Below are 110,170 nucleotides of genomic sequence, written 5' to 3' on the forward strand. Positions count from 1 at the left end.
CAGCGCGTGAAGATCAGGTAGATCGCCATGAGGTGGATGACGTTGTCGCCGCCGTCGCCCACGAAGACGCTGCGGTTCTGCAGCGACAGCACGCCGATCATGAAGAGGACCGCCATGGTGCGGGTGCGCCAGCCCACCATCAGCAGGGCGGAGGCCAGCATCGCGGCCACGTAGACGCACTCGAACCAGACCTGGCTGTCGGACCACATCAGGGCGGTGAACGCGTGGTTGTCCGCGACGAGCTGCTGCGCCATGTCCCAGCCCCACGGCCCGTCGGGCCCGTAGAGCTCCTGGCGGTGCGGGAACTCGCGCAGCAGGAACAGCAGCCAGGTCCCGGCGAACCCGATACGGATCAGGGCGCTCTGGTACGGGCCGAGCGCCGACCCGGTGATCTTCTGCACGGCGGCGCCGACCCGCGACTCGACCGTCTTCTGCGCGCCGCTCATCGGCCCTCACCCGTCTTCGCGCGCACGCGCGTGCCGCTGTCGAGCGGCACGTCGCGCGAGCTCACCGTCCACCAGGGGACCTCCCGGAAGAACGGCTTCTGGTTCACCTGCTCGTCGCTCCACTTCGGAGGCCGGATCGTGGTCGCCTTCGAGCGGACCTGGACGCGCTCGACGACGTCCTCCTCGCCGACCACACCGAGCCGGTCCAGGCGCAGCACAAGAATGCGGCGCAGGTACTGCTCGGACAGCGTCCCGCGCAGCCCTGTGGGGCGGTTCTGCGCGTCGTGCGTGCCGACGTAGACGTCCCAGGCGCGGCGCAGTTCGTTCTGCTGGGTGTGGCTGGGGACCAGGTTGCCGTTGATCGCGGCGCCGTCGCGCGCGGAGAGGTCGTACCAGCCCGTGGTGCGCAGCGTTCCGTCGGGAGCACGCAGCTCGGCACGGGTCTGCACCGACACGTTCTGCTGGAGCGGGTTGGGGGCGAACAGCTTCCAGTTCTGCTCGAACTCCGGGTAGATCCACTCGTCGACCAGCGTGCCGTGCCGCTTGGTCAGCGTGTTCGACGGGGCGACGTGCAGGAACACCATCAGGACGTGGACGCAGGCGACGAGGGCCACGCAGGCCAGGGCCAGGACCGCGACCATCTGGTAGCCGGGGGAGAGCGTCGCGAGGCCGCGGCGCTCGGCCGGCGCTCCGGATTCCCCGGCCGGCGCTCCGGGCCCGTCCGCCGGTTCGGGTCGCGGGGCGTCCGGCGGCCCGGGCGGCTGCGCGGCCGCCCGCTCCGGCGCCTGCCGGGCGGCCCCGTCCGCCGCGCCTGCTTCCGTGTCCATCGGTGCTCCCCGTCCCCGTCCCGTCGGCCCCTGGTCCGTCCGATTCGCCCGGCCGCCCACTGCCGAACCGATTCGGCGCCGCAGGCCCACGGGCATGCGACGCACCGGCACCGTACTGGGGAGCGGCCGTCCAGCACAGGCGCCCGAGGTTATCCACAGGCCCGGCTGTTCAGGGTTGACACCCTACGGCGCCACGTCCCACCATTGAATCCGACGAACCGAACGATCGGTCGGGAGCGTGGCGAGTGACCGCGCCCCCGCCCGCCACCGGAACCGGCACCGCACCCGAGGTCGAGGGGGACCTGGAATGGCGACAGCAGCCCCGCAGCAGGCGGCACCGCAGGACGGCGCGGCCGCGTTCCGGTCCGCGTTCGACGCGGCCGTCGCGGCGGACGAGCGCATCGAGCCCCGCGACTGGATGCCCGACGCCTATCGCGCGACGCTGGTGCGCCAGATCGCCCAGCACGCACACTCCGAGATCATCGGCATGCAGCCCGAGGCGAACTGGATCACGCGCGCGCCCTCCCTGCGCCGCAAAGCCATCCTGATGGCCAAGGTGCAGGACGAGGCGGGCCACGGCCTGTACCTCTACAGCGCGGCGGAGACCCTCGGCACCGGCCGCGACGAGTTGCTCGACAAGCTGCACACCGGCCGCCAGAAGTATTCGTCGATCTTCAACTACCCGACGCTGACCTGGGCCGACGTCGGAGCGATCGGCTGGCTCGTGGACGGCGCGGCGATCACGAACCAGGTACCGCTGTGCCGCTGCTCGTACGGGCCGTACGCGCGCGCCATGGTCCGTATCTGCAAGGAGGAGTCCTTCCACCAGCGCCAGGGGTACGAGCTGCTGCTCGCCCTCAGCCGCGGCACCGAGGCACAGCACGCGATGGCGCAGGACGCGGTCGACCGCTGGTGGTGGCCGTCCCTGATGATGTTCGGCCCGCCCGACGACGAGTCGGCGCACTCCGCGCAGTCGATGGAGTGGAAGATCAAGCGCCACTCGAACGACGAGCTGCGGCAGCGCTTCGTCGACATCTGCGTCCCCCAGGCCGCGTCCCTCGGACTGACGCTCCCCGACCCCGAGTTGCGGTGGAACGAGGAGAAGGGCCGGCACGACTTCGGCCCGATCGACTGGACCGAGTTCAAGGAAGTCCTCAAGGGCAACGGCCCGTGCAACGAACAGCGCATCACCCAGCGCAGGCGCGCCCACGACGAGGGCGCCTGGGTCCGTGAGGCCGCCGCGGCCCACGCGGCCAAGCACTCCGCAGCATCCACGCGAGAAGGCAGGGCGGCATGACCCAGACGCCGAACAGCTCGTCCAGCGGCGCCGACTGGCCCCTGTGGGAGGTCTTCGTACGCTCCCGCCGCGGCCTCGCCCACACCCACGCGGGCAGCCTGCACGCCCCGGACGCGGAGCTCGCCCTGCGCAACGCGCGGGATCTGTACACCCGCCGCGGCGAAGGCGTCTCCCTGTGGGTCGTGCCGTCCGCCGCGATCACCGCCTCCTCGCCCGACGAGAAGGACCCGTTCTTCGAACCGTCCGCCGACAAGCCCTACCGCCACCCCACGTTCTACGAGATCCCGGAAGGGGTGAAGCACCTGTGACGACGCAGCCCCTGACCGACACCGCCCGCGCCGCCCTCGCCCTCGGCGACGACGCCCTGGTGCTCTCGCATCGCCTGGGGGAGTGGGCGGGCCACGCCCCGGTCCTGGAGGAAGAGGTCGCCCTCGCGAACATCGCCCTCGACCTGCTCGGCCAGGCCCGCATCCTCCTGAGCACGGTCGGCGACGAGGACGAGCTGGCGTATCTGCGCGAGGAGCGCGCCTTCCGCAACCTCCAACTGGTCGAGCAGCCGAACGGCGACTTCGCCCACACCATCGCCCGCCAGCTGTACTTCTCCACCTACCAGCACCTCCTCTACGGCCAACTGGCCGACGGCGACTCGCTGTTCGCGCCGCTCGCCGCCAAGGCGGTCAAGGAGGTCGCCTACCACCAGGACCACGCACGACAGTGGACCCTGCGCCTCGGCGACGGCACGGACGAGAGCCGTACGCGGATGCAGCGGGCGGTCGACGCCCTGTGGCGGTTCACCGGCGAGATGTTCGAGCCCGTCCCCGGCCTGGACATCAACGGGCAGGAGATGCGGGCCGGTTGGACATCGGCCGTCTCCGCCGTCCTGCGGCAGGCCACGCTCACCGTCCCCGAAGGACCGCAGACCGGCGCCTGGCGCGCGGGAGCCGGCCGCCAGGGCCTGCACACCGAACCCTTCGGCCGGATGCTCGCCGAGATGCAGCACCTGCACCGCAGCCACCCGGGGGCGACATGGTGACCCCGCAGGAGACGCGACAGGAGACCCCGCTCGAAGCGGAGCTGCGCCGGATCGCCGGATCCGTGCCCGACCCCGAACTGCCCGTGCTGAACCTGGAGGAGCTGGGCGTCCTGCGCGCCGTGCACACCCGCGGCCCCGGCCGCGTCGAGGTCGAGCTGAGCCCCACGTACACCGGCTGCCCCGCGATCGAGGCCATGTCGAGCGACATCGAGCGCGTCCTGCACGAGCACGGCATCCCCGAGGTCACCGTCCGCCCGGTCCTCGCCCCCGCCTGGTCGACGGACGACATCACGCCCGAAGGCCGCCGCAAACTCCGGGAGTTCGGCATAGCGCCGCCCCGCCCCACCCGCGAGACCACCGGACCGGTCACCGTCGCCCTCGGCCCGACCCGGCACACCGCGGACGCCACCGGACTCACCTGCCCGCACTGCGGCTCCCCCGACACCGAGCTGCTCAGCCGCTTCTCGTCCACCGCCTGCAAGGCGCTGCGCCGCTGCCTGTCCTGCCGCGAACCCTTCGACCACTTCAAGGAGTTGTGATGGCAGCAGCTGCCAGGGCCCGCTTCCACCGGCTCCGGGTCGCCGCGATCGACCGGCTCACCGACGACTCCGTCGCCCTCACCTTCACCGTCCCACCGGAGCTGCGCGAGGCCTACCGCCACGCGCCCGGCCAGCACCTGGCCCTGCGACGCATCGTGGACGGCACCGAGATCCGGCGCACGTACTCGATCTGCTCCGCGGCCCCCGCCGACGAGGCACCGCGCACCCTGCGGGTCGGCGTGCGCCTGGTCGAGGACGGCGCGTTCTCCACGTACGCCCACAAGGAGATCGCCGTCGGCGACGAGCTGGAGGTGATGACCCCCGCGGGCCGTTTCACCCTCGACCCGGCCCCCGGGCAGTACGCGGCCGTGGTCGGCGGCAGCGGCATCACCCCCGTCCTGTCCATCGCCACCACGCTCCTGACCCGCGAGCCGACGGCCCGGTTCTGCCTCATACGCAGCGACCGCACCACCGCCTCGACGATGTTCCTGGAGGAGGTCGCCGACCTGAAGGACCGCTACCCGGAGCGGTTCCAGCTGGTCACGGTGCTCTCCCGGGAGGAGCAGCAGGCGGGCCTCGCCTCGGGCCGGCTCGACCAGGAGCGGCTCACTGCACTGCTCCCGGCCCTGCTTCCGGTGGACCGGGTCGCGGGCTGGTTCCTGTGCGGACCGCTCGGCCTGGTGCAGGGCGCCGAGCGGGCCCTGCGCGCGCTCGGCGTGCGGCGCGGGCGCGTCCACGAGGAGATCTTCCACGTCGACGACGGGCCCGCCCCGGCCCGCGCCACCGTCCCGGCCCCCGCCCACAGCACGGTGACCGCCCAGCTCGACGGCCGCGCGGGCACCTGGCCGGTGCAGGACGGGGAGTCGCTCCTGGAGACGGTGCTCCGCAACCGCGCCGACGCCCCGTACGCCTGTAAGGGCGGGGTGTGCGGGACCTGCCGCGCGTTCCTCGTCTCGGGCTCGATCCGGATGGACCGGAACTTCGCGCTGGAGCCCGAGGAGACCGAGGCGGGCTATGTGCTGGCCTGCCAGTCCCATCCGACCACCGAGAAGGTGGAGTTGGACTTCGACCGCTGACCACACCCGGCCCAGCCCAGCCCGACCGGCCCGACCCGGGCAACGCCGACCCAACCGGCCCGACCCGGGCAACGCCGACCCAACCGGCCCGACCCGAGCGACGCCCACCCGACCGGCCCGACCCGGGCGACGCCGACCCGGGCCGGTCTCCCCTCCCTCCGGTCTCTCTTCCCTTCTCCTAGAACCTGTTCTATCTTGACGCCCCGTCAGATTCTGGTGATTCGACTGCCCCCGGACCCGGCCCAGCGGCCCGGCGACCCCCAGGGGACGGCGAGCGTCTCAGGGAACGGAAGGACAGGCCCGTGGACTTCACCTTCTCCGAGGAGCAGCAGGCGGCGGCCGAGGCGGCCCGCGCGGTGTTCGCGCCGGTCGCACCCGATCGCGTACCGAGCCCCTCCCTCACCTCCGGCGCCGTGGCCGACGACCTCGACCGCGCCCTGTGGACCCAGGCCGCCGACGCCGACCTGCTGAGCCTGCTGATCGCACCGGAGCACGACGGCGCGGGCCTCGACGCCATCGCGCTCTGCCTCGTCCTGCGTGAGGCGGCCAAGGTCCTGGCCCGCATCCCGCTCCTTGAGCACAGCGCGGCCGCGGCGACGCTCCAGGCGTACGGGACCGAGGAGTTGAAGCGCGAGATCCTCCCCCGGGCAGGCCGCGGGGACCTCGTCCTGACCGTCGCCTCCGCCGGACGCACCGGCCACGACCCGGCCGACCTCGCGGTCACCGCCCGCCAGGAGAGCGCGGCCGGCGACTGGATCCTGGACGGCGTACAGACGGCGGTGCCCTGGGGGCTCAACGCCGATCACATCCTCGTCCCCGCACACACCGCGGACGGCGCGACCGTGGTCGCGGCCCTGCCCACCCGTGACGCCATCGCGGGCCTCACCACCGCCGAGCAGATCTCGACCACCGGCGAGCGCCTGGCCGAACTACGCCTGGACGGCGTGCGCCTGACGCCCCGGCAGATCATCCTGGCCCCGGACGCCTGGCCCCGGCTGCATGCCCTGCTCGCGACCGGCACCTGCGCCCTCGCGCTCGGCCTCGGCGAGGGTGTCCTCAAGATGACCAGCGACTACGCGAGCAAGCGCGAACAGTTCGGGCACCCCATCGCCACGTTCCAAGCCGTCGCCGTACAGGCCGCCGACCGCTACATCGACCTGCGCGCCATGGAAGCCACCCTGTGGCAGGCCGCCTGGCGCCTGAGCAGCGGCGCGGGCGGAGCACTGCCCGTCACCGGCGACGTGGCCGTCGCCAAGACCTGGGCCTCCGACGGAGTCCGCCGCATCGTCCAGACCGCCCAGCACCTGCACGGCGGCTTCGGCGCGGACACCGACTACCCCCTGCACCGCTACCACGCCTGGGCCAAGCACCTGGAGCTGTCCCTCGGCCCGGCCGCGGCCCACGAGGAGATCCTCGGCGACCTCCTGGCCGCCCACCCCCTGGGCTGAAAACCCAGAAGACCCAGAAGACCCAGAAAAACCGGCAGCCCCAGAAAATCCGGCAGAACCGGCGGAACCGGCAGCAGAAGAATCAGGTCAGACAACCGAACCCGGCTGCCCCTTGTCGTCCACGACGGGGCGGCCGGCCGCCTCCCACGCCTGCATGCCGCCCGCCACGTTCACCGCGTCGACACCCTGCTGCACCAGATAAGCGGTCACCTGAGCGGAACGCCCGCCGACCCGGCAGAGCACGTTGACCCGCCCGTCCTGCGGCGCCGCCTCCGTCAACTCGCTGAACCGCGCGACGAACTCGCTCATCGGAATGTGCAGCGCACCCTCGGCGTGACCCGCCTGCCACTCGTCGTCCTCACGGACATCGAGGAGGAAGTCCTCCGCCTTGAGCTCGTCGACACCGACCGTGGGCACACCAGAACCGAAAACCATGCCCCCGACGCTACCCGACCGCACCAGCCCCCCGGCCCGCAGGCCGAAGCCGCCCGGCTACGACGCGGTCAGCCGCTCCAGCTCGGCCTCCCGCTCGGCGACCTGCGCGAGCAACTGCTCGGCGATCTCGTCGAGCAACGCGTCCGGATCCTGCGGCGCCATCCGCAGCATCGAGCCGATCGCGCCCTCCTCCAGCTCCCGCGCCACAGCCGTCAGCAGCTCCTTGCGCTGCGCCAGCCACTCCAGGCGCGCGTACAACTCCTCACTCGCGGTGAGCTGCGGTTCGACCGGGGCAGGCCCCGCGGCCCACTCCTCCGCCAGCTCACGCAGCAACGCCTCGTCGCCCCGCCCGTACGCCGCGTTGACCCGCGCGATGAACTCGTCGCGCCGCTCGCGCTCCTTCTCCTCCTGCGCCAGATCCGGGTGCGCCTTGCGGGCCAGCTCCCGGTAGAGCTTGCGCGCCTGCTCGCTGGGCCGTACCCGCTGCGGCGGCCGCACCGGCTGATCGGTCAGCATCGCGGCGGCCTCCGGGAACAGCCCGTCCCCGTCCATCCACCCGTGGAACAGCTCCTCGACGCCGGGCATCGGCATCACCCGGGCCCGCGCCTCATCGGCCTTGCGCCGGTCCTCGGCATCCCCGGTACGGGCCGCCGTGGCCTCGGCGATCAACGCCTCCAGCTCGTCGAGCCGCGTGTACATCGGCCCGAGCTTCTGGTGGTGAAGGCGCGAGAAGTTCTCCACCTCGACCCGGAAGGTCTCCACCGCGATCTCGAACTCGATCAGCGCCTGCTCGGCAGCGCGCACCGCCCGCTCGAGGCGCTCCTCGGGCCGCGCCCGAGGCTCCTCCTCCGGCTGCCCTGCCACATCGGTCTCCGGGATCGTCACCCGACCAGCCTAGGGCACGCCCCCACCGGCACCCTGACCCGAACTACGGCGAGCACCCCCACCTACGGCGAGCACCCCCTCACACTCCCGCCGCCCCCTCACACTCCAGCCACCCCTCACACCCCAGCCACCCCTCACACCCCAGCCTCCGCCTCCACCCGTCCTTCCCGCACAGCCCGCACCAGCTCCGCGTGATCCGCCTCGGTGCGGTCCGCGTACGTCACGGCGAAGGCGGCGACCGCCTCGTCCAGTTCCTCGTTCTTGCCGCAGTAGCCGGCGATGAGCCGCGGGTCGGCGCTGTGCGCGTGGGCGCGGGCGAGCAGGGCGCCGGTCATCCGCGCGTAGTCGTCGATCTGGTCGGCGGCGAGGGCGGCCGGGTCGACGCTGCCCTTGCGATTCCTGAACTGCCGTACCTGGAAGGGCCGTTCGGCGACCGTGGTCCAGCCGAGCAGGATGTCGCTGACGACCTGCATCCGCTTCTGCCCGAGCACCACGCGCCGCCCCTCGTGCTCGACGTCCGGCGCCTCGAAGCCGACGGCCGGCAGGTACGGGAGCAGCGCCGAGGGCCGCGCCTCCTTCACCTGCAGCACGAGCGGCTCGCCCCGGTGGTCGAGGAGCAGCACGACGTACGACCGTGTTCCCACGCTTCCGGTGCCGACGACGCGGAACGCGACGTCATGGACCGTGTACCGCCCGAGAAGCGGCAGCCGGTCCTCGGAGAGGGTCCGCAGATAGGCGCCGAGCGCTCCGGCGACGGCCGCGGCTTCCTCGTCCGGTATCGAGCGCAGCACGGGCGGCGCGTCCACGAACCGCCGGCCACCGCCCTCGACGGCCACGGTGGACCTGGCGGCGAAGCGGCCGCTGGTGTTGTTCCGGGCCTTCTCGGAGACCCGCTCCAGCGTTCCCAGCAGGTCGTGCGCGTCCGTATGGGAGACGAGCTCCTCGTCGGCGATGGCGTTCCACGCGTCGAGGACCGGCAGTTTGGCAAGCAGCCGCATGGTGCGCCGGTAGGCGCCGGCCACGTCGTGCGCGGCCTTGCGACAGGTGTCCTCGTCGGCTCCGGCTTCCCGCCCGGCGAGGACGAGCGAGGTGGCGAGCCGCTTGACGTCCCATTCCCAGGGGCCGTGCACGGTCTCGTCGAAGTCGTTGAGGTCGATGACGAGGCCGCCGCGCGCATCACCGTAGAGACCGAAGTTGGCGGCGTGGGCGTCTCCGCATATCTGGGCGCCGATGCCGGTCAGGGGTGTGCGCACGAGGTCGTACGCCATCAGTCCGGCGGATCCGCGCAGGAAGGCGAAGGGGGTCGCGGCCATCCGCCCCACGCGTATCGGGGTCAGTTCGCCGATCCGGCCGCGGTTGGACTCCTGGACGGCCGTGACGGCGTCCGGCCGGTCGGTGCCCAGCGTGAAGTCGGCGTGCGAAGAGCGCGGGACGCGCTGCCGCAGCGCCTTGCCGGCCGCCTTGGGCGACGGTCCTTCGGCCCCGCTCTTCCCGCGAGCGGCCGCGAACCCCGCGACCCGCGGCAGCCGCCGCACTCCCACCCCGACATCGATTCCGCCCATGGACGACCGCCTCCCCCGAGCCCCGCGCCAGCCGGGCCCCCACGCCTGCTCAAGTGACCGGTCACGACCGTACCGCCGCGCGGAAAACCCCGGCAGAGCCTGTGGAAAACCCGCCGCCTGTGCACAACTCCCGCACCCCGGGCGGCACGTCACCTCACTTCCGGAACTCCTCCGGGCACGTCCCGCCCTCGGCGCCCAGGTACTTCCCGGCCCACTGGCCCAGTTCGTCCAGCGCGGGCCGCAGCGCCGAGCCGGCCTCGGTCAGCCGATACGAGACGCGCAGCGGCGGCCCCTCGTCGACCTGGCGCACGACGAGTCCGGCCGCACCGAGTTCGGTGAGCCGGTCGGACAGCATGCGTTCGCTGATGCCGGGGATGGCCCTGCGCAGGTCGGAGAAGTGGACGGGCCCGGACATGAGGACGGTCACGATCAGCCCGCTCCAGCGCTTGCCGAGGAGCACGAAGACGCGCGTCATCTTGATGTCGACCGTGGTGCAGGGCCCGGCTTCGTGCGCCAGGGCCGTTTCCGCACACGAACCGTTCCTGCCGTCGCTGTCTGCCCCGTGGTCCGCCATGCCTCCAGAGTACTGCGCTCACGTATGGGGATGAAAAAAAGTAAGTCCCTGTGCTATTACTAGCTACATACGGAACTTCACCCCATCCCCACGGGAGCACATCATGGCCACGCTGCTGCACATCGACTCCTCGGTCTTCCCGGGCTCCGCCTCCGCCTCGCGCACCGTCACGGACGCCTTCCGCACGGCGTGGGAGGCGGAGCACCCCGACGGCACGGTCGTCTACCGCGACCTGAGCGCGGACCCGGTGCCGCACATCACCGCCGACGCGCACCTCGCCGGCTTCACCGATCCCGCGACGCACACGCCCGAGCAGGCTGCGGCCTTCGCCGCGCGCGTGCGGCTCATAGAGGAGCTGGAGCAGGCGGACGCGATCCTGATCGGCGCCCCGATGTACAACTTCTCGATCCCGTCCACGCTCAAGGCGTGGCTGGACAACGTGATCCTCATGGGCCGCACCTCCGGCCCCGGGACCCAGTCCGCGCAGGGCACCCCGGTCACCGTCGTCGCCAGCCGCGGCGGCTCGTACGCGCCGGGCACCCCGCGCGAGGAGATGGAGTACGTGCAGAACTTCCTGGGCGCGGCCCTGGGCGCCGGCCTCGGCCTGGACGTGGACTTCATCGTGCCGGAGCTGACCATGGCCCCGGTCAACCCGGCGATGGCCGAGCTGGTCCCGCTCTACGAGGCCTCCCGCGAGCAGGCGCTCCAGGCCGCCCAGTTGAAGGGCAAGGAGCTGGCCGCCCGCCTGGCCGCGTGACATAACCCACAGGGCGCCCCGCGCCCCCCTCCGGGCAACGCAAAAGCCCCGCAGATCCGAAGATCTGCGGGGCTTTTTCGCTGTGCGCGAGGGGGGATTTGAACCCCCACGTCCCGAAGGACACTGGCACCTGAAGCCAGCGCGTCTGCCGTTCCGCCACTCGCGCAGTGAGTGTGTCTTTCGGCGCCTCACCCTTTCGGGCCGGGCCCCTTCCGACGTCTGAAGATTAGCACGCTGCGGAGGGTGGATTCACATCCGTTTCCGCTCGCCCTCGCCGGGCACCTGACACCCGGACGCCCGTCTCCCGCACCGCCCGTGGCGGGGGCGCGTACCTGACGCGTACCGGTCTCGTACCGGAGTCGGCCGGACCCGGCAGGTCCACAGCCGCGTACGGGACACTGTTCGGAGGCCACCTCTACGATCCCTCATAAGAGGAGCCGCAAGAGGGGCCGCGACAGGAGCTGCGACGGGAGCTGTGAGCGTCGACACTCATCGACCGGGCGGACAGGGGGAACCAGCCGATTTCCCGACGCGTGGATACGATCAGTAAGCAGTACCAAGAAGGCGGCCGCGGCCGCGGCGACAACGGCACGCAGGACGGCTACGAAGGAGGAGGTGCCCCATGGGAGTCCTGAAGAAGTTCGAGCAGCGCCTCGAGGGTCTGGTCAACGGCACCTTCGCCAAGGTCTTCAAGTCCGAGGTGCAGCCCGTCGAGATCGCGGGCGCGCTCCAGCGCGAGTGCGACAACAACGCGACGATCTGGAACCGCGAGCGGACCGTCGTCCCCAACGACTTCATCGTGGAGCTGAGCGCGCCGGACTACGAGCGCCTCAGCCCCTACTCGGGCCAGCTCGGCGACGAGCTGTCCGGGATGGTGCGCGACTACGCGAAGCAGCAGCGCTACTCCTTCATGGGCCCGATCAAGGTGCACCTGGAGAAGGCGGAGGACCTGGACACGGGTCTGTACCGCGTGCGCAGCCGCACCCTCGCGTCGTCCACCAGCCAGCAGCCGAGCGACCGGCCCACCGCGGCCCGGCCCCCGCAGGCACCGGGGGGCTACGGATACCCGCAGCCCGCCGCCGCCGCGCCTCCCATGCCGGCCGCACCGCCGCCCGGCCGCCCGTCCCACGCCCCGTCGCCGCAGCGTCCCGCCGCGTCCCCGGCAGGGCCGCTGCCGGGTGCCCGGATGCGCCACTGGATCGAGATCAACGGCACCCGCCACCAGATCTCCCGGCCCACGCTGGTGCTCGGCAGGTCCACCGAGGCGGACGTGCGGATCGACGACCCCGGCGTCTCGCGCCGGCACTGCGAGATCCGGACCGGTACGCCCTCGACGATCCAGGATCTGGGTTCCACCAACGGGATCGTGGTGGACGGGCAGCACACCACCCGCGCTACGCTCCGCGACGGCTCGCGGATCGTCGTGGGCCAAACCACCATCGTTTATCGGCAAGCCGAAGGGTGAAGCGGGGGCAATGTCAGAGCTGACCCTGACGGTCATGCGGTTGGGTTTCCTGGCCGTTCTGTGGCTGTTCGTGATCGTGGCCGTCCAGGTCATCCGCAGCGACCTGTTCGGCACACGTGTCACGCAGCGCGGCGCGCGCCGCGACGGCGGCCGCCAGCAGCAGGCCGCCCGGCAGGCCGCCGCGCCTCCGCAGCAGCGCCAGCAGCAGTCGGGCGGCGGCCGGCAGCGCCGCGGCGCCCCGACGAAGCTGGTCGTCTCCGAAGGCACCCTCACGGGTACGACGGTGGCGTTGCAGGGGCAGACGATCACGCTCGGCCGCGCGCACGACAGCACGATCGTCCTGGACGACGACTACGCGTCCAGCAGGCACGCCAGGATCTACCCGGACCGGGACGGTCAGTGGATCGTCGAGGACCTCGGGTCCACCAACGGCACGTATCTCGACCGGACCCGGCTCACGACGCCCCAGCCGATCCCGCTGGGCGCACCGATCCGCATCGGCAAGACCGTCATCGAGCTGCGGAAGTAGTGCGACATCATGAATGAGCGGAGCGAGCGAGCCGACGCGGCAGTCCCGGTACCGGGCACCGGCGCGCTCCCGACCGGAGGGTGGGCACCGTGCGGATGTACCCGGAGCCGACGGGCGAGGTGCGCATGAGTCTGTCACTGCGCTTCGCCGCCGGATCGCACAAAGGCATGATCCGCGAGGGCAACGAGGACTCCGGCTACGCCGGTCCGCGGCTGCTCGCGATCGCCGACGGCATGGGCGGCCAGGCCGCCGGTGAGGTCGCCTCGTCCGAGGTGATCTCCACCATCGTCGCGCTCGACGACGACGTGCCCGGGTCGGACATCCTGACCTCGCTCGGCACGGCCGTGCAGCGGGCCAACGACCAGCTCCGCATGATGGTCGAGGAGGACCCGCAGCTGGAGGGCATGGGCACCACGCTCACCGCCCTCCTGTGGACGGGCCAGCGCCTCGGCCTCGTCCACGTCGGTGACTCGCGCGCCTATCTGCTGCGCGACGGCGTGCTCACGCAGATCACGCAGGACCACACGTGGGTGCAGCGCCTCGTCGACGAGGGCCGCATCACCGAGGAGGAAGCCACCACGCACCCGCAGAGGTCCCTCCTCATGCGGGCGCTGGGCAGCGGCGACCACGTCGAGCCGGACCTCTCCATCCGTGAGGTGCGGGCCGGCGACCGGTACCTGATCTGCTCCGACGGCCTGTCCGGCGTCGTCTCCCACCAGACGATGGAGGAGACCCTCGCCAGCTACCAGGGCCCGCAGGAGACGGTCCAGGACCTGATCCAGCTGGCGCTGCGCGGCGGCGGCCCCGACAACATCACCGTGATCATCGCGGACGTCCTCGACATGGACAGCGGGGACACCCTCGCCGGCCAGATGTCGGACGCCCCGGTCATCGTCGGCGCGGTCGCCGAGAACCAGCACCAGCTGCACGACAACGGCTCCATGGACACCCCCGCGGGCCGCGCCTCCGGGCTCGGCCGGCCGGTCCCCGGCCAGGGCGGTGGCGGCGAGTTCGGCCCGCCCGGCAGCGGGGACACCGCCGGCTACGCCCCCGAGGGGGGCTTCGGCGCGTACTCCGACGAGGACTTCGTCAAGCCGCGCCGCGGCCGCAAGTGGTTCAAGAGATCGGCCTACATCGTGCTCGCGCTCGCCGTCATCGGCGGCGGCCTGTACGGCGGTTACCGCTGGACGCAGACGCAGTACTACGTCGGCACGAACAACGACAACGTGGCGCTCTACCGCGGCATCAACCAGGACCTTGCCTGGGTGAGCCTGTCCAAGGTCGAGAAGGACCACCCGGAGATCGAGCTCAAGTACCTGCCGCCGTACCAGCGCAAGCAGGTCGAGGAGACGATCACCGAAGGCGACCTCGCCGCCGCCCAGGACAAGATCGACGAGCTCTCCGCCCAGGCCACCGCCTGCCAGAAGCAGGCCGAGCGGCAGAAGGCCGAGAGCGAGAAGAACGCGAAGACGGGCGAGGGCGAAGCCGGCGGCACGACGACGGGCGGAACCGCGTCCCACGCGTCGTACCGCACGGCGACCACCGCGCCCACGCCGAACCCGTCCAACCCCTCGTCGTCGCCGTCCGGCAAGTCCAAGACCTCTCCCACGCCCACCCCTGGCCCCACTCTCTCCGAGGAAGAGCAGCAGCTGGCCAAGGCGTGCGCCAAGTAGTAAGAGCCGTTGGGGGCCTTTGCACGCCATGAGCAGTCTGAGCAGCAGTTCCACGACCCATACGTCGACCATTGGAGCGATCGGCGCACCGAGCCGGCGCAACACCGAGCTGGCCTTGCTCGTGTTCGCCGTGGTCATCCCGGTGTTCGCGTACGCCAATGTCGGGCTCGCCCTCAACGGCGAGCTGCCCACCGGAATCCTCGGCTACGGCCTGGGCCTCGGCCTGCTCGCAGGCGTCGCCCACATCGTCGTACGGAGATTCGCCGCGTACGCGGACCCGCTGCTGCTGCCGCTGGCCACGCTCCTCAACGGCCTCGGCCTGGTCGTCATCTGGCGGCTCGACCAGTCGGAGCTGCTCCAGTCGATCGGGCAGGCGGGCAGCGCCGCGCCCAAGCAGCTGATGTACACGGCGATCGGCATCGCGCTGTTCATCGTCGTGCTGCTGTTCCTCAAGGACCACCGCGTCCTGCAGCGCTACACGTACATCTCGATGCTCGGCGCGATCGTCCTGCTGCTGCTCCCGCTGGTCCCGGGTCTCGGCGTGAACCTGTACGGCGCCAAGATCTGGATCCACATCGGCTCGTTCTCCATCCAGCCCGGTGAGTTCGCGAAGATCGTTCTCGCGATCTTCTTCGCCGGCTACCTGATGGTGAAGCGGGACGCGCTCGCGCTGGCCTCGCGCCGCTTCATGGGCCTGTACCTGCCGCGCGGCCGCGACCTCGGGCCGATCATCGTCGTCTGGGCGATCTCGATCCTCATCCTCGTCTTCGAGACCGACCTCGGTACGTCGCTGCTGTTCTTCGGAATGTTCGTCATCATGCTGTACGTCGCCACCGAGCGGACCAGCTGGATCGTCTTCGGTCTGCTGATGTCCGCCGTCGGCGCCGTCGGTGTGGCGAGCTTCGAGCCGCACATCCAGCAGCGCGTCGACGCCTGGCTCGACCCGATGAAGGAGTACACGCTCTCCCGCGCGGGCGTCGGCGGCCACTCCGAGCAGGCCATGCAGGCGCTGTGGGCGTTCGGTTCGGGCGGCACCCTCGGCACCGGCTGGGGCCAGGGCCACTCCGAGCTGATCCGGTTCGCCGCCAACTCCGACTTCATCCTCGCCACGTTCGGCGAAGAGCTCGGCCTCGCCGGTCTGATGGCGCTGCTGCTGATCTACGCGCTGATCGTCGAGCGGGGTGTGCGCACCGCGCTCGCGGCCCGCGACCCGTTCGGCAAGCTGCTCGCCGTCGGCCTGTCCGGGGCGTTCGCCCTTCAGGTGTTCGTCGTCGCGGGCGGTGTCATGGGGCTCATCCCGCTCACCGGTATGACGATGCCGTTCCTCGCGTACGGCGGTTCGTCCGTCATCGCGAACTGGGCGCTCATCGGCATCCTCATCCGGATCAGCGACACCGCGCGCCGGCCCGCGCCCAGCCCCACGCCCAGCACCGACGCCGAGATGACCCAGGTGGTTCGACCGTGAACAAGCCCCTGCGCCGGATCGCGATCTTCTGCGGACTCCTGGTCCTGACCCTGCTGATCCGCGACAACTGGCTCCAGTACGTCAAGGCCGACGAGCTCGCCTCCGACGACAACAACCGTCGCGTCACCATCGCCCGCTACTCCACGCCGCGCGGCGACATCATCGTCGACGGCAAGTCGATCACCGGCTCCAAGGCGACGTCCGGCACCGACCTGAAGTACAAGCGGACCTGGAAGAACGGGCCCATGTGGGCGCCCGTCACCGGCTACGCCTCGCAGACCGTCGGCGCCAGCCAGCTCGAGTCCATCGAGGACGGCATCCTCACCGGCAACGACGACCGGCTCTTCTTCCGCAACACCCTGGACATGGTCACGGGCAAGAAGAAGGAGGGCGGCAACGTCGTCACCACCCTCAACGCCAAGGCGCAGAAGGCCGCGTACGACGGCCTGAAGAACCGCGGCAAGGGTGCCGTCGCCGCCATCGAGCCGTCCACCGGCAAGATCCTCGCGCTCGCCTCGACCCCGTCGTACGACCCCTCGGTCTTCGCCGGCAACTCCATCAAGGAGGGCAAGACCTTCTCCCAGCTCGACAAGGACAAGGACAAGCCGCTCCTCAACCGGGCGCTGCGCGAGACGTACCCGCCGGGTTCGACGTTCAAGCTGGTCACGGCCGCGGCGGCGCTGGAGAGCGGCGAGTACGACCCGGACGAGAAGACGCAGACGCCCCTGCCGTGGACCATGCCGGGCACCACCACGCCGCTGAAGAACGAAGGCAACATCCCTTGTGAGGACGCGACGCTGCGCGTCGCCCTGAAGGTCTCCTGCAACACCGTCTTCGGCAAGATCGGCTCCGACCTCGGCAACGAGAAGATGGTCGAGGAGGCCGAGAAGTTCGGCTTCAACAAGGAGCAGTTCGTCCCGGTCCGCTCGAACGCGTCGAACTTCGACGACGACATGAACCCCTCGCAGACCGCGCTGTCCTCCATCGGCCAGTACAACACCGCGGCCACCCCGCTCCAGATGGCCATGGTCGCCTCCGCGATCGCGAACAACGGCACCCTCATGGAGCCGTACATGGTCGACGAACTCAAGGCCTCGAACCTCGACACCATCGAGAAGACCGAGCCCAAGGAGATGAGCAAGCCGCTCTCCGAGGAGAACGCGCAGAAGCTCCAGTCGATGATGGAGACGGTCGTCAACGACCCGGGCGGCACGGGCTCCAACGCCAAGATCGACGGCGTCACCGTCGGCGGCAAGACCGGTACCGCCCAGCACGGCGTCGACAACAGCGAGAAGCCGTACGCCTGGTTCGTCAGCTACGCCAAGACGTCGTCCGGATCCCCCGTCGCCGTCGCCGTGGTCGTCGAGGACAGTGCCGCGAGCCGTCAGGACATCTCCGGTGGCGGCCTCGCCGCCCCCATCGCGCGCGACGTGATGAAGGCGGTCCTCGACAGCAAGTAAAGGCGTACGAGAGACGGGGTTCACCACACCATGTGAGCCCCGTCACCCGTTCTTCACATAGACGCACGTGGCGATACCGGTCCTGTCACGGCTCCCGGTGGTGGCCAGGTCACGCTGGGCAAGGCGGGTACGGTATGCCCGGACAGCACACCGCCCGACCCCGCACGGGACGGTCGGGACCGACGGAGAGGGCTGGTAGGTAACCATGGAAGAGCCGCGTCGCCTGGGCGGCCGGTACGAGCTGGGCCAGGTGCTCGGCCGTGGTGGCATGGCCGAGGTCTACCTCGCGCACGACACCCGGCTCGGCCGCACCGTGGCGGTGAAGACGCTGCGGGTGGACCTCGCACGCGACCCGTCGTTCCAGGCCCGGTTCCGCCGGGAGGCCCAGTCGGCCGCCTCGCTCAACCATCCCGCGATCGTGGCGGTCTACGACACGGGCGAGGACTACGTCGACCAGGTCTCCATCCCGTACATCGTGATGGAGTACGTCGACGGCTCGACGCTGCGCGAGCTCCTGCACTCCGGGCGCAAGCTGCTGCCCGAGCGCGCCATGGAGATGACCGTCGGCATCCTCCAGGCCCTGGAGTACTCGCACCGGGCCGGCATCGTCCACCGCGACATCAAGCCCGCCAACGTCATGCTGACCCGCACCGGCCAGGTGAAGGTCATGGACTTCGGCATCGCCCGCGCGATGGGCGACGCCGGCATGACGATGACGCAGACCGCGGCCGTCATCGGCACCGCCCAGTACCTCTCGCCCGAGCAGGCCAAGGGCGAGCAGGTCGACGCCCGCTCCGACCTGTACTCGACGGGCTGTCTGCTCTACGAACTGCTCACCGTGCGGCCGCCGTTCGTCGGCGACTCCCCGGTCGCGGTCGCCTACCAGCACGTACGGGAAGAGGCGCAGCCCCCGTCGGTCTTCGACGGCGAGATCACGCCCGAGATGGACGCCATCGTCCTCAAGGCGCTCACCAAGGACCCCGACTACCGCTACCAGTCGGCCGACGAGATGCGCGCCGACATCGAGGCCTGCCTCGACGGCCAGCCCGTCGCCGCCACCGCCGCCATGGGGGCGGTCGGCTACGGCGGCCACCCGGACGACCAGCAGACGGCGATGCTGCGCCCGCAGAACGGCGCGGCACCGACGTCGATGCTGCCCCCGGTCAACCCGGACGACGGCGGCTACGGCTACGACGACCGCCCCGACCGGCGCCGCCAGGGCAAGAGCCACACGTCGACGATCCTGCTCGTGGTCGCGGGCATCCTGGTCCTGGTCGGGGCGATCCTGATCGGCAAGTGGGTGTTCAGCGGCAACGGCTCCGCCGACGAGACGTTCAAGGCCCCGAACTTCGTCGGCAAGACGGTCGACGAGGCCAAGGGCATGGCCGCCAACCGCGACCTCACGATCGACGTCGGCAAGTCCGAGCCCTGCGAGAAGTACCCCAAGGGCCAGATCTGCTCCCAGACCCCGTCGGCGGGCACCGAGGTCAAGAAGAACGACACCGTCACGGTGACGGTCTCCACCGGCGCCCCGAAGGTCGCCGTTCCGGATGTGACGGGCCTGTCGTACGACGCCGCCGTCTCGGAGCTCAGCAACAAGGGCTTCGACAACATCACGAAGAAGACCGAGGAATCGGAGCGCTCGGCGGGCAAGGTCATCGACCAGGACCCCGCGGGCGACACCAAGGTCGAGACCGGCACCGAGATCACGCTGACCGTCGCCAAGAAGAAGGCGACCGTCACGGTCCCCGACGTCTCGGGCGGCAACCTCAACTGCGACCAGGCGAAGCAGCAGCTCCAGGCCAGCAACCTGAAGGGCAACTGCACCGAGGTGGAGAGCACCGAGGCCGACCCCGGCATGGTGTTCTCGCAGTCCCTGGACGCGGGCAGCGACGCCGAGCCGGGCTCCACGGTCCAGTTGCAGGTCGCCAAGGCGGCCGCGCAGACGCCCGTACCGAGCGTCGTCGGCCAGACGGTGAAGGACGCGAAGAAGATGCTCCAGGACGCCGGCTTCAAGAACATCCAGTTCGCCGAGGGCAGCGACCAGAGCGACCAGGCCCGCGTCGCCATCCAGGACCCGGCCGGCAACACCCCGTCCGACCCGGCGAATACCACGGTCACCCTGACCACGGTCAACGCCGGCGGGAACAACAACGGCGGCAACGACAACGGCGGTCTCTTCGGCGGCCTCGGCGGCTGACCGCCCGTCACCGCTCATGAAGGAGCCCCGGTCCCGCGAGGGGCCGGGGCTCCTTCATGAGTGCCCTACCGCAGTTCCTTCGGCGGCGTCCGGTCGCCGTTCACCTTCTCGACGCGCTCCAGCTCGCCCCACACCACGTACCGGTAGCGCGAGGTGTAGACGGGCGTGCAGGTCGTCAGGGTGATGTACTTCCCCGGCTTCTTCCTGCCGGACTCCTCGGGCACCGAGTCCAGCACGTCCACGTTGTACTTCGAGGTCTCCGGGAGGATGTCGTAGACCTTGTAGACGTACCAGTCGTCCTTCGACTCGAAGACGATCGGGTCGCCCTTCTTGATCTTGTCGATGTTGTGGAACTTGGCGCCGTGCCCGTCCCGGTGGGCCGCCAGCGTGAAGTTGCCGTCCTTGCCCGTCGTCGGCAGCGTCGCCTTCGCGGGGTCCGTGTAGTAGCCGGCCACCCCGTCGTTGAGCACCTTCGACGACGTGCCCTTCTCGACCAGCACCTCGCCCTTGCTCATCGCCGGTACGTGCAGGAACCCGATGCCGTCCTTCGTGTCGAGCGCGCCGGGCCCGTCGTCCTGCGTCCAGTGGTCGCGGACCTTGTCGCCCTGCTTATGCGCGGCGCGGTCGGCCACGACGTTCGTCCACCACAGCGAGTACACGACGAACAGGCCGAGGATCAGGCCCGCGGTGATGAGGAGTTCGCCGAAGACGCTGACGGCCGTCGCGATCCTTCCGCGGCGGGGCGGGGGCGAGGGGGCCTTCGGCTCGGCCGCTTCCTCGTGGTCGGTCGTCGCTGCCACTGCGTGTTGCCCCGTCCCTGTGCCGTACTGCCCGCTGCCGGTGGTCGCTTACTCGACGAGCGCGTCCGGCTTCCCCTTGCTGCGCGGCCGCTCCTCGACCATCTTGCCCCAGACGATCATTCGATACGTACTGGTGAATTCCGGCGTACAGGTCGTCAGGGTGATGTAACGGCCCGCCTTGGTGAATCCGGAACCCGCGGGGACCGGGTTGATCACCGAGGTGTTCGACGGCGGTGTCTGCGGCAGGATGCTCGACATCTTGTACACGTAGTAGGTGTCCTGCGTCTCGACGACGATCGGATCGCCCGGCTGGAGACGGTTGATGTAACGGAACGGCTCGCCATGGGTGTTGCGGTGTCCGGCGAGCGCGAAGTTGCCCTTCTTCGCGTCGGGCATCGCGGTCGGGATGCTGTCCTTGCCGTAGTGCCCGACCATGCCCTTGTCGAGGACCTTCGTCTTGCTGATGCCCTCGGCGATCGGCACGACGACGTCCAGCTTCGGTATGTAGAGGATCGCGAAGCCCTGCCCGGGCTCGAACGTGCCCGGCTTGCCCTTGCCGCTCGCCCAGTCGTCCTCGAGGTGGTGCCGGGCGCTGCCCGCAAGATTGTGGGCCCGTATGTTCGACCACCAGAGCTGGTAGGTGACGAACAGCAGCATCAACACCCCGATGCTGATGAAGACTTCGCCGATCGCACGGCTCGCGATCACCCCCGCGGAGGGCTTGGCCGCGCGCGCCGCCCGCCGTGCCTCGACGCGGGACAGCGGCTTTCCTTCGCCGCTCGTGCCCGTACGTGTGCCCGCGGTCCGCGCGGGCTCCGCGTGGCGCCCTCCGCCCCGCTTGGCGGCCCTGCGCCGCTCGGCACGGCCTCCGGTGACGGCCGGGGCCCCGGGCTCGCTCCTGGGCTCCGGATCGGCTGTTCGGCGGGTGTCCGCGGTGCGCAGCGCGACGGTCTCGTCGTCCCGTACGGGAGCCACGTGAGTTACGGGGATCACGGGAGTCTCGGCGGGGCTGGGCCGAACGGGCTCCTGCGGCGCCGCGGCGCCCCCCGCGTACCAGTCCTGCGCGTACCCCTCGGGGTCGTACCACTCCGGTTCCGGTTCGACCCGCCGCGGCGGCTCGGGCGCCGCCCCCTCCGCCCGGAACCACGGCGACGGGTGCTGCCCCGGCAACGGATCGCTCAACGGGTCGTCGAGCCGGCCCACGGCCTCCTCGAACCCGCCGGCGCCATCCTGTTCGGGGCGCAGCGCGGTCACGCCGAGGCCCTGCCCACGACGGGCGCGAGCCCCGCCGATCTGGCCACCGCGCCCGTGTCCCCGCACTCCACCAGCCAGTTGGCGAGCATCAGGTGCCCGTGCTCGGTGAGCACCGACTCCGGGTGGAACTGGACGCCCTCCACCGGCAGTTCACGGTGGCGCAGGCCCATGATGATGCCGTCCTCGGTCCGCGCGGTGACCTCGAGCGCGTCCGGTACGGTGCCGGGCTCGGCGGCCAGCGAGTGGTAGCGGGTCGCGGTGAACGGGTCGGGCAGTCCGGCGAAGACGCCCTTGCCCTCGTGCCGCACCAGCGACGTCTTGCCGTGCAGCAGCTCCGGCGCCCGGTCCACCACACCCCCGTACGCGACCTGCATCGACTGCATGCCGAGGCAGACGCCGAAGACGGGCACCCCGGTCGCCGCGCAGTGCCGCACCATGTCGACGCAGACACCGGCCTGTTCGGGAGCGCCGGGACCCGGGCTGAGCAGCACGCCGTCGAAGCCGTCCTGCGCATGGGCCGTGCTCACCTCGTCGTTGCGCAGCACCTCGCACTCGGCACCCAGCTGGTACAGGTACTGGACGAGGTTGAAGACGAAGCTGTCGTAGTTGTCGACAACGAGAATGCGCGCGCTCACTGGCCGTCCACCGTCACATCGTTGAAGGGGAGCAGCGGCTCGGCCCACGGGAAGACGTACTGGAAGAGGACGTACACGACAGCGAGGACGAGCAGCAACGAGATCAGTGCCCTCACCCACGCGTTCCCCGGCAGATGCCGCCAGATCCAGCCGTACATGCCGGTCGCTCCCTCCACACTGTCTGCGTACGCCACCAGACTAACGGCGCAGGGCCTCCGGTTTCCCGGCCTCCACAGGCTGAGTGGAATCAAGGTGTGCCCAGACGATCAGCCGGTGGCTGTGGCCCCACTCCGGCTCACAGGTCGTCAGGGTCAGATAGCGGCCCGGCTCCTGGTACCCGGACCTGCGCGGCACGGGGTCGATGACCGCGACATCGCTGGGCAGCGTCTTGTACGGCTTGGTGTCGATGACGTACGTGAACCAGGTCGTCCCGTCGGTGAGGACCACGTCGTCGCCGGGCCGCAGCCTGGGGAAGTCCTTGAACGGGTCGCCGTAGGTCCGCCGGTGCCCGGCCACCGCGAAGTTCCCCTTCTGCCCGAGCTGGGCGGTGCCCTCGTAGTGCCCGAGCCCCTTCTTCAGGGTGCCGACCTCGGTGTCCTCGAGCACGGGCTTGTTCCACGTGAAACCAAGCCGCGGGATGTACATGACGGCGAACGGCTTCCCGTCCTCGTACGCGGCCGGCTTCGGCGGCGACGGATCCGTCGTGTCCGTCCCGCCCGGCCGGGCGCCGGCCACCGGTCTCTTCGCCCACTGGTCCTGGAGGTCGTCGATCTGGTGGTCCATCGCGCTGTCGGCCTTCACCCCGGTCCAGAACAGCACGTACACGACGAACAGCACGATCAGGGCGCCGACGGTGATGCACAGCTCGCTGAACGTCCGGACGACGACTCGCACCGGCACCCCCCGGTGTCCGCTTTACGGCATGGGCTTCGCGTAGTGGAGATCCACTGTGCCCGAGTAACCGGGAAGAGTCACCGCCCCGTCCTCCTCGACTTTCCAGCCGAGCCCGTACGCGTTGACGTAGAGCATGTAGTTCTGGATCTCCGGGGACGCCGCGACGGCCCTCTGCAACTTCTCCGGGTCGCCGACCGCGGTGATCTTGTACGGGGGCGAGTAGACGCGGCCCTGGAGGATCAGGGTGTTGCCGACGCAGCGCACGGCGGACGTGGAGATGAGCCGCTGGTCCATGACCTTGATGCCCTTGGCGCCGCCCTGCCACAGGGCGTTCACCACGGCCTGGAGGTCCTGCTGGTGGATGACGAGGTCGTTGGGCTGCGGCTCGGGGTAGCCGGGGAGCTTGGCGACGGCGTTCGGCGGGGCGTCGTCGAGGGTGACCGAGACGGCCTGCCCCTTGAGCTTCTTCGTCCCCGAGGCCTCTTCGAGAGCGTCCAGCTTCTCGTCCTCGGCCTTGGTGGACCCGTCGTCCCGCTCGGCGAAGGCCTCGACATCGTCCCGGACTCCGCTGTTGGCCTCTTCCAGTTCCTTGTTCTTGTGGCTGCGCTCCTGAATGAGGTCGGAGAGCTTCAAAAGGGACGCATCCGTACGGATATTGGTGCCCTTGGCCGTATTGAAACTGGTGAAGAAGATGAGCCCCGCGAGGGCGAAAACGCCCACAGTGAGCACGCGCACCGGTCGGAAGCGCCCGCTCTTGTCAGGGTCGGCAGAATTGCTCAACGTACCCTTATCTCCTTCGACGCCGCGGAAGCACTACGCTAACGGACGCCCGGGGGAGCGCCGGGTTTCCCCGGAACTTCGCCTTGTACGCTGCTCCGGAGCCAGCCCACGTCCCCTGCGCGGCCACGCAGCGCATCGACAGGAGAGACCCTCGTGCCGAAGTCACGTATCCGCAAGAAGGCCGATTACACGCCGCCGCCCGCCTCGAAGCAGGCAGCCAACATCAAGCTGACCAATCGCGGCTGGGTGGCCCCGGTGATGCTCGCGATGTTCCTCATCGGACTCGCCTGGATCGTCGTCTTCTACGTGACCGACGGCTCCCTGCCGCTCGACTCGCTCGGCAACTGGAACATCGTGGTCGGCTTCGGCTTCATCGCCGCCGGCTTCGGTGTCTCCACGCAGTGGAAGTAGCTCTGCCCCAAGCTATCCACTGAGTTATCCACAGCACTTTCCACAGTGGGGAAAAGGTCGGAAGATCTGTGGATAACCCTCTCCGTGTTGACGCCGGTGTGACCGGTCAGGTCACGCTCGACCATCTGTTCGCCCCTTGCCCTTCCTGGGAAAACCCAGGTCAGTGACAAGGGGCACAGTTGTTCCCGACGGCATGCACAAGATCCGGCACCCGCTGTGGACAACGCCGCTCACCATCGGTGGAGAACCGAGCTCAAGTGAGCTGCGAGGTCCGTACGAAGACGGTGACGATCACCGCGAGCAGCACCACCGCACAGGTCCCGTACTGCACGAGTGAGCGGCGCTCCCGGGGGGCGTGGACCATGGCGTACCCGACGACGAGCCCGGCAACGAGGCCGCCGATGTGGGCCTGCCACGAGATGCCGCCCCAGGTGAAGGTGAACAGCAGGTTCAGCGCGAGCAGGGCGATGACCGGCCGCATGTCGTAGTTGAGGCGCCGCATCAGCACGGCGGTGGCACCCAGGAGCCCGAAGATGGCGCCCGAGGCCCCCAGCGTCGACGTGCTCGGGCTGCTGAAGGCGTACGCCAGGGCGCTACCCGCGAGCCCGGACACCATGTAGAGCGCGATGTAGCGCGCACGCCCGAGCGCCTGTTCCAGCGGCCCGCCGACCCACCACAGGCTGAGCATGTTGAACGCGATGTGCCACACCTCGTTGTGGGTGAACACCGACGTCACCAGGCGATACCACTCGCCACCTGCCACGCCCTGGTTCGGAACATACGGAGCGGGCGGCCATGCGCCCACCAGCACAAGGTGATCCAGCAGCGTGTCGCTCACGTGAACCGCGATGAACACGGCCACGTTGAGGGCGATCAGCACCTTCGTGACCAGCCGCGGGTCCGCCGCGACCGCACCCCCCGCCATCGTCCGCGGCTGATTCGCGCTCGCCGCGTGCCCCGTCCCCGACCCGCCCCGCACGCACTCCGGGCACTGGAACCCGACCGACGCGCTGACCATGCACTCCGGGCAGATGGGCCGCTCGCACCGGGTGCAGCGCACGCCCGTCGGCCGGTCGGGGTGCCGGTAGCAGCCGGGCAGGCCCTGCGGCCCTTGAGGTTCCTGCGGGCTGCCGGGCGCCTGGTCCATGGCGGTTGTCCCCTCGGGTGGAGCGGTCTCGTACGTCGGTGTACGCGGAGGTCGGCGCCGCGCGGACAACGCGCCGCCCCGCCCATCCTTACGGACGAGCGGGGCGATTTGGTTCCCTTGGGCGCTTAACGGGTCTGGATGACCACCGACTCGATCACCACGTCGTTGACGGGGCGGTCGGTGCGCGGGTTGGTCTGCGTCGTGGCGATGGCGTCCACGACCTTCTGGCTGGCGTCGTCGACGACCTCGCCGAAGATCGTGTGCTTGCGCGTCAGCCAGGCCGTGGTCGAGACGGTGATGAAGAACTGCGAGCCGTTCGTGCCCGGGCCCGCGTTGGCCATGGCCAGCAGGTACGGCTTGGTGAAGGCGAGATCGGGGTGGAACTCGTCCTCGAACTGGTAGCCGGGACCGCCGGTGCCGTTCCCCAGCGGGTCACCGCCCTGGATCATGAAGCCGCCGATCACCCGGTGGAAGACCGTGCCGTCGTAGAGCGGGGCCGTGGTCTTCTCGCCGGACTCCGGGTTGGTCCACTCACGCTCGCCCTTGGCGAGCTCCACGAAGTTCTTGACCGTCTTGGGCGCGTGGTTCGGCAGCAGCCGGACCTCGATGTCGCCCTGGTTGGTCCTGAGAGTGGCGTACAGCTGCTCGGCCACGATCTGCCTTCCGTTGTCTTCGGTGCTCTTCCGATCCTCGCACGGCCCCGGGAAGGTCCAGGGGTTTCAGCCGCCGAAATCCGGTCTACTCGGCACCGGAGAGGCGCGCCCCGCCACGATCCGTGGCATTGTCGTCGCCAAGCCCCTTTACCACCTGTTAGCCCCCTATTAAGGCCTACCGATCCTTACCAAGCCGTACCACCGCATTGGCGCTTCCGGCAGGCATGATCCGTAAAAGGGTGGAAAGGTGAACAACCTGTACGCCACCGAGGAGGAGGATCCCGTGACCCGCATCGACAGCGTGCGCGCCGCGACCGGCTCGGCGAAGGACAGCGTGCTGCACGCCGCGGAAGTGGTGGCGCCTTACGCCGAGACGGCCAAGGACCGGGCGGCTGAGTACGCGCACGAGGCCCGGGTCGCCCTCGGCCCCAAGGTCTCGCAGGCCGCCCAGCAGGCGCGCGCCCAGTACGACGCCCGTCTCGCGCCGCGTCTTGAACAGGCACGCACCCACGTCCCGCCGAAGGTCGACCACGCCGCGCACGAGGCGGCGGTCCGTACCCGCAAGGCCGCGCAGCAGGCCGCCGCGTACTCGAAGCCGCGCATCGAGCAGGCCGTGGCCGCGGCCGGTCCGGTACGCGACGAAGCCGCGGCCCGCAGCATCGCGGCGGTCGCGGCGCTGCGCGGACAGGTCTCCCCGAAGGAGATCCAGAAGCTGGCCCGCAAGCACCAGCGCCGGGCCCGCGTCGGCCGGCTGGCCAAGGGCCTGGCCGTCGTCGGCATCCTGGCCGGTGGCGCTTTCGCCGCGTGGAAGTGGTGGGACAAGCAGGCCAACCCGGACTGGCTGGTCGAGCCCCCGGCCGCCACCGAGGTCCCGGACAGCGCCCCGCTGACCTCGGTCGACGGCAGCGCTCAGGCCTCGCTCGACCCGGAGGTGCAGGCCAAGCAGGCGGAGGCCGAGGCGGACAGCGGCTCGGACGAGAAGCACTGACGCACCGCCCCGTAAACCTGACGAAGCCCCTCTGACCAGGGAGAACCTGGTCAGAGGGGCTTCGGTTTGTGGAGCCTAGGAGATTCGAACTCCTGACATCTGCCTTGCAAAGGCAGCGCTCTACCAACTGAGCTAAGGCCCCGAAAACGACGCTCCCACCGGAGGAATCACACTCCGGGTGAGCACCGCACACCAGAGTACCGGGTCATCCCCCCGATCCTGCAAAAGGATTGGGGGTCCCGGCGGGCGACCACTCTCCGTAAGATGCCCCACGGTGCTTCGCGGCAGCGAAGGCACCGTACTTGGGGAAGCGATGGGGAGACGCAATGGACGCCGCACAGCAGGAAGCGACCGCAAGAGCACGGGAGCTCCAGCGGAACTGGTACGGGGAGCCGCTGGGGGCGCTCTTCCGTCGGCTGATCGAGGACCTCGGCCTCAACCAGGCCCGCCTGGCGGGTGTGCTCGGCCTGTCCGCGCCCATGCTGTCCCAGCTGATGAGCGGTCAGCGCGCCAAGATCGGCAACCCCGCGGTGGTGCAGCGCGTGCAGCTGTTGCAGGACCTGGCGGGGCAGGTCGCCGACGGCAGCGTCAGCGCGGCCGAGGCCACCGAGCGCATGGACGAGATCAAGAAGTCGCAGGGCGGTTCCGTGCTCACCAACACCGGCCAGACGTCGACGAGTTCGGGCGCTCCCACGGTCAAGCGCGTGGTGCGTGAGATCCAGTCGCTGCTGCGCTCCGTCGCGGCGGCGGGCGACATCATCGAGGCCGCGGACTCCCTCGCCCCGTCGCACCCGGAGCTGGCAGAGTTCCTCCGGGTGTACGGCGCCGGGCGCACGTCCGACGCGGTCGCCCACTACCAGGCGCACCAGAGCTGACCGCCGCTCTGGGGGCACCGCCGCCGTCCACGAGCGGCGGTGCCCCCAGAGCGGGTGACCTCGGGCGACGTCCATAGGGGCCTTGGCATCGCGGGCCCGGGAGGGGAGCGACGCACCACCATGGGTGAGGTCTTCGCCGGCCGGTACGAACTGGCCGACCCGATCGGTCGCGGGGGAGTGGGCGCGGTGTGGCGCGCCTGGGACCACCGGCGCCGCCGCTATGTCGCGGCCAAGGTGCTCCAGCAGAGCGACGCGCACACGCTGCTCCGCTTCGTGCGGGAGCAGGCCCTGCGCATCGACCACCCGCACGTCCTCGCCCCGGCGAGCTGGGCCGCGGACGACGACAAGGTCCTGTTCACCATGGACCTGGTCGCGGGCGGCTCGCTGGCGCATCTGATCGGCGACTACGGGCCGCTGCCACCGCAGTTCGTCTGTGTCCTGCTCGACCAGCTCCTCTCCGGTCTCACCGCGGTGCACGCCGAAGGCGTGGTGCACCGTGACATCAAGCCCGCGAACATCCTTCTGGAAGCCACCGGTACGCGGCTGCCGCATCTGCGGGTCTCCGACTTCGGCATCGCGATGCGCAAGGGCGAGCCACGTCTCACGGAGACCAACTACGTGGTGGGGACGCCCGGTTACTTCGCGCCGGAGCAGGCGATGGGCGCCGAGCCGGACTTTCCCGCGGACCTCTTCGCCGCGGGCCTCGTCGCTCTGTACCTCCTCGAAGGCGCCAAGCCGGACGCCAAGTCGCTGATCGAACACTTCGCCGACCACGGCACGCCCAGTGCCCCGCACGGCGTCCCGGGTCCTCTCTGGGGCGTCCTCGCCGGCCTGCTGCAACCCGATCCCGAGGCGCGCTTCCGTACGGCGACGGGCGCCCGCAAGGCCCTCCTGGCGGCCGCCGAGCTGCTGCCGGAGCCGGGCCCCGACGACGAGCTGATCGAGGTCTTCGACCAACTGGGCCCGCTGCCACCGGGGTTCGGCCCGAACGGCCCGGCGACCCGTGGCCGCAGGGCCCGTCCCCCGCACACCGGCCCGTCCCCGGCATCCGCTCCGACCGCCCCGAAGCCCGTACCCGAGCCCGCCCCTCAACCGGCACCGGTATCGGCACCGGCCCCGGCACCGGCACCGGCCGTCGAACAGACACCGGCCCCGGAGCCCACTCCCCAGCCCGCGATGTCCGAGACGGGCAGCTTCCATCTCCCGCCGCCCGCACCGGCCCCCGACATCCGCCTCGCGACTCCCCCACCTCTGCCTCCCCCCGTGCCGCCGATGCCGGCGACGCTTCCCCCGCACGCGGTCCCCGCGGTCCCTGTGGCTCCAGCGGCCCCCGCCGCCCACGCGGTGACCACGGTGGTCCCCCACGAACCCGAGTCGTTCCGTCACTCTCTGTACGCATCGCGCCGCGCAGAGGTTCCCGCCCCGCGCCCGAAATCGCCGGGACCACCCCCACGGGTGACGATCCCGGTCCTGCTCCTCGCGCTGCTGTGCTTCGCCGTCGGGATCTGGGCGCTCACCCAGGCCTGAGGGCGCCCGGCCGTCACCCCCGCAGTCGCCGCACCGCGACGACGCGCCACGCCCCGAGCCACAGCAGCAAGGCCGTCCCCGTCCCGATCCCGGCCACGCCCAGCAGCGTCATCGCCCCGCTCCCCGACGACGCGGAAGCGCCTCCGGCGGAAGCCGAGGAGCCGGAACCGGAGGCAGCAGAGGAGGAAGAAGAGGAAGGCGCAGCGGACGATCCGGGGCCCGCATCAGCACCGGAGCCGGCACCAGAACCGGGACCGGAACCAGGATCAGAACCGGGCTCGTCACTCCAGACCGCACCCCCCTCACCCTCCTCCGCGGCCTCCCGGTCCTCAGCCGTCACCTGGAACTCCCCCGGACCGCGCACATAGTCGGGCGCCTTCCCGGCTTCCCCCTCCACACCCACCCGCAGCGTCACCGCGGACGCCTTGTCCCCGTACTTCTGCGCCATCGCCGGGTTGAGGGTGACCTTGACGTAGTACCAGCCGGCCAGCCGCATCGCCGACTCGTCGTCCCGCTGGAGAAAGCGGTTCTCGTACGCCACCGGCGGCAGCGGATCGAGCGTCACGGCCGTGGGCTCGCCCGCGTACGACGCCTCCTTCGCGACGACCGACGCCCGGGCCGGGTTGTACAGCTCCACGTCGAGCGCCCCCGCGACGAACCCGCTGCGGGACGCGTCGACTGCCGTACTGCCGAGATCGGCGCCGAGGCGGAGCTGCTGTCCCCAGTCCACGGGCACGCGGTAGAAGTGGCTCTGCCCCGGCCGGATCCGGTCCTGCCAGACACCGGCGGGCAGGGCCTCCGCGTCGTTGAAGCCGGTGCCTCCGCTGCGCGGCCTGCCGGTGCCGGACGGCGGCGGCACGGATACCGATGGCCAGGCCTCAGGGCCCCGGGTGGGCGCGGCGGTCACGAGGCCCGACTCGGTGGCCACCCGCAGTTCGAGCCCCCACGCCTGCCGCGTCGACCCGGCGTCCGCCTTCCGCTCCACGACCACGTAGTACGTCCCCGCCGTCTGGCAGTGCAGCCTGCCGGGCCGTACGAGCCGTTCCGCGGCGGCCGCGATCGGCCGCGGGTACGCCCCCGAACGGAACGTCGCGCGCGCGGTGTCGCAGCTGTTGCCGCCACTGTCGCGAAGGGACACGGCGATCCCGTCCGCGTACGACACCTTCACCCCGGAGCCGAGCGGGGGCACGGCGACGACGGAGGCGTACGCGCTGGCGGCGCCGTCCAGCTCGACGCGGTAGTACGCGACGCCGTTCGTCCCCGTACCGATCGAACTGCGGTACGTCCGGCCGGCCTTCAGCTCCACCGCCTCGGAGCTGTCGTGCACCGGCTTCACGGTGCGGGCACTGTCGGCATAGACGTACGGATCACCGTTCCCGGCCGCGACCGCCGCTCCCGGCGTGATGAGCGCGGCGCACAGCCCCGCCCCGACAGCTGCCACCACCAGTCCCCGGAGTCTCCCCATGGACCGTCATCCTGCCGTTCCGCCGCGCGTGCTGTCCGCCGGGCGCCGGAATCCCGCCATTCATTTGCTCACGCAAGGCCGATGGCATCCGGACAGCACAAAGCCCCGGCCGCTGATGCGACCGGGGCCTGCGAAGAGACTGTTGTCGATACTCACGAACCCGTGGGCACGGAGTCAGTCGCCTCCGTCCACAGATCCTGCTCGGCGCGATCCGCCTGGATCTGGCGGTACACGAGGAGCCCGCCGATGGCGGCCAGTGCGACCAGGAGAAGCTTCTTCACCGCGCGACCTCGTCTTTCCTTGACGTAGGGGACCTCTGGCGCCCGACTATACACACCGACCGATACCGATCGGTGACCTGGATCTACCCCAACTCCCGCACGGCACGCCGCAGTCGAAACGGACGCGTCGCCTCCTTCTCCCGCCGCCCCGGCCAGAAGGGCCCGTGCGCCCATCCGAGTGGTGTTCATCTGAAGATCGACGCGCCATGGGCGTCGGTCCTTCACTCTCGGCGCTGCGTACACATCATGAGGAAAGTACGCAAATCGCCCAACCCGAAAGTGAGGGACCATGACCAAGAACCGGGTCATGACGCTGTGGACCGTCGTCATCTCTGCCTTCATCGCGCTCTTCTCCGCGCTCGGCCTCGTCTCCCCGGCCGCCGCGGCCACTCCCGTACAGCAGACGGAGGAGGCCCGCAACGCCACGGTGAGCGCGGCCCCCGCCGCCACGACGGCCCTTCCCTACTGGACCTTCAAGAGGTCCCTGCCGCCGACGATGAAGCAGCGCATCCGCGCCGAGGCCCACGGTTCCTCCCCCAGCTGCCGCCACCGTCCGCCGGCCGACACCGAGCAGACGGACGACAGCGACACGAGCCTGGCCACCGAAGCCCTCGCGGCACAGCCGCACCCGTAGCCCCCTCCGGAAGCTCCACCGGACGAAACCCCGTCAGTCTCCTTACGACGGGCAGCCCCTTCGCAGCACAGAGCACACCGCAGTACGGCACAGCACGCCAACTCACGAGACATAGAAGCGACGCAGCACGGCAGACGGCGGCAGCACGACCACGCCGCCCATGAAGCCCGCCGATACGAGGCCCCAGCCATCCCTTCCGGCTGAGCGGGCCCTTTCGGCATGTCCTGCCGCAGAGATTCACGACGCCTCGCCGTCATCCACCGCGGCCACGAGGTACCCGGCGAACCGGAGACCTGGACGAGCATCCGCACACCTCGCGGAAGTCGATCTCAGCCGCCCGTTCGCTTCAGCCGGAGATGGATCTTCTTCAGGGCGCGCCGGCGACGCAGATGCTTACGGCCCCGACCCACCCCCAGGATCACGGCAATGAGCCCCCGCGAAGCGCGCGCATCAAGCTCCACGCGGGACCGCGAGGTCTGGCTCCGTGGCCACCACTGGGTCCGCCACAAATGCCGAAAACCCCCCACCGCGATCGGTGAGAGGTCTTCGTACTTGTGGGGCTAACAGGATTTGAACCTGTGGCCTCATCCTTATCAGGGTGGAGCTCAAGAGGTTCGATCTTCGCAGGTCACCTGACCTGCGGTTTCATCCCCGATCTACAGTCCTCGCCCCTGCCCGTATCCGACCCACCCCTGTCCCCCTCATCAGTCCCCTGGGGTAATCCCGGGGTAGCAGCGGGGTAGCTCACGCAGCCGTCACCACCTGGAGCCGACGCCGGTCACCCCTGCTCGGCTTGCCCGGCTTCCCGTCCTCCAGCGCCGCGAGGACCTGGCCCGCGTAGTCCGCAGCCGCGTGCGTATAGATCCACGTGACCTTGCCCCCGCGCTCGTGCCCGAGAATCTCCTGAGCGATGACCTCCGGCACACCGATCGCGTGCAGCCGTGAAGCGTACGCGTCCCGGGTGTCCGAGAAGACCGGCCACCAGTCGATGCGCTCGACGAGTTCCTGGCGGCGGCGCCCCGTCGCTTTGTCGGTCACGAACGTCTTCACCTTGCGCACGACCTTGCGCGCGACCCCGGCCGCCTTGATCGCGTCGACCCAGAGGCGACGGAACGCGCTCCGGCGCAGCGGCGCGCGGTACGGCTCGCCCGCGCTGCCGTTCCTCTTAGTCCCGCGGCGGACCTTGTTCCTGCCGTGGAACACCAGCTCGTTCTCGCACAGCCCGTCAGCTGGCTCCGACACGGCACGGCTCGGGGTGCCCTCTTCGCACTCCTCTGCCCACAGCTCGCGCAGCACCCGGACGGCGAGACCCGTCAGCGGCACGGTACGCAGACCGGCGTCCGACTTCGGGTAGGACTTCCGCTTGATCTTGCCGCGCGGCTCGACCAGGACCTCGCGCACATGGAGGCGCCGGCCTTCCAGGTCGACGCGGCACCAGCGCAGCCCGGCCAACTCCTGGAACCGCAAGCCCGTCTCCTGGGCGACGATCAGCAGGGCGTGGAAGTACGCGGGCAGCTTCTGGCGGATGAGCCAGAGCTGGGCGTACGACGGCGGCCGCCGGTCCTCGGGGTGCTTCTTCTTGATGGCCGGCAGCTTCACGCCGTCGGCCGGGTTGAAGGGGAGGCGCCGGTCGAGCTTGGCCGCGGTGAGCATCCGGTCCAGGACCTGGAAGCACTTCGTGACCGAGGCCGCGGCGAGCGGGCCGCCGTTCTCGTCGTGCAGGGAGTTGACCCAGGTCTGGATCTCCAGCCACGTCAGCTCGAAGAGCCGGTAGCTGCCGAACGTCGGCTCGATGTGGTTGCGCCACATCCCCTCGTCGCGGAGCTGCGGCTGTGTCCAGTGCTCGATCCGCATCTCGTTCTTCGTCTGGGTGGGCCACCACAGTCGGTGCCAGGCGCACAGGGTGATCTCGCCGCGGGCCGGGTCCACCCACACGCGTTGCCGCATTTCGGTGCGGGTCTGCTCCAGGAACGCGATCGCCTCGTCGAACGTGGGCTTGGTCTTGCTGCGGCCCTTGCCGGATGGGTCGGTGTAGCGGGCTTCCCAGGAGCCGGTGTGCTCGTCGGTCGGAGTGCGATCGCCGGGGTACCGCTTCAGGCAGGTCGGGCAGCCGCAGCGCATGGACGGGTTCGGGCGGGGGTTGCTGGTCTCGGTCGCCTGTTTCAGGGACTGCTTGCGCACCATGTGGGAGTGCTCCTGATCAGAGAGTCGAAGCGTCAGCCGTCTGCGGGAGCGGGAGCTCAGGGAGCTCTACGCGCGTACCGCAAAAGCAGAGGAGGCCGGCGCCGGGGATGTTCGGTGCGCCGAGGTCGACTGTCAGGAGCGCATGCAGTTCTCTGATCAGGTCGTGTGGGTGGGTGCCCCGTAGGACGAAGAGGGTGATCTCGTCCGGGTCCCAGATGGCGATCTCTGGCAGATCGTCGGCCACGGCGATACGGATGCACACAGGTATCCCCCCAGGGATGCACGACAGCGCGGAGTGATCCGCTCCGGGAGGACAGCGGGGGACTGACGTTACCTGTGCTTGCTGATGTTGTGGAGGTGATCTGGCATATGCACGGGGAGCACTTTTCTCACACCCCGTGTGAAGTCAGTGTGAGCACAGAACCTCCCCTCAATTAGGCAACCCTTAGCGGGAGTTGCTAGGCGCGGCTAGACGAAGCCATCTCTTCAGCGATGCCGAGAAGGGAGCGCTGCTGCCGAGCAGACAGGCCGCGATAGATCTTCAGCAGCCGCGCCTCACGCTCGGCGTCACTGGGGCCGGGCACGGGTCGGCCGGCCGACTCGAAGATCTGCTTCGGCGTGACGCTGCCACCCCATCCCCGGAGGGAGTCGGCGAGGGCGCGCAGCTGCTCGGGATCCACGCGTGAAGTACCGCGGGTCCGCGTGATCCACGCGTTCAGCGTCGGGTACTTCACGCCACTCGCTTCGGCGAGGTCCTTCTGGGTCTTGCCGGTCTCCTCGAGGAGGCGCGCGAGCAGTGCCGCCAGGTCCTCGCCGTTGGCGGCGTGGCCCTCGGCGGGGTGGGGCTCGCCGGGGTCGTGCGGGTGGCTAGTCACGAGATCGAGGATCGGGCATCTGCATCTACATGCGCAAGTAGATCGCGCCGCCGTGACCGGTTGTTGACTGTGCCCCGGCGGTTCTACATAACCCTCGTGCGCCCCTATTCACCACATCTGCGCCCCTACGCGACACGCTTGACTCGATATGCATCTACATGCAGACTGTAGATATCGCTGGTCACCCCGACCGGCGAGACCCCTATACGGCCATGTGCCGGAGGTTCCCCATGCGACGACGTGAGCAAGGTGCCCCGCTGCGGGCCGCCATGAAGGCGGCCGGGCTGGACATCCCGCGCCTCGCCGCCAGAACGAAGGAAGTCGACTCGGCAGGCGAGGGCCTGTCAAAGGCCCTCGTCGGCTTCATCGTGGGCGGCGGCAAGAGCGCCCGCGAAGAGTGCAGCGACCGCGCCGCCGAGCTGATCGCCGACGCGCTCGACCAGGAGGTCATCGATCTCTTCGAGCCTGTCGTTTTCACGCTCCGAGAATCTACATCTACATCGAGACCGAGATCGGTTGAACCGGCGAAGTCGGTCCTGCCTGAGCGGCTGATGGATCAGCGCGAGCTCGCCGGATTCCTGCGCAAGTCCATGAGCTGGATCGATGCGCAGATCCACGACGCGAGCGAGCGGGGCGAGACCTGGCCCGGCCTGATCTACGTCGGCCGGTCCCGTCGGTTCAACCCGGCTGCCGTGCTCGACGCGATGCAGCGGCAGCGCGCGGCGTGACGCGAAAGGGGCCGCCCGGATGCGACCCGGACGACCCCGCACAACCAGTTCCACCCCTACGTCAAAGAAGAGGACAGGCTGTGAAACCACAGGCTAGCCGCAAGATCAGTCCGCTGGGAGGGCCCGAGCCGGAGCTCGTGGCCGCTGCCCGTACCGGTGACCGCGACGCGTTCGCCACCCTCTACAACGATCATCGCGACCGGGTGTTCCGCTACGTGCTGCTCCGCACCAGGGACCGCGCGCTGGCCGAGGACCTCACGCAGGACACCTTCGTGCGGGCGCTGCGCCGGTTCGAGACGTTCACGTGGCAGGGCCGCGAGGTCGGCGCGTGGCTGTACACGATCGCGCGGAACCTCATCACGGACCACTACAAGGCGCGCCGCACCCAGAGCGAGGTGCCGGTCGCCGAGATGTCCGACGAGGACGAGATCGTGCCCAGCGCGGAGGACGGCGCGCTCCGGCATCTGGAGATCGTCGAGGCCCGGGAGACGATCGCGTTCGCGATGCTCGCGTTGACGGACGGTCAGCGGTCCTGTGTCCGGGCGCGGTTCTTCGAGGACCTGAGCGTCGAGGAGACGGCCACCGTGATGGGTCGGAAGGCCGGCGCGGTAAAGACGCTCCAGTACCGCGCGGTCCAGGCGATGCATCTTGCCCTGACCGACCAGGCGGTGGCGGCATGACCGACGCCCAGACGTTGGCCCATCAGGCGGCTGCGCTCACGGTTCTCGCCCGCCTCGCCGTCCAGTTCCCGACGCTCCCCTCCGCATACCTCGTGTCGAGCGACGTGACCCCGTTGCGTGTGGGCGTTCAGCTCAACCACGTCGAGGCCCTGGAGTCCTGGCGTGAGGCCCTGCACATCGCCGCCGACAAGGTCGCCATTCGCTCCCACAGCACCGACGGCCGCATGTCGCTGGGGTTCCCGGGTGATGTCGAAGGGATCGCCTTCGACGTCTACGTGGTCTTCGAACTGGCTGCACCGCAAAAGCAGGAGGCCACGGCATGAACAAGAACATCCCGCACGCCGTGAAGGTCGTGCGCGAGGCGCTCGCCTCGTCCGGCTCGGACCCGGCCGCCGCCGTCGTCCACGCCCTCAACGACGTTCGTCTGCTCGTCGACCCCGAGCGGTCGTTCGGCGCGGTGCTCCGCCGGGCGCCGGGCGGAGCCTGGCAGACCGAGCCGCGCACAGAGCTGGAAGCGCAGGCCGCCGCGTGGGACGAGGCGAAGCAGCGCGCCGTCGCCCTCGCCGAGCGGATCCCCCAGAAGTTCACGCAGATGCCAGGGTTCCAGCAGGCCCGAGCCGAGGGCGACCACGTCACCGTCGGCGTCTCGTGCTCGACCGTCGAGCAGTGGCACCAGCTCCGCATCTACTTCGGGATCACCGAGGACCGGATCGATCCGCTGCCGTACGCCCTCATCGGGCGCGGTCATCGCGACGGCGTCGCTGTGTCCGTCGTCGCGTACGACGTGCCGCAGCTCGGCGTCGACACGGGCAACAGCGCGCGACGTCCGTACCGGCACGACGGAGTCCTGCACGACCTGGCGTTTCCGCAGCGCGACATCACCGGCCAGGTCTGGTTCTTCCAGGGCGAGATGACGGCGGAGGGTGTGCCGCTGCTCGTGGTGGACGGGCGCCCGGAGCGCTGCTCGCTGACGAACATCGTTGAGTTCGCAGGCCCGTTGACGCCCGTCACGGCGACGGCAACGCCCGTCACCGAAGGCGGTGAAGCCGCGTGAAGGTCCCGTCCATCACGGCCGTCGCGTTCCTCCGCATCGCGAACAGCGAGAACCCCGAGCGGTTCCAGACCATCGTCGCCGTCGACGCGACCGTCGCCCACCAGAACAACCTCGACCTGGCGGACCTCGCCGACGCGGCCTGGAACGCGACGGACCATGTCCGTCTCGCCGCCGAGATCGAAGTGCTCGCCGGCTTCCGCCGCATCCGGGCCGCCGCCCACCCGACGAGCTGCTGGTGTGACGCCTGCCGCGTCCGCCACTCGCTCGCCCCGAAGCCCCACGGGGGTGCCTGGTGACCGCGTACACGCAGGCCTTCCAGGCCTTGACCGGGAAGCGCGCGCTGACACCCGCCGAGGCGACACGACTCCTGGCGGCCGTGCTCGACGAGCACGCGGGCGAACTCGCCGACGTGATCCGCACCGAGGCGAAGCGGCTCAACGCCCCGCAGGAGAAGGACACCCCGGCGATCGACCGGCGCAAGCGGCGCCGTCACCGCGGCATGCAGACCGCCGCGTCTCTGATCGACCCCGCCCACAAGCGGGCCCAACTGCCCCATCAGCGCGACCGGAGTACGTCATGACGACCTTCACGTTCACGCCCGCCACCCGCGAGCAGGCCCGCGCCCGCATCGGACTCCAGGGCCCCGCCGGATCGGGCAAGACCAAGACCGCGCTGCGCCTCGCCGAGGGCCTGGCCCAGGGCGGGCAGATCGGCGTCGCCGACACCGAGCGCGGCTCCGCTCTCAAGTACGCCCCCGTTCCCGGGAAGCCGGAGCTCGGCGGGCACGAGTTCCTGCACCTGCCCATGGACCGGCACGACCCGCGCGACCTGATCCAGGTGGTGCGCGCCGCCGAAGAGCAGCACCTGGCCGTGCTCGTCGTCGACTCCTGGTCGCACTTCTGGAACGGCCGGGGCGGTCTCCTGGAGATCGTCGAGGAGGCCGGGTCGCAGCGCGGCGCGGGCGGAACCTTCGGCGGCTGGCGCACCGGCAACCCGATCGAGCAGGAGATGCTCGACGCGCTGCTGAACTTCCGTGGCCACCTCGTCGTCACCATGCGCACCAAGGGCGATTACGTGATCGAGGGGAAGAAGGTCACGAAGGTCGGTGTGCGAGCCGTGCAGCGCGAGGGCGCTGAGTACGAGCTCGACGTCGTGATGGACATGGTCGAGGGCACAGCCACCGTGACCAAGACCCGGTACGCACCGCTCGACGGACAGGTCATCCACCACCCCGGCGAGGACGTCGCGGAGATGATCCTGGAGCAGCTCGGGCAGGGCGTGGACCCGGTCCAGGTGATCGTCGACGAGCTCGTCAAGGAAGGGCTGACGTACGACCAGGCGCTCGCCCTGCATGCTCGGGCGAAGGGTCGCGGCATCCTCAACTCCGGTCTGCTGCACCCGACGACGGGGGCGCCGACGAACCTCGGGGAGCTGATCCGGGAGTACGGGCAGTCGGTCAAGCCGCAGGCGCCGACGCCCGTCAACGCCCCGTCAGCGCCCAGTACGCCGCCGCCTGGTGAGGCGTCGGCGGAAGCCGTCGCGCTCGACGCGGCCGCCGCGACCCTGGCCGGTACCGCCGAGGACGCGAGCCGGGCGACGCCGCCGCAGATGAGGCTCATGCACGCCACGTTCAACCAGCTCGGCATGTCCGAGCGGGAGGACCGGCTCCGCGCGACGTCGCTGATCGTCGGCCGCTCGATCCCGTCGGCGAACGACCTGACCCTGGACGAGGCGAAGACGCTGCTCGACACGATCACCGCGCTCGCCGCACGCGGAGAGACCGGCCCCGCCGACCTCGTCGCCCTGGTCGACAGCCTCGCCGCCGAGGCCGCGCAGCAGGCCGCCTGATCCACCACTGAACCGCGGGCCCCGCCCTGCCTTCCCCCCTCGGGGCGGGGCCCGCACCACCCCAGAGAGGAGGTGCACCCCAGTGGTGAACCCCACCCCAGAACAGACCGAGGCCGTCGCCGCGTACGGCGACGGAGCCGACCTCGTCCTCCAGGCCGGCGCCGGGTGCGGCAAGTCGAGCACGCTGAAGCTGATCGCCCGCTCGGACCCGCGCGCCCGCATGACGTACGTCGCCTACAACAAGACCATCGCCGACGACGCGAAGCGAAGCTTCCCAATGTCGACGCAATGCTCGACGGCGCACGGGCTCGCCTTCGCCGGGATCGGCCGCCAGTACGCACACCGCCTGTCCGGCCCTCGCCAGACCGCGCACCAGGCAGCGCAGGCCCTGAACGTCCCGCACATCCTCGGCTACCCGACCGGCACCCCGGTCGTCCTGAACGACGCGGGCGAGAAGATCGCGTTCCCGTCGAAGAAGATCATGCGGTACGCCCAGGAGACCGTGACCCGCTGGTGCTACTCCGCCGACCCGGAGCCCACCACCCAGCACATCCCCCGCCGCACCGGCCTGAAGTCGTACGACACGATCGACCAGATCGCCGAGCTCGTCCTGCCCGTGGCCCGCGCCGCGTGGGCAGACCTCCGTAAGACCGACGGTGTCCTGAAGTTCCAGCACGACCACTACCTGAAGATGTGGCAGCTCGGCGGCCCGAAGCTGCACACGGACGTCGTCCTCCTCGATGAGGGGCAGGACACGAACGACGTCGTCGTGGACGTGATCCAGCGCCAGGAGCACGCGCAGCGGATCGTTGTCGGCGACTCCGCTCAGCAGATCTACAGCTGGCGCGGCGCGAACGACGCGCTCGCCAAGTTCGCCGCGTCGTCGGGCTCGCAGGAACGGATGCTGTCGCAGTCGTTCCGGTTCGGTCCGGCCATCGCCGACTCGGCGAACGCGTGGCTCTACATCGTCGGCACCGAACTCCGGCTGACCGGGTTCGACCCGATCTCCTCGGTCGTCGGCACGGTCGACACCCCGGACGCCGTGCTGTGCCGCACCAACAGCGGCGCGATGCAGGTCGTCGTCGATGCCCTCGGGCGCGGTGTGCCGGTCGCCCTGGTCGGCGGCGGCTCGGACATGAAGCGCCTGGCCCAGGCCGCCGAGGCTCTCCAGGAGGGCCGCGACGTCGACCACCCGGAGCTCGTCGGCTTCCCGTCCTGGGATGCCGTGCGCCAGTACGCCGACGAGGAGGCAGACGGCGCCGACCTCCGCGTGCTGGTTGACCTGATCGACGAGTACGGCACGGCCGCCGTCATCAAGTCGGCCGACGCTTTGGTCTCCGAGGACAAGGCCGAGCTGGTCGTCTCGACCGCGCACCGCAGCAAGGGCCGCGAGTGGGACAGCGTCCAGATCCACAGCGACTTCCGCGCCCCGTCCCCCGACCCGGCCACGGGCCTGGTGACGATCCAGCGGGAGGACGCCCGGCTCGCGTACGTCGCGGTCACCCGCGCCCGCCTGGCGCTGGACGACCGGGCTCTGTCGTGGATCGCCGACGTCAAGGCGGTCACGTCATGACGGACGTCGTCGTCCTCGCCCTCGGCACCGTCACGGTGTGGGTGCTGGTCTTCATGTACTACCTCGGCACCCGCCGCCGGCCTGCTCGGCGAACTCCGTTCCAGCGGGCACAGCCCGACTACAGCGAGGGCTTGGAGCGGATGCGCGCCGCGATCGCCGCGTCGTACCGGGAGACCGTCCCGGGCCCGCCGTCGCAGGACCTCGTCGAGTGCTGGGCGATCTGGTCCGACCCTCCCGGCGTCGAGGTCGCGGAGGACGAGGAGCGGGACACCTGACCGCCGTGGCCCGGCGGATGGGACCGGCCGCCGGGCCACGGTCACAGCACCACTGCACATCGCACTGAAGGGGCGTCATCTGTGGGAACCCGCCTGCTCGTCGAGGTCGTGAACGCGGCCCCGGCGACGCTCACGCACCGCGAGGCATGGGTGCTCGCGGTGCTGGCGGGGGACGCCGACGACGAGTCCCGTACGACGCGGTCGAGCGTCGAGGACCCGGCACTGTTGCGCCGGGCTCGGGTGTCGCGGCCGCAGATGTACGCCGTCCTGCGGACGCTCGCCGCCAAGGGCGTGCTGAAGCGCACGGCGGCCGGGCACCGTCACGGCACCGCGCAGTACGAAGTCCTTCCGCTCGACACCCCAGCGCCCGCCGCAGCCGAGGCGCCGAAGCGGAAGGCCCCGGCGCAGCCCGCTCCGCCGCAGCCGCGCCGCGAGCGTCCCGCCGCGCGGGCCTCGCCCGCCGGGTTCGAGGACTTCTGGCAGGCGTACCCCCGCAAGGTCGCGAAGGGCAGCGCGCGCACCGCCTACGTGAAGGCCGTCAAGCGGGGCGCCGACCCCGCCACGGTCACGGCGGCCGCCGCCAAGCACGCCGCCCAGTGGCGGGCCGCGCACACCGAGGTCCGGTTCATCCCGCACCCGGCGACCTGGCTCAACCAGGAGCGCTACGAGGACGAGACCGACCCCACCCCCGCTCACCAGCAGCCGCAGATCCCGGGCGCTCGCTACACCGATCCAACCGAGAAGGGCATCTTCTGATGACCGACCCCGACGACTTCACTCGGGTTCCGCCGAACGACCACGACGCGGAGCAGGCGTACCTCGGCGCGCTCCTCTTCGCCGGCCGCGACGCCCGCCGCGTGCACCAGCTCGTCGCACCCGGTGACTTCTACAAGCCCGCGCACGCCACGATCCACAACGCTGCCGGGCTGCTCATCGACCGCGCCGAGCCGATCGACCCGATCACCGTCGCGGCCGCGCTCCAGGCCGACGGCCTCCTGGCCCGGGTCGGCGGCGCCCCCTACCTGCACCATCTGATCCAGACCATGCCGTCGGTCTCGTCGGCGGACTGGTGCGCCGAGCGGCTGCGTTCCCTTACGCAGCGCCGCGGACTGATCGAGGCAGGGCAGCGCATCGTCGACCGGGCGTACGACCCGGCGAGCGGTGAGCCAAGCGACCTCGCCGAGGAGGCCGTGGCCCTGACGCGGGACGTTCGCGACGCAGGCCGCGCCGCCGACGACACCCCCGTCACGGACATGCACGACTTCCTCCAGGTCGTCGACACGTACGACTGGGTGGTGCCGGGCCTGCTGGAGCGTGGGGATCGGCTGATCCTCACGGCGGGCGAGGGCGGGGGCAAGTCCGTGCTGCTACGGCAGATCGCCGTCGCCGTGGCGGCCGGGGTGAACCCGTTCACGATCATGCCGTCCGAATACGGGGCGCAGCGTGTCCTCGTCCTCGACTGCGAGAACTCCGCGCCGCAGGGCCGCCGCCACTATCGGAACCTGATGAACGCGGCCGAGCGCGCCCGTCAGCCGGTGAAGCGGGGGCAGCTGCACATCGACGTGCGGCCCGAGGGCGTCGACCTCACGCGCGGCGAGGGCCGGGCCTGGCTGATGCGGCGGGTCGAGACCGTGATGCCTGACCTCCTGGTGATCGGTCCGATCTACCAGCTCCACACCGGGGACCCGTCGTCGGAGGATCACGCCCGCCGGGTGACGACCGCGCTGAACGAGGCCCGGGTTACGGCGAACTGCGCGATGGTCATGGAGGCTCACGCGCCGCACGGGAATGGGTTCGGGCCGCGCTCGCTCCGCCCGGCCGGCTCGTCGCTGTGGATGCGGTGGCCCGAGTTCGGGTTCGGACTCCGCCCCGTCGAGGACGAGAAGTCGGCCGAGGAGGACAGGGCTCGGCGCCTGGTGCCGTGGCGTGGCCTGCGCGACGAGCGGGCGTTCCCGCAGTTCCTGCGGCAGGGCGAGCGCGGCTCCTGGCCGTGGGTCCCGTACACCCCGATCGACATGGACGTGCGCGGCTACTCCTCGACCGGCGCGACCGGATGAGCCGCGAGTGCCGCGTGTGCGGCCGGCCGCTCCGCTCCGCCGAGTCGATCGCGCTCGGTGTCGGCCCAGTCTGCGGCCGCGCGACGGGCGTCATCGCCCCGTCAGCGCCACGTGCTCCGCGCACCGCGGCCGCCGCCCCAGCCTCGCCCGGCCCGATCCCCGGCCAGATCAGCATCCCCGTTCAGGAGCCCCTCATGTCCGACTCCGCTGTGCCCACCACTGTCGTCGTCGTGCACAACCCGCAGCCACCTCGGTACCACCACACGGACATCGACGGGGATCGGCTCCTCATCACGACCGCCGAGATTCCTGAGGTTGGCGCAGGCGTGTACTTCCGCACCGACTCCCCGGGGTCCAGCGTTCCGGTTGCCCAGATCCCGCAGCTCATCGATCGGCTCCGCGAGATCGCGGCAGCCGCTACTACGAAGGAGAACTGATCAATGTCTCTGCCCACGATGACGGGCGTCGGACGCCTCGTCGCCGACCCCGAACTCCGCTTCACCGCCAACGGCAAGGCCGTCGCGAACATCCGCCTCGCCTTCAACTCCCGCCGCCTCAACCAGCAGACCCAGCAGTGGGAGGACGGCGACACCTTCTGGGTCAACGGCACCGCCTGGGAGAAGCTCGGCGAACACGCCGCCGAGACCCTCGCCCAGGGGATGGAGGTCGTCGTGACGGGCGACCTCCGCACCGAGCAGTGGGAGAAGGACGGCCAGAAGAACAGCCGCCCCGCACTGATCATCCGCAGCATCGGCCCGAGCCTGGCGTACGCCACCGCCACGGTGACGAAGGCTGCCGCGCAGCAGCAGGGGAGCGGACAGCAGCAGCGGCCGCCGGCCTCGCCGCCTCAGCAGCAGTACCGGCAGGGCCCGCCGCAGAACGACCAGTGGTCGACCGGTCCCGGCAGCAACGAACCGCCGTTCTGATGGCCGCCCTCGTCCGCTTCCCCGGCGGCACGGACGACCTCGCCGAGATCGTCGAAGCGCTCGTAGCCGCGGCCGACTCCCGCGAGAAGAACGCGCCCGAGCAGGCGCTGCGCTGGCGCTGGCTCGCCGACGACATCGGCGACGCCCTCGACCAACTCCCCACCCCGCAGCAGTAGATGAACCTCCGGAGCAGGGGCCCCTCGAAGGGCCCCACCCGGCACCACCTGGAGCCGACCATGTTCCGCATCTTCCGCCGCGCCCGCCAGGCGCAGCACGACCCCGAGTACGTGGCCCGCCTCGCCCGCGAACTGTCCGAGCGCCTGGAGCGCGAGAACTCGTGGAAGCGCCACGCGGATAGCTTCGCCACCCAGGCCGCCACCGCGGAACGCGAACGCGCCAGCGTGTACCGCGAGCGCAACCACATCTTGGCCTGGATCGCTGCGCTGCACCCGGCGACCGCAGTCATCGCCCCCGCCACCGACCCTGACGCCGAGGGCTGGCACTGGCTGTACGTCAACGCGGGCGGCTGGCAGATGCGTTGGCACATCAGCCCGCAGGATCTGCCGCTCTTCCAGCACGTCGAGTACGTCGAGCCGAGCGACCCGCGCGCGCAGTGGGACGGGCACGGCGCCGAGCAGAAGTACCAGCGGATGCGGCAGCACGTCCGGCTCCTGGCCCTCGAGGACGGGGCGCCGACGCCCGTCACGGAGGAGGCCCGCAGTGCCTGACGAGCAGCCCACCGCCCAGCTCGATCCGGCCCGGCTCGCCGAGATCAAGGCGATGCGGTTCACGACGAGGCTCAACCCGGCGTGCGGGGTCTTCGACACGGACACCGAGCGCGAGCTGTACCAGCTCGCCGCCCACTGCTGGAACGCCCTCCAGGAAGTCCTTCGCGACCACGCCCACCTCACCACCGCACACGACGAGGTCACCACCCGCCTCGCCGCCTGGGAAGGAACGCACCACTGATGACCGCAGCCGACGACCTCGACGCCATCACCGAACGCTGGCCCGCGCTCGCCGAGGCCGCCGGCACCCGACCCGTGACCAGCTGGCCCCCGGTCATGGGCGTCGCCCGCATCCTCGACGACGAGCAGCGTGAGCAGCTCGCCGCCGAGCGGGCGGACACCGCGCCGGACGCACCGGGCCCGCGGCCCGTGCCCGTGAACGTGAGCGTGCTTGACGTGATGCGCACGATCGAGGACGGCCTGTGCACAACGGCGGACTGGCTGGCGTCCCGGGTGCAGCGCCCCGTCATGACGGTGCCGACGGGGCGTGGCTGGTCGGACGAGGCGCACCGCCAGGCCGTGCTCGCCGCGGCCAAGGACGCGGCGGATCCTCGCCGTTGGAAGTACCAGGGGGAGCGGTCCGCGCAGGCTGCGGCGGAGTGGCTCGCGGTCCGACTCGCGGGCGCGCCGGGTCCGTTCCGTGCGCTCGACGACGGCGAGCAGCAGGCGGTCGCGAGGGTCGCGGCGATGGGCGCCGAGCTGATCCGGAAGACGCTCGGGGAGGAGCGCCGGAAGGAGCCAGTGCCGCACCCGTGCCCGGCCTGCCGGGGGCAGCTCGTCGTCGAGGGTGGCGACGGTCTGCCGCCCGTCGTCCACTGCGAGGACTGCGGCCGTACGTGGAAGGACCGCAGCGATGACGTGGCGTGACGGGCGTCATCCCGCCCACCCGACGTCGATGATCTCGATGCCGTCAACGTGCGCGATGTACGTGATCCAGGCTCGGTCGCTGAACTCGTCGCCGAGCTCCCACGTGCCGGCGACCGGCCATGCGTCTGGGTCCTCGGCGACGGAGTCGATGAGCGCCAGGACGTGCTCGTGCGCGTCGTCGTCGAGGTCGGTCAGGACCTCGTCGGCTTTCCTCGCCAGGTCGACCCTGTCCCTGTGCATAACGCCCCCTTGTGATCCACAGGGAGGTCACGCTAGGCCAACCGGGACCAGGGCGGTCGTGCCTGTGGATAACTGCGTCAGGCCAGCCGGTAGGCGCGGGCGCGGAGGTCGTCGTGAGCGACGAGTCCGAGCTTCCGGAGTCGGCCGAGCTGGTAGTGCACGGCGCTCTTGCTGGAGAGTCCGACGCGTTCCGCGAGCTCCGTGAGCGTCGGTGCTTCGCCGGTCTCGGCGATCGCGTCGCGCATGCAGCGCAGGATCTGCTCCTGCCTCTTGGTCAAAGAATCGATCATGATCGGCTCCTTTCGCGGGCGAGGCGTCGCAGCTCTTGGCGGGCACCGGGTGAGCGCACCTCGGGCCTGGTCGCGAGTTCGCGCGAGAGCTGGAGCAGGCGGCGCCGGAGGACGGTGCGGCCGGGCTGCTCGGCGAGCTGCCGGTAGGTGGCCTGCCATGCCCGCTGGGTGCGGACGAGGTCGTCGGGGATCGAGGGGCGCATACCCACCACTAGAGCACGTGTTCGAATTTCTGAGCAAGGAACACCGCCCGCCGACACCCGTCAGCGCCCGTCACACCTGACCAAACCGGTCCCGCCTATGGCCGGACCGCGCTACCGTTCAAGAGCGGCAGATGCCCCCCGCAGGGCGTCACCCTCCTCAGAAACAAGGCGAGCCCCGGCAAGGACGATTGCAGCGTCCACCGAGGCTCTGACCACAGGAGAGTGACCTCCTATGGCTGAGCTGCACACTAGTGCGCCCACCCACCCCAGCAACACCCAATCGCCCCAGCCCGCAGGCCCCGACTCGCCGCGCTGGGTCAACTACCTGACCGACCTCGGCCGCCCGATCGTCGCCGCCTGGGTCATGATCATGTGCGCCCCCGGCGAGCACCACCTCGGCCGCCTCGCAGGCTGGTCCGATCACCTCGCCTGGGGCATGGCCGGAGTCCTCGCCGCGTACGCCGGCATCGCCGCGGCCGTCGCGAGCAAGCGCCCCAAGGGCGCACCCGGCAAGCGCTCCGCCGTGGCCGGCGCCTGGCTGTCCCTCGGCACCGCGATGTCCGCGCAGCCGGTCAGCCACCTCTTCGTCACGGGCCACTGGACCGCCGACCCCCGCCCGCCCGTGTGGCTCATCGTGACCGTCTCGTGCGTCCCGCCGCTCGTCCTCGGGCACCTGCTCCACCTCGCCGCGACCCCGGTCCCGGCCGCCGCCGTGACGCCCGTCGCCCCACCCGTCACGACACCAACGGCACCCGTCACGACACCGGTCGACGCCCCGGCCCGGAGCAGCTCCTGGACGCAGGCCGTACCTGCCGACGTCGACCTGCTCCCGATCGTGGCGCGCACCACGACGGCACCCCCGGTGATCACGTACACGGACCCCCGGTGCGCCGTCGTCCGCGCCCTGTACGACGGCAACACGCGACCCGGCACCAAGGCGATGCGCGAGGCGATCTCCGCGGCCGGGTTCGACGCGCCCTCCGACGGCGTGATCCGTGGCCAGCTCCGCGCCGAGGTCGAGATGCGCGAGCCACACCTGGCGCTGCTTCCCCCTGCCCCGGTCGCCATCGGCGCCTGACGTACGCCCGCCCTCGCGCGGCCACGTACGACCGCGCCCTCATGCCCTGGGGACCCATGCCCAAGCACGACCAGGACGACGAGCCCGACTGGTTCACCGTCGAGCCTGACGACCACGACACCCCGCCCGCAGCAGCACAGCAGCCGGGCGTCCACATCACCGTCACCCCGCCGCCCCCACCGCCCGCAGACCCGGCCAAGGCCGACCGCCGCGCGCGGATCCGCCGCTGGCTCGCCGTCCACGGAGCGGCCGCCGCCGCAGGCTGGTACTCCGGCCTGGGCCAGATCGCCGAGGACTTCATGAGCGACGTCGGAGACGGCGCCCCCATGGCTGCCCTAGTCCTCGCCGGGGTCGCCTGGTACGCCGCCGAACTGGCCGTGGAGAACGTCCGGTTCATGCCGTCCCGGCTGCGCCCGGCCGCGCGCGTGATCTACCGCATCCCCTTCGCCACCCTCTTGCTCGCCGTCGCGCTGCACGCGCCGCGCGCCGCCTTCTAGGAGCACTCGTGTACCTCGCAGCTGACACCAGCGGCGCCGTGTTCGGCGTGCTCGGATCGGGCGGGATCGCCCTGTGCCTGACCACCCTGTTGATCTTCGGCATCGTGGGCGGACGGGTCACCTTCCGCCAGACCGGCGCCGCAGTGTGCGCCTTCCTCGCAGGCACCTCGTACGTGGCAGCCGGGAAGATCTGGGCCAACCCCGGCAAGGTCGTCGAGCAGGGCCTGACAGGGCTCGGCGTAGGCACCGGGAACGGCCCGTTCGGGGCCGTCGGGATCGGAGCCGTCGCACTCCTCCTGGGGCTCATCCTCGTCGCCGCGCCGCCCAAGTGGCTGCCGCCCGGCCGGGCCGCCGTCGTCGCGATGATCGCCTCGTTCGTCTGGCCCGCCGCCGGAGACGGGTCGATCTGGGCCATGCCCGTACAGTTCGCGGCCGCCGTCCTGATGATGGTGGGTGCCTGATGCGCGTCTGGGTCTCCGTCTGGCTCGGGTCGACGATCATCTGCCGGGCGGTCGTCGGCTGGATCGCCGGGGGAGTCGTCGCCCGCCTCCTGGTCCTCGGGCTCGCGGCCGGGTTCGCCAAGGGCCTGCCGCACTCCTGGGACATCGCGACCGTGCTCGGCGTGGCCTGGCTCGTCCTGGCCGTCGTGCTCGGGCTGCGCGAGCCCTGGCCGCCGGCCACCCCTTCGCGGGAGGTGCCGGCCCCCGAGGAGGGCGGGCCGCAGCGCCCCGCGGTCGGCCGTGACGAGCTCGCGATCGCGCTGCACGCGGTTGCCGCACCGCACGCCCACACGGCCGTCGTCGCGGCCCACATGGGCACCTCTCCCGAGCTCGTACGCGAGGCCCTCGCCGAGGCCGGGATCCCCACCAAGACCGTGCGCATGAAGGGGCGCGGCCCATCCACCGGCGTAGACCGGGCCGACTTCCCGCCCCTTCCCTCCCCCGACGGACCGCCCTCCGAAGACGTTGTTGATGCAGGTCAGACCGCCAACAACAACACGGACGAGCGTCCGAGCGTGATCCGGCGAGCGGGGATGTTGATCATCCATCCGCGCCGGAGCAACCCCTGAGACCCCGGGGCGGCCGCCGCCTGGCAGCTACCGGCCGCCCCGGTTCACCCATCCCGATCACACGAGACAGGAGCCCATCGTGGCAGAGCAGACCGAGCAAACCCCACCCCCGAGCCAGCCTCCGGCCCCCGACCCGGACCCGGCGAACGACCCTCGATTCGTGACGATCTACGACCCTGCGCGCGGCGGCCACTACCCGCCCGGACACTGAGAGGATCACCCAATGAGCGAGCGCGTGAACGTGAAGGTGCTGTTGCTGTTCGGCGACCAGGCCGAGGTCGTCGCCGACGTCCCGGCCGGGGAGCGGGCGGAGCCGGTCCGGTACCCGGCGGCGGAGATCGCTGCGGCGGTCGGCCTGGGCGTGAAGGAGCTGCCCGGTCGGACGCTGTCGGCCGAGGTCGGCGCGGATGATCGTCTGAGCGGTTGGCGTCTGGCCTGACGCCTGGTCACGGCCCTGATCCCGTCTGCGGATTGGGGCCGTTTCCTTCCCGTAAGTGTTGCCTTTCAGTGCACCAATGCCCCATAATAGAGACCAAGAGGGAAGGGGCCGCGAACCCCGACCCACCACCCACAAAGGAAGGAAGCCGAAATGGCCGACTCCGAAGACCTCAACATCGAGGAACTCGCCAGGAAGCTCAGCCTGACCTACCAGGGGCTCGTCCTGTGCTGCGAGCAGCTGCCCATCCCGGTGGCGCTCCCCCGGCACGGCGCGACCAACGTGGAGGCTGAGCCCGCCGTCCGCCGCGTCGCGGAACTCGCCGACGACCAGCCGATGCCCGAGGAGATCAAGGCGCACCTCTTCACCGCCGCGATCTTCTGGCTCTCGGGCCTGGACGTCTTCCGCGTCCTGGTCATGGACGGCTGGCACGACGCCCGAGGGCTCCAGGTGATCGGGTGCCTGGTCGTCGCCCAGGAAGCGCTGAGCGATCTCGGCGAGTGGCTCATCGAGCAGATGGGCTGATCCACCCCGCCGCCCCCGGCAGCCAGCCGGGGGCGGCCCCCCGCTCCACGAGCCCCCGCCCCACTCACGGGTCGGGGGCATCCCCACGCTCAATGTGTTGCAATTCAGTGCACCAATGGGTAGAGTGGGGACCACAAGGAAGGGGCCGCGAACCCCGACCACCACCCACCACAGGAAGGGCCCGAAATGGCCGACTCCGAAGACCACCAGATGAACGTCCTGGCCTCCCACCTCGCCCACACCTACATCGAGCTCGCGCGCCTGTGCCGCCTCCTCCCGATGCCCATCACCCTGGAGGAGAAGGTCTACAACTTCACGGGCAGCATTCCCGCCGTCCGCCGGGCCGCTGAACTGGCCCTCGACGAGCCCATGCCCGAGGACATGCAGGCCAACCTGTTCAACGCGTGCACGTTCTGGCTCGGCGGCCTCGACCTGTTCGTGCTCCTGGCCAACCCCGAGGAGTTCCACACGGTCCGCGCGCACTCCGCCGCCGGGTGCCTCATCCAGGCCGACATCGCACTGCGGGACCTGGGCATCGCCCTCCGCAACCTGAGTTAACGCAAGATCGCCCCCGGCAGCCAGCCGGGGGCACACCCCGTTCCAGACCAGAGAGAGAACGACCGGCGGCCCCAGGCCGAAGCCCAGACACCCCGAAGGGCGCTCGCGAAAGACCGCCGGTCCCACCCAGCCGAAAGGGCCGGACCACCATGGTAGAGCCGACCAGCCAGGGCGAGACCCTCGCCGAGATCGCCGACCGGTACGGCCGCGCGTACAACACGATCCGCAACCAGTGGGCCCGTCATGACGCCTGGCCCGCCCCCATCGGCAAGAGCGGCCGCAGCCTCACGTACGACCCCGCCGCCGTCGACCAGGTCGTCCGTGAGCACTTCGTACGACCCGCCGCCGAGCTCCAGCCGCGCCGCCTCTACACCGCCCGCGAGATCGAAGAGGCGACCGGTGTCACGGCCGCCACGATCCGCGCCGACCGCTCTAAGGGCCGGTGGCCGGCACCTGACGACACCTCGGGCCGCGCGCACCGCTGGACCGGGAAGACCGTCATGACGGCCGTCAGCGCCCGTCGGAGCTACGGCCGCAGCTGACCACGCAACCAGCCCGCCGGACGCCTCTTTCGGGTGGATCTTCGCCCCAGTTCAGTGTCCGCGAATCCCGGACACTGACGTGACGTAAGTGTCTCGGAATCCCGGACACTGACGGCCCCTCAGTGTCCGGGAAAACCGAACCCTAGACCTTGGTTCAGTGTTCGCTTTTCCCGGACACTGACCCCCCTCTCAGTGTCCGGAAAACCGAGACACTGAGCCCCCACCCCACAGCACAGACCCACAGCTCACCGCCCACACAGCCGTTCAGTGTCTCGGAATCCCGGACACTGAACCCGCCTGTATGTATGTGTAGTTAGAAGCACTTCAAGAACACACACACCGCGCGCGCCACGGCCGACCCTGCTTGCACACCGGCCCACCCCATGGCACATTGATCGCCAAGTCCGGCGTGCCCAGACACCGCAGCCCCGCCACCGAGCGGGGCTCACGTGCTTCCACGGAACACATCCCTCCGCCGCCCCACCCGTCGCATGATTCCCCCACTCTCATCACGCGATCCTGGGGGGATCATGAAGACCCGCACCACCCTGGCCACCGTCGCCTTACTCGCCGCCGCACTCACCGCGTGCAGCCCCGAGGCCCCGGACCCCGAGCCCAACGCACCGGCCACCAGCTCCGCCCCGGCCGTCGACCCCGCACAGGCCCGACAGGACTGCGTGGACGCCGTCGCCGACCTCGAACCCAACGACGAGGGCGAAGTCCCCTCCGAGCCCGTCCCCGACGCCTGCGCCGACCTGTCCAGCAGCGACTACCTCGACGCGTACATGGACGGCATCGAGCAGAGCAACCAGCAAGGCATCGACGACCTTCAGGACGCCATCGACAAGGCCTCCCAGGCCGCAGAGGACCAGTAGCCCCGGAGGAGGCGCCCGTGGCCAACATCCGCAACGGGCGCCCGTACCGCCGCCTCTGCGCCACCCTCCGCGCCCAAGGCGACCCCTGCTGGATCTGCGGGCACAACATCGACCTCACCCTCGACCCCCGCGACCCCTGGTCCTGGACCCTCGACCACGAGATCCCCATCAGCCGTGGCGGCAGCCTCCTCGACCCCGCCAACGCCCGCTCAGCGCACCGCAGATGCAACTCCGCACGCGGCAACCGCATGCCCGGCACACAGCCCCTGAAGGCCTCGCGCAGGTGGTGACACAGCGTGCTCTACGTCATCACCGGCCCACCCGCCGCAGGCAAGAGCAGCTGGATCGAAGCGAGAGCCCGACCCACCGACATCGTGATCGACCTCGACCGCATCGCCCTCGCCCTCGCCGGACCCGGCGCACCCCAGTGGCTACACGACGACCGCCTGCTGAAGATCGCCCACCGCGCACGCTTCGCCGCCATCGACGAGGCCGTCAAGCACCGCGACCAGCTCGACGTCTACCTGATCCACACCATGCCCAGCCCCAAGGCACTGGCCAAGTACAAGCGGCTCAACGCAAAGATCATCACCGTCGACCCAGGACAAGCCATCGTCATGCAGCGCGTCCGGGACATGCGGCACGCAGGCATGACCGCCGTAGCCACCCGCTGGTACCGGCTACAGGCCAAGCGCCCCCAGGGCCAGACCACCGGACGACAGACGTCGCGCGACTGGTGAGCACACGCACCACCAGCCACGGACTCAAGATCACTTCACGCGACGATCAACGCGAACACCATGATCAACAAGGGTCGATCTTCCCAAGGGAGGGGGGCCCGAGGGCATCGTGAGAATCGGCCGGCGGGCGACCCAAAAGCCCTTGGCGCCCGGTTTTGCGCGTGGGCCCCCTGAAAGATCGTTGATCTTGGTCGCTAATCCGCTGAAGTCAGCTCCAGCGATTTAGCGGGCCACCTCGTCGGTCACACTGCATCCCTCCTGACGCTCTGTCACATTCGGGGGTGATCATGAACGAGCCGAAGACGCTCGCAGAGATCGAAGCGCTCGGCGTCACGCAGATCGCGCCCGGTCTCGCCGAGATCGCCCTCACGCTCGCCCGACAGCTCGACGAGTGCGAGGCCCCGACCTCGGCGGCCGTCGTCGCCCGCGAGCTCCGCGCGACGATGCTGGAGCTGCGCAAAGTCGCACCGCCGAAGGCTGCGGCCGCCGATCCGGTCGACGAGCTGACGAAGCAGCGGAAGAAGCGCCGCGGTGCCTGAGCCGGTGTACGGCGAGCAGCGGCCCCGGATCGAGACCGTCCCGCCGTACGTCTCCAGCTCAGGCCAGGAGGCCGCGGAGCTCGCCGCGTCCGCCGGCCTCGTCCTGGACCCGTGGCAGAAGCACGTCCTGGACGTCGGTCTCGGCGAGAAGCCCGACGGCTCCTGGTCGGCGTTCGAGGTCGCGGTGAACGTCGCCCGGCAGAACGGGAAGGGCGCGCTCATCGAAGCCCGCGAGCTGGCCGGCCTCTTCCTGCTCGGCGAGCAGCTGATCATCCACAGCGCTCACGAGTTCAAGACCGCCATTGAGGCTTTCCGCAGGATCGAGTCGCTGATCGTGAACAGCGACCACCTGCGGAAACGCGTCGCACGTGTGCGACGCACGACGGGCGAGGAAGCGATCGAGCTGCTGAGTGGGCAGCGGCTCCGCTTCCTCGCCCGCTCCGGCGGCTCGGGCCGCGGGTTCACGGGCAACACGATCGTGCTCGACGAGGACATGATCCTCGGAGACGACGCGATGGGCGCGCTCATGCCGACCATGGCCGCCGTCGAGAACCCTCAGGTCTGGTACTTGGGCAGCGCCGGTATCGGTGTGCTGAGCGCCCAGCTGGCGCGCCTTCGCCGCCGCGCGCTCGCCGCCATCGAGGCGGGCGTACCTGACCCGTCGCTGGCCTATCTGGAGTGGTCCATCAACCCGCACGTGCGGGAGTGCACGGCCGGGTGCACCGACCACGACGACCCGGCCTCGCCGGCGTCCGTGGCGCGCGCGAACCCCGCGCTCGGCTACCGCCTCAGCCTCGAGCACACCGAGCGTGAACGGGCCACGATGAGCCCCGAGATCTACGCCCGCGAGCGGCTCGGTGTCGGTGACTACCCGGCGGCCGAGGGCGACAACTGGGCGGTCATCGGGCGGGACGCCTGGGATGCCCTGGAGGACGGCGACAGCGCGCCTCAGGACCCCGTGGCGTTCGCCATCGACGTCACGCCGGAGCGCAGCCACACGAGCATCTGCGTAGCGGGCCCCGCGACCGGTGGGGGCGTGCACCTGGAGGTCGTCGACAACCGGCCCGGTACCGCGTGGGTCGAGGCCCGGGTCGAGGCGCTGACGCGGAAGTGGGGGCCTCGCTGCTGGGTCATCGACGAGGCGTCCCCAGCCGGTTCCCTGCTGCCCGCCATCAAGCGGGCGTTGCAGCGTGCCTTGCTGCCCGAGGGCGAGGACCTGGACGACACCGACGAGGACCAGGACGACGGCGAGGAACCGAAGCTGGCGGCGCCGATCGCGCCGATCAAAGCGCGTCAGTACGCGCAGGCCTGCGGCCAGTTCTACGACGCCGTCGTGGGCGGCCAGGTCGCGCACCTCGGGCAGGCCCCGCTCGCCACGGCGCTTGCGGGCGCAAGGAAGCGCGACCTCGGCGACGCCTGGGCGTGGGCCCGGCGAAGCGTCGGCGTGGACATCACCCCGCTGGTGGGCGTGACAAACGCGAAATGGGGCCTGGAGGCCGAGATCGAGATCGAGGACGAGGAGGTCGAGCCGTGGGCCGACTTCGACTGACCCGTGCCGTGTGGGCTCGCACGGGCGTCATGACGGGCGGGGCGATGACGGCTGCGGGCGCCGGCCTCGGGCTCGGCCTGGCGGTGGGCCTGGTCGTTGGCGGCGTACTGCTCGTGGCCTACTGCCTGCTGCTGACGGACGTTGACGCCCGTCATGACGGGGGTGGCCCGTGACGAATCTCTGGCGGTCCGTACGCGGCTCTGTCGAGCAGCAGCGGGACATCAGCACGATCGACGACTACGTCGTCGCCCTTCAGCAGGCGCTCGGGTACGGCGGGCTGTCGGCCCTGGGCGTCACGCAGACGCAGCCCGGCCAGGCTGCGGAGAAGGCGCCTGGCGACCTCCCCGGCTATGCCCAGCTCTTCGCCACGAACCCGGTGATCTGGGCGTGCATGACGGCGCGCCAGTTCGTGTTCTCCGCGCCGCGGTTCACGTGGCAGCGCCTCAACCAGGGTTCGCCGTCACAGATGTTCGGTACGCCGGAGCTGCGCCTGCTGGAGACGCCGTGGATGGGCGGGACAACGCAGGACCTGCTCGCCCGCGTGATCCAGGACGGCGACCTGGCGGGCAACAGCTACTGGACGCGAGACGGCGACGAGCTCGTACGGCTGCGCCCCGACTGGACGTACATCGTCCTGGAGCGCAGGACGTTCCGGGGCGGGAACCTCGGCTGGCGCAAGCTCGGCTTCGTCTACCAGGAGCCAGGCGAGCAGCCGGTGCCGCTGCTCGCCGACGAGGTCGCGCACTTCGCCCCGGTGCCCGATCCGCTCGCCACCTACCGCGGCATGTCGTGGCTGACGCCGGTGATCCGCGAGACGCAGAACGACGGGCTGATGGCCCGGCACAAGGCCAAGTTCCTGGAGAACGCGGCGACGCCGAACATGGTCGTGCGCCTCGCCCGCGAGGTCAGCCCCGAGGGGTTCGCCAAGTTCAAGGCCAAGATGGAGAGTTCGCACCGAGGCGTCGAGAACGCGTACAAAACCCTGTACCTGGGCGGCGGCGCGGACGTCACCGTAGTCGGCTCCGACTTTAAGCAGCTCGACTTCGCCAAGGTGCAGGGCGCCGGCGAGACGAGAATCGCGGCGGCCGCCGGCGTCCCGCCGATCATCGTCGGTCTGTCCGAGGGCCTCCAGGCCGCGACGTACTCGAACTACGGGCAGGCCCGCCGCCGGTTCGCGGACGGCACGATCCATCCGCTGTGGCAGAACGCGGCCGGCTCGTTCGCTCCGCTGGTGACACCGCCCGGCGGCGGCACCTCCGGCGCTGTGCGGCTCTGGTACGACGCCCGACACGTCCCGTTCCTGCGGGAGGACGCCCGTGACGCCGCCGAGATCCAAGGCGTCGAGTCCCGCACGATCCGCGCCCTGGTCGACGCCGGATACACCCCGGAGTCCGTGACTGCCGCAGTGACGTCCTCGGACTGGTCCCTGCTGGTGCACACCGGCCTGTTCTCCGTGCAGCTCCAGAAGCCCGGACAGACGGGCCCGGCTGCACTTCCCGCCGCCCCACCCGACGAGGAGGGTTCCTGATGCCCACCCTGAATACAGCGGTGCGGGAGCTGGAGCGCTCCGCCCCGTTCCTAATCCAGCGCGCCGACGACGGCCAGGACGACGGCGACGGCCGCACCCTGTCCGGCTACGCCGCGGTGTTCGGCGAACCCACGGAGATCAATTCGTGGGAGGGCTCGTTCACCGAGACGATCCGCCGCGGCGCGTTCCGGAAGACGATCCGCGAGCAGGCCCCGGTCATGCAGTTCGACCACGGCCGGCATCCGCTGATCGGCTCGATCCCGATCGGCTCGATCGCCGACCTGCGCGAGGACGAGCAGGGCCTGTGGATCGAGGGCCGGATCTCCGACAACTGGCTGATGCAGCCGGTCCGTGACGCGATCGCCGAGGGCTCCGTGACCGGGATGTCGTTCCGGTTCGAGGTCGTCCGCGAGGAGTGGCGCGACGCGGCCGGGAAGCGGCTGAAGCCCGAAGAAGTCCCCGACCTGCTGTGGATGCCGGGCGACCGAGGGCCGCTCCAGCGCGAGCTCGTCGAGGTCCGCATGCGCGAGCTCGGGCCGGTCGTGTTCCCCGCGTACGGCGGTACGAGCGTGTCCGTACGGGCCCGCGACGTCGCCGACGGCTTGGCCGCTGACGGCCGCGCGGCGCAGGCCCTTCGCCGGTCTCTGGCCCGCGACGCCGCCATGCCGCAGGTGCCCGACGATCCGGAGCTCCGCCGCGAGGTCGCGGCCGCACTCCTGTACCGACAGACCGACCCCGATAGCCCCGCGGCCGCGCCGCTCCTCGATGAGCACCCGACCGCCGAACGCACCCAGGGCGCGCCGCTCGACGAGCACCCGCCCACCCCCAGCAGCACCGACGCGCCGCCCGCCGATGGGCACCCGTCGCCATCCCCCCGCACAGCACGCATGCGCCCGCAGCTCGCCGAGATCGGCGCGCTGATGGACGGCGTACTGGCGTCCATCGACACCAAGGAGAACCGCTGATGCCGAAGGCACTTCAGCTCTCGCACGGCCAGGCGGTCATCCGCCTCAAGGACATCCGCGCCCAGCTCGAATCCCTGGAGGCGCGCGACGAGCTCACCTCCGAGGACGAGCAGACCTTCGACGAGCTCACCCGAGAGTTCGCCGATGTCGACGACCACCGCCGCCAGCTGGAGCGCCGCTCCGCGCTGGAGCGGGTGCGCGCCGCCACGCAGACGACCGACCGCGCCCCGGCCGCTCTCGCCGTCGAGCGCGGCACGGCACACGGCTCAGGTGGCTCGTACGACCTGGACCCGATCCTCAACCCGGACAGCGTCGAGGACCGCCGGTTCCGCAACCCGTGGGACCTCGGCGAGATGCGCACCTTCAACCGGTCCCCCGAAGACCTGGGCCAGGAGCTGCGCGCCCGCGCACTGTGCGCCATCGAGAAGATGGCCGGCGCCAACGACCGCATCCGGTCCACGGCGACGGACATCATCGAGGCCTGGGACGACAAGCGCGGCACCATCGCCCGCATGTGCCTGGCGACGTCCTCGCCGGAGTACATGCGCGCCTGGTCCAAGCTCGCCCGCGGCAAGAGCCACATGGTCACGCCCGACGAGCAGCATGCCCTGGAGCGCGCGCTGTCCCTGACGGACAACCAGGGCGGCTACCTGGTCCCGTTCCAGCTCGACCCGACCGTCATCATCACGGCGAACGGGTCGATCAACCAGATCCGTCAGGTAGCCCGTCAGGTCGTCGCGACCGGTGATGTCTGGAACGGCGTCTCTGCGGGCGCTGTGACCTGGCGCTGGGCGTCCGAGGCGTCCGAGGCCGGGGACAACGCGCCGTCCTTCGGCTCGCCCTCGGTCCCGGTCCACAAGGCCGACGGCTTCGTCCCGATCTCGATCGAGGCGATGGACGACGCCGACAACATCACGACCGAGGTCGGCAAGCTTCTGGCGTTCGGCAAGGACACGCTGGAGGCCGCGGCCCTCGTCAACGGCACGGGCGTCGGCCAGCCGACCGGGATCGTCACCGCCCTGACCGGTACCAGCTCGATCGTCACCTCGACGACCACGGACACGTTCGCCTCCAGCGACGTCTACAAGGTCGACACCGCCCTGCCGGGCCGCTACCGGCCGAACGCTGCGTGGCTGGCCAACCGCGGCATCTACAACGCGATCCGCCAGTTCGACGCCTCGGGCGGAACGAACCTGTGGGAGCGCATCGGCGCCGACGTTCCCCCGCTGCTCATGGGCCGCCGCGCCCTGGAGGCGGAGGACATGGACGGCACGGTGACGGCCGCAGCGGAGAACTACGTTGCGGTGTACGGCGACTGGGACAACTACGTCATCGCCGACCGCATCGGCATGTCCATCGAGTTCATCCCGCACCTCGTCGGTGCCAACCGTCGGCCGACCGGGCAGCGCGGTTGGTACGCGTACTACCGGGTCGGCGCCGACTCGGTGAACGACGGCGCGTTCCGGATGCTCAACGTCACCTGATCCGCCCGCACTTCGGCCGGAGGCCCCAGCGGGTTCTCCGGCCGTCGGCATCTCCAGGGAGTCACTCCATGAGGCAGAGCCTCTACAACGTGGCGCGGGCCAAGCTGACGCTCGCGCTCGCGGTGCGTACGAACGGTACCGCCAACGGCACGACCATCGACCTGCACGAGAACAAGGACGCGTCGCGCTCGGCGATGCTGATCGTCTACTCGGGGACCATCACGGACGGCTCGCACGCCGTGATCCTTCAGGAGTCCGACAACGGATCCGCCTGGTCCACGGTCGCGGCCGCCGACCTCCAGGGTGCGGCGCCGACCCTCACCGCCACCGACGACGACGGTGTGTGGGAGCTGGGCTACACCGGCTCGAAGCGCTACCTGCGGCCCTCCGTCACCACGACCGGCGCGACGACGGGCGGCACGTTCGGCGCCGTCATCGTGCGCGCCTTCCCCCGCCGCACCCCGATCGCGCACAGCTGAGGAGCCTGACCATGAAGCGTTGCAAGGAGTCCTTCACGATCTGGCGCGACAACGCCCCGGTCGCGTACACCGCCGGCCAGCTGGTCGAGGACGACGCCGAGATCCTGCGATCGCACGGCCACCTTTTCGCGGAGCTGGAGCCCACGGTGCGGGCGCCGAGCGTCGTGGAAGCGGCTACGGCCGAGCCGGGCGAGCGCCGCTCCGTGACCCCGCCCGCGAAGACGTCGGCGCGGAAGCCGAGCACGAAGAAGGAGTAGCGAGGTGCCGTACGACCTCGGCGCGACCGCGCGCCTGACCGCGGAGTGCCGAGACCCCGGCGGTACCCTCGCCACCGCAGCCAGCGCGAGCGTGACGGTGACCCGCCCGGATGGGACGCTCGCGACGCCCGTCACCGAGGCGACGACGCCCGCCGGTACCTATCAGGCCGACTACGTCACCACCCTGCCTGGACGGCACACCGTGCGCTGGCAGTTCACCAGCCCGGCACACGCGTACAGCGATACGTTCGATGTTCGCCCATCGACGCCGACCGCGATCCTGTCGCTGGCCGACGCGAAGCAGCACCTCAACATCGCGAGCTCGCGGGACGACGACGAGATCCGGTTCTGGAGCGAAGCTGCCACCCGGGCAGTGGAGTTCTTCGTCGGCCCCGTCGTCGTCCGCCAGGTCGTCGAGGAGCACCACGACCGACAGGCCACGGCGCTGGTGCTCCGGCAGACGCCCGTCATCGAGTTGACGGCCGTGGAGGCGATCGGCGCGGGAGCTGCCTCGTACGCGGTCCAGGACCTGGTCGTCGACCTGGTGACGGGCGTCATCGCCCGTCATGACGGGGGCCTGCTGCGCGGACCGCTGCGGTTCACGTACACCGCCGGGCGCCGCGTCGTCGACACGAACATCACCGCGGGCGCCCGCATCATCCTCGAGCACCTCTGGCGCACGCAGCGGCCGAGTCGCGGCGGGCTAGCCGGCGGGGGCGAGGACTACAGCGTGACCGAGCCGATCCCCGGACTCGGCTACGCCGTCCCGAACCGTGCGCTCCAGCTGCTGGAGCCGGGCCGACTTCCCCCTGGAGTGGCGTAGATGGGTTCCCGAGTACCCGAGGTCATCGAGCGCCTGGTGCAGCTCGGCGAGGCCGACACCAGCCTGAAGGACGTACGCGTGTCGGACGGTCCGGAGGTGACCGAGGACGCGGCGATGGACTGGCTGATCGTGGGGTTCGACGGCGACCCGAACGGCGATTTCACGGCAGCGCAGACGGTGGGCGGTTGGGCCGACCTCGGCGGCGGCCGCGAGGAGCAGTGGCAGGTGACTGTCGCGGCGATCGCCAACCGGGGTGACACCGACGTTCGCGAGGCGCGACGTCGCGCGTACGAGATCGGCGCCCGGGTCGAGGCCTGGCTGCGCGAGAACCCGAGCCTCGGACTGTCCTCGCTGGAGGCCGCGATCGAGGCGACGCAGTTGGTGCAGGACCAGACGCCTCAGGGCGCGCAAGCCCGGCTGCTGCTGACCCTGGCCGGCCGCGCCTTCACGTAAGGAGATCCGCATGGTGCTGATGAAGCATCCGACCTTGCCTGACCAGAACATCACGGTGCACGAGATCTCTGTGCCGTCGTACGAGCGAGCGGGCTGGCAGGTCGTAGAGGACCAGCCCGTTGAGGCGACCGCGGCACAGGGCCGTCGGCGCGAGAAGGGAGACTGACCATGCCAGCAACTCCGATCCAGGCGTCGACCCGGTACTACCGCCGGGGCGTGACGAGGGTGCTGTGGGTGCCGACGATCGCGAACAAGAACAACCCGACCCGGGCCGAGCTCAACGCGGGCACCGCGCTTGAGGCCGAGACCGGCGCGATGGACGGTTGGCAGACCACATCGGAGACGGTGCCGACCGCAGCACTCGGCTCGCGGTTCACTCCCGTCGTCGGCGGTGAGATCACGGCGTCGGACTCGTCGCTCACCTTCTGGGCGTCGAAGAACGGCGAGGACGTCCGGACGCTCCTCGTTCGCGAGGCAGACGGGTTCGTGGTGTGGATGGACGAGGGCGACGTTCCGACTCAGTCCATGGACGTCTACCCGGTGACCGTCACCTCGCAGGCCAAGGTCCGAGAGCTCGACAACGCGGCCCAGATCATGTGTCAGTTCGCGATCACGTCGGAGCCTGCCGAGAACGTCACGATCCCGGCAGCGACGTAACCGTGCCGGGGTCTGTGCAGCTCCTGGGCACGGGGCAGTTGCTCACGCTGGCCCGTCGCATGCGTGCGGCGGGCGGGCCTCGGTTGCAACGCAACATGGCCCGTCGGATCCGGCGCGCTGCCGAGCCGTTGCACCGGGACCTTCAGCAGAGGATCCGTACGCAGCCGCTCGCGAGCGAGGGCCGCAAGGCGGGGAGTCGTGGGGGCCCTTCGCCGACTCGGCGGCCCTTCCGGACGATGCTCGCGGGCGGTGTGCGGATCAGTGTCCGCCAGGGCTCGTCGCCGGGTGCGCGGGTGTGGATGGACAAGTCACGGCTGGAGCCCAAGGCGGGCAACGTGCCGTGGCAGATCGAGGACGGCCGTCTGCGGCACCCGGTGTTCGGCAACAGGCGGAAGTGGGCGACCCAGTGGGCGCGGCCGGCTGGCTGGTGGTCGCGCACGGTGCGGGCCGGGACGCCGCGGATGCAGCGAGAGATTCAGCGGATCGTGGGCGATGTGCGCCGCGACCTGGAGTAGGAAGAGACACCCCACATGATCGTTTCTTACCGGCACGACGATGGCTCCGTGGAGCAGGTCACGACCGACGACCTGTCCGCCATCGAGGCGGCCGCGGTCGAGGAGGCCATGGGCGACGTTCCCTGGCGTCACATCGAGGACCAGCTGCGCGGGCAGGACCCGACCGCGATGCGCGCGGTTCTGTGGGCGTTCCGCCGGCGCGCGGACAAGACCCTGAAGTTCGACGAGTTCGACCTGGCGGGCTGGCGACGCCGGCTCAGCGTCAGGATCGAACGGGCCGAGATCGACGACGTCCTGGAATCCCTCATGGCCGAAGCCCTCGCCAAGAACGAGGACAGCGCGATCGACGAGATGCTGCCGCACCTGCGCAAGCTCGCTCACGACAAGGACGACGTGACCGCCGCGCTCAACGCGCTGGGAAAAGACCACTTGGTCAACGCCCCAATCTCCGAGGGCTGATCGACGAATACCGGTGGCTGCTCGCGCACTACCTGCACATTCGCCCGTGGGAGATCCACCAGCTGACAGCCACCGATCTTGAGTCGGCGGTGAGCTGGATCAACCGGCACATCACCGCGCGCTGACCGCGCGCCCGTGAGGGGAGGTGCCGGTGTCCGAGCGTCTCGCCTTCACCCTCACCGGCCGCGATGAACTGTCCCGAGTTCTCAACGGGACCGGTGACTCGGCGGACCGGCTACGGCTGCGGCTGGCCGGGCTGACCAGCGACGCCAACGGCAGCCTGCGGGATCTGCAAGGCAACCTCGTCTCAACCGCGGACGCCCATCGGCGCCTGGACCGCTCCATGTCCGGCAGCCGGAACTCGTTCACCTCGGTGTCCGAGGCGGCCGGGAAACTGGGCGAGGCGCTGAAGGCGAACCTCATCAGCCTCGCCCCGGCCGCAGTGCCGGCGGGGGCTGCGCTGGTCGGCGTGACGGCGCAGCTGGCCGGACAGTTCGGCGCGGTCGCTGTGTCGGCCGCCGCCTACGGGCTCGCCCTGAAGCCGCAGATCGCGGCGATCGGCGAGGCTGTCACGGCACAGGACAAGTACCGGGACGCCGTCAAGACGTCCGGTGCGACGTCGGCGAAGGCGGTCGAGGCCCAGGTCGAGTACCAGCAGCAGCTCGCTAAGCTGCCCCCGGCTACCCGTACCGCTGCGGTCGCTGTCGGCCTGCTGAAGGACAACTTCCAGTCCTGGTCGGACAGTCTCAGCGGCGACGTGATGGGCCCGTTCACCAAGGGTGTGGCGGTCGCCAATGCCCTGTTGCCCAAGACGTCCGGTCTCGTCAGGAACGCGTCGGCGCAGTTCGACCGGCTGATCACCATGGTCGGCGGCGCGATCTCTACTCCGGGGTTCGACGCCCTCAACTCGAGGTTCACCACCTTCGCCGACCGCACGATGACGAACGCCGTCAGCAAGCTCAACCAGTTCCTGGCGAAGGCCGACACGGGCCAGGTCGGCGGTGGCATCTCGTCCTTCCTCGACTACGCGCGGGCCAACGGGCCCGCCGTGTGGGACACGTTGGAGAACCTGGGCCAGGCGCTCATCAACGTGTTGCAGGCCAGCTCCGATGTGGGCGTCGGCATGCTCGACGTGATCAATGCGCTGTCCGGCATCGTGTCCGCGGTCCCGCCCGGCGCGATCGCGACGATGCTTCAACTGGCGATCGCGATCAAGGCGGTCAAGCTGGCTGCGGTCGGCGCCGCCGCCGCGGGTACGGCCATGCGGGCGCTGGGCCTTCAGCTCGGCATCATGAACGTCGCGGCGGCCGCCGCCCCCGGGAGGCTCGCCGCAGCCCGCGCCGCGATCATGGCTCTGTCGAGGACCGCGAAGCTGGCGATGGCCGGCACCGGGATCGGGCTGCTGCTCATCGGGATCTCCGAGCTGGCGTCGCGCAGTGAGAAGGCGCCGCCGGACGTCGACAAGCTGACGACGTCTCTGACCCGGTTGGGGCAGGGGGGCAAGCTTTCCGGCGAGGCGGTCCGCGCGTACGGCAAGGATCTGTCGGGGCTCGGTGACGCGCTCGGCACCCTGGTCAAGCCGAGCAACTACGAGAAGGTCGACCAGTTCCTGACCTCGTTCATCGGCATGGACTCGACCCCGGTGAAGAACGCGAAGGAGGCGTTCAACGGGCTCGACGAGGCGCTGGCCGGGATGGTGTCCTCGGGGCACGCGGACCTTGCGGCGTCGGCCCTGGATCAGATCGTCACGAACCTGGAGCGGCAGGGGTGGACCTCGGCGCAGGTTCGCGGCCAGCTGGACGACTACAAGAGCGCGCTGGCGGGCCAGGCCCTGGAACAGCAGTTGGCCGCCCAGAGTATGGGGCTGTTCGGGCAGCAGGCCTTGGAGGTGAAGACCAAGCTCGATGCCCAGAAGGCTTCGGCGGATGGGCTGCGGCAGAGCATCGTCGCGTTGAACGAGGTGAATCGCAGCTCGCTGGGCGGGATGATCGGCTTCGAGGCTGCGATCGATGCGTCCGCCAAGGCAGCGCGTGAGAACGTCGGCGCCCTCGACATGCACAACGGGCGCCTGGTCCTCAACTCCGAGAGGTCGCGTACCGCCGCGTCGGCCCTGAACGATCTTGCGGCCAAGACCGACGAGGCTGCCGGGGCGGCCCGTGAGTCGGGGGCGTCGTGGTCGACGGTCAACGGGATCTACGAGCGGGGCCGTAAGCAGCTGATCGCCAACGCGATGCAGATGGGGCTGACCCGTGGCCAGGCGAAAGCGCTGGCCGACCAGATCCTGAAGACCCCGGACAAGACCGCGAAACTCCGGGGCAACCTCGACGACCTGAAGGCGAAGCTGGCCGACGCCCAGAAGCGGCTCAAGAGCGTTCCCGACTCACGCAAGGCCGGGGTACGAGCTGAGATCTCCGACCTGAAGCGGAAGATCGCTGACGCTGAGGGGCGCCTGCGATCGTTCGACGGGAAGTCGGCGAGTGCCACGGTGACGGTGACGTACCGGTCGGTGTTCCAGACGATCGGGTCGGCGCCGTCGACTACGGCCGACGCGCTGCGTCGGCAGGCCGCGAACCTCGGCAAGAAGCGCGACGGCGGGCTGATCCGTCGCGCGTCGGGCGGCCCGATCCCGGGGTATCCCGGGGGCGGGCTGCTGCGGGGGCCGGGGACGCCGACGTCGGACTCGATCCTGATGTGGGGGTCGACCGGCGAGTACATGATCAAGGCCGCGTCGGTCGCGAAGTACGGCATCAAGGCGATGGACGCGATCAACGCTGGGGAGCTGGAGCTGCCACGCTCCGGGCGGGCTGCTGCTCCTGGTCGAGCAGCAGCAGCGCCGGCCAGCCGGGCGACCGCGGACGAGCGGCAGCCGGTCACGTACAACGTCTACCCGCGCGCGTCCGTCATCGACGCTCACGATCTGCGGCTGATCCAGCGGCAGGAAGAGGCGCGGCAGCGCGTGGGGAGGCCCCGGTAGATGCCCGTCATCGCAGCACCCCAGGTCATCGATCCGGAGGAGCCGGGGGGCGGGCAACCGCCAGTCGAGGTGCCCGAGGTCGGGTATGCGACGATCACGTACATCGATCCGACGGGCACCCGGTGGCCGATGACAGATCTGACGGCCGACTGGTTCGCGCTCGCTGAGGGCGTGTCGGGCCTTGGTGCTGCGACGTACGTGCTGACGTCGGACCCGCACCCGCGGGGCGGTGCGCGGCTGCGGCATGTGCAGGCGCAGCCACGCACCATCGTGTGGCCGGTGCTGGTGAAGGGCGCTGACCACAACGTCTTCACGGGCAACTGGCGTTCCCTGGCACGGGCGTTCACGCGGACTCTGCGCGAGGGGCCCGGCCTCCTGGAGGTAGCCCGCCCGTCGGGCAGCGTGCGCCGCATCCCGGTGTACTACCAGGAGGGGTGGGACGGGCGCGGGCAGCGAGCGACCGGCATCACGTGGGACTCCGCCGTCGTGACGCTGTGGTGCGAGGACCCGTACTGGGTGGACACGGTCCCGGTCGCGGTTCACCGCGAGCACGGGAGCGAGGCCCCCGAGGACTTCCTGGTGCCGTACCCGTCGATCTCGTCGGGCCAGGTCCTGGGGGCGACGACCGTGGAGAACGCCGGCGACGTCGAGGTGTGGCCGACCTGGACCATCACCGGCCCTGCTACCTCGATCACGTTCACCCGGGAGGACACGGGCGATGCGTTCGCACTGGATGCGACCGCGACCCCTCACGGCGCGCTCCTGGCGGGACAGACCGTCGTCATCTCGACTGACCCGCCTCGGGTGCGATTCCACGACGGGACCAACGGGATCGGTGGCCTCAACTGGCCAGAGGCTGACCTGTGGTCGCTGCCGCCCGGCTCGACGCCGGTCACGTTTCAGCTCGCGGGCGCTGGAGCCGGGTCGGCGGTCGACATGACTTTCAACCCTCGGTACGAGACTGCGTGAGGGGGGGGCTGTGGCGATCCAACTGCTGGTCACGGACCGGAATCTGGTCCCGTCTGGCGACCCGCTCGCGGGGTGGACCAAGCTCGCCGTCGACCTGAATTTCAACCAACCGGCGTCCGGGTCGGTGACCCTACCGGCGACGTCGGCCGTCGAGCAGCTGCTCCAGCCCGGCGGACGGCTGGTCGTCATCCGGGACGGGGAGATCTGGTGCGCGGGCCCCTTCGAGGAGCCACAGCAGTTCTCGTGGGACCTGGAGGCCGACGCCGGTACCGGCACGGTCACGGCCAAGTTCTCGGACGATCTCGCACGCGTCGCCGGGTATCTCACCTACCCGGAGCCCAGCAAGACGTTCGCGACGCAGACGGCCACGGCCAACCTGAAGCGACAGCTGACCTCAGTGAATGCCGGTGCTGCGATCCGCACGCTGGTCAATGAGAACTGCGGGCCAGGCGCCTTGGCCGTGCGGCGGATCGAGCACCTGGTGCTCGGCGGCGCGACGACGGCCGGCAGCACGATCTCGATCGGCACGCGGTTCGAGCCGCTGCTCGACGCCTGCCGTACCGCGGCCGCGACCGACGGGCTCGGCTTCCGCACCCGTCAGGTGGGCAACCAGATCCAGTTCGAGGTGTACCAGCCGCAGGACCTGACCGACACCGTGCGCTTCTCGAAGGGGCTCGGCAACCTGCGCCGGGTGGCCTTCACCATGTCCGCGCCGACCGGCACGTCCGAGCTTGTACAGGGCGGCAACGACCCGGCCGATCAGCCGGCCGAGGGCCAGCCCGCGAACGAGCGCGCATACGTCGAGGTCGTCTCCGGGCACGCGGCCGACTGGTACCGAGTCGAGCGCCTCGTCGAAATGACCGGCACCGTCGCCCCGGCGGAGCTGACGCAGGCCGGGACGCGCGAGCTCGGCGACGACAACCCGCAGGCGTCGCTGGAGACGCTCACCGTCGACACGGAGGACCTGAAGGCGGGGCGGGACTACTGGCTCGGCGACAAAGCGTCCGTCGTCCTGCCGACGGGCCTGGAGGTCGTCGACCTGGTGCAGACGATCCGGCTCGAAGCGACACCGAACGAGGGCGAGCTGGTGACGTCGGTCATCGGTTCCTCGGACAGATCCACGACCACGGCCACGGTGCGCACGGTGCGCGACCTGGCCCGCAGACTCGGACGACTGGAGGCTCGATAGATGGCGCAGAACTCCTGGCCGTCCCCCGCGTACAACTCCCGCAACGTGACCGACGCGGAGTACGAGAAGATCGCCAGTCGTTTCAGTGACGACGGGGTGGACGGCGACCCGACTGGAACCGCTGTCGTATCCGCGGGCGGTGGTCTGTCCGTGAACATCCGCGCCGAGGCCCGCGCGAGCGTACGCGGACATGCCTGGTACTCCGGTGGCACCACGGTCAACCTGGCCGTCGGCGCCAACACGAGCGGGAGCACCCGTGTGGATCGGGTGGTGCTGCGCCTCGACCGCGCCACGTGGACGGTGCGCGCCGTCATCAAGGCGGGTACCCCCGGCGGAGGGGCGCCGGCGCTGACGCAGCAGACCGGCGACAGTGGCACGTACGAGATCCCGCTCGCCAATGTGACCGTGCTGAACGGCGCCTCGTCGGTGAGCGTGGCCCGCGCGGAGATGTACGTAGGAAGCCGCTGCCGACCGTGCACAGCCAGCACGCGGAACCCGGCGCCGGACCGCGGCGAGCTCGGATATGAGACGGACACGGGCCGCCTGATCCTGTGGACGGGCAGCAGCTGGAGCAGCCTCAACGAGAGCTCCGGCAGCGTCTCGTGCGACTCGCCCCTGGCAGCGTGGGCGATCACTGTGGAGTCCTCGCTGGAGATGGTGAACGGCACTGTCTTTCTGCGGCTGGGCACGTGGGACCGGAAGGGGTCAGCGCTCGGGGCAACGACGGACGCACGTCTGCCGGTGCTGATCCCGTCGAAGTACCGGCACCCGAACCGGAACGTCTACGCCATGGCGTACATCTCCGGCGCCCAGATCGGAAGGGTCACCATCTACCCCGCGAACAACGAGCGCGCGGGCCAGGTGTGGATCACACAGAAGCCCGTGATCGGGGTCAACGACAGCGTGCTCCCCGCGAGCGTCAGTTGGGTGGTGGGCTGACATGGCACGTAGCGACTTCGGCGCGGGCATGGCCGACTTCGTGGTCCGTCCGTCCGACGGGCTTTGGGGCGTCGCGGCCGGAGCCGTTGTGACGTTCTGGAGCAGCCCGGATGCGGGCACCCAGTACACCGACCTGCTCGACGCAGTCGGCACGCCTGTGGACAAGGTGACGGCCGATGAGTTCGGGCAACTCCCCACCTTCAAGGGCCCGGACGGGATCACCGGAATGTGGGTGGAGGCGGGCGGGGAGTCCCGCGCGTGGATCGAGGCCCGCGGCGGCGGGGGCGGCGGGGGCGGCGGCCCCGCCGCGTACACCAAGCTGATCCGCGTCGTCGCCTCGGCGACGGCCCCGGCCGACGTACGGTCCGCAGCCGCGTACGTGTGCGACGGCACCGCGGACCAGGTGCAGATCCAGCAGGCGATCGCCGACGCGCAGAACGACGGCGGCGGCATCGTGATGCTGTCGGTCGGCAGGTTCAACACGACCGCTCCCGTCACGGTCGCGGGCACCGCGAACGAGGACAACCCGCTGACCGTCAGCCTGGTCGGCTGCGGTGAGCACGCCACCGTGATTCGGCCGGCCATCAACACCCAGGCCGCGATCGTCCTGACGAACTGGGCGCAGTGCCACCTGGCCCACTTCGGCATCGAGGTGCAGGGCTCGACGACGGGCATCGTGTCGACGGCGGTCACGACCACGGATACCCGCAGCTTCTGGGACTCCTCGTTCCGCAACCTGCGGGTCTACGGGTTCTACGAGCCGACGTACACCGGTTGGGCGATGGACCTGTCCATGCCCTTCCGGAGCGTCTTCGAGAACATCGAGATCGAGGGGACGCGGAACGGGATCAGGCTCCTCAACGACTCGACTGTGCAGAACGCGGGCGACTGCGTGTTCAGCAGGATGTTCATCGAGATCGTCGGCGACGGCGGCGTGGCCATCCACGTCAGCAGCCCGTCGAACAACATGAATCAGAACAACTTCAGCATGGTCGAGGCCGGGGCCAACGGCCCCAACTGCACAGGCATCTTGATCGACGGCGCGAGCGGCGGGGCGAGCCAGCGCTTTTGGGGTACGAACCTGGAGCAGTTCGCCACGCTGGTCAACGTCGCGAACGGCGAGTCGAATCACTTCGACCTCAACTACGTAACGTGCGACAACGACCTCGTCACCGGCAACAAGGCGTTCGTCTGCGGCAGCAACGCGTACGGCAACGTGTTCTCCGCGAAGTGGGTCAACGTCCCGGCCGGGCAGACCTTGAAGCTGATCGAGGACAACAACAACACCTCGAACGTGCCGAACCGATTCCAGGACATCCGGGTCGAGAACAACGGCGGCACGGTCACCTTCAGCAAGTCGACGCACACCGTGCTCCGCGAGATCACCACCTTCAACGACGGCGGCACCATCGCGACCGGGCTGCTGCGCTACCCGGTCGCCGACCCTGGCGTGGGGCTCGTCCTTCCCAGCGACCAAGGCCTGTTGGCCTGGACGTTCGACCCGTGCAACACCATCGACGTGTCCGTGCTCGCGCCCGGCACGGTCTACATGGCAGCCCTGCGCGTACGCGAGCGCACCACCCTGTCGAACATCCACCTGTACCTGTCGACCGCGGGCGCCGGCCTGACGGCCGGGCAGTGCTTCGCCGGGATCTACAACACCGCCGGTACCCGGATCGCGGTGACTGCTGATCAGGCCACGGCATGGGCGAGCAGCGGCGCGAAGACGATGGCGCTGACGGCGCCGGTCGAGGTCTACCCGGGCACGTACTACGTAGCCGTCGTGTGCAACGGCACGACGGGCATCACCGTCTCGCGGGGCTCAGGCAACGCGGGACAGGTGAACATGGGGCTGACCGCGGCGAACGCCCGCTACACCTCCGGCGGTACGGGCTGGACCGCGCAGACCTCGCTGCCCGCGTCCGGCACGCTCGCGAACCGCACGGCCTCCAGCATCATCGCCTTCTGGGCTGCCCTCAGCTGACCCATCCATTGCCCCCTGCCCCGTGCCGTCCGGCCCGGGGCTTCGTCATGTCTGGAGACCTCATGGCAGCAGAGATCCATCCCGCCACCCAGGCGGTGCTCCGGCACTTCGGCTACGACCATCTCCCGCCGCACCTCCAGGAGGTGAGCCGGCCGTTCCACGACCTCGCGCACCAGCTGGCGGAGACGCTGTCGGGGCCGGAGCTCACGACCGCGCTCGGTCACCTCTTCGATGCGAAGAACTGGGCGGTCGTCGCTGCCCTCGCCTCGGGGGTGAAGAGCTGATGGCGCCGCCTCTCTCCGCGAGCAGCTTCCTCGACGCCCTCCGCGACGAGGGCCTGGTCGTCGTCGAGGTCGGCGACTGGCAGCACCACAACCGCAACCACAAGGGCGCGTGGGGCCCGGTGCACGGCGTGATGATCCACCACACCGTGACGTCCGGCAGCGCCCGCACCGTGGCCATCTGCCGCGACGGCCACACGGACCTGCCGGGCCCGCTGTGCCACGGCGTCGTCACGAAGGACGGACGCGTGCACCTCGTCGGCTACGGCCGCGCGAACCACGCCGGCCTCGGCGACGACGACGTCCTCCAGGCCGTCATCGCCGAGACCGCGCTGCCCACCGACAACGAGGCCAACACCGACGGCAACAGCCGCTTCTACGGCTTCGAGTGCGAGAACCTCGGCGACGGCCGCGACCCGTGGCCCGCCGTTCAGGTCGAGGCGATCGTACGCGTGGGCGCCGCACTCTGCCGCCGCCACGGATGGTCAGCCCGCAGCGTGATCCGTCACCTGGACTGGCAGCCCGGCAAGGTCGATCCGCGCGGGCCCGGCCTCGACTGGGAGGACGTCGAGGCCCGCATCGCGAAGCGGCTCGGGCAGACGCCGTCACCCGCGCCGCGGCCTACGCCGTCGCGGCCGGTCGTGGACCTCTCGCAGCTGGTCGCCGCGGCCCGGTCAAATCCGAAGGCCAAGGGCCAGCCGGTGACGTACGCGGGTGTCCGCACGGTCGAGGCCGCGCTGGTCGACGAGGGCCTGCTCGCGAAGACCCTCAGCGACGGGCACTACGGCACGACGACGACCACCGCGTACGCCGCGTGGCAGCGCCGCTGCGGCTACTCCGGCGCGGCCGCCGACGGAATCCCCGGCAAGACCACGCTCGCCCGCCTCGGGGCGAAGCACGGCTTCGACGTGAAGGAGTAACTCCCCATGCTCACCCTCGCTTTCTGGAAGGCCACCGCCGAACGTGCCGTACGGACCGGCGCCCAGGTCCTGATCGGCTCGCTCGGCCTGGACCAGCTCGGCCTCGTTGAAGCCCGATGGACGGAAGGCCTGGCGCTCGCCGGCGGCGCCGCGGTGCTCACCGTACTGACGGCCCTGGCGACACCGAACGGGCCCGGCCTGACGGAGTCGGTGAAGACCGAGTGACCCCGCCGGAGTCGACCCAGGTAGCGGTCGAACTGGAGCGGCTCCGGGGCGCCGTCGATACAGGGTTCGCCACGATCAACGGCCGCCTGGACGTCGCCTTACAGCGGACCGATCAGACGGAGAAGGACATCGCCGAGCTGACACAGCGGCTTGCCGCGCTCGAGCGCGGGCGCTGGCCTCTGCCCTCGCTGGCTGCACTCGTCAGCGTCGTAGCCCTCGGCCTCGCGATCTACGAGGCCATGGCCCGGTGAACACTTCGCCCCCTCCCGCCCTTCGGGCGGGAGGGGGCGCTTCGTCATGTCCGGGATCAAACTCCGGAGTCGGAGCGCGCTATGCCCCAACCCGGGTCGCCCGGTACAGCCCACGACGTGTCGTCGGCACGCCGCAGCCACCCGCTGTCGGATGCCACCACCATCTGGACGTCTCGCTTCGCGGCCATGGCCGCCCCCTCCCTGTCGAACTCTTCAGCAGATCATCAGGCCGTTGCTGGCGTCCCGCAAGGGCTTCGCGAACCTCAGCCCTTCAGCCACTGCCGTACTCACAGCGCACTCTGGTCACTACTCACGCTGAACGCGAGGATCAGCACCATGCGCATCCTCATCCTTGGCGGTACGTGGTTTCTCGGAAAGGCCGTCGCAACCGCTGCTCAGTCCCGAAGCTGGCACGTGACCACCTTCAACCGGGGCCGCAGTGCCCCCGACCTCCCCGACGTGCAGGCGGTGCACGGAGATCGCACCAGCCCCTCGGATCTCAGACAGTTGGCGGAACATGGGCCGTGGGATCTCGTCGTCGACACCTCAGCGTCCGAGATGGCGCCGAAGCAGGTTCTCGACGGTGCCCACGCACTCGCCGCCGTGGCGGCCCGGTACGTCTACGTGTCCACGGTCAACGCCTACACGGGGTGGCCGAACGAGCCGCTCACGGAGGCAAGTGAGACCTACCAAGCGCCTCCGGATGCACAGCGCGACTTCGGCATCGAACACGGCACAACCGTCCACTACGGCATGCAGAAGGCCGGATGCGAGAACGCCGTGCGCAGCGCCTTCAAGGAGCGCGCCACCATCCTGCGCCCCGGGGTGATCCTCGGCCCCGGCGAGTACGTCGGCCGGCTCCCCTGGTGGCTGCGCCGAGCCGAACGAGGCGGGCCTGTCCTGGCACCCGGCCATCCCCAAGCGGCGGTCCAGCCCATCGACGTCCGCGACGTCGCCGCGTTCGCCCTCGATGCCCCGGCCGGCGAGTTCAACCTTGCTGCGCCCCGTGGCCGGGACACGATGGGCGACCTCCTCGGCGCGTGCCTCCGCGTCACCGGGAACCGCGGGCACCTCGTCTGGGCGAGCGACGACGTCCTGACGGAGCACGGCGTACGCGAGTGGACTGAGCTCCCGCTGTGGCGCACCGCGCCGGGTACGTGGGCCGTTGAGACGCACCGCGCTCGGGCGGCCGGCCTCGTGTGCCGCCCGCTCGCCGACACCGTGGCGGACACGTGGGCGTGGCTTGAGGCAGGGGAGGGACCGGTAGCGCACCCTCGTTGGGACGACCATGGGATCGCCCCGACGAAGGAAGCGGAGATCCTGGCCGCGGCGCCGGACTAGTTTCCCTCTATCGCGAGTCGGCTGCCGGGCAGCGGGCGTGCCGCGGCACGTGCCACGAAGTCCTCGATCTGCTCGCCCAACGAGCGCGCCAGCGTCGCGGTCGCCACTTCCGGCCGAGTGAGCTGAGCGCGCAGCTGGGCGACGCGGTCGACGAGGCCAATGGTGCGCCACTCCACTGCGGTAGTGAGCACGGCCGCGAGCGCCTCGTCGGCGCCATCGAGCTCGCCGCGCAACAGCCGTGCTCGGGCCAGGTCGACGGTCACCTGCATCTGAACGGGGCGATCGGCGTGCGCGTCGTCCTCCAGGAGCCTCAGCGCGTGGATGGCTGACGCTTCAGCATGCTGCGAGTCGCCGAGCACCAGGTACGTGGTGGCATGGCTCATCGCCGCGCGCGCCGGACCAAAGGCGAACTCACCGCCCACAGCGTCGTGCAGGTCGTCACTTAGCTCAGCACCCGGGGCAAGAGCGGCCTGGATGGCTCGCTCGGCTTCCCGTTGCTGGCCCAGATGGGCGTGGGCGCGGGCTTCGATCGCCGCGAGGCGGACTCGCCCCATGTCGCCAACTCCCGTGAACGACTTTGCGATCTGAACGTTCCGCAGCGCTGCCATTGGCCGCGCGTCCCAATAGGCCAGGTACGCCAACACGCCGTGTGCGTATGCCTGGAGAGGGCCGTGCTCGATGGTCTGCCCGTACATCGCCGACGTGCGTGCGAACTGGACGGCCGGTCCGAGCATGGCCAGATCGAACGACGCCACAGACAGCAGCGCGCTCGCCTGCCCTGCCGCGAGATACAGCCTCTCCTGCTGGCGCGGTCGCTGGGTTCGATCCAGCTTGTTCTGTACGTCGAGCAGCAGGTCCTCGGTCCGACGGAACGCGGCTCCTGGGTCGGTCGTCTCGTAGTCCACCGCCAGGGCGCGCACGTCGTCCTCGACTTGATCCAGCGTCATCTCAGGGAGATGGGCAGAGGCAGCATGCCCGGCATGGGCAGCAGCGTCACGAGCAGTCATAGCAATGTCGCTTTCGTTGAGCGCGGGTTGCAGGTTGACCGCTGCCTGCCTGGCCGGGCCCAGTAGCTCCAGCACGGGACGGCTGAACATGCGCTCCAGGATCCGGGGGGCCGGCGGGTTCGGCGGGCGGCGCTGTTGCCCACTCGTCCACCGGCGCCACGTCGGCTCGGACACGTCCGCGGTGCGGTACATGTCGTCGCCCAGTTCATCGGCGATCTGCCGACCGACGCGGCGGAACTCCTTCGCCCCCTCCGCGTACGTCAGAGAGCGTGCCAGGACGAGGGCATGGAGCAGGTTCCGAGGCTCTTCCAGCTGCGTCATGGCGGCTCCCTCCTCGCGTCCGGCACGACCTGGCCGAGGGCAGCCGGTCAGCACCCTGACTATCCCTCCGACATCCTGCCGGGGAACGGTGTCCGAGGAGGTGATACCCACGTGATTCCCCTCCGCTGTCGGTGAGTTGCAGGTGATATCCGCAGCCCATGGCCGATGTCCTCACGGCTCGGAACCCTTGGTGGCCTGAGACGACAGTCACCGATTGAGGGGGCGCGGACCGTGAGCGTCGAGAAGCCATCCCCACCAGCAGGCCCGAGAACTTCGTCACGGGTCGCGGTCGTCGAGACCGTCCCGATACTGACGCCGCCGACAAGCGATCTGACCGAGGCCCAGCAGTGCGGGCGCAGCTGCGTCTGGTGCGGCTCTCCGCTGATGATGACCAGGCGGAGCGTCGACCTCGGCGAGCGCAAGGACGAGACCGGCCGCCGGTGGTTTCCGCGTGCTTGTCCGCCGTGCACTGCGCGCTCGGTGTACGAGCAGCTCCTCAGCCACGCCGGCTCCTGCGAGCAGTGCGTGGACGACGGATCCCTTTGCCGTTCCTCGGCAGAGCTCCGCCGGGTGCTTCGCCAAGGACGGCGCGGATGAGCGAATACCGCCGCGTGTGCTGGCGCTGCCAGCAGCCGATCGTCCGGGGGCAACCGTCTGAGACCCGCGATGTCTTCAGCTCGTCGGGTCCCGGAGCGGTGATCGAACTCCACCAGCAGTGCGACCGGACGCCTCCGCCCTCGCAGCGGTACCCGGCCGTTCGCTGCCCCCACTGAGCCCCCGCCGCGCGTCGCGTTGCCTGCATCTACGCGACGCGCGGCGGGTCGCAAGTCCCGCTCCCCGAGCACTCCGTAGGCATTCGGCACTCGGGGAGCGGTCCCTACTACCCGAGGAGAGTGCCATGCCCGAACCTCAGCAGGCTACGACCAACCTGTACGAGCGCGCGGTGGACGGTCCGTTCGCGGCGCTGTGCGGGGGCGGCCAGGACAACGACGGAAACATGGAGGACTGCATCACGATCGCCCAGCTGGCGGGCGGCGGCTACGCGCTCGGCGACACCAAGCCCGAGGGCAAGAACCGCGAACTCCGCATGACCGCGTCGGAGATCACCTCATTCGCTCGCGGCTGGCTGGAGCAGCTCACGGACACCACGGCCTGACGTTCCACCACGGGCGCCCCTCACCGGGCGCCCGTGCCCTCCTCCCGTTCGTCACCGCCAGGAGCCCGGATGCCTCTCGCCGACCTGATCCCCAGCCCTCACCAGACTCTGACGCCTTGGCCGAGCGAGCCATTGCTCTTCTCCCACCCGCCCGAGAACTTCCACCACCTGCTGACCCTCGCCGAAGTCGACGAGCTGATCGACACCGAGTGTGTCGCCGCGCAGAACGTCGTCCTCATCAAGGACGGCAAGGTCATGGAGCGATACACCTACATCGACGGCGACATGCCCCGCCGCGGCGCCGTACGCCAGCACCTCAACGACGGCGGCACGGTCTCACTTCGCCAGCTCCAGGCCGTCAAGCCGACCCTCTCCCGCCTCCAGCACGAGATGCAGAGCGACACCGGATGCCGTGTCCACGTGAACGCCTACCTCACCCCGCCCGGCAACCAGGGGCTGAAGTACCACTACGACCCCTACGTGACGCTCATCGTGCAGCTCGCCGGGCGCAAGACGTGGCCTCTTCACGAACCGATCGTCCCCAACCCGCTGCCCGAATTCGGCAACTTCCTCGGCCGCGGTTTCACCGACGACGAGCGGAAGTTCCTGGCCAACACCCCGCCGACCCAGGAGTTCACGCTCGCTCCCGGTGACGTCTTCTGGCTGCCGCGCGGATACATCCACTCGCCCTACACCGCAGGTGATGAGCCGTCCCTGCACCTGACTTTCGCACTGAAGGAACGGACCCTCCACTGGCTCGCAGACCTGGTGACCCGCGAGCTCCTCGACCAGGCCCTCGTCGACCCCGCCCTGCGGGAGGGCTTCCCCCTCGGGCACCTCGGCGCGGCGCCACAGGACGCGGTCGCGTTCGTCCGCGAGTACCTCATCGGTGCGCTCCTACTCATGGACGCGAAGGAGATATCGGAGCTGGCCACGGCCGCATCGCGCGACGCCGCCGTTGTCAGTCCCTCCCGCTAGCTTCTTGCCCCCCTCTCACCCTCCGGGAGCCCGAGTGCCCGACCCCCATTGGCACGCCTACACCTACGGCGGCAGCACCTACACGGACGGTCAAATCCGTCGCGGAGCAGTCCCCGCCTCCTACCCGCCCATCGAGATCAAGGACTGGTTGACCAGACCCCGCGACCACATCGAGGGCACCTTCACCGAGGTGGAAGAGGCCATGAGCTGGCTGAAGATCCAGCTCGACCTAGCACCCCCCGTGGACGCGAAGTCGTTTCCCGTAGACGACCGACTCGATCGCGCTCGCGCGACGCTGCGGCAAACCGCCGGCAACGACGTGGTGTTCGGCTACTACACCGGATCGCGCATGTACGTGTCGCGCGCCCTGATCGCCTGTCCCCGCCCTGGAATGAGTTGCCCGGAGAGGCTGAGTTAGGACCACCGCGCCGAGCTAGCCCCAGATCCTGGCGGCCCTGCGGCCGGTGAACGCGGGGGCAGTGTGATGTGCGTCCGCTGTCTCCGCAAGGCGCTCGGCAAATCTGGCTGAGCGCAAGCGCCCTGCCCTTCGTATGAAGGGCAGGGCGCCTTACTGTGTGCCCAGACGCTCCCCGCCGAGTCAGTCGGCGGGGAGCGCCCTTCCGGCCGGGAGCCTCCCGAGCATCCCGGCCGGGCTTGCTTGGGGCTGTGCGTCAGACGGACGGAGGGGATGCGTCCGTCTCCCCACACCGAGAGTAGCGAGACCGTCCCCGGTCCACAGGTACTCCAGGTTCTGTGCACAGGACATCGACATGACGTTCACGCCGCGTCCTCGCTCGCGCGCTTCCGTCCCCACCACGCCATGAGCTGGTACATGGTCACGCCGCCGTGGGCTTCACGCAGTACGGCCAGTTCCTTTGCGACGGTGCGCCGGGCGTATCCGAGGCGCGGGCCGACCTGGTCCTGCGAGGCGCCGTAGTACAGGGCGTCGAGGATGTCCCGTTGACGGGCGGTGACGATGTCCTCGCCCTCGCGCTCGACGACGTCCTGCCAGGGGGTGGCCCGGTCCCAGAAGAGGAGGTAGACCATGCGGGCCCAGGCGACGGAGCCGAGGTCGCTGATGTGTACCCCGCTGTCGGGTTCGTCGTTCTCGTCGAGGCAGTTGTCGACGAAGAGGTGCCGCTGGTCGATGAGCATGAGGCGGGGAAACTCGCCGGGCATGGCTCGGACTTCGGCGCCGGCCTTGGCGATGGTGCGGATGTGCTCGCCGGTCTGGGCGTGCAGGACTGCGGCCGTGTTGTAGAGGCAGCGGAAGCGGACGCCGCGGTCGAGGGATTCCAGGACGCGTTCCGTGCCCAGGCGGACGATCTGCGGGTCGCGGTCTGCTGGTTCGCCGGGCTGTGCGGTGTACGCCTCGACGGTGGCCTGGGAGCTGACTTCGCCGATGCGCTGGTTCATCAGGTCTCGGCTGACGAGGAACTCCGAAGAGGGGCCGCCGTGCCAGCGGTTGGGGTCGAAGTGGGACGACAGCCTGGCGATGTCGGGCAGGCGCTCGACCTTGCCGACGGTCTCGACGAGTTCTGTCAGCGCTCCGGTCAGGAGGCGTTGCACGGCGCCGCGGGGGTCGCGGGGGATGTGGCGGCTCGGGTCGTCGGGGCGGGGGGTGATGAGTCCGAGGTCCAGGAGGTGATCGACGGCGGGGCCGTCGGCCTCCTGGCCGTACGCGATGCGCCGGTAGGCGTCGGCTTCTGCTGCCCCGAATTGGTCCACGGATTCCCCCCAGTGGTGTGCAGGTTCGTGCGCGTGCATAAACGTGCGGCACGTTCCTCTTGGATATCACGGGGTGTACGTGGCAGAGTACCGATTGCCACAACCAACCGGATGCGTGTTCGATTACTGCGCACCGTCGAAAGGGCCGCCCATGTCCAGACTCCGACTCGCAGCCGCATCCCTCGTGCTCGCCCTCGCGGCTCTCCTGGGTGGCGGCGCCGCAGCATCCGCAGACGAGGCACCAGCCCCGGCGCCCGCGCCGGCAGCCGAGACCCCGAGCGTCATCGCCGCCCCGACAGACCTCGGCTGGGGCTGACCCGCAGACGCCGGTCGGCGAGCTCGGGAGGCAAGCCGACCGGAGACACATCGAGCCCCCTGCCGAGGGAAACGGCAGGGGGCTCGATGCTGCCCAGAGAGTAGACGGAGCGACCGGCTTCTGGGCACCTCAGCTTCTGACATCAACGGCGCGCCGTCGTGACATCCGCTCTGGCCAGCAAGTTACGGGGTAGTAGCGGGGTAACAAGATCAACAAATGTAGATGGCCGGTAGATCCTGGGGATCTACCGGCCATCTGACCTGGCGTTAAGCCGCTGTGGGGCTAACAGGATTTGAACCTGTGGCCTCATCCTTATCAGGGATGCGCTCTAACCAACTGAGCTATAGCCCCGCCGCGCTCTGCGGTGTGTGTCCCGCGCGCTGACCTCTGAAGATTAGCGCACGAGGCGGCCAGTCCCAAAATCGATAGTCCTGGCCCGCCCACCTGCGGTGCGCACGTGCGGGAAGCGCGCCTACTCGTCCTCGGCGAGCGTGAGCTCGATACCGCCGACGAAGCCCGCGGAGAGGTTGTAGATGAACGCGCCGAGCGTCGCGAGCGCCGTCGCGAGGACGACGTCGATGACCGCGATGACCGTCGTGAACATCAGCACGCGCGGCAGCGACAGGAACGACTGAAGGTCGAAGCCGTTGGACTCGTTCGAGCCCGTGGCCTCGGAGATCGTGCCGCCGACCGTCGAGAAGACGCCCATGGCGTCCATGACCATCCACAGCACGGCGGCCGCGATGATCGTGCAGATGCCGAGGGCGATGGAGAGCAGGAAGCTCACCTTCATCACCGACCACGGGTCCGCCTTGGCCACGCGGAGCCTGGCCTTGCGGGTGCGTGGCGTGGTGCGCGCGCCGGTACGGGGCCTGCGCACCGCCCCCGTCGCCGCCGGCGCGTTCTGGTACGCCTGCGGCGGGTGGTACGGCTGAGCCTGCTGCTGGGGCTGCTGCCTCTCCCCTGGCAGGGCCCCGCCACCGTCGCCGTACTGCTGTTGTGTCTGCGGACCTCGGGTGTCCGTCACAGTTCCCCCCTGGGATCCATGAGACTCGTGCGAGTCGGTCGAGCCTTTGACGTCATGAACGTCGTGAGCGGAGCCACGGCCGCTCTCGGTGTCCGTACCGGTGGATGTACCGGTAGAGCCTGCGCCCGTGGCTCCGCTCACGATGGTTCACTCCTCGCGCTACTCGGCCGAGGACTGCCCGCCCTCGTCCGTTCCGGCGGCCGTGTCGTTCTGAACCGATTCGTCGGTCACGACACCCTCCGCGTCCTCCGCGGCGTCGCCGTCGACTTCCTCGGCCTCACGACCGGCCTCGGCGTTACGTGCGATGCCGACGACGGCATCGCGCTTGCCCAGGTTGATCAGTTGGACGCCCATGGTGTCACGGCCCGTCTCCCTGACCTCGTTGACTCGCGTACGAATCACACCGCCGGACAGCGTGATGGCGAGGATCTCGTCGGTCTCCTCGGTCACCAGAGCGCCGACGAGCTCTCCGCGGTCCTCCACGATCTTGGCGGCCTTGATGCCGAGGCCACCGCGACCCTGGACGCGGTACTCGTCGACGTTGGTCCGCTTCGCGTACCCACCGTCGGTGGCGGTGAACACGAAAGTACCGGGCCGGACGACATTCATCGAGAGCAGTTCGTCGCCGTCGCGGAAACTCATGCCCTTCACACCGGACGTGGCACGGCCCATCGGACGCAGCGCGTCGTCGGTCGCGGTGAACCGGATGGACTGCGCCTTCTTGCTGATGAGCAGCAGGTCGTCCTCGGCCGAGACCAGTTCGGCGCCGATCAGCTCGTCGTCCGAACCGTCCGCCGCCTCCCGCAGGTTGATGGCGATGACACCGCCGGAGCGCGGCGAGTCGTAGTCCTTCAGAGGCGTCTTCTTGACGAGGCCGGCCTTGGTGGCAAGCACCAGGTACGGCACCGCTTCGTAGTCGCGGATGGCGAGGATCTCGGCGATCGACTCGTCCGGCTGGAAGGCCAGCAGGTTCGCGACGTGCTGACCGCGCGCGTCGCGGCCGGCGTCGGGGAGCTCGTACGCCTTCGCGCGGTAGACGCGGCCCTTGTTGGTGAAGAACAGCAGCCAGTGGTGCGTCGTGGAGACGAAGAAGTGGTCGACGATGTCGTCTTCCTTGAGCTTCGCTCCGCGCACGCCCTTGCCGCCACGCTTCTGCGAGCGGTAGTCGACCGTCTTGGTGCGCTTGACGTAGCCACCGCGCGTGATGGTGACGACGATGTCCTCTTCGGCGATCAGGTCCTCGATGGACATGTCACCGTCGAAGGGCACCAGCTTGGAGCGGCGGTCCTCGCCGAACTTGTCGACGATCGCCGCGAGTTCCTCGCTGATGATCTGCCGCTGGCGCTCGGGGGAGGCCAGGATCGCGTTGTACTCGTTGATCTTCGCCTGGAGTTCGTCGTGCTCGGCGACGATCTTCTGGCGCTCCAGGGCGGCCAGTCGGCGCAGCTGCATCTCGAGGATCGCGTTGGCCTGGATCTCGTCGATCTCCAGGAGGCCCATGAGGCCCTCGCGCGCGACGTCCACGGTGTCACTGCGCCGGATGAGCGCGATGACCTCGTCGATGGCGTCCAGGGCCTTCAGGAGGCCGCGCAGGATGTGGGCGCGCTCCTCGGCCTTGCGCAGCCGGAACCGCGTACGGCGGACGATGACCTCGACCTGGTGACCCACCCAGTGGCGGATGAAGGCGTCCAGGGAGAGGGTGCGCGGCACGCCGTCGACGAGCGCCAGCATGTTGGCGCCGAAGTTCGTCTGAAGGTCGGTGTGCTTGTAGAGGTTGTTCAGGACGACCTTGGCGACGGCGTCGCGCTTGAGCACGATGACGAGGCGCTGGCCGGTGCGCGACGAGGTCTCGTCGCGGACGTCGGCGATGCCGCCGACCTTGCCGTCCTTGACGAGGTCGGCGATCTTCTGCGCCAGGTTGTCCGGGTTGACCTGGTACGGGAGTTCCGTGACGACCAGGCACTGGCGGCCCTGGATCTCCTCGACCGCGACGACCGCGCGCATCGTGATGGAGCCACGACCGGTGCGGTACGCCTCTTCGATGCCCTTACGGCCCACTACAAGGGCGCCGGTCGGGAAATCGGGGCCCTTAATGCGCTCGATAAGGGCGTCCAGGAGCTCCTCGTGCGAGGCCTCCGGGTTCTCCAGGTACCACTGGGCGCCGGCCGCGACCTCGCGCAGGTTGTGCGGCGGGATGTTGGTGGCCATACCGACCGCGATACCGGCGGAGCCGTTGATCAGCAGGTTCGGGAAGCGGGCCGGCAGGACGGTCGGCTCCTGGGAGCGGCCGTCGTAGTTGTCCGTGAAGTCGACGGTCTCCTCGTCGATGTCACGGACCATCTCCATCGACAGCGGCGCCATCTTGCACTCGGTGTAGCGCATGGCGGCCGCCGGGTCGTTGCCCGGAGAGCCGAAGTTGCCGTTGGAGTCCACCAGCGGCATGCGCATCGACCACGGCTGCGCCAGGCGGACCAGGGCGTCGTAGATCGAGGAGTCGCCGTGCGGGTGGTAGTTGCCCATGACGTCGCCGACGACGCGGGCGCACTTGTAGAAGCCCTTCTCGGGCCGGTAGCCGCCGTCGTACATCGCGTACAGGACGCGGCGGTGGACGGGCTTGAGGCCGTCCCGTACGTCGGGCAGCGCGCGGGACACGATGACGGACATCGCGTAGTCGAGGTACGAGCGCTGCATCTCCGTCTCGAGCCCGACGGGCTCGATCCGCATGGCGATGTCGCCGCCCTCTTCAGGGATGCCAGGAGTACTGGGGGTGTTCTCGTCGGCCATTGCTGGTGAAGATCCTTTCTGCGGCGGTCAGCTGAGACCGACTCAGATGTCGAGGAAGCGGACGTCCTTGGCGTTGCGCTGGATGAACGAGCGGCGCGCCTCGACGTCCTCACCCATGAGGACCGAGAACAGGTCGTCGGCCTGGGCGGCGTCGTCGAGCGTGACCTGGCCGAGGACGCGGTGCTCCTGGTCCATGGTCGTGATGCGCAGCTCCTCGGCGTTCATCTCACCGAGACCCTTGAAGCGCTGGACCGAGTCGTCCTTGATGCGCTTGCCGGCCTGCTTGCCCAGCTCGATCAGGGCGTCGCGCTCGCGGTCCGAGTACGCGTACTCGAAGTCCTCGCGACCCCACTTGATCTTGTAGAGCGGCGGGCGCGACAGGAAGACGTGCCCGGCCTCGACCAGCGGCCGCATGAAGCGGAACAGGAAGGTCAGCAGCAGGGTGTTGATGTGCTGACCGTCGACGTCGGCGTCCGCCATCAGGATGATCTTGTGATAGCGGAGCTTCTCGATGTCGAAGTCCTCGTGGACTCCGGTGCCGAACGCGGAGATCAGCGCCTGGATCTCCTGGTTCTGCAGGATCTTGTCGATCCGCGCCTTCTCGACGTTGAGGATCTTGCCTCGGATCGGGAGGATCGCCTGGTACTGCGGGTTCCGGCCGGACTTGGCCGAGCCGCCGGCGGAGTCACCCTCGACGATGAAGATCTCGCACTTGGTCGGGTCGTTCGACTGGCAGTCGGAGAGCTTGCCCGGCAGGGACGCCGACTCGAGCAGGCCCTTGCGACGCGTCAGGTCGCGCGCCTTGCGGGCCGCCACGCGCGCGGTGGCCGCCTGGATGGACTTGCGGATGATGTCCGAAGCCTCGTTCGGGTTCCGGTCCAGCCAGTCCGTGAGGTGCTCGTGCACGACCTTCTGGACGAAGGTCTTCGCCTCGGTGTTGCCCAGCTTGGTCTTGGTCTGGCCCTCGAACTGCGGCTCGCCGAGCTTGACCGAAATGATCGCGGTCAGACCCTCGCGGATGTCGTCACCCGTGAGGTTGTCGTCCTTCTCGCGCAGCAGCTTCTTGTCGCGCGCGTACCGGTTGATGAGACCGGTGAGCGCCGCGCGGAAGCCCTCTTCGTGGGTGCCGCCCTCGTGCGTGTGGATCGTGTTGGCGAAGGAGTAGACGCCCTCGCTGTAACTGGTGTTCCACTGCATCGCGACCTCGACGGAAAGGAGCTTCTCCTTGTCCTCGGCCTCGATGTCGATCACCGTGGGGTGGACGACCTCGCCCTTGCGGGAGTTGAGGTACTTCACGAAGTCGACGATGCCGCCTTCGTAGTGGTACGTCACCGTGCGCGCTTCGTGGTCGTCAGCGCCCTCGGCGGTGTCGGCACCGGCCGTGGCCTTGGCCGACTCGCGCTCGTCGGTGAGCTTGATCGTCAGGCCCTTGTTGAGGAAGGCCATCTCCTGGAAGCGCCGCGACAGCGTCTCGAAGGAGTACTCGGTGGTCTCGAAGATGTCGCCGTCGGCCCAGAAGGTGACCGACGTGCCGGTCTCCTCGGTGGCCTCGTGCTTCGCCAGCGGCGCGGTCGGAACGCCCGCCTTGTAGTCCTGCGTCCAGCGGTGGCCCTCCGTCTTGATCTCGACGGAGACCTTGGTGGACAGCGCGTTCACGACGGAGACACCGACGCCGTGCAGACCACCGGAGACGGCGTAGCCGCCGCCGCCGAACTTGCCGCCCGCGTGCAGGACGGTGAGCACGACCTCGACGGCCGGCTTCCCCTCGGAGGGGATGATGCCGACGGGGATGCCGCGGCCGTTGTCGATGACGCGGACGCCGCCGTCGGGCAGGATCGTGACGTCGATCGTGTCCGCGTGACCGGCGAGGGCCTCGTCGACGGAGTTGTCCACGACCTCCTGCACCATGTGGTGCAGGCCACGCTCACCGGTCGAGCCGATGTACATGCCAGGTCGCTTGCGGACCGCGTCCAGCCCTTCGAGGACGGTGATCGCGCTCGCGTCGTACGAGGCGTCTGTCGCCCCTACGTTCGCGTGCGCGTCAGCGTCGGTGGTCGGGATGTTCTCGTTGGGGTTGCCGGAATCGGCCACGAAGCGCCCTTTCTGGCACAGCACAAGCCAAGCTCCCGGTTGGTGGCCGGAGCGGCTGCGGCGTGTTTTTTCGGTAGGCCCTAGTCAGCGTTGCTCGGTGCGTCCCACAAGTGGGGCGGGATTAGCTTCCAGTCTACCGGTAGCGCCGACAGTGATGGGGGTTTGGCGGTACCTGAGTCCGCATGTGCCGCCCTCAACCGGTCTCGCCCGACTCCCCATATGCGGAGCAGGGCTCCAAGAGGCTCACAGCGGCACTCAGCGCTTCGGGGTGTCAACCCCCCGCTACCGGGGGCGCGCGCTCACCCGTAGGTGTCGTCGCGACCGGTGGTTCCGGGGGCGCGCAAGGGGCCGTAGCGGCGCGGGGGACCCCCGGGTCCCTGCACCTTGATGAGGCGCACGGTGCCGTGACCGAGGTCCTGGTTGAGGCGCGCGACCAGCTGCGGAGCGAGCAGGCGCAGCTGGGTGGCCCAGGCCGTCGAGTCGCACACCACGGTCAGGACGCGCTCGTCCTCGTCGTACTTCTGCGGGACGCAGTGCTTGGCCAGGTCCTCGCCGACGATCTGCGGCCAGCGGCCCATGACGCCGCCGACGGCGGCCGGTGTCTCCCAGCCGCGCTCGGTGATCAGCCGGTTGATCGCGGGGCCGAGCCCCATCGGGTCGCGCCCGTCGGCCCGCGCCCCTGACCGCAGCCCGCCGCCGCGCCGGGCCTGCTTCTTCTGCTGCGCGGAGGCCCCGCGCGCGCGTGCCGCTTCTTTTGCCGCCCTGAGAGCGACGCGCGCGAGATCGACACCTGAATGCTCGGGATGCGCTTGCGGTTCCCGCTCCGGTTCACGGGATTCGCCGGATGCTTCGCCCTGGCCCTTGCTCACAGCCGCTCCACCGTCCCTTCGGAGACCGCGTACCGGGTGCCGGCCAGCACCTCCGGCACGTCGTCGTCGACCGCGGCGGTCACCAGGACCTGCTCGCCGGGCGCCACCAGCTCCGCCAGGCGCTCCCTGCGCCGCGCGTCGAGCTCGGCGAAGACGTCGTCGAGGACGAGCACCGGCTCGTTCCCCTCGGCCCGCAGCAGGTCGTACGAGGCGAGGCGCAGCGCCAGCGCGTACGACCAGGACTCGCCATGGCTCGCGTATCCCTTGGCGGGCAGCCGGCCGAGCTTGAGCAGCAGTTCGTCGCGGTGCGGCCCCACGAGGGTGACGCCCCGCTCGATCTCGCTCTTTCGGGCGCTCTCCAGAGCGGCGAGAACCTGCTCGTAGAGCTCCTCGCGCGCGTGCCCGACGATCTCGGGGGACGACGGCTTGTACTCCAGCGTGACCGGCCCGCCGCCGGGCGCCAGCTGCTCGTACGCCTTGTCGGCCAGCGGCTGCAACGTCGCGATCAGGTCGAGCCGCTGAGCGAGCAGCTCGGCGCCCGCGCGCGCGAGGTGCTGGTCCCACACGTCGAGCGTGGACAGGTCCATGGAGCGCCCGCCGTGCCGCCTCGCGAGGGCGGCGGACTTCAGGAGGGTGTTGCGCTGCTTCAGGACACGGTCGTAGTCGGAGCGCACGCCGGCCATGCGCGGCGAGCGCGCGGTGATCAGCTCGTCGAGGAAACGGCGGCGCTCGCCGGGGTCGCCCTTCACGAGCGCGAGATCCTCGGGAGCGAACAGCACGGTCCGTACGATCCCCAGGACGTCACGCGGTCTGACCTGCGAGGACCTGTTGATCCGGGCCCGATTGGCCTTGCCGGGGTTCAGCTCCAGCTCGATCAGCTGCTGGCGCTCGCCCTGGCGGACCTGGGCGCGGATGACGGCACGCTCGGCGCCCATACGGACCAGGGGGGCGTCCGAGGAGACCCGGTGACTGCCCAGGTTGGCGAGGTAGCCGACAGCCTCGACCAGGTTCGTCTTGCCCTGCCCGTTCGGCCCCACGAACGCGGTGACGCCCGGGTCGAGAGCGACCTCGGCCCGGGCGTACGAGCGGAAGTCGGCCAGCGACAGATGCGTGACGTGCATGGTCGTGGGCCGACCTCCCCCAACGTTCTGAACAGCGGTTTTCTACAGCTGTGGATGACTTCGCCCAGCAGCTGTGCACGAACTCGCCAGCCTGTGGACCACGTCAGCCTGTGGACTACTTCTTCTCGACGGCGTGCCCGCCGAACTGGTTGCGCAGCGCCGCGATCATCTTCATCTGCGGCGAGTCCTCCTGCCGCGAGGCGAAGCGCGCGAAGAGCGACGCGGTGATCGCCGGCAGCGGTACGGCGTTGTCGATGGCGGCCTCCACAGTCCAGCGGCCCTCGCCGGAGTCCTGTGCGTAACCGCGCAGCTTGTCCAGGTGCTCGTCCTCGTCGAGGGCGTTGACCGCCAGGTCGAGCAGCCAGGAACGGATGACCGTGCCCTCCTGCCAGGAGCGGAAGACCTCGCGGACGTCGGTCACCGAGTCCACGGCCTCCAGGAGCTCCCAGCCCTCGGCGTAGGCCTGCATCATCGCGTACTCGATGCCGTTGTGGACCATCTTCGCGAAGTGCCCGGCGCCGACCTTGCCCGCGTGCACGGAGCCGAAGTCGCCCTCCGGCTTCAGGGCGTCGAAGATCGGCTGGACCTTCGCGACGTCCTCGGCGGAGCCGCCGTACATCAGCGCGTAGCCGTTCTCCAGGCCCCACACGCCGCCGGAGACGCCGCAGTCGACGAAGCCGATGCCCTTGGCAGCCAGCTCCTCGGCGTGCTTCTCGTCGTCCGTCCAGCGCGAGTTGCCGCCGTCGACGACGATGTCGCCGGGCTGGAGCAGCTCGGCCAGCTCGTCGACCGTGGCCTGGGTCGCGGCCCCGGCGGGCACCATCACCCACACCACGCGCGGACCCTTGAGCCTGCCCACAAGCTCTTCGAGGCTGTGGACGTCCGCGAGGTCCGGATTGCGGTCGTAGCCGATGACGGTGTGGCCTGCGCGGCGGATGCGCTCGCGCATGTTGCCGCCCATCTTGCCGAGGCCGACGAGACCGAGCTCCATCAGTGGTTCCTTACGTTGCGACGGGGCGTGAGGTGGTGCGTGACGGTACGCAGCCGTGCGTTCGTACCTGCGCCCGAGCCTAAACCCGGACGCTCATGCACACCTGTGGACATAGCCGCTCAGGGGCACCCGAGCGGCCTGCCCTTCAGGAGCCTCAGCCCGACAGCCGCACCGGCATGATCAGGTACTTGTACGCGTCGTCCGCCTCGGCGTCCACGGCCGGCTTGCCGGAGAGCAGCGCGGGCTTGGTGGACGTCGTGAAGGACAGCTGGGCGACCGGGGAGTCGATCGCGGACAGGCCGTCGAGCAGGAAGGTCGGGTTGAAGGCGATCGAGATGTCGTCGCCCTCCAGGTTGGCGTCGACCCTTTCCACAGCCTGTGCGTCGTCGCTGGAACCCGCCTCCAGGATGAGCACGCCCTGCTCGAAGCTCAGCCGCACCGGCGTGTTCCGCTCGGCGACGAGGGCCACGCGCTTGACAGCCTCCACGAAGGGGGCGGTCTCGATGACGGCCACGGAGTTGAACTCCGTCGGGAACAGCGTGCGGTACTTCGGCAGGTCGCCCTCAAGGAGACGCGTGGTCGTACGGCGACCGGCGCCCTCGAAACCGATGAGGCCCTCGCCGGCACCGGAGCCGGACAGCGCCAGGGTGACCGTGTCGCCGCTCGTGAGCGCCTTGGCGGTGTCCAGGAGCGTCTTGGCGGGCACCAGGGCGACCGCGGACGCCTCCGGGTCCTCCGGCTTCCACAGGAACTCGCGTACGGCGAAGCGGTAGCGGTCGGTGGACGCCAGCGTCACCGTGTCGCCCTCGATCTCGATGCGCACACCGGTGAGGACGGGAAGCGTGTCGTCGCGGCCGGCGGCGATGGCCACCTGCTGGGCTGCCGAGGCGAAGACCTCACCCGGGACGGTGCCCGTGGCGGTCGGCATCTGCGGCAGCGCCGGGTACTCCTCCACAGGCAGGGTGTGGAGGGTGAATCGCGAGGAGCCGCAGACCACGGTCGCTCGTACACCGTCTGTGGAGATCTCCACCGGACGGTTGGGGAGGGCGCGGCAGATGTCGGCGAGAAGGCGGCCGGAGACGAGCACCGTGCCCTCTTCGTCGATCTCCGCGTCCACGGAGACGCGTGCCGAGACCTCGTAGTCGAAGCTCGACAGGCTGAGTGCGCCCTCCTCGGCCTTCAGGAGAAGGCCCGCGAGGACGGGCGCAGGCGGTCGTGCCGGGAGGCTGCGCGCCGCCCAGGCCACTGCCTCCGCGAGTACGTCGCGTTCCACCCGGATCTTCACTTAAGCCGCCTCCTGCTGTTGCTGGCTGCTCTCGCCCTGCAATTGGTCTCGGTCTTCGTCGTCAGACGTCGGTGTCGCTCGGCCCACAGCTGGGGAGAACACCGGGGAACAGTCTGACGCACCGCACTGACAGTCGTTGCCCGCCTCGGTCAAGTCGTGCCGAGCCGCGGTCGAGGTGCCGAGAGCGAGTTGTGCACAGCCCCGTCTTCGAAACGGATTCCCAGCTCTCTCTAGTTGGGAGTAGTAGTAGGGGCTGTGGAAACCGTGGATAACTGCCTTTTTGCAGGTCAGGCCCGGTTTTTTGTCCACTGACCCTGTGGGCCGAGGCGGTGGAAAACCGCCCCTCACTGTGGACGGCGAAAAGTTCTGCACACTCGATGCACAGCCTCGGGCCACTTCTCCCCAGCGTCGTCCCCAGCTTTACCCGTGTTCCCCACAGCCCAACCGACCCCCTTGGTGTGACGCCTTTCACTCGCCACGGTGACGGGGCGCGTCGCGTTGCCGAACAGTGGACAGCCGTGTGGAGAAGCTCCCGATCACTGTGCACAACGGCTGTCATCCTGTGGGTCGACGGTGGACAACGGCATGCACAGCCTGTGGACAGATTTTTCTTCCACAGGCTGTGGAGATCTTCTGTCCACGAATCCACAGGCGCCTGACCTGGCCTGATGCTCTGTCACCAGCCCTTGCTGTGGATGCAGTCTGGACAACTTTTCGGTCCCCAGGGTGTGGATCGAAGAAATCCGGCACATCTGTGGAGAACACCCGTAACGCGGCGGGAAATCGAACAGCGCCCCGGTGGCGACCGCCTCCGCACACGAAGAAGGGCGCCCCGGGAACGTCTCCCGGGGCGCCCTTTAGAGCCGTGACCGGCCCTGGGTCAGCCGTTCTTGATGCGGTTCGTGAGCTCGGTGACCTGGTTGTAGATGGAGCGCCGCTCGGCCATCAGAGCGCGGATCTTGCGGTCCGCGTGCATCACGGTCGTGTGGTCGCGGCCGCCGAACTGCGCGCCGATCTTCGGCAGGGACAGATCGGTGAGCTCGCGGCACAGGTACATCGCGATCTGGCGGGCCGTCACCAGGACGCGGCTGCGCGACGATCCGCAGAGGTCCTCGACCGTCAGGCCGAAGTAGTCCGCCGTCGCCGCCATGATGGCCGTCGCCGTGATCTCCGGGGCCGCGTCCTCGCCGCCCGGGATCAGGTCCTTGAGGACGATCTCCGTCAGCCCCAGGTCCACCGGCTGCCGGTTGAGCGACGCGAACGCCGTGACGCGGATCAGCGCGCCCTCCAGCTCGCGGATGTTGCGCGAGATGCGGGACGCGATGAACTCGAGCACCTCCGGCGGGGCGTTGAGCTGCTCCTGCACCGCTTTCTTACGGAGGATCGCGATACGGGTCTCCAGCTCGGGCGGCTGGACGTCCGTGATGAGACCCCACTCGAACCTGTTGCGCAGCCGGTCCTCCAGGGTCACCAGCTGCTTGGGCGGCCGGTCGCTGGAGAGCACGATCTGCTTGTTGGCGTTGTGGAGCGTGTTGAAGGTGTGGAAGAACTCCTCCTGCGTCGACTCCTTGTCCGCGAGGAACTGGATGTCGTCGACAAGAAGGATGTCCATCTCGCGGTAGCGCTTCCTGAAGGAGTCGCCCTTGCCGTCGCGGATGGAGTTGATGAACTCGTTGGTGAACTCCTCGGAGCTCACGTACCGCACGCGCGTGCCGGGATAGAGGCTCCGGGCGTAGTGCCCGATGGCGTGCAGCAGGTGCGTCTTGCCGAGGCCCGACTCCCCATAGATGAAGAGGGGGTTGTAGGCCTTGGCGGGTGCCTCGGCCACGGCGACCGCGGCCGCGTGCGCGAAGCGGTTGGACGCGCCGATGACGAAGGTGTCGAAGAGGTACTTGGGGTTCAGGCGGGCGGTCGGCTCGCCAGGGCCGGTCGCCGGCGCGGGCTGCGCGGCCAGCGGGCCGGGGGCACCGCTCGGCACACCGCGCCCGCCGGGACCCGCGTCCTGAGCGCTGTGCCGTCCGCCGCGCGGGGGCTCCCCGTGGTCGCGTCGCGGCTGGCGATCGCGCTGCTGCTCGTAGCCGCCGCGCTCCTCGTAGCCCGAGCGCTCTTCATAGCCCGTGCGCTCCTCGTAGGAGGGGCGTTCCTGCTTCTGCTGCTCGTAGCGGCCGCGGTCGGGCTGCTCGTAGGGCGACCGTTCCTGCTGCCGGTAGTCGTGCTGCTGCGGCGGCGACGCGTACGGGTCGCGCTCCGGGAAACCGAGCCGGGGCTGCTGCCAGCTGTACTCGTCCTGCTGCGGCCGCGGCCAGGCGCCCGGCTCGGGGCGCTGGTAGTCGGGGTAGGCGGGGCGGGCCGTCGGCAGCGGGTCGGCACGGGGCGCCTGCTGCTGCTCGCCGTAGCCGCCGTCGTACGGGTCACGGTTCTCGTACGTGTCGTGTCCCTGGCCCGAGGGGGCCGCGGGCGGCTCCGCGTCCTCGTAGCGGTGCTGCTGCTGGACCGACGGCGGGGCGGGCTGCTCGCCCACGGAGTCGTCGACCGTGATCGCGATCCGGATGGGGCGGCCGCACTCGCGGCTGAGGGTCTCGCTGACGACCGGGGCGAGCCGGCCCTCGAGTACGCCCTTCGCGAATTCGTTGGGGACCGCCAGAAGGGCGGTGTCGGCGACCAGTGCCAGGGGCTGGCAGCGCCGGATCCAGTGTTCGTCCTTGGTCTCGACGCCCTGCCCGCGCCCTTCCCCGAGGAGTTGTTCCAGAACTCGTGGCCACACTGCGGCAAGATCGGCAGGTACGTCAGCCACAGGGCACGCTCTCTCGCTGGTCCCACGAACGTGTGATTCCTGGGACGGGTTGGGTGTGAGGCCCGAAGCACGGTTCGGGAAGAAAATCGGGTGGGGTGGTGAGAAGGGAACGAATCGGAGTTCAGCCACGGTAGTCAGCGCGACCGCTGCGGTTCAAGTTGTTGTCCCCAGCCTGTGGACAGTGTCCCCCGCACGAAGCCGGTTTGACCGGATGGCGTAGCCGCGCGTACCGTAACCAGGTCGAGTTGTCGATGGCTGCTGCCGCCTGCCTCCGATGGGCAAGGTCATGGTTCGCAAGAATTTTGCGGTCTGTGTAGCGGTGCACTCGGGCGTATTGCGAGCTACTCGTGGGCGCACGGTGACAGCCAGGCGATACCCCGCCACCACCCGATTTCTTCTGGAGCCCCCGAGTGAGCAAGCGCACCTTCCAGCCGAACAACCGTCGTCGCGCCAAGACCCACGGTTTCCGCCTTCGCATGCGGACCCGCGCCGGTCGTGCGATTCTCGCCAACCGTCGTGGCAAGGGTCGCGCCAGCCTGTCCGCCTGATCTCGTAATCAGGTCATGACGTGCTGCCTACCGAGTATCGGCTGAGGCGGCGCGAAGACTTCGCGACCGCGGTACGCCGAGGACGTCGGGCCGGACGCCCGCTCCTCGTCGTCCATCTACGTAGCGGTTCAACGGACCCGCACGCGCCTGGGGAGAGCGTTTCCCCACCGCGTGCGGGTTTCGTCGTGAGCAAGGCCGTGGGTGGAGCCGTCGTACGGAACGCCGTGAAGCGCAGACTTCGACACCTCATGCGCGACCGAGTGGCCTTGTTGCCCCCAGGTAGCCTGGTAGTCGTACGCGCGTTGCCCCCCGCGGGCGACGCCACCCACGCACAGCTGGCCCGAGACCTGGATGCCGCCCTGCAGCGGCTGCTGGGAGGGGGCGCGCGATGAAGTACCCACTGCTTGCCCTGATCAAGATCTACCAGTGGACCATCAGTCCGCTGCTCGGTCCGGTGTGCAAGTACTACCCGTCGTGCTCCCACTACGGCTTCACGGCCATCGACCGGCACGGTGCGATCAAGGGGACAGCCCTGACCGCCTGGCGCATCCTGCGGTGCAATCCGTGGTCGCTCGGCGGTGTCGATCATGTTCCGCCGCGTAAGCGTCCGCGGTGGCACGAAATGCTGCGCAACGCCTGGCGCGAACGCAAGGGCGGGCCTTCCGCCGCCGGCGCGCCTGCCCAAGGCTCCCCGGAGAGCCTGGCCGCCGAGACCCCGTCCCATGCTCAAGGAGCTTGATTAGTGGACACGATTGCCGGTTTTTTTAGTTTCATCACGACGCCAGTTTCTTGGGTCATCGTTCAGTTCCACTCGATGTACGGGAAGATCTTCGGTCCCGACACGGGCTGGGCCTGGGGCCTGTCCATCGTGTCCCTGGTGATCCTGATCCGGATCTGCCTGATCCCGCTCTTCGTGAAGCAGATCAAGTCGACTCGGGCGATGCAGACGCTGCAGCCCGAGATGAAGAAGATCCAGGAGCGCTACAAGAACGACAAGCAGCGCCAGTCCGAAGAGATGATGAAGCTGTACAAGGAGACGGGTACCAACCCGCTCTCCTCGTGCCTTCCCATCCTGGCGCAGTCGCCGTTCTTCTTCGCCCTGTACCACGTGCTCAACGGCATCGCGACGGGCACCACGATCGGCGTCATCGACGAGCCGCTGCTGGCGAGTGCGCGTAAGGCCCACATCTTCGGCGCCCCGCTGGCCGCGAAGTTCACGGACAGCGCCGACAAGGTCGCCTCGCTCGGCGCGACGCTGACCGACGTCCGTGTCGTCACGGCCATCATGATCGTCATGATGTCGGCGTCGCAGTTCTTCACGCAGCGCCAGCTGATGACGAAGAACGTCGACACCACGGTGAAGACCCCGTTCATGCAGCAGCAGAAGATGCTGATGTACGTCTTCCCGGTCATGTTCGCCGTCTTCGGTATCAACTTCCCCGTCGGTGTCCTCGTCTACTGGCTGACCACGAACGTGTGGACCATGGGCCAGCAGATGTACGTGATCCGCAACAACCCGACGCCGGGTTCCAAGGCCCAGGCCGCGTACCTGGAGCGTCTGCTCAAGCACACGACGCACGCCGAGAAGATCCGCCTGCGCCGCGACCGCAACGTCGTCAAGGCGATCGTCGCCAAGGGCCGCGACCGCAACGAGTTCGAGCGCAAGTTCATCAACGGCCTCACCAAGGCCGGCCTGGCCGCTCAGGCCGACGGCGCCGTGGTCAAGAGCACGGCGGCCACCGCGGTCCTGGACGAGGACGGCACGCCGACGACGAGCGGCACCGGCACCCCGAAGCGTCAGCAGCCCAAGCGTCAGTCCAAGTCGCAGCGCCAGTCCGGGACCGCCGCCCAGGGCGCGGCGAAGGACGACTCCGACTCCTCTTCGTCCTCTTCGTCCTCTACGGACAAGCCGTCGCTGGTGAAGAAGGACGAGCCGCAGGACGCCAAGCCGCAGGCCAAGCAGTCCGGTGGCGCCAAGCCCGCCGGTGGCTCGCAGCAGCGCAGCAAGGCCAAGTCCGGGCAGCGCAAGGGCGGTCCGCAGCGGCCCAAGTCCCCGTCCAAGAAGTAAGACCTCGACGTAAGTCCTAGACGTAAGAAGGAGTCCATCCCGTGACGGAAGGCACCACCTCCGCCGCTCCTGACGCCGGCGACACGCTGACCCGCCTCGAGCAGGAGGGCGAGATCGCTGCGGACTACCTCGAGGGTCTGCTGGACATCGCCGACCTCGACGGCGACATCGACATGGACGTCGAGGCCGACCGGGCCGCCGTGTCCATCGTCAGCGACGCCGGCAGCCGCGATCTCCAGAAGCTGGTCGGCCGCGACGGAGAGGTCCTGGAAGCCCTCCAGGAGCTGACCCGTCTGGCCGTGCACCGGGAGACCGGTGACCGCAGCCGCCTGATGCTGGACATCGCCGGGTACCGCGCCAAGAAGCGTGCGGAGCTCACCGAGCAGGGCGCCAAGGCCGCGGCCGAGGTGAAGAGCTCCGGCGAGCCGGTCAGGATGAAGCCGATGACGCCCTTCGAGCGCAAGGTCGTGCACGACGCGGTCAAGGCCGCCGGCCTGCGCAGCGAGTCCGAGGGCGAGGAGCCGCAGCGCTTCGTCGTCGTGCTTCCTGCCTGAGCGGTACGTCGCTTCCCGGCCCCGTCTGTTCGCAGGCGGGGCCGATCTTTGTCAGCCTGTTAGTCAGCCACCCATGCGGTAGTGCGGTACGGAAGGACGGTCCCCGTGACGGAGGCAGCAGAACTCCCCCCGGCTCCGGAGCAGGCCCGGAAGGTGTTCGGCGAGCGCTATGAGGACGCCGTCCGGTACGCCGAGCTCCTCGCTGACGCGGGAGTGCAGCGGGGCCTGATCGGGCCTCGCGAGGTACCGCGCCTGTGGGAGCGGCACATCCTGAACTGTGCCGTGCTCTCTGAGGTGGTCCCGGAAGGCGTCACCGTGTGCGACGTCGGCTCCGGCGCCGGACTGCCGGGCATCCCGCTGGCCCTGGTCCGCCCGGACCTCAAGATCACTCTTCTTGAACCCCTCCTGCGGCGTACGACGTTTCTCACCGAGGTCGTCGAGCTGCTGGGCCTCGATCACGTGACGGTGGTGCGTGGGCGTGCGGAGGAAGTCCTCGGCAAGCTGCCTCCGGTGCACGTCGTCACGGCTCGTGCGGTGGCCCCGTTGGACCGGCTTGCCGCCTGGGGCGTTCCGCTCCTGCGGCCGTACGGCGAGATGCTGGCCCTCAAGGGCGACACGGCGGAGGAAGAGGTCAAGAGCGCGGGTGCCGCGCTGAGCAAGCTGGGCGCGGTCGAGAGCTCGGTGCTGCACGTCGGCGAGGGCATCGTCGATCCGCTGTCCACCGTCGTGCGCGTGGAGGTCGGGGAGAGCCCCGGCGGTGTGCGCTTCGCCGCCAAGCGCGCCAAGGCGGCGCGCACCGGCCGTACCCGACGCAGGCGTTGAGTCTCTGCGTCGCATGTGATGAGTGCCGCTGATCCGTCCTGACGACCAGCGGTACTCCACGGGGGCGCACCAGGCTGCGGTGCATCGTGTTTCACGTGAAACGTCGCTCACTGCTGCATGGCATCATCAGTCGCGGCCGCGCAGCGGCCGCTCCCCGCGACCGTAGACCCCTCGGATCCCTCCATCAGGACACGGAGTTGTCCACAGAAGGGGATTCATCCACAGAAGACCGGGCCTCGCTGGTTCTCGACCCCGAAGGCATGGGAGGCTCTGTTCATTGCGAGCCTGAAGTCGAGGAGAGTGAATCCTTGCGGTCCAACGCCAACATCGCGGGACCGATGACCGATCCGGTCCCCGGTCCCCGTACCGAGTCGGCGGGGGAGGATGTTTCACGTGAAACACCGACCCCGATGGACGACACCCCCATCGGTCGTGCTGCCCAACTGGCAGTAGAAGCTCTCGGACGTGCCGGCGAAGGCCTGCCGCGTCCTGAGCAGACCCGCGTCATGGTGGTGGCCAACCAGAAGGGCGGGGTCGGCAAGACCACGACGACGGTCAACCTCGCCGCGTCGCTCGCGCTGCACGGCGCCCGCGTGCTGGTGATCGACCTGGATCCACAGGGCAACGCCTCCACGGCTCTGGGCATCGACCACCACGCCGAAGTGCCGTCCATCTACGACGTGTTGGTGGAGAGCAAGCCTCTCTCCGACGTGGTCCAGCCCGTGCCGGACGTCGAAGGTCTCTTCTGCGCCCCGGCCACCATCGATCTCGCCGGTGCGGAGATCGAGCTGGTCTCCCTGGTGGCGCGTGAGAGCCGGCTCCAGCGAGCCATCCAGGCGTACGAGCAGCCGCTGGACTACATCCTCATCGACTGCCCGCCGTCGCTCGGCCTGCTGACGGTCAACGCGCTCGTCGCCGGCGCCGAAGTGCTCATCCCGATCCAGTGCGAGTACTACGCGCTGGAAGGCCTGGGGCAGCTCCTGCGGAACGTGGATCTGGTGCGCGGGCACCTCAACCCCGATCTGCACGTCTCGACGATCCTTCTCACGATGTACGACGGGCGAACCCGGCTGGCATCGCAGGTTGCCGACGAGGTCCGTAACCACTTCGGCAAAGAGGTCCTGCGGACGAGCATCCCGCGCTCGGTCCGTATCTCGGAGGCGCCGAGCTACGGGCAGACGGTGTTGACCTACGATCCGGGTTCGAGTGGTGCGCTCTCCTACCTCGAAGCAGCACGGGAGATGGCGCTGCGCGGCGTAGGGATCCACTACGACGCCCAGCACGCCCACGCGGGCACTCAACTTGACCAGCAGAGCATGCCGGAGGGTATTCAGTGAGCGAGCGACGGAGGGGACTGGGCCGTGGCCTCGGCGCGCTGATCCCGGCGGCACCCACCCCTGAGAAGAGCGTGTCGTCGAGCCCGGCGGGGGCATCGACGTCCCCCAGCGCCGTACCGGTGCTGACGGCGGAGCGCGGCGTGGCGGCGGCGAAGGTGGCATCGCTTTCGCAGAGCGATGTTTCACGGGAAACCGAGACGCCGGCCCGCGACACGCGTGACGAGATGGCGGACTTCGAGCGGTCGGCGGGGGCGTACTTCGCCGAACTGCCGCTCGACTCCATCACGCCCAACCCGCGTCAGCCGCGTGAGGTGTTCGACGAGGACGCCCTCGCCGAGCTGGTGACGTCCATCAAGGAGGTCGGTCTCCTTCAGCCCGTCGTGGTGCGGGAGATCGAGCCGGACCGCTACGAGCTCATCATGGGTGAGCGCCGCTGGAGGGCCAGCCGTGAGGCGGAACTCGAGCGGATCCCCGCGATCGTGCGGGCCACGGACGACGAGAAGCTCCTTCTCGACGCCCTCCTGGAGAACCTGCACCGGGCGCAGCTGAACCCGATCGAAGAGGCCAACGCCTACGAGCAGTTGCTCAAGGACTTCAAGTGCACGCATGACCAGCTGGCGGATCGTATCGGCCGGTCGCGTCCGCAGGTGTCCAACACCCTGCGTCTCTTGAAGCTCTCGCCCGCGGTGCAGCGCCGTGTCGCGGCGGGGGTGCTCTCCGCGGGTCATGCCCGTGCGCTGCTCTCCGTGGAGGACTCCGAGGAGCAGGATCGTCTCGCGCTGCGCATCGTGGCCGAAGGGCTGTCGGTGCGGGCCGTGGAGGAGATCGTGACCCTCATGGGCTCGCGGTCGACCAGCACCACGCGCGCCAAGGGGCCGAGGGCCGGAGCGCGTGTCTCGCCGGCGTTCAACGAGCTGGCGACGCGGCTCTCGGATCGCTTCGAGACGCGGGTGAAGGTCGAGCTCGGGCAGAAGAAGGGCAAGATCACCGTCGAGTTCGCCTCGCCGGACGACCTCAAGCGGATCCTCAGCACGCTGGCTCCGGGAGAGAAGCTCGCGTTGCAGGAGAGCCTCCAGGAGAACGCGTCGGAGGATCAGGACAGCTGACCCTGTCCGCCTCATCAGGCGGGGAAGCCCGGCAGAAGGAGCGGGCCGTGTCCGGTGTGTACCGGAACACGGCCCGCTCTTTGCTTTCCTACGGTATCGACGCAATCGCATCCTGGTTACGATGCGAGCGGGAAGAGCGCATCCACCCGGCAGCACCTCATAGGGGAGGCGGGGTCATGCCATCGGTGAGTCGCACCGGACTGATGACCGCAGGTCTCGGACTGGGAGCGGTCGGCGGATTCGTCGGCAGCCTGCTCAGGGAACGGAGCGCGCTGACAGCTGCCCGCGTCGCCGCGGGTGAAGGAAGCGAGGAACTGCCTTCATGGGGCGTCGGCTCGTACCGCTCACGCTGGACAACCTTTCGGACCTTCCCCAGCGTTGTCGGTCGTGCGTCTTCTGGGAACTGGACCCGGTCAGTGGCCAGGCTGCGGTAAAGGCCGGCACCCCGGAGCTGGAGAAGGAAGCCTGGATCTCGGCCGTCCTGCTGGAGTGGGGTTCCTGCGGACGCGTGGTCTACGTGGACGACGTCCCGGTCGGCTTCGTGCTCTACGCGCCGCCCGCCTACGTCCCCCGCTCCACGGCGTTCCCCACCAGCCCCGTGTCCCCCGACGCCGTCCAGCTGATGACCGCCTGGATCATGCCGGGCTATCAGGGGCAGGGCCTCGGGCGCGTCATCGTGCAGACCGTGGCGAAGGATCTGCTGCGCCGGGGCTTCAAGGCGATCGAGGCGTTCGGCGATGCCCAGTGGAAAGAACCCGCGTGCCTGCTCCCCGCCGACCATCTGCTGGCGGTGGGCTTCAAGACCGTCCGGCCTCACCCGGCCTATCCCCGGCTGCGCCTTGAGCTGCGTACGACGCTGTCCTGGAAGGAAGATGTCGAGATGGCGCTGGACCGGTTGCTGGGAGCCGTCCAGAAGGAGCCTGCGCTGCGGCCGCTGTGAAGGGCCGGAGAACGCCGAACGGGCCAGCCCGGAAGGGCTGGCCCGTTCGTGTTTCACGTGAAACACCGTCTGTTTCACGTGAAACGGCGTTGCCGAGTCACTCGGCGATGAAGTCCTCGAGGTCACGCACGATGGCGGCCTTCGGCTTGGCGCCGACGATCGTCTTGGCGACTTCGCCACCCTGGTAGACGTTCAGGGTCGGGATCGACATGACGCCGTACTTGGCGGCCGTGCCCGGGTTCTCGTCGATGTTGAGCTTGACGACCTCGATCTTGTCGCCGTACTCGGCAGCGATGGCCTCGAGCGACGGCGCGATCTGGCGGCACGGACCGCACCAAGCGGCCCAGAAGTCGACCAGGACGGGCTTGTCGCTCTTGAGGACGTCCGTCTCGAAGGAGTCGTCCGTCACGTTCTTCAGGTTGCCGGCCACAGCGGGCTCCTCATTTTCTTGGGGGTTGCGGGAGAGGAAGTTCGGATCAGACGGTGGCGGTCTGAGTCTTCTCGGGCTCAGCGGCCTCACCGTCGGCGAGCGCGGCGAGGAACCGCTCGGCGTCCAGGGCGGCGGAGCAGCCGGTGCCGGCCGCCGTGATCGCCTGGCGGTACGTGTGGTCCACGACGTCACCGGCGCCGAAGACACCGGTCAGGTTCGTGCGCGTCGACGGAGCCTCGACCTTCAGGTAGCCCTCGTCGTCCAGCTCGAGCTGGCCCTTGAAGAGCTCCGTGCGCGGGTCGTGGCCGATCGCGATGAACAGACCCGTCACGGGCAGCTCGGAGGTCTCGCCCGTCTTGAGGTTGCGCAGCGTCAGGCCGGCGAGCTTGGGGTCGCCCTTGATCTCGGCGACCTCGCTGTCCCAGACGAACTTGATCTTCGGGTCGGCGAACGCGCGCTCCTGCATGGCCTTCGAGGCGCGCAGGGTGTCGCGGCGGTGCACGATCGTCACGGACTTGGCGAAGCGCGAGAGGAAGGTCGCCTCCTCCATCGCGGTGTCGCCGCCGCCGATCACGGCGATGTCCTGGTCCTTGAAGAAGAAGCCGTCGCAGGTCGCGCACCAGGAGACGCCACGGCCGGAGAGCGCGTCCTCGTTCGGCAGGCCGAGCTTGCGGTGCTGGGAGCCGGTGGTGACGATGACGGCCTTCGCGCGGTGCACGGTGCCCGCGGTGTCCGTCACGGTCTTGATCTCACCGGTCAGGTCGACGGCCACGACGTCGTCGGGGACCAGCTCGGCGCCGAAGCGCTCGGCCTGGCCGCGCATGTTGTCCATGAGCTCGGGGCCCATGATGCCGTCCTGGAAGCCCGGGAAGTTCTCCACCTCGGTGGTGTTCATGAGCGCGCCACCGGCGGTGACGGCGCCCTCGAACACCAGCGGCTTCAGCGACGCGCGCGCGGTGTAGAGCGCCGCCGTGTAGCCGGCGGGCCCGGAGCCGATGATGATCACGTTACGGACGTCGCTCACGGCTTGATTCCTCGTCTCTGCGGGACTGCTGCGTACTGCCGGGGAGAACCTCTTCTCGGGACTCTCACCCCACCCAACGGATCCTACGGGGCATGCATTCCCGACGTGTCCGAGCGCTCCGTCTCAGCCGCGCGGGTAGTCGTGGGTGTAGAGCAGCTTGCCCTGTGAGGAGCCCGTGGTCACGCAGGAAGCGTCCACGACGAAGGCGGTCACGCGAGTCGGTTCGCTCCTGTGGGGCAGTACGACGAGATAGGCGTCCTTCCCGTCGTACGTGCCCCGCTCAGAGGCGATCGGATCCTCGTTGCGACGGGTGCCGAGCTGGACGCAGGCAGGGACCGGGGGAGCGCCCTTCTTGAGCTTCGGCGACGACTGCGGTGACTTGGGGCCGCCGGTGCTCTCGGTGCCGATCGAGGGGACGCCGAGCAGATCCGACACCTTGGTCTTCACCGGCGCCCCGGCAAAGGTATGAACCGTGCCGCTCGCCGGGCTGTTGACGGTGGGGGTGTCGCCGCCGTTCTGGAGGAGCAGGCCACCCACACCGAGGGCGGCCACCGTGAGGACGGAGCCGATCGCGATTCCCGTACGGCGTCGTGCGGAGCGAGCCCTGCGGCCCGGGCCGGTCGCGGCGTGCGGGTGTCCCGTCGGCCGGTCCACGGCGCGTGGTGTCGCCGTGGCGGCACGGTCGGCCGATGTTTCACGTGAAACAGGCTCGGCCGTTTCACGCACGGCTTCCACCGGCGCCTCAGGGGCGAGCGTGTCCAGAAGTGCCTCCGCGGCCAGTGCCGCGTCGATGCGACCGGCGACGTCCTCGGGCATGCGCGGAGGGCCGGGCAGCGTGCCGAGCAGGCCGCGGATCTCCTCCAGCGAGGCGTAGACATCGGCGCAGAGCGGGCAGCCGTCGAGGTGGCGGCGGAGGCTCGCGGTGCGGGACGGCGGCAGCAGGCCCTCGGCGAGATCGGAGATCTCGGTGACCTCCGGGTGCTCTGCCGTGTCGGTCGTGGATGTCACGCTCGCCCACCTCCGCCCTTCACCGCAGCCGAATCACTTGGTCCTGCCTCGTTCCGAGGCCCCGCTGCGGGTGGGACGGATGTCCCCTGCGTCCGGTTCCTTCCGGGGAGCGGGTTCTCGCCACTTCCCTCGTCCGTGCCCCCGGCGCGCAGATGCGTCACGAGGGGCAGCAGCCGGGCTCTTCCCCGGGCGCAGCGGCTCTTGACCGTCCCGGTGGGCACGTCGAGGACCCGGGCGGCCTCGGCCACCGGGTACCCCTGCATGTCGACGAGGACGAGAGCTGCCCGCTGGTCGGCGGGCAGGGATCCAAGAGCCGCCAGCAGCTCTCGGTGGAGGTCGTTGCGCTCGGCGGGCGCCGCGGCGGACTCATGGGGTTCGAGCAGCTGGTCGAGGCGCTCTGCGTCGTCCACGGGGGCGGTCTTCCGCGAAGCCATCTTGCGTGCCCGGTCCAGGCACGCGTTCACGGTGATGCGGTGCAGCCACGTCGTCACGGCGGACTGGCCGCGGAAGGTGTGCGCGGCCCGGTAGGCGGAGACCAGGGCGTCCTGCACCGCGTCGGCGGCCTCTTCCCGGTCCCCCAGCGTGCGCAGGGCGACGGCCCACAGGCGGTCCCGGTGGCGCCGCACGATCTCGCCGAAGGCGTCCTTGTCCCCCGCGACATGGCGGGCGAGGAGGTCCTGATCGCTCGCTTCGCCGTAGGCGTCGTCCACTGTCGAACCCCCTCCCCCTGGGCGAGCCCCGCTGTCCCGGTGCGTCAGCCGGTGAACTTCACGTTCGTGATGCCCTGCTTGTAGCCGGCCTGGCTGTACCCATCCTGGCCCGCCTTGGGCAGTGCGGTCAGCCAAACGAGTACGTAGCGCGTCTTGACCGGCTTGCCGGCCTCGACGCTCGCCGACTTGCTCGCGGTGGTGGTCTTGGGCCCGATCCGCTTCAGACCGTCGACCGAGGACGGGCTGAGCGAATCGGAGGCGTACAGCGAGACCGTCGTGTGGTCGCCGTCGTAGCGAAGCCCTATCGACGCGGCTGAGACCTCTTGCTCCGAGCCCAGGTCGTAGACGATGCCGACCCCGGGCTTTATGACCATCTCGGGGCCGTCCACGAACGACTTGGTCCGCCAGTACGAGGCACCGTCGTCGTCGTACGTCTTCGCGACGTCGCCCGGCGCCTGGGCGTCGCCCTTGGCCACGTACTCCTTGGCGTCCTCGATGGTGAGCGGCTTCGCCGGCTTCTTGTCGTCCTTGTCCGCGCCGCCGTCGGTGGTGTGCGTGGTCTCGGAGCTGCCGGAGTTGCCACGGTCCATGAGGGCGTCCGCGAGCTGCCAGCTGCCGAGGCCGAGCGCCGCGATCAGCAGAGCGGAGACGGCCCACTTGAGGGCCTTCCCGGTACGGCTCTGCAACGGGGCCGGGGGCGCCAGCACGGGCTGGGTGACGCCGGGCGCGGCCGGGCGGCCGTACGTCCCCTGCTGGTACGTGGTCCGCTGGTACTCCGGAGGCGCGGTGAACGCGGGCTCCGGCGGGCGGATCTTGGGCATCTCGCCGATCGCCTTCACCAGCTCCTCGGGCGTGGTGCAAGGGGGCTCCTGGCGGGACGCCGTCGCTCCGTCGTTGGCGAGCGCGCGCATGGCGAGCTCGGCGAGGCCGCGGTGGACACCCGCCCGCACCTGGTCGGGGGCGATGAGGCCCACGTCCTTGGGCAGCCCGGACAGGCCGTACGCGTCGTTCTCGTACGGCCAGCGCTGGGTCAGTGAGGCGTACAGGAGCGCGCCGATCGCCTCGGCGTCGGTGCGCTGCGGGGTGTCGGAGGTGATGCCGCGCAGGGCCGCGTTCACGGCGAGGCCGCGGATGCGCCACTGGCCCGTGGAGGTGCGCAGCACGGCGCTGGGCGTGAGCCGCAGATGGGACAGGCCCTCGCGGTGCGCGGCCGCCATGGCGTAGGAGACCTGGCTGACCATCTGGTAGGCGTCGTGCGCCTCGAGAGGGCCGGCGGCGAGCAGGGCGGTCAGCTCGGTGGCGTCGGGCAGCCACTCGTGGACGACGTAGACGAGATCGTTCTCCTCGACCGCGTCCAGGACCTGGACGAACCGGGGGTCGCCGAGCAGCGCCGACGAGCGGGCCGCGGCGAGTACGGAGCGGGCCCGGGGGTGGTCGGCGGGCAGCAGGTGCACGCCGACGGCGCGGCGGAGCTTCTCGTCCACCGCACGCCAGCTGCTGAAACCGTCCAGACGGGTGACGCACTCTTCCAGCCGGTAGCGTCTGGCGAGCTTGTGGCCGCTGTGCAGCTCGGGCGGCGAGGACGTGCCGGGGCTCACATGAGTCCCTGTCTCCGCGGTGTCCGCGGGCTCCTCACGCGCCGGTGTGTCCAGCTCTTCGGTCTTGGCCACCCCGTCGGCCGTGGTCTGCTCCGCCTTGTCCGCGCTGGCGGTCAGCGGTTCATCACCGCTGTTGTCGGCCACGTCGACGGCAGCCGTGCTCCGTTCCGCCACCGTCGCTCCTGCCTCCCCATCCGTTGCAATCACTCCGACGCCAAAGCCAATTGTGCCCACAGTCCGGCGCTATGCACGACACGCGGTGGTCACCGATGGTTGCACGCACATCCGGCCGACTCAGCGGCCGAGACGTCCGCGGACCATTCCGACCATCGAATTCAGCTCCTCGATCCGCATTTTGCGCGCCGCCACATAGAAGACGCCCAGCAGCACCGCACCGCCGATGACCAGCGCCGCGATCGAACCGGCGGCCCCGTGCCCGAGCACCTTGGTGAGCGCGTACCCGATTCCGCCGCCGATGACCGCGGCCGGCACGGATGCGAGGCACAGACGTGCGTACGTACGCACCACATTCGCGCCGTCCAGGTCTCCCCCGAGCCGCTTGCGCAGGCGCCGCCAGGCGATGCCGACGCCGATCGCGTACGCGAGACCGTACGAGAACGCCATTCCGACGACCGCCCACTGAGCAGGCAGGATCGCGTAGCAGACGGCCGAGGCGGCGGCGTTGACCGCGGCGACGATGACCGTGTTGTAGAAGGGCGTCCGAGTGTCCTCGTACGCGTAGAAGCCGCGGAGCACGACGTACTGCACGGAGTACGGAATGAGGCCGAGACCGAACGCCATGAGGATGTATCCCATGGACTGGGCGGCCTCGGTGCCGCTGGAGCCGAAGAGCAGGGTGCACATCGGGACGCCGAGCGCCACGAACATAAAGGCGACGGGGACGATCGCCACGGCCGACGTGCGCAGGCCCGAGGAGATGTCGTCGCGGACCGCGCCCGGGTCGCCGTCGTGGGCGGAGCGCGAGATGCGCGGCAGCAGCGCGGCCATCACCGAGACGGTGATGATGGCCTGCGGCATGCCCCAGATCAGCTGGGCGTTCGAGTAGCCCATGATGCCGGTGCCCTTGACGGGGGACGCCTCACCGGCCGCCGTGGCGAGCTGGGTGACGACGAGGACGCCCGCCTGGTTGGCGAGCACGAACAGCACGGTCCACTTAGCGAGCTTCACGGCCTTGCCCAGGCCGTGGCCCTTCCAGTCGAAGCGCAGCCGGAACCGGAAGCCGGTCTCGCGCAGGTACGGGATCATCGCCAGCGCCTGCACGGTCAGGCCGAGCAGCGTGCCGATGCCCAGGAGCCGGACACCGTCGTCCGGGATCGTCGTCACGCCCATGCTGGTCTCGCCGGCGGTGCCGTAGACCCAGATGAACATGCCGAACGTGAAGATCATGACGATGTTGTTGAGGACCGGGGTCCACATCATCGCGCCGAACTTCCCGCGGGCGTTGAGGATCTGGCCCATGACCACGTGCACACCCATGAAGAAGATCGTGGGCAGGCAGTAGCGGGCGAAGGTGATGCCGACGCTGTTGGCGTCCGGGTCGTTGGCGACCGTGCTCGACATCAGGTGGATCAGCAGCGGCGCCGCGAACACGACGAGCGCGACGATCGCCGCGAGGGCGACCATCACGAGGGTCAGGAGACGGTTGGCATAGGCCTCGCCCCCGTCCTCGTCCTCCTTCATGGCGCGCACGAGCTGCGGTACGAAGACCGAGTTGAGGCCGCCGCCCACGGTGAGGATGTAGATCATCGTCGGCAGCGTGTATGCGACGGTCCAGGTGTCACCGAGCAGACCGGCGCCGAGCGCCGCGGTGATCACCATCGTGCGCACGAAGCCGGTCAGGCGGGAGACGAGCGTGCCCGCCGCCATCACCGCGCTCGACTTCATGAGACTGGAGGCGCGGCCGCCCTTCTTCGGCGCGGGCGCCGGGGCGGGAGCGGCCGGCGGGGGCGGCGTCAGCGGTGGGCCGAGCGCCGTGGTCGGGGTGTCGACCGGTTCGGTGGTCGGGCGGCCCCCGGTGTAGCCGGGCTGCTGGTCGCGGAAGAGGTGCGCGAACGCGTCGGGCTCGTGGTGCTCCTCGCTCGCCTGCGTCACGAGGTCGTCCACGCCCACGAACTGCGTCGTACGGGCGTCGTCGCCGTACGGCAGGTACTGGGTGGGGCCCTCCGGCTCCGGCGCGGGCGTCTGGGCCCACACCCGGGGGTCCGGCTGGTACTGGTTCGCGGGCGGCGGCGCGTACAGCGGCTGCGCCTGGTACGTGCCCGGGGGCGGCGGGGGGTGCGCGGCGCGGTCGTACAGCGCCTCGGTCACCGGGTCCTGGGCGGCCAGGTCGTTCGCCCGGTACGGGTCCTGGTCGAAGGCGTCCTGAAGGTACGCGTCCTGCTGGTACCCGTCGGAGGACGACTGGGGCGGCGGGACCTGCCCGCCGGTCCCCTGGGATCCGGCGTACGGGCGGCCGTCGCCCGAGGCAGAGCCGCCCGAGCCCTGGCCACGGTCACCGTCGTACGGCGCGTTCATGGATACCCCACCTCATCGTCCCCGGCCCACCGGCCACGACATCGCTCAACGGTCCACTCTCTCACCCGGGCCCGACGGGGCCGTGCTTTCCGAAGCGGTGTCAGCCGTCGGGTCACTCGGCTGCTGAGGAACGTCTGCCCGGGCGGTGGACGCCGACTCGTCCGCCGGCTCGTCCTGCGCCGCCGTTTCGGAGTCACCCTGGGGGGTGTCGTCGTCGGGCTTGGCGGCGGCGCGCTTGCGCTGGGTGTACATCCGGAACCCGGCCAGGACGAGCAGCAGGAAGCCGCCGGCGATGACCAGCATCACGGTCGGGGTGACCTCGGTGGCCTCGACCGTGAAGGGGACGGGGGCGCCGTAGGGGTGGCCGTCCTCGGTGAACAGCTGGGCGTAGACCTTGATCGGGCCCGTGGCCTTGGCGGTGGTGGTGAACTTCACGGACTGGCTGTGCCCGCTGGCGACCTTCACCTGCTGGTCCTGCCAGGTACCGCCGCCGATCTGGAGGCGGGTGCCGTTGTCGGAGGTGAGCCGCAGCACCAGGTGGTCGACGTCCTGCCACAGGTTGTTCTGGACCGACACCGGGATGGTGGCGCTGCGCCCGGAGAGCCGCACCGTGGACTTGTCGATCAGCGCCACCTGCTCGGTGAGCCCGGACAGGTACCCACCGACGCTGTTGCGCAGGGCGCTGGACGCCCCGGACCTGCCGCGCCAGGACGTGGACATCTCGCGGTCCATCGCGCGGCCGAACGGCGTCACCACACGGGACTCGTCGGTGAGGACGACCTTGAAGTTCTCCAGCTCGCGCTGGGTGCTCTGCATCTGCTGGAACGCCGACTCCGACAGCTCCTGCTTGCGCAGCGACTTCGGGTACGAGCGGGCCGACGGGACGCTGGTGGCGGCGCCCGGGTCGGGCTTCGCGGCGGCGGCCGCGGACAGGGTCTGGGACTGCGACCAGGTGCCCGCCTGCAAGACGTGCAGCGCCTGCGCCATGGTCTGCGCCTGGCTGGCCGTGGGCATGCGCTGCGGGGCCACCACGACGCTGCGCTGCTTGTCGGTCTGAAGGTTCAGCATCAGGCTCTGGGCCAGGAACTCCTGCACGGCGAGCGTGGAGCTCTCGGCCCGCGTCATGTCGGACCGGAAGGCGTTCGACAGCCGCGCGTCGGCGACGACGGCCGTGGCACCGCCGCCGATGGGGCGCGCGGCGGACGGCGTGTACGCGAGGTTGTCCCCCTCACGGAAGGTGTCGCTGCGCGCGATGATCTTGTCGGCGCCCGCGGACGTGGCCACCTTGACGATGTCCGGGTCCACGGCGCCCTCGGCGGGCCACGCGTAGGACGTGTCCGGCTTCATGTGGAGGATCGTGTCCACGGTCTGCACAGCGGCGTCCGTGGCGTCCTTGAGGTGGCTGAGGGAGCCGGTGACCTTCGTGCCGTTGTGCGCGAGCGAGGCGAGGTCGGGGTCGGCGAACGGCAGCGTGACGATCTTCTGGTTCCGCACGGCCGTCTGCAGGTCGCTCAGCCACTGCTTGGCCGTCGCCTGGTTCTTGCCGGACGTGAGCCGCCCGTTCGCGCCCTTGATCTTGTACGACTCCGTCATCGCGTCGACCGACGCCAGCAGGTCGGGGTCGATCACCCACGTGACGTCGAGGTCGCTGCCGAGCGCCAGCATCTGCTGGAGCCGCCCGCCGGGGCCGATCTGCTTCGCGAGACTGTCGTCGTCGAAGACGGGGGTCTGCTCCTCGTCGGCGCCGGTCTCCGCCGTGAGGTGCGTGTCGGAGATCAGCGGCCACAGGACCGTCGTCTTCGTCCTCGTGTCGGCGCCCCCGGGCTGCCAGGGCAGGAAGGTGCGCTGGATACCGAGGGTCTGCGCGTAGGGCTGAGCGGCGGTCTGTCCCATCAGGGCGACGCTGATCTGGTAGACGCCGTCGGCGTCGAGCTCCAGGGCCTCGGCCGGCACGGAGAGGGTGAAGTCGCGGGTCGCGCCGGGCGCCAGCTCGGCGACCTTCTGCGCGTACTTGCTCGCGACCTCCCTGCCGTCGGGGGCGCCGCCCGTGCCGCTCTTCGTGGCGTCCTCGATCGCGGAGCGCCCGCCGTAGGGAGCGCCCACCCGCAGGGCCACGTGGGCGTCGGTCACGGCCTGCTTGCCGTTGTTGGTGATCTTGCCGACGACGGTGAGGGTGTCGTCCTCGGTCGGCGCGCTGGGCGACAGCTTGTTCACCGCCACGTCGACCGTGCTCGTGCCGGTCGCGGAGGCGCTGGCCGCCGTCGGGGTCGCGGCCGCCGCGGGGGCGGCGGGCAGCAGCGGAAGGCTCGCCAGCAGCGGGGCGGCGGCCAGTAGGGCTCCGCTGCGCCGCAGCAGTCGGCGGGCAGGTGAGGGACTCATCCCTGGGTAGTCTGCCGCCTCGGCCACGTGCTCGTCCGTCCCTCGTCGTCGTCAGTGGTCGCAGATGTGTCCACGCATGGTAACGAGGAGCACTGTGGCTGAGTGCCTGGGTCTGCCGCACAAGATCGTGGGCCCAGGGTAGGGGGCCGCTCCTGCGGCCGTTCCGCGGCCCCGGCAAACGGTTCGGCCCGGGCCGCCCGGGCCACGTACCCTGTCCTGTTGTGCCGAACGCCAATGAAGACAACCCCAGTGCCCTGAGCCAGGTGCAGCGCCTCGCGGTCAGCGAGCTGCTGCGGGTCTCGCCTGTCGCAGACGACCTCGCCCGCCGATTCCAGGAGGCCGGGTTCTCTCTCGCCCTGGTCGGCGGCTCGGTCCGGGACGCACTGCTCGGGCGGCTCGGCAACGACCTTGACTTCACGACCGACGCCCGCCCCGAGGACGTTCTGAAGATCGTCCGCCCGTGGGCCGACGCGGTGTGGGAGGTCGGGATCGCGTTCGGCACCGTCGGCTGCCAGAAGGACGGCTACCAGATCGAGGTCACGACCTACCGGTCGGAGGCGTACGACAGGACCTCACGCAAGCCCGAGGTCTCGTACGGCGATTCGATCGAGGAGGACCTCGTCCGCCGTGACTTCACGGTCAACGCGATGGCCGTCGCGCTTCCCGGCAAGGACTTCATCGACCCGCACGGCGGCATCCGGGACCTGTCGGAGCGGGTGCTGCGCACCCCGGGCACGCCGGAGGAGTCCTTCTCCGACGACCCGCTCCGGATGATGCGGGCCGCCCGCTTCGCCGCCCAGCTGGACTTCGAGGTGGCCCCTGACGTCGTCGCCGCGATGAAGGCGATGGCCGGCCGGATCGAGATCGTCTCGGCGGAGCGCGTCCGGGACGAGCTGAACAAGCTGATCCTGTCCGCCCACCCGCGCAAGGGCCTCTCCC

The 110,170-nt window shown here is 69.8% G+C and carries 124 protein-coding genes, 3 tRNA genes and 1 pseudogene (2 of these 128 only partly in view); 86 read left to right on the plus strand and 42 right to left on the minus strand.

What is annotated here, in order from left to right:
- Together AB0L37_RS01325 and AB0L37_RS01330 are read right to left on the minus strand one after the other, a co-directional pair.
- On the minus strand, positions 1–446 hold the beginning of the coding sequence (locus AB0L37_RS01325; protein ID WP_365498228.1) for an HTTM domain-containing protein. Its footprint begins 769 nt before the window's first position; 446 of the gene's 1,215 nt are visible here — the first part of the coding sequence; its start codon is at positions 444–446; its stop codon lies beyond the left edge, outside the window.
- Positions 443–1,273, minus strand: a complete 831-nt coding sequence (locus AB0L37_RS01330; RefSeq protein WP_365498231.1) for a DUF5819 family protein — start codon at positions 1,271–1,273, stop codon at positions 443–445. Before AB0L37_RS01330 ends, AB0L37_RS01325 begins: the two co-directional genes overlap by 4 nt.
- Positions 1,274–1,580: 307 nt before the next feature.
- Between AB0L37_RS01330 and paaA the strand changes: the two genes are divergently transcribed.
- From paaA to AB0L37_RS01360, 6 genes are all read left to right on the plus strand, one after another.
- A complete protein-coding gene (gene paaA / locus AB0L37_RS01335; protein WP_365498234.1) occupies positions 1,581–2,570 on the plus strand; it encodes a 1,2-phenylacetyl-CoA epoxidase subunit PaaA in 990 nt (329 codons plus the stop codon).
- A complete protein-coding gene (paaB, locus tag AB0L37_RS01340) occupies positions 2,567–2,878 on the plus strand; it encodes a 1,2-phenylacetyl-CoA epoxidase subunit PaaB (RefSeq protein WP_365498237.1) in 312 nt (103 codons plus the stop codon). Before paaA ends, paaB begins: the two co-directional genes overlap by 4 nt.
- Complete coding sequence (gene paaC / locus AB0L37_RS01345) at positions 2,875–3,603, plus strand: 1,2-phenylacetyl-CoA epoxidase subunit PaaC (RefSeq protein ID WP_365498240.1); 729 nt, start codon at positions 2,875–2,877, stop codon at positions 3,601–3,603. Before paaB ends, paaC begins: the two co-directional genes overlap by 4 nt.
- Positions 3,597–4,142: a 1,2-phenylacetyl-CoA epoxidase subunit PaaD gene (gene paaD / locus AB0L37_RS01350; protein WP_365498243.1), complete on the plus strand. Its 546-nt coding sequence runs from the start codon at positions 3,597–3,599 to the stop codon at positions 4,140–4,142. The genes paaC and paaD overlap by 7 nt, the downstream gene beginning before the upstream one ends.
- On the plus strand, positions 4,142–5,218 hold the full coding sequence (paaE, locus tag AB0L37_RS01355) for a 1,2-phenylacetyl-CoA epoxidase subunit PaaE (RefSeq protein ID WP_365498246.1): 1,077 nt from the start codon (positions 4,142–4,144) through the stop codon (positions 5,216–5,218). The genes paaD and paaE overlap by 1 nt, the downstream gene beginning before the upstream one ends.
- Before the next feature lie 302 nt (positions 5,219–5,520).
- Positions 5,521–6,666, plus strand: a complete 1,146-nt coding sequence (locus AB0L37_RS01360) for an acyl-CoA dehydrogenase family protein (RefSeq protein ID WP_365498248.1) — start codon at positions 5,521–5,523, stop codon at positions 6,664–6,666.
- 87 nt (positions 6,667–6,753) lie between these two features.
- On the opposite strand, the gene AB0L37_RS01365 is transcribed toward AB0L37_RS01360, so the two are convergent.
- The 4 genes from AB0L37_RS01365 to AB0L37_RS01380 form a co-directional block, all read right to left on the minus strand.
- The gene (locus tag AB0L37_RS01365; protein ID WP_365498251.1) at positions 6,754–7,101 is read right to left on the minus strand and encodes a rhodanese-like domain-containing protein; all 348 of its coding nucleotides are present in this window, start codon (positions 7,099–7,101) and stop codon (positions 6,754–6,756) included.
- 57 nt (positions 7,102–7,158) lie between these two features.
- Positions 7,159–7,986 (minus strand): hypothetical protein, encoded by an 828-nt coding sequence (locus AB0L37_RS01370; protein WP_365498254.1) that lies wholly within the window; start codon positions 7,984–7,986, stop codon positions 7,159–7,161.
- Between the two features lie 134 nt (positions 7,987–8,120).
- Positions 8,121–9,548 (minus strand): DUF2252 domain-containing protein, encoded by a 1,428-nt coding sequence (locus tag AB0L37_RS01375; protein ID WP_365498257.1) that lies wholly within the window; start codon positions 9,546–9,548, stop codon positions 8,121–8,123.
- A 154-nt stretch (positions 9,549–9,702) separates the two neighbouring features.
- Entirely contained in the window at positions 9,703–10,023 is a 321-nt protein-coding gene (locus AB0L37_RS01380; protein WP_365499169.1) for a helix-turn-helix domain-containing protein, read from the minus strand.
- Positions 10,024–10,225: 202 nt separating this feature from the next.
- Between AB0L37_RS01380 and AB0L37_RS01385 the strand changes: the two genes are divergently transcribed.
- Positions 10,226–10,879: an NAD(P)H-dependent oxidoreductase gene (locus AB0L37_RS01385; RefSeq protein WP_365498260.1), complete on the plus strand. Its 654-nt coding sequence runs from the start codon at positions 10,226–10,228 to the stop codon at positions 10,877–10,879.
- 83 nt (positions 10,880–10,962) lie between these two features.
- Here the strand turns inward: AB0L37_RS01385 and AB0L37_RS01390 are convergent.
- Positions 10,963–11,045 (minus strand) — tRNA-Leu (locus AB0L37_RS01390).
- 456 nt (positions 11,046–11,501) lie between these two features.
- On the opposite strand from AB0L37_RS01390, the gene AB0L37_RS01395 reads away from it, so the two are divergent.
- The 6 genes from AB0L37_RS01395 (at position 11,502) to pknB (ending at position 19,671) form a co-directional block, all read left to right on the plus strand.
- On the plus strand, positions 11,502–12,344 hold the full coding sequence (locus AB0L37_RS01395; protein WP_365498263.1) for a DUF3662 and FHA domain-containing protein: 843 nt from the start codon (positions 11,502–11,504) through the stop codon (positions 12,342–12,344).
- A 10-nt stretch (positions 12,345–12,354) separates the two neighbouring features.
- Positions 12,355–12,873 carry an FHA domain-containing protein gene (locus AB0L37_RS01400; protein WP_365498266.1) on the plus strand — a complete coding sequence of 173 codons (519 nt, stop codon included), beginning with the start codon at positions 12,355–12,357 and terminating at the stop codon, positions 12,871–12,873.
- A gap of 125 nt (positions 12,874–12,998) precedes the next feature.
- Positions 12,999–14,546: a Stp1/IreP family PP2C-type Ser/Thr phosphatase gene (locus tag AB0L37_RS01405; RefSeq protein ID WP_365498269.1), complete on the plus strand. Its 1,548-nt coding sequence runs from the start codon at positions 12,999–13,001 to the stop codon at positions 14,544–14,546.
- Positions 14,547–14,574: 28 nt separating this feature from the next.
- The gene (locus AB0L37_RS01410) at positions 14,575–16,011 is read left to right on the plus strand and encodes an FtsW/RodA/SpoVE family cell cycle protein (protein ID WP_365498272.1); all 1,437 of its coding nucleotides are present in this window, start codon (positions 14,575–14,577) and stop codon (positions 16,009–16,011) included.
- Positions 16,008–17,471, plus strand: coding sequence for a penicillin-binding protein 2 (locus AB0L37_RS01415; RefSeq protein WP_365498275.1), 1,464 nt, complete (start codon positions 16,008–16,010; stop codon positions 17,469–17,471). The genes AB0L37_RS01410 and AB0L37_RS01415 overlap by 4 nt, the downstream gene beginning before the upstream one ends.
- Before the next feature lie 205 nt (positions 17,472–17,676).
- On the plus strand, positions 17,677–19,671 hold the full coding sequence (pknB, locus tag AB0L37_RS01420; RefSeq protein ID WP_365498278.1) for a Stk1 family PASTA domain-containing Ser/Thr kinase: 1,995 nt from the start codon (positions 17,677–17,679) through the stop codon (positions 19,669–19,671).
- A 65-nt stretch (positions 19,672–19,736) separates the two neighbouring features.
- Here pknB and AB0L37_RS01425 read toward each other — a convergent pair whose 3' ends face one another.
- The 6 genes from AB0L37_RS01425 to AB0L37_RS01450 are packed head-to-tail and all read right to left on the minus strand — an operon-like array spanning position 19,737 to position 24,034.
- Complete coding sequence (locus AB0L37_RS01425; protein WP_365498281.1) at positions 19,737–20,471, minus strand: class E sortase; 735 nt, start codon at positions 20,469–20,471, stop codon at positions 19,737–19,739.
- 48 nt (positions 20,472–20,519) lie between these two features.
- Complete coding sequence (locus AB0L37_RS01430) at positions 20,520–21,725, minus strand: class E sortase (RefSeq protein WP_365498284.1); 1,206 nt, start codon at positions 21,723–21,725, stop codon at positions 20,520–20,522.
- Positions 21,722–22,360: an aminodeoxychorismate/anthranilate synthase component II gene (locus tag AB0L37_RS01435; protein ID WP_365498287.1), complete on the minus strand. Its 639-nt coding sequence runs from the start codon at positions 22,358–22,360 to the stop codon at positions 21,722–21,724. The genes AB0L37_RS01430 and AB0L37_RS01435 overlap by 4 nt, the downstream gene beginning before the upstream one ends.
- A complete protein-coding gene (locus tag AB0L37_RS01440; RefSeq protein ID WP_338703953.1) occupies positions 22,357–22,536 on the minus strand; it encodes a hypothetical protein in 180 nt (59 codons plus the stop codon). Before AB0L37_RS01440 ends, AB0L37_RS01435 begins: the two co-directional genes overlap by 4 nt.
- Positions 22,537–22,558: 22 nt before the next feature.
- Positions 22,559–23,254: a class E sortase gene (locus AB0L37_RS01445; RefSeq protein ID WP_365498290.1), complete on the minus strand. Its 696-nt coding sequence runs from the start codon at positions 23,252–23,254 to the stop codon at positions 22,559–22,561.
- A 21-nt stretch (positions 23,255–23,275) separates the two neighbouring features.
- Positions 23,276–24,034: a DUF881 domain-containing protein gene (locus AB0L37_RS01450; RefSeq protein WP_365498293.1), complete on the minus strand. Its 759-nt coding sequence runs from the start codon at positions 24,032–24,034 to the stop codon at positions 23,276–23,278.
- Between the two features lie 153 nt (positions 24,035–24,187).
- On the opposite strand from AB0L37_RS01450, the gene crgA reads away from it, so the two are divergent.
- Positions 24,188–24,445 (plus strand): cell division protein CrgA, encoded by a 258-nt coding sequence (gene crgA / locus AB0L37_RS01455; protein ID WP_338698430.1) that lies wholly within the window; start codon positions 24,188–24,190, stop codon positions 24,443–24,445.
- 253 nt (positions 24,446–24,698) lie between these two features.
- On the opposite strand, the gene AB0L37_RS01460 is transcribed toward crgA, so the two are convergent.
- Positions 24,699–25,592 carry a rhomboid family intramembrane serine protease gene (locus AB0L37_RS01460; protein WP_365498296.1) on the minus strand — a complete coding sequence of 298 codons (894 nt, stop codon included), beginning with the start codon at positions 25,590–25,592 and terminating at the stop codon, positions 24,699–24,701.
- A 125-nt stretch (positions 25,593–25,717) separates the two neighbouring features.
- Positions 25,718–26,245: a peptidylprolyl isomerase gene (locus AB0L37_RS01465; protein ID WP_365498299.1), complete on the minus strand. Its 528-nt coding sequence runs from the start codon at positions 26,243–26,245 to the stop codon at positions 25,718–25,720.
- Between the two features lie 283 nt (positions 26,246–26,528).
- Here AB0L37_RS01465 and AB0L37_RS01470 point away from each other — a divergent pair, with 283 nt between their 5' ends.
- A complete protein-coding gene (locus AB0L37_RS01470; protein ID WP_365499172.1) occupies positions 26,529–27,233 on the plus strand; it encodes a DUF5324 family protein in 705 nt (234 codons plus the stop codon).
- Positions 27,234–27,302: 69 nt separating this feature from the next.
- Here AB0L37_RS01470 and AB0L37_RS01475 read toward each other — a convergent pair.
- A tRNA-Ala gene (locus tag AB0L37_RS01475) sits at positions 27,303–27,375 on the minus strand.
- A gap of 184 nt (positions 27,376–27,559) precedes the next feature.
- Here AB0L37_RS01475 and AB0L37_RS01480 point away from each other — a divergent pair.
- Both AB0L37_RS01480 and AB0L37_RS01485 read left to right on the plus strand, forming a co-directional pair.
- Entirely contained in the window at positions 27,560–28,108 is a 549-nt protein-coding gene (locus AB0L37_RS01480; RefSeq protein WP_365498302.1) for a DNA-binding protein, read from the plus strand.
- 120 nt (positions 28,109–28,228) lie between these two features.
- On the plus strand, positions 28,229–29,635 hold the full coding sequence (locus AB0L37_RS01485) for a protein kinase (RefSeq protein ID WP_365498305.1): 1,407 nt from the start codon (positions 28,229–28,231) through the stop codon (positions 29,633–29,635).
- A 13-nt stretch (positions 29,636–29,648) separates the two neighbouring features.
- Here the strand turns inward: AB0L37_RS01485 and AB0L37_RS01490 are convergent, their stop codons facing one another.
- Both AB0L37_RS01490 and AB0L37_RS01495 read right to left on the minus strand, forming a co-directional pair.
- Positions 29,649–31,076, minus strand: a complete 1,428-nt coding sequence (locus AB0L37_RS01490) for a hypothetical protein (protein WP_365498308.1) — start codon at positions 31,074–31,076, stop codon at positions 29,649–29,651.
- A gap of 176 nt (positions 31,077–31,252) precedes the next feature.
- Entirely contained in the window at positions 31,253–31,381 is a 129-nt protein-coding gene (locus AB0L37_RS01495) for a DLW-39 family protein (protein WP_003999697.1), read from the minus strand.
- 289 nt (positions 31,382–31,670) lie between these two features.
- On the opposite strand from AB0L37_RS01495, the gene AB0L37_RS01500 reads away from it, so the two are divergent.
- A complete protein-coding gene (locus AB0L37_RS01500) occupies positions 31,671–32,015 on the plus strand; it encodes a DUF6344 domain-containing protein (protein WP_365498311.1) in 345 nt (114 codons plus the stop codon).
- A 744-nt stretch (positions 32,016–32,759) separates the two neighbouring features.
- Here AB0L37_RS01500 and AB0L37_RS01505 read toward each other — a convergent pair.
- Positions 32,760–34,199 (minus strand): tyrosine-type recombinase/integrase, encoded by a 1,440-nt coding sequence (locus AB0L37_RS01505; protein WP_365498314.1) that lies wholly within the window; start codon positions 34,197–34,199, stop codon positions 32,760–32,762.
- Between the two features lie 458 nt (positions 34,200–34,657).
- A complete protein-coding gene (locus AB0L37_RS01510; protein ID WP_365498317.1) occupies positions 34,658–35,074 on the minus strand; it encodes a helix-turn-helix transcriptional regulator in 417 nt (138 codons plus the stop codon).
- A 230-nt stretch (positions 35,075–35,304) separates the two neighbouring features.
- Between AB0L37_RS01510 and AB0L37_RS01515 the strand changes: the two genes are divergently transcribed.
- The 18 genes and pseudogenes from AB0L37_RS01515 (at position 35,305) to AB0L37_RS01600 (ending at position 45,870) form a co-directional block, all read left to right on the plus strand.
- Positions 35,305–35,802, plus strand: coding sequence for a hypothetical protein (locus AB0L37_RS01515; RefSeq protein WP_365498320.1), 498 nt, complete (start codon positions 35,305–35,307; stop codon positions 35,800–35,802).
- Positions 35,803–35,882: 80 nt separating this feature from the next.
- Complete coding sequence (locus AB0L37_RS01520; RefSeq protein ID WP_365498322.1) at positions 35,883–36,482, plus strand: sigma-70 family RNA polymerase sigma factor; 600 nt, start codon at positions 35,883–35,885, stop codon at positions 36,480–36,482.
- Entirely contained in the window at positions 36,479–36,805 is a 327-nt protein-coding gene (locus AB0L37_RS01525; RefSeq protein WP_365498325.1) for a hypothetical protein, read from the plus strand. Before AB0L37_RS01520 ends, AB0L37_RS01525 begins: the two co-directional genes overlap by 4 nt.
- Positions 36,802–37,536: a BN159_2729 family protein gene (locus AB0L37_RS01530; RefSeq protein WP_365498328.1), complete on the plus strand. Its 735-nt coding sequence runs from the start codon at positions 36,802–36,804 to the stop codon at positions 37,534–37,536. Before AB0L37_RS01525 ends, AB0L37_RS01530 begins: the two co-directional genes overlap by 4 nt.
- Positions 37,533–37,832 carry a hypothetical protein gene (locus tag AB0L37_RS01535; protein WP_365498331.1) on the plus strand — a complete coding sequence of 100 codons (300 nt, stop codon included), beginning with the start codon at positions 37,533–37,535 and terminating at the stop codon, positions 37,830–37,832. The genes AB0L37_RS01530 and AB0L37_RS01535 overlap by 4 nt, the downstream gene beginning before the upstream one ends.
- Positions 37,829–38,116 (plus strand): hypothetical protein, encoded by a 288-nt coding sequence (locus tag AB0L37_RS01540; RefSeq protein WP_365498334.1) that lies wholly within the window; start codon positions 37,829–37,831, stop codon positions 38,114–38,116. The genes AB0L37_RS01535 and AB0L37_RS01540 overlap by 4 nt, the downstream gene beginning before the upstream one ends.
- Complete coding sequence (locus AB0L37_RS01545) at positions 38,113–39,384, plus strand: AAA family ATPase (protein ID WP_365498337.1); 1,272 nt, start codon at positions 38,113–38,115, stop codon at positions 39,382–39,384. Before AB0L37_RS01540 ends, AB0L37_RS01545 begins: the two co-directional genes overlap by 4 nt.
- 85 nt (positions 39,385–39,469) lie before the next feature.
- Positions 39,470–40,957 carry a UvrD-helicase domain-containing protein gene (locus AB0L37_RS01550; protein ID WP_365498339.1) on the plus strand — a complete coding sequence of 496 codons (1,488 nt, stop codon included), beginning with the start codon at positions 39,470–39,472 and terminating at the stop codon, positions 40,955–40,957.
- The gene (locus AB0L37_RS01555) at positions 40,954–41,232 is read left to right on the plus strand and encodes a hypothetical protein (protein ID WP_365498342.1); all 279 of its coding nucleotides are present in this window, start codon (positions 40,954–40,956) and stop codon (positions 41,230–41,232) included. Before AB0L37_RS01550 ends, AB0L37_RS01555 begins: the two co-directional genes overlap by 4 nt.
- A gap of 81 nt (positions 41,233–41,313) precedes the next feature.
- Positions 41,314–41,988 carry a hypothetical protein gene (locus AB0L37_RS01560; protein ID WP_365498345.1) on the plus strand — a complete coding sequence of 225 codons (675 nt, stop codon included), beginning with the start codon at positions 41,314–41,316 and terminating at the stop codon, positions 41,986–41,988.
- On the plus strand, positions 41,988–43,289 hold the full coding sequence (locus AB0L37_RS01565) for an AAA family ATPase (RefSeq protein ID WP_365498348.1): 1,302 nt from the start codon (positions 41,988–41,990) through the stop codon (positions 43,287–43,289). The genes AB0L37_RS01560 and AB0L37_RS01565 overlap by 1 nt, the downstream gene beginning before the upstream one ends.
- A pseudogene (locus AB0L37_RS01570) lies at positions 43,286–43,330 on the plus strand (hypothetical protein); the annotation flags it as partial. The gene AB0L37_RS01565 and the pseudogene AB0L37_RS01570, both read left to right, overlap by 4 nt.
- A 153-nt stretch (positions 43,331–43,483) precedes the next feature.
- Complete coding sequence (locus AB0L37_RS01575; protein WP_365499205.1) at positions 43,484–43,726, plus strand: hypothetical protein; 243 nt, start codon at positions 43,484–43,486, stop codon at positions 43,724–43,726.
- A 3-nt stretch (positions 43,727–43,729) separates the two neighbouring features.
- Entirely contained in the window at positions 43,730–44,215 is a 486-nt protein-coding gene (gene ssb / locus AB0L37_RS01580) for a single-stranded DNA-binding protein (RefSeq protein ID WP_365498351.1), read from the plus strand.
- Positions 44,215–44,391 (plus strand): hypothetical protein, encoded by a 177-nt coding sequence (locus AB0L37_RS01585; RefSeq protein WP_365498354.1) that lies wholly within the window; start codon positions 44,215–44,217, stop codon positions 44,389–44,391. Before ssb ends, AB0L37_RS01585 begins: the two co-directional genes overlap by 1 nt.
- 60 nt (positions 44,392–44,451) lie before the next feature.
- Positions 44,452–44,943: a hypothetical protein gene (locus AB0L37_RS01590; protein ID WP_365498357.1), complete on the plus strand. Its 492-nt coding sequence runs from the start codon at positions 44,452–44,454 to the stop codon at positions 44,941–44,943.
- Complete coding sequence (locus AB0L37_RS01595) at positions 44,936–45,184, plus strand: hypothetical protein (RefSeq protein ID WP_365498360.1); 249 nt, start codon at positions 44,936–44,938, stop codon at positions 45,182–45,184. Before AB0L37_RS01590 ends, AB0L37_RS01595 begins: the two co-directional genes overlap by 8 nt.
- The gene (locus AB0L37_RS01600; RefSeq protein WP_365498363.1) at positions 45,184–45,870 is read left to right on the plus strand and encodes a hypothetical protein; all 687 of its coding nucleotides are present in this window, start codon (positions 45,184–45,186) and stop codon (positions 45,868–45,870) included. Before AB0L37_RS01595 ends, AB0L37_RS01600 begins: the two co-directional genes overlap by 1 nt.
- A gap of 6 nt (positions 45,871–45,876) precedes the next feature.
- Here the strand turns inward: AB0L37_RS01600 and AB0L37_RS01605 are convergent, their stop codons facing one another.
- The 3 genes from AB0L37_RS01605 to AB0L37_RS01615 all read right to left on the minus strand — a co-directional run bounded on the left by AB0L37_RS01605 (position 45,877) and on the right by AB0L37_RS01615 (position 46,603).
- On the minus strand, positions 45,877–46,110 hold the full coding sequence (locus tag AB0L37_RS01605; RefSeq protein ID WP_365498366.1) for a hypothetical protein: 234 nt from the start codon (positions 46,108–46,110) through the stop codon (positions 45,877–45,879).
- Between the two features lie 77 nt (positions 46,111–46,187).
- On the minus strand, positions 46,188–46,400 hold the full coding sequence (locus AB0L37_RS01610) for a helix-turn-helix domain-containing protein (RefSeq protein ID WP_365498369.1): 213 nt from the start codon (positions 46,398–46,400) through the stop codon (positions 46,188–46,190).
- Positions 46,397–46,603 (minus strand): hypothetical protein, encoded by a 207-nt coding sequence (locus AB0L37_RS01615; protein ID WP_365498372.1) that lies wholly within the window; start codon positions 46,601–46,603, stop codon positions 46,397–46,399. The genes AB0L37_RS01610 and AB0L37_RS01615 overlap by 4 nt, the downstream gene beginning before the upstream one ends.
- 232 nt (positions 46,604–46,835) lie before the next feature.
- Between AB0L37_RS01615 and AB0L37_RS01620 the strand changes: the two genes are divergently transcribed.
- From AB0L37_RS01620 to AB0L37_RS01790, 35 genes are all read left to right on the plus strand, one after another.
- Positions 46,836–47,681 (plus strand): hypothetical protein, encoded by an 846-nt coding sequence (locus AB0L37_RS01620; protein ID WP_365498375.1) that lies wholly within the window; start codon positions 46,836–46,838, stop codon positions 47,679–47,681.
- A gap of 56 nt (positions 47,682–47,737) precedes the next feature.
- On the plus strand, positions 47,738–48,178 hold the full coding sequence (locus AB0L37_RS01625; protein ID WP_365498378.1) for a hypothetical protein: 441 nt from the start codon (positions 47,738–47,740) through the stop codon (positions 48,176–48,178).
- Positions 48,179–48,186: 8 nt separating this feature from the next.
- A complete protein-coding gene (locus AB0L37_RS01630) occupies positions 48,187–48,639 on the plus strand; it encodes a hypothetical protein (protein WP_365498381.1) in 453 nt (150 codons plus the stop codon).
- Positions 48,639–49,247 carry a hypothetical protein gene (locus tag AB0L37_RS01635; RefSeq protein ID WP_365498384.1) on the plus strand — a complete coding sequence of 203 codons (609 nt, stop codon included), beginning with the start codon at positions 48,639–48,641 and terminating at the stop codon, positions 49,245–49,247. The genes AB0L37_RS01630 and AB0L37_RS01635 overlap by 1 nt, the downstream gene beginning before the upstream one ends.
- Positions 49,248–49,326: 79 nt before the next feature.
- On the plus strand, positions 49,327–49,458 hold the full coding sequence (locus tag AB0L37_RS01640; protein WP_365498387.1) for a hypothetical protein: 132 nt from the start codon (positions 49,327–49,329) through the stop codon (positions 49,456–49,458).
- Positions 49,459–49,470: 12 nt separating this feature from the next.
- Positions 49,471–49,686, plus strand: a complete 216-nt coding sequence (locus AB0L37_RS01645) for a hypothetical protein (protein WP_365498390.1) — start codon at positions 49,471–49,473, stop codon at positions 49,684–49,686.
- A 150-nt stretch (positions 49,687–49,836) separates the two neighbouring features.
- Positions 49,837–50,208, plus strand: coding sequence for a hypothetical protein (locus AB0L37_RS01650; protein ID WP_365498393.1), 372 nt, complete (start codon positions 49,837–49,839; stop codon positions 50,206–50,208).
- Between the two features lie 186 nt (positions 50,209–50,394).
- The gene (locus tag AB0L37_RS01655) at positions 50,395–50,766 is read left to right on the plus strand and encodes a hypothetical protein (protein WP_365498396.1); all 372 of its coding nucleotides are present in this window, start codon (positions 50,395–50,397) and stop codon (positions 50,764–50,766) included.
- Between the two features lie 149 nt (positions 50,767–50,915).
- The gene (locus AB0L37_RS01660; RefSeq protein ID WP_365498399.1) at positions 50,916–51,308 is read left to right on the plus strand and encodes a hypothetical protein; all 393 of its coding nucleotides are present in this window, start codon (positions 50,916–50,918) and stop codon (positions 51,306–51,308) included.
- Between the two features lie 530 nt (positions 51,309–51,838).
- Positions 51,839–52,183 carry a hypothetical protein gene (locus AB0L37_RS01665; protein ID WP_365498402.1) on the plus strand — a complete coding sequence of 115 codons (345 nt, stop codon included), beginning with the start codon at positions 51,839–51,841 and terminating at the stop codon, positions 52,181–52,183.
- A 17-nt stretch (positions 52,184–52,200) separates the two neighbouring features.
- Positions 52,201–52,473 (plus strand): HNH endonuclease, encoded by a 273-nt coding sequence (locus tag AB0L37_RS01670; RefSeq protein WP_365498405.1) that lies wholly within the window; start codon positions 52,201–52,203, stop codon positions 52,471–52,473.
- 6 nt (positions 52,474–52,479) lie between these two features.
- Positions 52,480–52,923 carry a hypothetical protein gene (locus AB0L37_RS01675; protein WP_365498408.1) on the plus strand — a complete coding sequence of 148 codons (444 nt, stop codon included), beginning with the start codon at positions 52,480–52,482 and terminating at the stop codon, positions 52,921–52,923.
- Between the two features lie 287 nt (positions 52,924–53,210).
- A complete protein-coding gene (locus tag AB0L37_RS01680) occupies positions 53,211–53,462 on the plus strand; it encodes a hypothetical protein (RefSeq protein ID WP_365498411.1) in 252 nt (83 codons plus the stop codon).
- Complete coding sequence (locus tag AB0L37_RS01685) at positions 53,455–55,011, plus strand: terminase (RefSeq protein WP_365498414.1); 1,557 nt, start codon at positions 53,455–53,457, stop codon at positions 55,009–55,011. Before AB0L37_RS01680 ends, AB0L37_RS01685 begins: the two co-directional genes overlap by 8 nt.
- A complete protein-coding gene (locus AB0L37_RS01690; protein WP_365498417.1) occupies positions 54,993–55,184 on the plus strand; it encodes a hypothetical protein in 192 nt (63 codons plus the stop codon). Before AB0L37_RS01685 ends, AB0L37_RS01690 begins: the two co-directional genes overlap by 19 nt.
- Entirely contained in the window at positions 55,181–56,539 is a 1,359-nt protein-coding gene (locus tag AB0L37_RS01695) for a phage portal protein (protein ID WP_365498420.1), read from the plus strand. The genes AB0L37_RS01690 and AB0L37_RS01695 overlap by 4 nt, the downstream gene beginning before the upstream one ends.
- A complete protein-coding gene (locus tag AB0L37_RS01700) occupies positions 56,539–57,504 on the plus strand; it encodes an HK97 family phage prohead protease (protein ID WP_365498423.1) in 966 nt (321 codons plus the stop codon). Before AB0L37_RS01695 ends, AB0L37_RS01700 begins: the two co-directional genes overlap by 1 nt.
- The gene (locus AB0L37_RS01705; RefSeq protein ID WP_365498426.1) at positions 57,504–58,988 is read left to right on the plus strand and encodes a phage major capsid protein; all 1,485 of its coding nucleotides are present in this window, start codon (positions 57,504–57,506) and stop codon (positions 58,986–58,988) included. Before AB0L37_RS01700 ends, AB0L37_RS01705 begins: the two co-directional genes overlap by 1 nt.
- A 68-nt stretch (positions 58,989–59,056) precedes the next feature.
- Positions 59,057–59,467 carry a hypothetical protein gene (locus AB0L37_RS01710; RefSeq protein WP_365498429.1) on the plus strand — a complete coding sequence of 137 codons (411 nt, stop codon included), beginning with the start codon at positions 59,057–59,059 and terminating at the stop codon, positions 59,465–59,467.
- Positions 59,468–59,478: 11 nt separating this feature from the next.
- Positions 59,479–59,724, plus strand: a complete 246-nt coding sequence (locus AB0L37_RS01715; RefSeq protein ID WP_365498432.1) for a hypothetical protein — start codon at positions 59,479–59,481, stop codon at positions 59,722–59,724.
- Positions 59,725–59,728: 4 nt separating this feature from the next.
- A complete protein-coding gene (locus tag AB0L37_RS01720) occupies positions 59,729–60,547 on the plus strand; it encodes a hypothetical protein (protein ID WP_365498435.1) in 819 nt (272 codons plus the stop codon).
- Positions 60,548–61,000, plus strand: coding sequence for a hypothetical protein (locus tag AB0L37_RS01725; RefSeq protein ID WP_365498438.1), 453 nt, complete (start codon positions 60,548–60,550; stop codon positions 60,998–61,000).
- Between the two features lie 10 nt (positions 61,001–61,010).
- Positions 61,011–61,166 (plus strand): hypothetical protein, encoded by a 156-nt coding sequence (locus AB0L37_RS01730; RefSeq protein WP_365498441.1) that lies wholly within the window; start codon positions 61,011–61,013, stop codon positions 61,164–61,166.
- A gap of 2 nt (positions 61,167–61,168) precedes the next feature.
- Positions 61,169–61,657, plus strand: a complete 489-nt coding sequence (locus tag AB0L37_RS01735; protein ID WP_365498444.1) for a hypothetical protein — start codon at positions 61,169–61,171, stop codon at positions 61,655–61,657.
- Between the two features lie 299 nt (positions 61,658–61,956).
- Positions 61,957–62,172 (plus strand): hypothetical protein, encoded by a 216-nt coding sequence (locus tag AB0L37_RS01740; RefSeq protein ID WP_365498447.1) that lies wholly within the window; start codon positions 61,957–61,959, stop codon positions 62,170–62,172.
- A 15-nt stretch (positions 62,173–62,187) separates the two neighbouring features.
- A complete protein-coding gene (locus AB0L37_RS01745) occupies positions 62,188–62,631 on the plus strand; it encodes a hypothetical protein (protein ID WP_365498450.1) in 444 nt (147 codons plus the stop codon).
- 151 nt (positions 62,632–62,782) lie between these two features.
- The gene (locus AB0L37_RS01750) at positions 62,783–65,605 is read left to right on the plus strand and encodes a hypothetical protein (protein ID WP_365498453.1); all 2,823 of its coding nucleotides are present in this window, start codon (positions 62,783–62,785) and stop codon (positions 65,603–65,605) included.
- Entirely contained in the window at positions 65,606–66,574 is a 969-nt protein-coding gene (locus AB0L37_RS01755) for a phage tail protein (RefSeq protein ID WP_365498456.1), read from the plus strand.
- A 10-nt stretch (positions 66,575–66,584) separates the two neighbouring features.
- Positions 66,585–67,763, plus strand: coding sequence for a siphovirus ReqiPepy6 Gp37-like family protein (locus AB0L37_RS01760; protein ID WP_365498459.1), 1,179 nt, complete (start codon positions 66,585–66,587; stop codon positions 67,761–67,763).
- Positions 67,764–68,702, plus strand: a complete 939-nt coding sequence (locus AB0L37_RS01765) for a hypothetical protein (protein ID WP_365498462.1) — start codon at positions 67,764–67,766, stop codon at positions 68,700–68,702.
- A gap of 1 nt (position 68,703) precedes the next feature.
- The gene (locus AB0L37_RS01770) at positions 68,704–70,686 is read left to right on the plus strand and encodes a hypothetical protein (protein WP_365498465.1); all 1,983 of its coding nucleotides are present in this window, start codon (positions 68,704–68,706) and stop codon (positions 70,684–70,686) included.
- Between the two features lie 62 nt (positions 70,687–70,748).
- The gene (locus AB0L37_RS01775) at positions 70,749–70,970 is read left to right on the plus strand and encodes a hypothetical protein (RefSeq protein ID WP_365498468.1); all 222 of its coding nucleotides are present in this window, start codon (positions 70,749–70,751) and stop codon (positions 70,968–70,970) included.
- Positions 70,970–71,887: an N-acetylmuramoyl-L-alanine amidase gene (locus AB0L37_RS01780; RefSeq protein ID WP_365498471.1), complete on the plus strand. Its 918-nt coding sequence runs from the start codon at positions 70,970–70,972 to the stop codon at positions 71,885–71,887. The genes AB0L37_RS01775 and AB0L37_RS01780 overlap by 1 nt, the downstream gene beginning before the upstream one ends.
- A gap of 6 nt (positions 71,888–71,893) precedes the next feature.
- Positions 71,894–72,112 (plus strand): holin, encoded by a 219-nt coding sequence (locus AB0L37_RS01785; RefSeq protein WP_365498474.1) that lies wholly within the window; start codon positions 71,894–71,896, stop codon positions 72,110–72,112.
- On the plus strand, positions 72,109–72,363 hold the full coding sequence (locus AB0L37_RS01790; RefSeq protein ID WP_365498477.1) for a hypothetical protein: 255 nt from the start codon (positions 72,109–72,111) through the stop codon (positions 72,361–72,363). The genes AB0L37_RS01785 and AB0L37_RS01790 overlap by 4 nt, the downstream gene beginning before the upstream one ends.
- Positions 72,364–72,419: 56 nt before the next feature.
- Here the strand turns inward: AB0L37_RS01790 and AB0L37_RS01795 are convergent, their stop codons facing one another.
- A complete protein-coding gene (locus AB0L37_RS01795) occupies positions 72,420–72,551 on the minus strand; it encodes a hypothetical protein (protein WP_365499208.1) in 132 nt (43 codons plus the stop codon).
- Between the two features lie 148 nt (positions 72,552–72,699).
- Between AB0L37_RS01795 and AB0L37_RS01800 the strand changes: the two genes are divergently transcribed.
- Positions 72,700–73,704, plus strand: coding sequence for an NAD-dependent epimerase/dehydratase family protein (locus tag AB0L37_RS01800; RefSeq protein WP_365499175.1), 1,005 nt, complete (start codon positions 72,700–72,702; stop codon positions 73,702–73,704).
- Here AB0L37_RS01800 and AB0L37_RS01805 read toward each other — a convergent pair.
- The gene (locus AB0L37_RS01805) at positions 73,701–75,032 is read right to left on the minus strand and encodes a hypothetical protein (protein WP_365498480.1); all 1,332 of its coding nucleotides are present in this window, start codon (positions 75,030–75,032) and stop codon (positions 73,701–73,703) included. The two genes, AB0L37_RS01800 and AB0L37_RS01805, sit on opposite strands and share 4 nt — an antisense overlap.
- Positions 75,033–75,930: 898 nt before the next feature.
- Here AB0L37_RS01805 and AB0L37_RS01810 point away from each other — a divergent pair.
- The 3 genes from AB0L37_RS01810 (at position 75,931) to AB0L37_RS01820 (ending at position 77,584) form a co-directional block, all read left to right on the plus strand.
- The gene (locus AB0L37_RS01810) at positions 75,931–76,188 is read left to right on the plus strand and encodes a DUF397 domain-containing protein (RefSeq protein ID WP_365498483.1); all 258 of its coding nucleotides are present in this window, start codon (positions 75,931–75,933) and stop codon (positions 76,186–76,188) included.
- Between the two features lie 69 nt (positions 76,189–76,257).
- Positions 76,258–77,166, plus strand: coding sequence for a cupin domain-containing protein (locus AB0L37_RS01815; RefSeq protein WP_365498486.1), 909 nt, complete (start codon positions 76,258–76,260; stop codon positions 77,164–77,166).
- 34 nt (positions 77,167–77,200) lie between these two features.
- Positions 77,201–77,584, plus strand: coding sequence for a hypothetical protein (locus AB0L37_RS01820; RefSeq protein WP_365498489.1), 384 nt, complete (start codon positions 77,201–77,203; stop codon positions 77,582–77,584).
- A gap of 359 nt (positions 77,585–77,943) precedes the next feature.
- Here AB0L37_RS01820 and AB0L37_RS01825 read toward each other — a convergent pair whose 3' ends face one another.
- Positions 77,944–78,894 carry a hypothetical protein gene (locus AB0L37_RS01825; protein ID WP_365498492.1) on the minus strand — a complete coding sequence of 317 codons (951 nt, stop codon included), beginning with the start codon at positions 78,892–78,894 and terminating at the stop codon, positions 77,944–77,946.
- Positions 78,895–79,045: 151 nt separating this feature from the next.
- Between AB0L37_RS01825 and AB0L37_RS01830 the strand changes: the two genes are divergently transcribed.
- Positions 79,046–79,210 (plus strand): hypothetical protein, encoded by a 165-nt coding sequence (locus AB0L37_RS01830; RefSeq protein ID WP_365498495.1) that lies wholly within the window; start codon positions 79,046–79,048, stop codon positions 79,208–79,210.
- A 277-nt stretch (positions 79,211–79,487) separates the two neighbouring features.
- On the opposite strand, the gene AB0L37_RS01835 is transcribed toward AB0L37_RS01830, so the two are convergent.
- From AB0L37_RS01835 to dnaA, 9 genes are all read right to left on the minus strand, one after another.
- Positions 79,488–79,561: transfer RNA gene (locus tag AB0L37_RS01835), tRNA-Ile, on the minus strand.
- A 121-nt stretch (positions 79,562–79,682) separates the two neighbouring features.
- Positions 79,683–80,378, minus strand: coding sequence for a DUF3566 domain-containing protein (locus AB0L37_RS01840; RefSeq protein ID WP_365498498.1), 696 nt, complete (start codon positions 80,376–80,378; stop codon positions 79,683–79,685).
- A gap of 18 nt (positions 80,379–80,396) precedes the next feature.
- The gene (gene gyrA, locus AB0L37_RS01845; protein ID WP_365498501.1) at positions 80,397–83,021 is read right to left on the minus strand and encodes a DNA gyrase subunit A; all 2,625 of its coding nucleotides are present in this window, start codon (positions 83,019–83,021) and stop codon (positions 80,397–80,399) included.
- A 42-nt stretch (positions 83,022–83,063) separates the two neighbouring features.
- Positions 83,064–85,136, minus strand: coding sequence for a DNA topoisomerase (ATP-hydrolyzing) subunit B (gene gyrB, locus AB0L37_RS01850; protein WP_365498504.1), 2,073 nt, complete (start codon positions 85,134–85,136; stop codon positions 83,064–83,066).
- Positions 85,137–85,411: 275 nt separating this feature from the next.
- Positions 85,412–85,981 (minus strand): DciA family protein, encoded by a 570-nt coding sequence (locus tag AB0L37_RS01855; RefSeq protein ID WP_365498507.1) that lies wholly within the window; start codon positions 85,979–85,981, stop codon positions 85,412–85,414.
- The gene (recF, locus tag AB0L37_RS01860; RefSeq protein WP_365498510.1) at positions 85,978–87,102 is read right to left on the minus strand and encodes a DNA replication/repair protein RecF; all 1,125 of its coding nucleotides are present in this window, start codon (positions 87,100–87,102) and stop codon (positions 85,978–85,980) included. The genes AB0L37_RS01855 and recF overlap by 4 nt, the downstream gene beginning before the upstream one ends.
- 115 nt (positions 87,103–87,217) lie before the next feature.
- Complete coding sequence (gnd, locus tag AB0L37_RS01865) at positions 87,218–88,093, minus strand: phosphogluconate dehydrogenase (NAD(+)-dependent, decarboxylating) (RefSeq protein WP_365498513.1); 876 nt, start codon at positions 88,091–88,093, stop codon at positions 87,218–87,220.
- Between the two features lie 154 nt (positions 88,094–88,247).
- On the minus strand, positions 88,248–89,378 hold the full coding sequence (gene dnaN / locus AB0L37_RS01870; RefSeq protein WP_018529725.1) for a DNA polymerase III subunit beta: 1,131 nt from the start codon (positions 89,376–89,378) through the stop codon (positions 88,248–88,250).
- Positions 89,379–90,258: 880 nt separating this feature from the next.
- Positions 90,259–92,172, minus strand: a complete 1,914-nt coding sequence (gene dnaA, locus AB0L37_RS01875) for a chromosomal replication initiator protein DnaA (protein WP_365498518.1) — start codon at positions 92,170–92,172, stop codon at positions 90,259–90,261.
- 410 nt (positions 92,173–92,582) lie between these two features.
- Between dnaA and rpmH the strand changes: the two genes are divergently transcribed.
- The 9 genes from rpmH to AB0L37_RS01920 all read left to right on the plus strand — a co-directional run bounded on the left by rpmH (position 92,583) and on the right by AB0L37_RS01920 (position 99,547).
- Positions 92,583–92,720 carry a 50S ribosomal protein L34 gene (gene rpmH, locus AB0L37_RS01880; RefSeq protein ID WP_006381191.1) on the plus strand — a complete coding sequence of 46 codons (138 nt, stop codon included), beginning with the start codon at positions 92,583–92,585 and terminating at the stop codon, positions 92,718–92,720.
- Positions 92,721–92,740: 20 nt separating this feature from the next.
- The gene (gene rnpA / locus AB0L37_RS01885; RefSeq protein ID WP_365498521.1) at positions 92,741–93,112 is read left to right on the plus strand and encodes a ribonuclease P protein component; all 372 of its coding nucleotides are present in this window, start codon (positions 92,741–92,743) and stop codon (positions 93,110–93,112) included.
- Positions 93,109–93,459, plus strand: a complete 351-nt coding sequence (gene yidD, locus AB0L37_RS01890; protein WP_338698389.1) for a membrane protein insertion efficiency factor YidD — start codon at positions 93,109–93,111, stop codon at positions 93,457–93,459. The genes rnpA and yidD overlap by 4 nt, the downstream gene beginning before the upstream one ends.
- Positions 93,460–93,462: 3 nt before the next feature.
- A complete protein-coding gene (gene yidC / locus AB0L37_RS01895) occupies positions 93,463–94,788 on the plus strand; it encodes a membrane protein insertase YidC (protein ID WP_365498525.1) in 1,326 nt (441 codons plus the stop codon).
- Positions 94,789–94,829: 41 nt separating this feature from the next.
- Positions 94,830–95,342, plus strand: coding sequence for a R3H domain-containing nucleic acid-binding protein (locus AB0L37_RS01900; protein WP_365498528.1), 513 nt, complete (start codon positions 94,830–94,832; stop codon positions 95,340–95,342).
- A 105-nt stretch (positions 95,343–95,447) separates the two neighbouring features.
- Entirely contained in the window at positions 95,448–96,164 is a 717-nt protein-coding gene (rsmG, locus tag AB0L37_RS01905; RefSeq protein WP_365498530.1) for a 16S rRNA (guanine(527)-N(7))-methyltransferase RsmG, read from the plus strand.
- 260 nt (positions 96,165–96,424) lie between these two features.
- A complete protein-coding gene (locus AB0L37_RS01910; protein ID WP_365499178.1) occupies positions 96,425–97,501 on the plus strand; it encodes a ParA family protein in 1,077 nt (358 codons plus the stop codon).
- On the plus strand, positions 97,498–98,607 hold the full coding sequence (locus tag AB0L37_RS01915) for a ParB/RepB/Spo0J family partition protein (RefSeq protein WP_365498533.1): 1,110 nt from the start codon (positions 97,498–97,500) through the stop codon (positions 98,605–98,607). Before AB0L37_RS01910 ends, AB0L37_RS01915 begins: the two co-directional genes overlap by 4 nt.
- A gap of 322 nt (positions 98,608–98,929) precedes the next feature.
- Entirely contained in the window at positions 98,930–99,547 is a 618-nt protein-coding gene (locus AB0L37_RS01920) for a GNAT family N-acetyltransferase (protein ID WP_365498536.1), read from the plus strand.
- A gap of 97 nt (positions 99,548–99,644) precedes the next feature.
- Here the strand turns inward: AB0L37_RS01920 and trxA are convergent, their stop codons facing one another.
- The 7 genes from trxA to AB0L37_RS01955 form a co-directional block, all read right to left on the minus strand.
- Entirely contained in the window at positions 99,645–99,977 is a 333-nt protein-coding gene (trxA, locus tag AB0L37_RS01925; RefSeq protein WP_338698377.1) for a thioredoxin, read from the minus strand.
- A 46-nt stretch (positions 99,978–100,023) separates the two neighbouring features.
- On the minus strand, positions 100,024–101,001 hold the full coding sequence (trxB, locus tag AB0L37_RS01930; RefSeq protein WP_365498540.1) for a thioredoxin-disulfide reductase: 978 nt from the start codon (positions 100,999–101,001) through the stop codon (positions 100,024–100,026).
- A gap of 123 nt (positions 101,002–101,124) precedes the next feature.
- On the minus strand, positions 101,125–102,009 hold the full coding sequence (locus AB0L37_RS01935; RefSeq protein ID WP_365498543.1) for a hypothetical protein: 885 nt from the start codon (positions 102,007–102,009) through the stop codon (positions 101,125–101,127).
- Entirely contained in the window at positions 102,006–102,719 is a 714-nt protein-coding gene (sigM, locus tag AB0L37_RS01940) for an RNA polymerase sigma factor SigM (protein WP_365498546.1), read from the minus strand. Before sigM ends, AB0L37_RS01935 begins: the two co-directional genes overlap by 4 nt.
- A gap of 44 nt (positions 102,720–102,763) precedes the next feature.
- The gene (locus AB0L37_RS01945; RefSeq protein WP_365498549.1) at positions 102,764–104,491 is read right to left on the minus strand and encodes a protein kinase family protein; all 1,728 of its coding nucleotides are present in this window, start codon (positions 104,489–104,491) and stop codon (positions 102,764–102,766) included.
- Positions 104,492–104,611: 120 nt separating this feature from the next.
- Positions 104,612–106,852, minus strand: coding sequence for a murein biosynthesis integral membrane protein MurJ (gene murJ / locus AB0L37_RS01950; RefSeq protein WP_365498552.1), 2,241 nt, complete (start codon positions 106,850–106,852; stop codon positions 104,612–104,614).
- Between the two features lie 45 nt (positions 106,853–106,897).
- Positions 106,898–109,231, minus strand: a complete 2,334-nt coding sequence (locus AB0L37_RS01955; RefSeq protein ID WP_365498555.1) for a DUF6049 family protein — start codon at positions 109,229–109,231, stop codon at positions 106,898–106,900.
- Positions 109,232–109,452: 221 nt separating this feature from the next.
- Here AB0L37_RS01955 and AB0L37_RS01960 point away from each other — a divergent pair, with 221 nt between their 5' ends.
- Positions 109,453–110,170, plus strand: partial view of a CCA tRNA nucleotidyltransferase gene (locus AB0L37_RS01960; RefSeq protein ID WP_365498558.1) — the beginning only. The gene runs 731 nt beyond the window's last position; 718 of the gene's 1,449 nt are visible here — the first part of the coding sequence; the start codon lies at positions 109,453–109,455; its stop codon lies off the right edge, out of view.

This window comes from Streptomyces sp. NPDC052225, from assembly GCF_040679615.1.
GTDB lineage: Bacteria > Actinomycetota > Actinomycetes > Streptomycetales > Streptomycetaceae > Streptomyces.

Excerpts from the sequence above, each read along its gene's own strand:
- AB0L37_RS01330 (WP_365498231.1), bottom strand. The coding sequence starts at position 1,273 with ATGGACACGGAAGCAGGCGCGGCGGACGGGGCCGCCCGGCAGGCGCCG.
- paaA (WP_365498234.1), top strand. The coding sequence starts at position 1,581 with ATGGCGACAGCAGCCCCGCAGCAGGCGGCACCGCAGGACGGCGCGGCC.
- paaB (WP_365498237.1), top strand. The coding sequence starts at position 2,567 with ATGACCCAGACGCCGAACAGCTCGTCCAGCGGCGCCGACTGGCCCCTG.
- paaD (WP_365498243.1), top strand. The coding sequence starts at position 3,597 with ATGGTGACCCCGCAGGAGACGCGACAGGAGACCCCGCTCGAAGCGGAG.
- paaE (WP_365498246.1), top strand. The coding sequence starts at position 4,142 with ATGGCAGCAGCTGCCAGGGCCCGCTTCCACCGGCTCCGGGTCGCCGCG.
- AB0L37_RS01365 (WP_365498251.1), bottom strand. The coding sequence starts at position 7,101 with ATGGTTTTCGGTTCTGGTGTGCCCACGGTCGGTGTCGACGAGCTCAAG.
- AB0L37_RS01375 (WP_365498257.1), bottom strand. The coding sequence starts at position 9,548 with ATGGGCGGAATCGATGTCGGGGTGGGAGTGCGGCGGCTGCCGCGGGTC.
- AB0L37_RS01380 (WP_365499169.1), bottom strand. The coding sequence starts at position 10,023 with ATGACGCGCGTCTTCGTGCTCCTCGGCAAGCGCTGGAGCGGGCTGATC.
- AB0L37_RS01385 (WP_365498260.1), top strand. The coding sequence starts at position 10,226 with ATGGCCACGCTGCTGCACATCGACTCCTCGGTCTTCCCGGGCTCCGCC.
- AB0L37_RS01395 (WP_365498263.1), top strand. The coding sequence starts at position 11,502 with ATGGGAGTCCTGAAGAAGTTCGAGCAGCGCCTCGAGGGTCTGGTCAAC.
- AB0L37_RS01400 (WP_365498266.1), top strand. The coding sequence starts at position 12,355 with ATGTCAGAGCTGACCCTGACGGTCATGCGGTTGGGTTTCCTGGCCGTT.
- AB0L37_RS01405 (WP_365498269.1), top strand. The coding sequence starts at position 12,999 with ATGAGTCTGTCACTGCGCTTCGCCGCCGGATCGCACAAAGGCATGATC.
- AB0L37_RS01410 (WP_365498272.1), top strand. The coding sequence starts at position 14,575 with ATGAGCAGTCTGAGCAGCAGTTCCACGACCCATACGTCGACCATTGGA.
- pknB (WP_365498278.1), top strand. The coding sequence starts at position 17,677 with ATGGAAGAGCCGCGTCGCCTGGGCGGCCGGTACGAGCTGGGCCAGGTG.
- AB0L37_RS01460 (WP_365498296.1), bottom strand. The coding sequence starts at position 25,592 with ATGGACCAGGCGCCCGGCAGCCCGCAGGAACCTCAAGGGCCGCAGGGC.
- AB0L37_RS01480 (WP_365498302.1), top strand. The coding sequence starts at position 27,560 with ATGGACGCCGCACAGCAGGAAGCGACCGCAAGAGCACGGGAGCTCCAG.
- AB0L37_RS01485 (WP_365498305.1), top strand. The coding sequence starts at position 28,229 with ATGGGTGAGGTCTTCGCCGGCCGGTACGAACTGGCCGACCCGATCGGT.
- AB0L37_RS01500 (WP_365498311.1), top strand. The coding sequence starts at position 31,671 with ATGACCAAGAACCGGGTCATGACGCTGTGGACCGTCGTCATCTCTGCC.
- AB0L37_RS01505 (WP_365498314.1), bottom strand. The coding sequence starts at position 34,199 with ATGGTGCGCAAGCAGTCCCTGAAACAGGCGACCGAGACCAGCAACCCC.
- AB0L37_RS01515 (WP_365498320.1), top strand. The coding sequence starts at position 35,305 with ATGCGACGACGTGAGCAAGGTGCCCCGCTGCGGGCCGCCATGAAGGCG.
- AB0L37_RS01525 (WP_365498325.1), top strand. The coding sequence starts at position 36,479 with ATGACCGACGCCCAGACGTTGGCCCATCAGGCGGCTGCGCTCACGGTT.
- AB0L37_RS01530 (WP_365498328.1), top strand. The coding sequence starts at position 36,802 with ATGAACAAGAACATCCCGCACGCCGTGAAGGTCGTGCGCGAGGCGCTC.
- AB0L37_RS01545 (WP_365498337.1), top strand. The coding sequence starts at position 38,113 with ATGACGACCTTCACGTTCACGCCCGCCACCCGCGAGCAGGCCCGCGCC.
- AB0L37_RS01555 (WP_365498342.1), top strand. The coding sequence starts at position 40,954 with ATGACGGACGTCGTCGTCCTCGCCCTCGGCACCGTCACGGTGTGGGTG.
- AB0L37_RS01565 (WP_365498348.1), top strand. The coding sequence starts at position 41,988 with ATGACCGACCCCGACGACTTCACTCGGGTTCCGCCGAACGACCACGAC.
- AB0L37_RS01575 (WP_365499205.1), top strand. The coding sequence starts at position 43,484 with ATGTCCGACTCCGCTGTGCCCACCACTGTCGTCGTCGTGCACAACCCG.
- ssb (WP_365498351.1), top strand. The coding sequence starts at position 43,730 with ATGTCTCTGCCCACGATGACGGGCGTCGGACGCCTCGTCGCCGACCCC.
- AB0L37_RS01585 (WP_365498354.1), top strand. The coding sequence starts at position 44,215 with ATGGCCGCCCTCGTCCGCTTCCCCGGCGGCACGGACGACCTCGCCGAG.
- AB0L37_RS01590 (WP_365498357.1), top strand. The coding sequence starts at position 44,452 with ATGTTCCGCATCTTCCGCCGCGCCCGCCAGGCGCAGCACGACCCCGAG.
- AB0L37_RS01600 (WP_365498363.1), top strand. The coding sequence starts at position 45,184 with ATGACCGCAGCCGACGACCTCGACGCCATCACCGAACGCTGGCCCGCG.
- AB0L37_RS01605 (WP_365498366.1), bottom strand. The coding sequence starts at position 46,110 with ATGCACAGGGACAGGGTCGACCTGGCGAGGAAAGCCGACGAGGTCCTG.
- AB0L37_RS01610 (WP_365498369.1), bottom strand. The coding sequence starts at position 46,400 with ATGATCGATTCTTTGACCAAGAGGCAGGAGCAGATCCTGCGCTGCATG.
- AB0L37_RS01615 (WP_365498372.1), bottom strand. The coding sequence starts at position 46,603 with ATGCGCCCCTCGATCCCCGACGACCTCGTCCGCACCCAGCGGGCATGG.
- AB0L37_RS01620 (WP_365498375.1), top strand. The coding sequence starts at position 46,836 with ATGGCTGAGCTGCACACTAGTGCGCCCACCCACCCCAGCAACACCCAA.
- AB0L37_RS01625 (WP_365498378.1), top strand. The coding sequence starts at position 47,738 with ATGCCCAAGCACGACCAGGACGACGAGCCCGACTGGTTCACCGTCGAG.
- AB0L37_RS01635 (WP_365498384.1), top strand. The coding sequence starts at position 48,639 with ATGCGCGTCTGGGTCTCCGTCTGGCTCGGGTCGACGATCATCTGCCGG.
- AB0L37_RS01645 (WP_365498390.1), top strand. The coding sequence starts at position 49,471 with ATGAGCGAGCGCGTGAACGTGAAGGTGCTGTTGCTGTTCGGCGACCAG.
- AB0L37_RS01650 (WP_365498393.1), top strand. The coding sequence starts at position 49,837 with ATGGCCGACTCCGAAGACCTCAACATCGAGGAACTCGCCAGGAAGCTC.
- AB0L37_RS01655 (WP_365498396.1), top strand. The coding sequence starts at position 50,395 with ATGGCCGACTCCGAAGACCACCAGATGAACGTCCTGGCCTCCCACCTC.
- AB0L37_RS01660 (WP_365498399.1), top strand. The coding sequence starts at position 50,916 with ATGGTAGAGCCGACCAGCCAGGGCGAGACCCTCGCCGAGATCGCCGAC.
- AB0L37_RS01665 (WP_365498402.1), top strand. The coding sequence starts at position 51,839 with ATGAAGACCCGCACCACCCTGGCCACCGTCGCCTTACTCGCCGCCGCA.
- AB0L37_RS01680 (WP_365498411.1), top strand. The coding sequence starts at position 53,211 with ATGAACGAGCCGAAGACGCTCGCAGAGATCGAAGCGCTCGGCGTCACG.
- AB0L37_RS01700 (WP_365498423.1), top strand. The coding sequence starts at position 56,539 with ATGCCCACCCTGAATACAGCGGTGCGGGAGCTGGAGCGCTCCGCCCCG.
- AB0L37_RS01705 (WP_365498426.1), top strand. The coding sequence starts at position 57,504 with ATGCCGAAGGCACTTCAGCTCTCGCACGGCCAGGCGGTCATCCGCCTC.
- AB0L37_RS01710 (WP_365498429.1), top strand. The coding sequence starts at position 59,057 with ATGAGGCAGAGCCTCTACAACGTGGCGCGGGCCAAGCTGACGCTCGCG.
- AB0L37_RS01715 (WP_365498432.1), top strand. The coding sequence starts at position 59,479 with ATGAAGCGTTGCAAGGAGTCCTTCACGATCTGGCGCGACAACGCCCCG.
- AB0L37_RS01725 (WP_365498438.1), top strand. The coding sequence starts at position 60,548 with ATGGGTTCCCGAGTACCCGAGGTCATCGAGCGCCTGGTGCAGCTCGGC.
- AB0L37_RS01730 (WP_365498441.1), top strand. The coding sequence starts at position 61,011 with ATGGTGCTGATGAAGCATCCGACCTTGCCTGACCAGAACATCACGGTG.
- AB0L37_RS01735 (WP_365498444.1), top strand. The coding sequence starts at position 61,169 with ATGCCAGCAACTCCGATCCAGGCGTCGACCCGGTACTACCGCCGGGGC.
- AB0L37_RS01740 (WP_365498447.1), top strand. The coding sequence starts at position 61,957 with ATGGACAAGTCACGGCTGGAGCCCAAGGCGGGCAACGTGCCGTGGCAG.
- AB0L37_RS01745 (WP_365498450.1), top strand. The coding sequence starts at position 62,188 with ATGATCGTTTCTTACCGGCACGACGATGGCTCCGTGGAGCAGGTCACG.
- AB0L37_RS01755 (WP_365498456.1), top strand. The coding sequence starts at position 65,606 with ATGCCCGTCATCGCAGCACCCCAGGTCATCGATCCGGAGGAGCCGGGG.
- AB0L37_RS01765 (WP_365498462.1), top strand. The coding sequence starts at position 67,764 with ATGGCGCAGAACTCCTGGCCGTCCCCCGCGTACAACTCCCGCAACGTG.
- AB0L37_RS01770 (WP_365498465.1), top strand. The coding sequence starts at position 68,704 with ATGGCACGTAGCGACTTCGGCGCGGGCATGGCCGACTTCGTGGTCCGT.
- AB0L37_RS01775 (WP_365498468.1), top strand. The coding sequence starts at position 70,749 with ATGGCAGCAGAGATCCATCCCGCCACCCAGGCGGTGCTCCGGCACTTC.
- AB0L37_RS01780 (WP_365498471.1), top strand. The coding sequence starts at position 70,970 with ATGGCGCCGCCTCTCTCCGCGAGCAGCTTCCTCGACGCCCTCCGCGAC.
- AB0L37_RS01785 (WP_365498474.1), top strand. The coding sequence starts at position 71,894 with ATGCTCACCCTCGCTTTCTGGAAGGCCACCGCCGAACGTGCCGTACGG.
- AB0L37_RS01795 (WP_365499208.1), bottom strand. The coding sequence starts at position 72,551 with ATGGCCGCGAAGCGAGACGTCCAGATGGTGGTGGCATCCGACAGCGGG.
- AB0L37_RS01800 (WP_365499175.1), top strand. The coding sequence starts at position 72,700 with ATGCGCATCCTCATCCTTGGCGGTACGTGGTTTCTCGGAAAGGCCGTC.
- AB0L37_RS01805 (WP_365498480.1), bottom strand. The coding sequence starts at position 75,032 with ATGACGCAGCTGGAAGAGCCTCGGAACCTGCTCCATGCCCTCGTCCTG.
- AB0L37_RS01810 (WP_365498483.1), top strand. The coding sequence starts at position 75,931 with ATGCCCGAACCTCAGCAGGCTACGACCAACCTGTACGAGCGCGCGGTG.
- AB0L37_RS01815 (WP_365498486.1), top strand. The coding sequence starts at position 76,258 with ATGCCTCTCGCCGACCTGATCCCCAGCCCTCACCAGACTCTGACGCCT.
- AB0L37_RS01830 (WP_365498495.1), top strand. The coding sequence starts at position 79,046 with ATGTCCAGACTCCGACTCGCAGCCGCATCCCTCGTGCTCGCCCTCGCG.
- gyrA (WP_365498501.1), bottom strand. The coding sequence starts at position 83,021 with ATGGCCGACGAGAACACCCCCAGTACTCCTGGCATCCCTGAAGAGGGC.
- recF (WP_365498510.1), bottom strand. The coding sequence starts at position 87,102 with ATGCACGTCACGCATCTGTCGCTGGCCGACTTCCGCTCGTACGCCCGG.
- gnd (WP_365498513.1), bottom strand. The coding sequence starts at position 88,093 with ATGGAGCTCGGTCTCGTCGGCCTCGGCAAGATGGGCGGCAACATGCGC.
- yidD (WP_338698389.1), top strand. The coding sequence starts at position 93,109 with ATGAAGTACCCACTGCTTGCCCTGATCAAGATCTACCAGTGGACCATC.
- AB0L37_RS01910 (WP_365499178.1), top strand. The coding sequence starts at position 96,425 with ATGGGAGGCTCTGTTCATTGCGAGCCTGAAGTCGAGGAGAGTGAATCC.
- AB0L37_RS01920 (WP_365498536.1), top strand. The coding sequence starts at position 98,930 with ATGGGGCGTCGGCTCGTACCGCTCACGCTGGACAACCTTTCGGACCTT.
- murJ (WP_365498552.1), bottom strand. The coding sequence starts at position 106,852 with ATGAACGCGCCGTACGACGGTGACCGTGGCCAGGGCTCGGGCGGCTCT.
- AB0L37_RS01955 (WP_365498555.1), bottom strand. The coding sequence starts at position 109,231 with ATGAGTCCCTCACCTGCCCGCCGACTGCTGCGGCGCAGCGGAGCCCTA.